This window comes from Streptomyces zaehneri, assembly GCF_032248645.1.
Taxonomy (GTDB): domain Bacteria; phylum Actinomycetota; class Actinomycetes; order Streptomycetales; family Streptomycetaceae; genus Streptomyces; species Streptomyces coriariae.
The window spans coordinates 225,045-312,010 of sequence record NZ_JASTTJ010000009.1 but is presented as its reverse complement, the minus strand read 5'-3'; the positions used below and the strand labels follow the sequence as shown (position 1 = coordinate 312,010).

The 86,966-nt window shown below is 71.7% G+C and carries 79 protein-coding genes and 1 pseudogene (1 of these 80 only partly in view); 28 read left to right on the top strand and 52 right to left on the bottom strand.

What is annotated here, in order from left to right; translation table 11 throughout:
• Window positions 1–132 precede the first annotated feature (132 nt).
• Complete coding sequence (locus tag QQM72_RS18070; protein WP_314221902.1) at window positions 133–1,950, bottom strand: S9 family peptidase; 1,818 nt, start codon at window positions 1,948–1,950, stop codon at window positions 133–135.
• A 212-nt stretch (window positions 1,951–2,162) separates the two neighbouring features.
• On the opposite strand from QQM72_RS18070, the gene QQM72_RS18065 reads away from it, so the two are divergent.
• On the top strand, window positions 2,163–3,026 hold the full coding sequence (locus QQM72_RS18065) for an SURF1 family protein (protein WP_314221901.1): 864 nt from the start codon (window positions 2,163–2,165) through the stop codon (window positions 3,024–3,026).
• Here QQM72_RS18065 and QQM72_RS18060 read toward each other — a convergent pair.
• From QQM72_RS18060 to QQM72_RS18045, 4 genes are all read right to left on the bottom strand, one after another.
• On the bottom strand, window positions 2,996–4,024 hold the full coding sequence (locus QQM72_RS18060; RefSeq protein ID WP_314221900.1) for a hypothetical protein: 1,029 nt from the start codon (window positions 4,022–4,024) through the stop codon (window positions 2,996–2,998). The genes QQM72_RS18065 and QQM72_RS18060 overlap by 31 nt on opposite strands.
• A gap of 134 nt (window positions 4,025–4,158) precedes the next feature.
• A complete protein-coding gene (locus QQM72_RS18055) occupies window positions 4,159–4,791 on the bottom strand; it encodes a SigE family RNA polymerase sigma factor (RefSeq protein WP_314221899.1) in 633 nt (210 codons plus the stop codon).
• 596 nt (window positions 4,792–5,387) lie between these two features.
• Window positions 5,388–6,446 carry an aspartate-semialdehyde dehydrogenase gene (locus QQM72_RS18050; RefSeq protein WP_314221898.1) on the bottom strand — a complete coding sequence of 353 codons (1,059 nt, stop codon included), beginning with the start codon at window positions 6,444–6,446 and terminating at the stop codon, window positions 5,388–5,390.
• Window positions 6,446–7,738 carry an aspartate kinase gene (locus tag QQM72_RS18045; protein ID WP_020129234.1) on the bottom strand — a complete coding sequence of 431 codons (1,293 nt, stop codon included), beginning with the start codon at window positions 7,736–7,738 and terminating at the stop codon, window positions 6,446–6,448. Before QQM72_RS18045 ends, QQM72_RS18050 begins: the two co-directional genes overlap by 1 nt.
• A gap of 228 nt (window positions 7,739–7,966) precedes the next feature.
• Between QQM72_RS18045 and QQM72_RS18040 the strand changes: the two are divergent.
• Window positions 7,967–8,665 (top strand): annotated as a pseudogene (locus QQM72_RS18040) (response regulator transcription factor); the annotation flags it as partial.
• Window positions 8,666–8,799: 134 nt separating this feature from the next.
• The gene (locus QQM72_RS18035) at window positions 8,800–10,167 is read left to right on the top strand and encodes a HAMP domain-containing sensor histidine kinase (RefSeq protein WP_314221897.1); all 1,368 of its coding nucleotides are present in this window, start codon (window positions 8,800–8,802) and stop codon (window positions 10,165–10,167) included.
• On the opposite strand, the gene QQM72_RS18030 is transcribed toward QQM72_RS18035, so the two are convergent.
• Entirely contained in the window at window positions 10,133–10,630 is a 498-nt protein-coding gene (locus QQM72_RS18030) for an SgcJ/EcaC family oxidoreductase (protein WP_314221896.1), read from the bottom strand. The genes QQM72_RS18035 and QQM72_RS18030 overlap by 35 nt on opposite strands.
• A 108-nt stretch (window positions 10,631–10,738) precedes the next feature.
• The gene (locus QQM72_RS18025) at window positions 10,739–10,927 is read right to left on the bottom strand and encodes a hypothetical protein (protein WP_020129230.1); all 189 of its coding nucleotides are present in this window, start codon (window positions 10,925–10,927) and stop codon (window positions 10,739–10,741) included.
• Between the two features lie 113 nt (window positions 10,928–11,040).
• Between QQM72_RS18025 and QQM72_RS18020 the strand changes: the two genes are divergently transcribed.
• Entirely contained in the window at window positions 11,041–11,772 is a 732-nt protein-coding gene (locus QQM72_RS18020) for a sulfite exporter TauE/SafE family protein (protein WP_314221895.1), read from the top strand.
• A 112-nt stretch (window positions 11,773–11,884) separates the two neighbouring features.
• On the opposite strand, the gene QQM72_RS18015 is transcribed toward QQM72_RS18020, so the two are convergent.
• The 5 genes from QQM72_RS18015 to QQM72_RS17995 all read right to left on the bottom strand — a co-directional run bounded on the left by QQM72_RS18015 (window position 11,885) and on the right by QQM72_RS17995 (window position 16,392).
• Window positions 11,885–12,298 carry a hypothetical protein gene (locus QQM72_RS18015; protein WP_314221894.1) on the bottom strand — a complete coding sequence of 138 codons (414 nt, stop codon included), beginning with the start codon at window positions 12,296–12,298 and terminating at the stop codon, window positions 11,885–11,887.
• A gap of 54 nt (window positions 12,299–12,352) precedes the next feature.
• Window positions 12,353–14,626, bottom strand: coding sequence for a tetratricopeptide repeat protein (locus QQM72_RS18010; protein ID WP_314221893.1), 2,274 nt, complete (start codon window positions 14,624–14,626; stop codon window positions 12,353–12,355).
• 88 nt (window positions 14,627–14,714) lie between these two features.
• Window positions 14,715–15,377, bottom strand: a complete 663-nt coding sequence (locus tag QQM72_RS18005; RefSeq protein ID WP_314221892.1) for a DUF5063 domain-containing protein — start codon at window positions 15,375–15,377, stop codon at window positions 14,715–14,717.
• Window positions 15,370–15,969, bottom strand: a complete 600-nt coding sequence (gene recR / locus QQM72_RS18000) for a recombination mediator RecR (RefSeq protein ID WP_057601170.1) — start codon at window positions 15,967–15,969, stop codon at window positions 15,370–15,372. Before recR ends, QQM72_RS18005 begins: the two co-directional genes overlap by 8 nt.
• Before the next feature lie 78 nt (window positions 15,970–16,047).
• Complete coding sequence (locus QQM72_RS17995; protein WP_314221891.1) at window positions 16,048–16,392, bottom strand: YbaB/EbfC family nucleoid-associated protein; 345 nt, start codon at window positions 16,390–16,392, stop codon at window positions 16,048–16,050.
• Window positions 16,393–16,724: 332 nt separating this feature from the next.
• On the opposite strand from QQM72_RS17995, the gene QQM72_RS17990 reads away from it, so the two are divergent.
• A complete protein-coding gene (locus QQM72_RS17990; protein ID WP_399077656.1) occupies window positions 16,725–17,459 on the top strand; it encodes an SLATT domain-containing protein in 735 nt (244 codons plus the stop codon).
• 269 nt (window positions 17,460–17,728) lie between these two features.
• Here QQM72_RS17990 and QQM72_RS17985 read toward each other — a convergent pair whose 3' ends face one another.
• From QQM72_RS17985 to QQM72_RS17975, 3 genes are all read right to left on the bottom strand, one after another.
• The gene (locus QQM72_RS17985; protein WP_314221889.1) at window positions 17,729–19,630 is read right to left on the bottom strand and encodes a serine/threonine-protein kinase; all 1,902 of its coding nucleotides are present in this window, start codon (window positions 19,628–19,630) and stop codon (window positions 17,729–17,731) included.
• Window positions 19,631–19,723: 93 nt separating this feature from the next.
• Entirely contained in the window at window positions 19,724–20,182 is a 459-nt protein-coding gene (locus QQM72_RS17980; protein ID WP_314221888.1) for a MarR family winged helix-turn-helix transcriptional regulator, read from the bottom strand.
• Complete coding sequence (locus QQM72_RS17975; protein WP_314221887.1) at window positions 20,179–20,787, bottom strand: type 1 glutamine amidotransferase family protein; 609 nt, start codon at window positions 20,785–20,787, stop codon at window positions 20,179–20,181. Before QQM72_RS17975 ends, QQM72_RS17980 begins: the two co-directional genes overlap by 4 nt.
• 179 nt (window positions 20,788–20,966) lie before the next feature.
• Here QQM72_RS17975 and QQM72_RS17970 point away from each other — a divergent pair, with 179 nt between their 5' ends.
• The 4 genes from QQM72_RS17970 to QQM72_RS17955 all read left to right on the top strand — a co-directional run bounded on the left by QQM72_RS17970 (window position 20,967) and on the right by QQM72_RS17955 (window position 26,509).
• Entirely contained in the window at window positions 20,967–22,322 is a 1,356-nt protein-coding gene (locus QQM72_RS17970) for an aspartate aminotransferase family protein (protein ID WP_314221886.1), read from the top strand.
• Window positions 22,323–22,593: 271 nt separating this feature from the next.
• Window positions 22,594–23,295: a GntR family transcriptional regulator gene (locus tag QQM72_RS17965; protein WP_314221885.1), complete on the top strand. Its 702-nt coding sequence runs from the start codon at window positions 22,594–22,596 to the stop codon at window positions 23,293–23,295.
• Window positions 23,292–25,799 carry a glycosyltransferase family 2 protein gene (locus QQM72_RS17960; RefSeq protein ID WP_314221884.1) on the top strand — a complete coding sequence of 836 codons (2,508 nt, stop codon included), beginning with the start codon at window positions 23,292–23,294 and terminating at the stop codon, window positions 25,797–25,799. The genes QQM72_RS17965 and QQM72_RS17960 overlap by 4 nt, the downstream gene beginning before the upstream one ends.
• Before the next feature lie 59 nt (window positions 25,800–25,858).
• Window positions 25,859–26,509 carry a hypothetical protein gene (locus QQM72_RS17955; RefSeq protein ID WP_142265398.1) on the top strand — a complete coding sequence of 217 codons (651 nt, stop codon included), beginning with the start codon at window positions 25,859–25,861 and terminating at the stop codon, window positions 26,507–26,509.
• A 20-nt stretch (window positions 26,510–26,529) separates the two neighbouring features.
• Here the strand turns inward: QQM72_RS17955 and QQM72_RS17950 are convergent, their stop codons facing one another.
• Window positions 26,530–26,823, bottom strand: coding sequence for a hypothetical protein (locus tag QQM72_RS17950; protein ID WP_314221883.1), 294 nt, complete (start codon window positions 26,821–26,823; stop codon window positions 26,530–26,532).
• 234 nt (window positions 26,824–27,057) lie between these two features.
• Window positions 27,058–28,341 carry an adenylosuccinate synthase gene (locus QQM72_RS17945; RefSeq protein WP_314221882.1) on the bottom strand — a complete coding sequence of 428 codons (1,284 nt, stop codon included), beginning with the start codon at window positions 28,339–28,341 and terminating at the stop codon, window positions 27,058–27,060.
• Window positions 28,342–28,547: 206 nt separating this feature from the next.
• Between QQM72_RS17945 and QQM72_RS17940 the strand changes: the two genes are divergently transcribed.
• Window positions 28,548–29,420 (top strand): diacylglycerol kinase family protein, encoded by an 873-nt coding sequence (locus QQM72_RS17940; RefSeq protein ID WP_314221881.1) that lies wholly within the window; start codon window positions 28,548–28,550, stop codon window positions 29,418–29,420.
• Between the two features lies 1 nt (window position 29,421).
• On the opposite strand, the gene QQM72_RS17935 is transcribed toward QQM72_RS17940, so the two are convergent.
• From QQM72_RS17935 to QQM72_RS17925, 3 genes are read right to left on the bottom strand one after another with little or no spacing between them, the layout of a single operon-like run.
• Entirely contained in the window at window positions 29,422–29,580 is a 159-nt protein-coding gene (locus tag QQM72_RS17935) for a hypothetical protein (RefSeq protein ID WP_314221880.1), read from the bottom strand.
• 37 nt (window positions 29,581–29,617) lie between these two features.
• On the bottom strand, window positions 29,618–30,445 hold the full coding sequence (gene eutC / locus QQM72_RS17930) for an ethanolamine ammonia-lyase subunit EutC (protein ID WP_314221879.1): 828 nt from the start codon (window positions 30,443–30,445) through the stop codon (window positions 29,618–29,620).
• On the bottom strand, window positions 30,442–31,881 hold the full coding sequence (locus QQM72_RS17925; RefSeq protein WP_314221878.1) for an ethanolamine ammonia-lyase subunit EutB: 1,440 nt from the start codon (window positions 31,879–31,881) through the stop codon (window positions 30,442–30,444). Before QQM72_RS17925 ends, eutC begins: the two co-directional genes overlap by 4 nt.
• A 150-nt stretch (window positions 31,882–32,031) precedes the next feature.
• Between QQM72_RS17925 and QQM72_RS17920 the strand changes: the two genes are divergently transcribed.
• Complete coding sequence (locus QQM72_RS17920; RefSeq protein ID WP_314221877.1) at window positions 32,032–33,552, top strand: APC family permease; 1,521 nt, start codon at window positions 32,032–32,034, stop codon at window positions 33,550–33,552.
• Between the two features lie 11 nt (window positions 33,553–33,563).
• On the opposite strand, the gene QQM72_RS17915 is transcribed toward QQM72_RS17920, so the two are convergent.
• Window positions 33,564–34,049 (bottom strand): GbsR/MarR family transcriptional regulator, encoded by a 486-nt coding sequence (locus tag QQM72_RS17915; RefSeq protein WP_314221876.1) that lies wholly within the window; start codon window positions 34,047–34,049, stop codon window positions 33,564–33,566.
• A 73-nt stretch (window positions 34,050–34,122) separates the two neighbouring features.
• Between QQM72_RS17915 and QQM72_RS17910 the strand changes: the two genes are divergently transcribed.
• Genes QQM72_RS17910 through QQM72_RS17900 form a run of 3 tightly spaced genes read left to right on the top strand, consistent with a single transcriptional unit; the run spans window position 34,123 to window position 36,867 of the window.
• Window positions 34,123–35,013 carry an ABC transporter ATP-binding protein gene (locus QQM72_RS17910; protein ID WP_314221875.1) on the top strand — a complete coding sequence of 297 codons (891 nt, stop codon included), beginning with the start codon at window positions 34,123–34,125 and terminating at the stop codon, window positions 35,011–35,013.
• A complete protein-coding gene (locus tag QQM72_RS17905; protein ID WP_314221874.1) occupies window positions 35,010–36,578 on the top strand; it encodes an ABC transporter permease in 1,569 nt (522 codons plus the stop codon). The genes QQM72_RS17910 and QQM72_RS17905 overlap by 4 nt, the downstream gene beginning before the upstream one ends.
• A gap of 52 nt (window positions 36,579–36,630) precedes the next feature.
• Window positions 36,631–36,867 (top strand): hypothetical protein, encoded by a 237-nt coding sequence (locus QQM72_RS17900; protein ID WP_314221873.1) that lies wholly within the window; start codon window positions 36,631–36,633, stop codon window positions 36,865–36,867.
• Here QQM72_RS17900 and QQM72_RS17895 read toward each other — a convergent pair.
• The 20 genes from QQM72_RS17895 to QQM72_RS17800 form a co-directional block, all read right to left on the bottom strand.
• Window positions 36,851–38,068 carry a cytochrome P450 gene (locus QQM72_RS17895; protein ID WP_314221872.1) on the bottom strand — a complete coding sequence of 406 codons (1,218 nt, stop codon included), beginning with the start codon at window positions 38,066–38,068 and terminating at the stop codon, window positions 36,851–36,853. The genes QQM72_RS17900 and QQM72_RS17895 overlap by 17 nt on opposite strands.
• A gap of 144 nt (window positions 38,069–38,212) precedes the next feature.
• Window positions 38,213–38,767, bottom strand: a complete 555-nt coding sequence (locus QQM72_RS17890; protein ID WP_314221871.1) for a hypothetical protein — start codon at window positions 38,765–38,767, stop codon at window positions 38,213–38,215.
• A gap of 333 nt (window positions 38,768–39,100) precedes the next feature.
• Window positions 39,101–39,766: a response regulator gene (locus tag QQM72_RS17885; RefSeq protein WP_057601152.1), complete on the bottom strand. Its 666-nt coding sequence runs from the start codon at window positions 39,764–39,766 to the stop codon at window positions 39,101–39,103.
• A complete protein-coding gene (locus QQM72_RS17880) occupies window positions 39,763–41,124 on the bottom strand; it encodes a sensor histidine kinase (protein WP_314221870.1) in 1,362 nt (453 codons plus the stop codon). Before QQM72_RS17880 ends, QQM72_RS17885 begins: the two co-directional genes overlap by 4 nt.
• A 123-nt stretch (window positions 41,125–41,247) precedes the next feature.
• Window positions 41,248–41,934: a response regulator transcription factor gene (locus QQM72_RS17875; RefSeq protein ID WP_314221869.1), complete on the bottom strand. Its 687-nt coding sequence runs from the start codon at window positions 41,932–41,934 to the stop codon at window positions 41,248–41,250.
• The gene (locus tag QQM72_RS17870; RefSeq protein ID WP_314221868.1) at window positions 41,931–43,520 is read right to left on the bottom strand and encodes a sensor histidine kinase; all 1,590 of its coding nucleotides are present in this window, start codon (window positions 43,518–43,520) and stop codon (window positions 41,931–41,933) included. The genes QQM72_RS17875 and QQM72_RS17870 overlap by 4 nt, the downstream gene beginning before the upstream one ends.
• On the bottom strand, window positions 43,513–44,748 hold the full coding sequence (locus QQM72_RS17865; protein WP_314221867.1) for an acyltransferase family protein: 1,236 nt from the start codon (window positions 44,746–44,748) through the stop codon (window positions 43,513–43,515). The genes QQM72_RS17870 and QQM72_RS17865 overlap by 8 nt, the downstream gene beginning before the upstream one ends.
• A gap of 7 nt (window positions 44,749–44,755) precedes the next feature.
• Window positions 44,756–45,796: an alpha/beta hydrolase gene (locus QQM72_RS17860; RefSeq protein ID WP_314221866.1), complete on the bottom strand. Its 1,041-nt coding sequence runs from the start codon at window positions 45,794–45,796 to the stop codon at window positions 44,756–44,758.
• Window positions 45,797–45,972: 176 nt separating this feature from the next.
• Window positions 45,973–46,857 (bottom strand): alpha/beta hydrolase, encoded by an 885-nt coding sequence (locus tag QQM72_RS17855; RefSeq protein WP_314221865.1) that lies wholly within the window; start codon window positions 46,855–46,857, stop codon window positions 45,973–45,975.
• 321 nt (window positions 46,858–47,178) lie between these two features.
• Window positions 47,179–48,381 carry a kynureninase gene (kynU, locus tag QQM72_RS17850; RefSeq protein ID WP_314221864.1) on the bottom strand — a complete coding sequence of 401 codons (1,203 nt, stop codon included), beginning with the start codon at window positions 48,379–48,381 and terminating at the stop codon, window positions 47,179–47,181.
• Window positions 48,374–49,219, bottom strand: coding sequence for a tryptophan 2,3-dioxygenase family protein (locus tag QQM72_RS17845; protein WP_314221863.1), 846 nt, complete (start codon window positions 49,217–49,219; stop codon window positions 48,374–48,376). The genes kynU and QQM72_RS17845 overlap by 8 nt, the downstream gene beginning before the upstream one ends.
• A gap of 160 nt (window positions 49,220–49,379) precedes the next feature.
• Window positions 49,380–49,793 carry a DUF3151 domain-containing protein gene (locus tag QQM72_RS17840; RefSeq protein ID WP_314221862.1) on the bottom strand — a complete coding sequence of 138 codons (414 nt, stop codon included), beginning with the start codon at window positions 49,791–49,793 and terminating at the stop codon, window positions 49,380–49,382.
• Between the two features lie 144 nt (window positions 49,794–49,937).
• Entirely contained in the window at window positions 49,938–51,494 is a 1,557-nt protein-coding gene (locus tag QQM72_RS17835) for an MFS transporter (protein WP_314221861.1), read from the bottom strand.
• A gap of 114 nt (window positions 51,495–51,608) precedes the next feature.
• Window positions 51,609–52,640: a class II fructose-bisphosphate aldolase gene (fbaA, locus tag QQM72_RS17830; protein ID WP_314221860.1), complete on the bottom strand. Its 1,032-nt coding sequence runs from the start codon at window positions 52,638–52,640 to the stop codon at window positions 51,609–51,611.
• Between the two features lie 165 nt (window positions 52,641–52,805).
• Entirely contained in the window at window positions 52,806–53,354 is a 549-nt protein-coding gene (gene pyrE / locus QQM72_RS17825) for an orotate phosphoribosyltransferase (protein WP_020129189.1), read from the bottom strand.
• 36 nt (window positions 53,355–53,390) lie between these two features.
• Entirely contained in the window at window positions 53,391–54,188 is a 798-nt protein-coding gene (locus tag QQM72_RS17820) for an aldose epimerase family protein (protein ID WP_314221859.1), read from the bottom strand.
• A 141-nt stretch (window positions 54,189–54,329) separates the two neighbouring features.
• Window positions 54,330–55,208 (bottom strand): SRPBCC domain-containing protein, encoded by an 879-nt coding sequence (locus QQM72_RS17815; RefSeq protein ID WP_314221858.1) that lies wholly within the window; start codon window positions 55,206–55,208, stop codon window positions 54,330–54,332.
• Between the two features lie 97 nt (window positions 55,209–55,305).
• Window positions 55,306–56,952 carry a polyamine aminopropyltransferase gene (locus QQM72_RS17810; protein ID WP_314221857.1) on the bottom strand — a complete coding sequence of 549 codons (1,647 nt, stop codon included), beginning with the start codon at window positions 56,950–56,952 and terminating at the stop codon, window positions 55,306–55,308.
• 96 nt (window positions 56,953–57,048) lie between these two features.
• Window positions 57,049–57,603, bottom strand: a complete 555-nt coding sequence (locus QQM72_RS17805) for a DUF2617 family protein (RefSeq protein WP_314221856.1) — start codon at window positions 57,601–57,603, stop codon at window positions 57,049–57,051.
• 410 nt (window positions 57,604–58,013) lie between these two features.
• Window positions 58,014–58,313, bottom strand: coding sequence for a hypothetical protein (locus QQM72_RS17800; protein WP_314221855.1), 300 nt, complete (start codon window positions 58,311–58,313; stop codon window positions 58,014–58,016).
• 140 nt (window positions 58,314–58,453) lie between these two features.
• Between QQM72_RS17800 and QQM72_RS17795 the strand changes: the two genes are divergently transcribed.
• The 3 genes from QQM72_RS17795 to QQM72_RS17785 all read left to right on the top strand — a co-directional run bounded on the left by QQM72_RS17795 (window position 58,454) and on the right by QQM72_RS17785 (window position 60,339).
• A complete protein-coding gene (locus QQM72_RS17795; protein WP_314221854.1) occupies window positions 58,454–59,653 on the top strand; it encodes a pyridoxal phosphate-dependent aminotransferase in 1,200 nt (399 codons plus the stop codon).
• Between the two features lie 157 nt (window positions 59,654–59,810).
• Complete coding sequence (locus tag QQM72_RS17790; RefSeq protein WP_037676836.1) at window positions 59,811–60,068, top strand: type II toxin-antitoxin system Phd/YefM family antitoxin; 258 nt, start codon at window positions 59,811–59,813, stop codon at window positions 60,066–60,068.
• A gap of 10 nt (window positions 60,069–60,078) precedes the next feature.
• Entirely contained in the window at window positions 60,079–60,339 is a 261-nt protein-coding gene (locus tag QQM72_RS17785) for a Txe/YoeB family addiction module toxin (RefSeq protein WP_314221853.1), read from the top strand.
• 128 nt (window positions 60,340–60,467) lie between these two features.
• Here QQM72_RS17785 and QQM72_RS17780 read toward each other — a convergent pair whose 3' ends face one another.
• Window positions 60,468–61,022 carry a YbjN domain-containing protein gene (locus QQM72_RS17780; RefSeq protein ID WP_314221852.1) on the bottom strand — a complete coding sequence of 185 codons (555 nt, stop codon included), beginning with the start codon at window positions 61,020–61,022 and terminating at the stop codon, window positions 60,468–60,470.
• A gap of 142 nt (window positions 61,023–61,164) precedes the next feature.
• Between QQM72_RS17780 and QQM72_RS17775 the strand changes: the two genes are divergently transcribed.
• Window positions 61,165–61,680: a hypothetical protein gene (locus tag QQM72_RS17775; protein ID WP_314221850.1), complete on the top strand. Its 516-nt coding sequence runs from the start codon at window positions 61,165–61,167 to the stop codon at window positions 61,678–61,680.
• A gap of 26 nt (window positions 61,681–61,706) precedes the next feature.
• Here QQM72_RS17775 and clpB read toward each other — a convergent pair whose 3' ends face one another.
• Complete coding sequence (gene clpB, locus QQM72_RS17770) at window positions 61,707–64,310, bottom strand: ATP-dependent chaperone ClpB (RefSeq protein ID WP_314221849.1); 2,604 nt, start codon at window positions 64,308–64,310, stop codon at window positions 61,707–61,709.
• Between the two features lie 119 nt (window positions 64,311–64,429).
• Here clpB and QQM72_RS17765 point away from each other — a divergent pair, with 119 nt between their 5' ends.
• Window positions 64,430–64,843, top strand: coding sequence for a pyridoxamine 5'-phosphate oxidase family protein (locus QQM72_RS17765; RefSeq protein WP_314221848.1), 414 nt, complete (start codon window positions 64,430–64,432; stop codon window positions 64,841–64,843).
• A gap of 184 nt (window positions 64,844–65,027) precedes the next feature.
• Here QQM72_RS17765 and QQM72_RS17760 read toward each other — a convergent pair whose 3' ends face one another.
• On the bottom strand, window positions 65,028–65,363 hold the full coding sequence (locus QQM72_RS17760) for a Rieske (2Fe-2S) protein (protein ID WP_054241900.1): 336 nt from the start codon (window positions 65,361–65,363) through the stop codon (window positions 65,028–65,030).
• A 549-nt stretch (window positions 65,364–65,912) separates the two neighbouring features.
• Here QQM72_RS17760 and QQM72_RS17755 point away from each other — a divergent pair.
• Window positions 65,913–66,761: a helix-turn-helix transcriptional regulator gene (locus tag QQM72_RS17755; RefSeq protein ID WP_399077653.1), complete on the top strand. Its 849-nt coding sequence runs from the start codon at window positions 65,913–65,915 to the stop codon at window positions 66,759–66,761.
• A gap of 175 nt (window positions 66,762–66,936) precedes the next feature.
• A complete protein-coding gene (locus tag QQM72_RS17750) occupies window positions 66,937–67,995 on the top strand; it encodes a helix-turn-helix transcriptional regulator (protein WP_314221846.1) in 1,059 nt (352 codons plus the stop codon).
• Here the strand turns inward: QQM72_RS17750 and QQM72_RS17745 are convergent.
• Window positions 67,892–68,998 carry a helix-turn-helix transcriptional regulator gene (locus QQM72_RS17745; protein ID WP_314221845.1) on the bottom strand — a complete coding sequence of 369 codons (1,107 nt, stop codon included), beginning with the start codon at window positions 68,996–68,998 and terminating at the stop codon, window positions 67,892–67,894. The genes QQM72_RS17750 and QQM72_RS17745 overlap by 104 nt on opposite strands.
• Window positions 68,999–69,716: 718 nt before the next feature.
• Window positions 69,717–70,826: a sugar ABC transporter substrate-binding protein gene (locus QQM72_RS17740; RefSeq protein WP_314221844.1), complete on the bottom strand. Its 1,110-nt coding sequence runs from the start codon at window positions 70,824–70,826 to the stop codon at window positions 69,717–69,719.
• 718 nt (window positions 70,827–71,544) lie between these two features.
• Here QQM72_RS17740 and QQM72_RS17735 point away from each other — a divergent pair.
• Window positions 71,545–72,831, top strand: a complete 1,287-nt coding sequence (locus QQM72_RS17735; RefSeq protein ID WP_314221843.1) for a hypothetical protein — start codon at window positions 71,545–71,547, stop codon at window positions 72,829–72,831.
• Window positions 72,832–72,969: 138 nt separating this feature from the next.
• On the opposite strand, the gene QQM72_RS17730 is transcribed toward QQM72_RS17735, so the two are convergent.
• The 6 genes from QQM72_RS17730 to QQM72_RS17705 form a co-directional block, all read right to left on the bottom strand.
• Entirely contained in the window at window positions 72,970–74,700 is a 1,731-nt protein-coding gene (locus tag QQM72_RS17730) for a type IV secretory system conjugative DNA transfer family protein (protein ID WP_314221842.1), read from the bottom strand.
• 60 nt (window positions 74,701–74,760) lie between these two features.
• A complete protein-coding gene (locus QQM72_RS17725; RefSeq protein WP_314221841.1) occupies window positions 74,761–76,149 on the bottom strand; it encodes a PQQ-binding-like beta-propeller repeat protein in 1,389 nt (462 codons plus the stop codon).
• Window positions 76,150–76,153: 4 nt separating this feature from the next.
• A complete protein-coding gene (locus QQM72_RS17720) occupies window positions 76,154–78,259 on the bottom strand; it encodes a peptidoglycan DD-metalloendopeptidase family protein (RefSeq protein ID WP_314221840.1) in 2,106 nt (701 codons plus the stop codon).
• Window positions 78,260–78,265: 6 nt separating this feature from the next.
• Entirely contained in the window at window positions 78,266–78,934 is a 669-nt protein-coding gene (locus QQM72_RS17715; RefSeq protein ID WP_314221839.1) for a hypothetical protein, read from the bottom strand.
• A 157-nt stretch (window positions 78,935–79,091) separates the two neighbouring features.
• The gene (locus tag QQM72_RS17710; RefSeq protein ID WP_314221838.1) at window positions 79,092–79,454 is read right to left on the bottom strand and encodes a DUF4913 domain-containing protein; all 363 of its coding nucleotides are present in this window, start codon (window positions 79,452–79,454) and stop codon (window positions 79,092–79,094) included.
• Between the two features lie 171 nt (window positions 79,455–79,625).
• On the bottom strand, window positions 79,626–80,201 hold the full coding sequence (locus tag QQM72_RS17705) for a hypothetical protein (protein ID WP_314221837.1): 576 nt from the start codon (window positions 80,199–80,201) through the stop codon (window positions 79,626–79,628).
• A 338-nt stretch (window positions 80,202–80,539) separates the two neighbouring features.
• On the opposite strand from QQM72_RS17705, the gene QQM72_RS17700 reads away from it, so the two are divergent.
• The 6 genes from QQM72_RS17700 to QQM72_RS17675 all read left to right on the top strand — a co-directional run.
• A complete protein-coding gene (locus tag QQM72_RS17700; RefSeq protein WP_314221836.1) occupies window positions 80,540–82,204 on the top strand; it encodes a conjugal transfer protein in 1,665 nt (554 codons plus the stop codon).
• A 79-nt stretch (window positions 82,205–82,283) separates the two neighbouring features.
• The gene (locus QQM72_RS17695; protein ID WP_307164503.1) at window positions 82,284–82,547 is read left to right on the top strand and encodes a hypothetical protein; all 264 of its coding nucleotides are present in this window, start codon (window positions 82,284–82,286) and stop codon (window positions 82,545–82,547) included.
• 55 nt (window positions 82,548–82,602) lie between these two features.
• On the top strand, window positions 82,603–83,085 hold the full coding sequence (locus tag QQM72_RS17690; RefSeq protein ID WP_314221835.1) for a hypothetical protein: 483 nt from the start codon (window positions 82,603–82,605) through the stop codon (window positions 83,083–83,085).
• 36 nt (window positions 83,086–83,121) lie between these two features.
• Window positions 83,122–86,115 (top strand): ATP-binding protein, encoded by a 2,994-nt coding sequence (locus QQM72_RS17685; RefSeq protein WP_314221834.1) that lies wholly within the window; start codon window positions 83,122–83,124, stop codon window positions 86,113–86,115.
• 100 nt (window positions 86,116–86,215) lie between these two features.
• Window positions 86,216–86,818, top strand: coding sequence for a hypothetical protein (locus QQM72_RS17680; RefSeq protein ID WP_314221833.1), 603 nt, complete (start codon window positions 86,216–86,218; stop codon window positions 86,816–86,818).
• Between the two features lie 53 nt (window positions 86,819–86,871).
• A protein-coding gene (locus QQM72_RS17675) for a hypothetical protein (RefSeq protein ID WP_314221832.1) crosses the window boundary here: on the top strand, window positions 86,872–86,966 show its beginning. Its footprint extends 2,098 nt past the window's final position; only the first 95 of its 2,193 coding nucleotides appear in the window; it begins with the start codon at window positions 86,872–86,874; its stop codon lies off the right edge, out of view.

Sequence of the window (86,966 nt, the reverse complement as noted above, 5' to 3'; positions counted from 1 at the left end):
GGCTCCGCCCCCGAACCCCCGCTCCTCAAACGCCGGAGGGGCTGAAAATTCGGCAGGAGCTGGGAGTCGGGCAGGGGCCAAGGGTTGGGCAGGGGCTGGAAATTGGACGGGAACGGGAGGTGAAGTCGGTGCTCACCGGGTCAAGTGGCGCTCCGCGAACTCCAGTTCCAGTCGCACCTGCTTGATGCGCTCGTCCACCACCAGCGAGCCGTGGCCCGCGTCGTAGCGGTACACCTCGTGCACCGCTCCCCTCGCCTCCAGGCGCCTGACGTAGTTGTCGATCTGGCGGATGGGACAGCGGGGGTCGTTCACGCCGGCCGAGATGTAGACGGGGGCCCGCACCTTGTCGACGTACGTCAGCGGGGACGAGGCCTCGAAGCGCTCCGGGACCTCCTCCGGGGTGCCGCCGAGCAGCGTGCGGTCCATCGCCTTCAGGGCCTCCATCTCGTCGTGGTAGGCCGTGACGTAGTCGGCGACGGGGACGGCCGCGATGCCCACGGCCCACGCGTCGGGCTGGGCGCCGAGGCCGAGGAGGGTGAGGTAGCCGCCCCAGGAGCCGCCGGTGAGGATCAGCCGGGCGGGGTCGGCGAGACCCGAGCTCACCGCCCATTCCCGGACCGCCTCGATGTCCTCGAGCTCGATCAGGCCCACCCGGTGCTTCAGGGCGTCCGTCCAGGCGCGGCCGTAGCCGGTGGAGCCGCGGTAGTTGACGCGGACGACCGCGTAGCCGTGGTCCACCCAGGCCGCCGGGGCCGCCGCGAAGGCGTCGCTGTCGTGCCAGGTCGGGCCGCCGTGGATGTCGAAGACCGTGGGCAGCGGACCGCTGGCGCCGACGGGCCGCTGGACCAGCGCGTGGATGCGGCCGCCGGGGCCCTCCACCCACACGTCCTCCACCGGGACCGAGCCGGGGGACTTCATGCCGGGCGCGTCCAGGACCACTTCGCCGGTCGTCGAGCGGACCGCCGGCGGCCTGGCCGCGGACGACCACAGGTACTCCACGCTGCCGTCCGGACGGGCCGTGGCACCGGAGACCGTGCCGGGCGGCGTCGTGATCCGCTCCAGCGCGGCGCTCGCGAGGTCGTAGCGGAACAGTTCGCTGCGGGCCTCGAAGCTGTGCACGATGAGCAGGCCCGAGCCGTCCGGGTACCACTCGGCGCTGACGTCGCCCGGCAGGTCCAGGTCCAGGTCGGTCTCCAGGCCGGTCGCCACGTCCCAGACCAGCGGCTCCCAGCGGCCGCGGCGCTGGTGGCCGATGAGCAGCCGGGTGTCGCCGTCGACCGGGGCGAAGCCCAGTACCTCCAGGCCCAGCTCCTCGACGCCGCCCTTGGTGTCGTCCAGCTCGGCGACCTTCGAGCCGTCGGGGCGCAGGACGCGCAGCGCGGAGTGCATCGCGTCGCCGTGCTCGGTGTGCTCGACGGCGATGAGGGAGCCGTCGTGGGAGAGGTCGCCCACGCCCGCGGACTCCCGGTGGCGGTACAGCTCGAAGGGGGGCTCGCCGACCCGCGCCACATGGATCGTCGTGCCCTCCTCGTCCGTGGAGCGGCCGACCACCGCGGTGCGGCCGTCGCGGCCGAGGGCCAGACCCGCCGGGTAGGAGGCGTCCAGGCCCGGGGTGGCGGGCTCGTCGGCTCCGCCGCCGAAGGGCTGACGGCGCCAGACGCCGAACTCGTCGCCGTCCTTGTCGTCGAACCACCAGATCCACGCGCCGTCCGGGGAGAGCACGCCGTCCGTCGTGCCGTTGGCCCGGTCGGTCACCTGACGCTGGTGGCCCGTGGCCCGGTCCCAGGCGTACAGCTCGTACGTCCCCGTCGCATTGGAAACGAACAGGGAGCGGTCCGGCGCGTCCTGCGCCCAGTCGGGCAGCGACACCCGGGGCGCCCGGAAGCGCTTCTCCCAGTCCGGCATCTCCTCGTACTGCTCGGGTGCGGCGGACCCGTTGCTCTCAGTCATGACCCCATACTGCCCGCCCGCGAGGACAATGGGACGCCAAGGTCCCCAGGCTGTGGATAACTTCCCACCGACTTCGCACCTCCTTCCCACCAATGAGCCCCGCCCGCCCCTCACCCGAGCCGCGTCCGACCCTCACCCGAGCCTCACCCGAGCCGCGTCCGAGCCTCACCCCGCGGGTCGGTGTCGGGCGCGCGCCCCGTACCGTGGAGGGCGTGTACCGGTTCCTGCTGACGCCCCGCTGGTGGGGGATCAACGTCTTCGTGCTGCTGGCCATCCCCTTCTGCGTGTTCATGGGGTCCTGGCAGCTGAGCCGCTTCGAGGCTCGCGTGGACGACCACCGCAGCGCGAAGGAGCAGGCCGAGTCCGCCCGCACGCAGGCCGCGCGGCCGCTGGCCGAGCTGCTGCCCGTGGACAAGTCGACCTCCGGCCGGCGCGCCACGGCCACCGGGCACTACGGCAGGCAGCTGCTGGTGCCCGGCCGGCAGCTGGACGGCCGGGACGGGTACTACGTGCTGACCCTGCTGCGCACGGACGGCGGCAAGGCGCTGCCCGTGGTGCGCGGCTGGCTGCCCGGCACCGCCGACGCCGCTAAGGCCCCGAAACCGCCGGCCGGCCAGGTCACCGTCACCGGCACGCTCCAGGCCTCCGAGACGCCGGGCGACAACGGGGTGAGCGCCCAGGGCGGCCTGCCGGCCGGGCAGACCTCGGCGATCAGCGCCGCGTCCCTGGTCAACCTGGTGCCGTACGACCTGTACGACGCCTGGGTCACGCTCGACACCGCGGACTCGGGGATGACGGCGGTGCCCGCGACCGCGGCGGCCGACACGGGGCTCGACCTGAAGGCGTTCCAGAACCTGGGCTACACCGGCGAGTGGTTCGTCTTCGCCGGGTTCGTGGTGTTCATGTGGTTCCGGCTGCTGCGCCGCGAGGTGGAGTTCGCGCGGGACGCGGAGCTCGGCATCTTCCCGGAGGAACCCGGGGAACCCGAGGCCCCCGGGGCATCCGAGAAGCCCGGCTCCGGATCGGGCGATCGCCCCGAGCGGGTTCAGGACGACGCCAGCACGCCCGTCCGGTAGATCGTCCCGGCGCACGCGTCGGACACCGTGGCCACGCTCGTGGGGGAACCGCCCTCGGCCGTGTAGGTCACGTTCACGCTGCCGTCGACCGTGCCGTCCTCGGTGTACATCTGGGCCGAGGTGCCGGCGGTGGTCTCGCCGGTCGTGCTCGACTGCTCGGTCGGAGTCGGGGACGGGGACGCCGAGCCGCCGCTGTCGCCGCCGCTGCCGCCCGTGGTGGGGCAGGTCTCGGAGGGCACCCAGGCGAACTTGACCTCGTAGGCCGAGCCGGGGGCGAGCGCGTGCTGGGAGACGTAGAGGGAGGGGTCGGGCAGGCCCGCCGCCACGTCCCCGGAGGCGTGCTCCACGACGGTGATCTTCGAGGCGTCGGCGGCGCCCTGGGCGCCGAAGGTCACCGAGACCGCGCCGCTGACGGTGCAGATGGCGCTGGAGGCGTTCTGGACGAGGAAGGTGCCGTAGACGGTGCCGGCCGAGTCGGGGACGTCGAGGCTCGGAGTGCCGGCATCGAGCTGGTCCGCCGTGCAGGCGGGCGCGCTCGCCGCGGACTCGGAGGTGGGGCCGGCGCCGCTGGAGGCGGTGCTGCCCGCGGACTCCTTGCCCTGGTCGGAGTCGGTGGCGCCGCCCCTGCCCTGCTCACCGGTCTTGCCGGAGGAGTCGCCGACCTTGCCCGAGGAGCCGCCGTCGGGGCCCTTGCCCTGATCCGCTCCCCCCTGCGCCTGTGAGGCCTGGCCGGCGATGGAAGGGTTGGCGTCGGAGCCGCCGGAGTTCGAGACGTGCAGCACGGCCGGGACGGCGGTGCCGAGGAAGAGCGCCGCGGCCGCCATGCCGACGGCCGCCTGCCGCTTGCGGGCCCGCCGGACGGGAACGGCCCGTCGCAGGTGGTCCAGCGAGCCGTCGCGCGGCTCCATCTCCTGGACGGCGTCGTGCAGCATCCGGCGCAGTGCCAGCTCGTCCGAGTCGAGCCCGTCGGGGCTCTGTTCGTCGAGGTGGTGGTTCACGGTTGAGTTCCCAGCGTGCGATTGCTTCGGCTCTTGTGTACGCGACGAGGACGTCGGCTCGTGCCACGCGAACGGCTCGTGGCGCTCGTGACTGTCGTGACCGCCGTGTGAGCCCTGCCCTTCGGCTTCCCCGCTCACGCCGACGCCTCCATGGCTGTGCGCAGGGCGGCGATGCCGCGTGAGCCGTAGGCCTTGACCGAGCCGAGGGAGACGCCGAGGGTCGCGGCGACCTGGGCCTCGGTCATGTCGGCGAAGTAGCGCAGCACGAGGACCTCGCGCTGCCGGCGCTGAAGGCCCTTCATCGCCTTGATGAGCGAGTCGCGCTCCAGCTGGTCGTAGGCGCCCTCCTCCGCGCTGGCCATGTCCGGCATCGGCTTGGAGAGCAGCTTCAGGCCGAGGATGCGGCGGCGCAGGGCGGAACGGGAGAGGTTGACGACCGTCTGACGCAGGTAGGCCAGGGTCTTCTCCGGGTCACGGACGCGTTTGCGCGCGGAGTGGACGCGGATGAAGGCCTCCTGGACGACGTCCTCGCAGGAGGCGGTGTCGTCGAGGAGGAGGGCGGCGAGACCGAGCAGCGAGCGGTAGTGCGCGCGGTAGGTCTCGGTGAGATGGTCGACGGTGGTGCCGGCCGCCTCGGCGGTCTCGGCTGCGACGGTCGCTTCGGCGGCTTCGGCGGCTTCGGCGCCGTCACGCTGACTGGGGACGCGGGCGGGCCGCGCTGCGGGCATGGGCGCGATCACCGGCATGCCGCCGGGCGAGCCGGGCATACGGGGTCGGAGGACGGCTCGCGGCGGCCGAAGGGCCGCGCCGCGGGGCGCCAATGGGAGTTCGAGTACCTCTGCCACGCCAGTTGGACACACTTCCCCCCGTGGGGGTTGTACGCGTCCGGCGTCACTTTTGCGTCGACCAAGGCCACGCGCACCCGTCTCATCTGTCCCGCACTTCCCCTATATGCCATATGAACGGGCGTCCCCACGCCCGGATCACCGCGTCCCCGAACGCTGTGATCGTTCACACGTCTGCGCACACCCCGCAGGGTGACCGCAAAGACGCTCCCCGCCCTGCGCACGGTTGCGGAGAGCGGGGAGGAAAATCTTCGGATGCCAAAGGTGTCCGATACAAGTGGTTCGGATCATCGACCCGCTCACACTGCACTGGAGATCCTACAAACCCACCAAGCCCTGGCCAGCGCTTTTACTTCCGGTAGCACCTCGCCGCACGCCGGCGCGACCGCCGCAGGACAGCCCGGCACGCCGGCACGGCCGCCGCAGGACAGCTCCGCACGCCGGCACGGCCGCCGCAGGACAGCTCCGCACGCCGGCGCGACCGCCTCAGGACAGCCCGGCACGCCGGCGCGACCGCCTCAGGACAGCTCGGCCGCCACCAGCTCCGCGATCTGCGCGGTGTTCAGCGCGGCCCCCTTGCGCAGGTTGTCCCCGCACACGAACAGCTCGAGCGCCGTCGGGTCGTCGAGGGCCCGCCGGACCCGGCCCACCCAGGTCGGGTCGGTGCCGACCACGTCGGCGGGCGTGGGGAACTCCCCCGCCGCCGGGTTGTCGAACAGGACGACACCGGGCGCCGTCGCGATGATCTCGCGGGCGCCGTCCACGGTGACCTCGTCCTGGAAACGGGCGTGCACGGTGAGGGAGTGCGTGGTGACCACCGGGACGCGCACGCAGGTCACCGCCACCGGCAGCTTCGGCAGCCCGAGGATCTTGCGGGACTCGTCCCGCACCTTCATCTCCTCCGACGACCAGCCGTCCGCGCGCAGCGACCCGGCCCACGGGACGACGTTCAGCGCCACCGGCTCCGGGAACGGCCCGGTGTCGTCGCCCACGGCCCGCCGCAGGTCACCGGGGCCGGTCCCCAGCTCGGTGCCGGCGACCAGCGACATCTGCCGCCGCAGGGTCTCCACCCCGGCCCGCCCGGCCCCGCTCACCGCCTGGTACGACGACACCACCAGCTCGCGCAGCCCGTACTCGGCGTGCAGCGCGCCCAGGGCGACGATCATCGACAGCGTCGTGCAGTTGGGGTTGGCGACGATCCCGCGCGGCCGGTTCCGCAGCGCGTGCGCGTTGACCTCGGGGACGACCAGCGGCACCTCCGGGTCCATCCGGAAGGCGCCCGAGTTGTCGACGACGACCACGCCCTTGGCGGCGGCGACCGGCGCCCACCGCGCCGCGACCTCGTCGGGCACGTCGAACATGGCGACGTCGACCCCGTCGAAGGCCTCCTCCGACAGGGCCACCACCTCGACCTCCTCGCCGCGCACGGCCAGCTTTCGGCCGGCCGAGCGCGGGGAGGCGACCAGGCGGATCTCGCCCCAGATGTCGGCCCGCTGGGAGAGGATCCTGAGCATGACCGAGCCGACGGCCCCGGTCGCTCCCACGACCGCGAGGGTCGGCCGCACGGTAGTGGCCATCAGCGGCCGGTGCCCCCGTAGACGACGGCCTCGTCGCTGTCGGAATCGAGCCCGAAGGCGGTGTGCACGGCGCGCACGGCCTCGTTGACGTCGTCGGCGCGCGTCACGACCGAGATGCGGATCTCGGAGGTCGAGATGAGCTCGATGTTGACGCCCGCGTCGGACAGGGCCTTGAAGAAGTCGGCCGTGACGCCCGGGTTGGTCTTCATCCCGGCGCCGACCAGGGAGATCTTGCCGATCTGGTCGTCGTAGCGCAGCGAGTCGAAGCCGATGCCCGCCTTGTTCTTCTCCAGGGCGTCGATGGCCTTGCGGCCCTCGGCCTTGGGCAGCGTGAAGGAGATGTCCGTCAGACCGGTGGAGGCCGCGGACACGTTCTGCACGATCATGTCGATGTTGATCTCGGCGTCGGCGATCGTCCGGAAGATCACGGCAGCCTCGCCCGGCTTGTCCGGCACGCCCACGACCGTGACCTTGGCCTCGGAGGTGTCGTGCGCGACACCGGAGATGATGGCCTGCTCCACCGGCTTTTCCCCTTGCTGCTGTGTCTTCGGAACGAGTGGCTCACTGCTGACCCACGTGCCCTGGAGTCCGCTGAACGACGAGCGGACATGGATCGGGATGTTGTAGCGGCGGGCGTACTCCACACAGCGGTGGAGCAGCACCTTGGAACCGGAGGCCGCGAGCTCCAGCATGTCCTCGAAGGCGATCCAGTCGATCTTCTGCGCCTTCTTCACCACGCGCGGGTCGGCGGTGAACACGCCGTCCACGTCGGTGTAGATCTCGCAGACCTCGGCGTCGAGCGCGGCGGCGAGGGCGACGGCCGTGGTGTCGGACCCGCCACGCCCCAGCGTGGTGATGTCCTTCTTGTCCTGGCTGACACCCTGGAACCCGGCGACGATGGCGATGTTGCCCTCGTCCAGCGCGGTCCGGATGCGCCCCGGCGTGACGTCGATGATCCGGGCTTTGTTGTGGACCGAGTCGGTGATGACGCCTGCCTGGCTGCCGGTGAACGACTGGGCGCTGTGACCCAGGTTCTTGATCGCCATCGCCAGCAGGGCCATGGAGATCCGCTCTCCGGCGGTCAGCAGCATGTCGAATTCCCGGCCGCTGGGCATCGGGGATACCTGCTCGGCGAGATCGATCAGCTCGTCCGTCGTGTCGCCCATCGCGGAAACGACCACGACCACCTGGTGGCCGTTCTTCTTCGCTTCCACGATCCGCTTGGCGACGCGCTTGATGCCCTCGGCATCGGCTACGGAGGAGCCTCCGTACTTCTGCACGACAAGGCCCACGTGCGCTCCTCGCTCAGTTTGTCTGTTTCCGCACATACGCCCTTGTACTGCGGGTCGGCTCAGTCTAACGAGCGCCCGAAAACCACCTCCCGAGTACCGCATGGTGAGACTCGGCGAGACTCGCGGAAGAGGCCGGGAAGAGGTCCGGACGCCCGTCGTCGGGTCTTCCCTTCCCACTGAAGCCGAAGTGATAGCTGTGAATTAAGTTTCAAGCACTATCGTGCGGCTGTGCACGTACTCCTCGTGGAAGACGACGAACCGGTCGCCGAGTCGCTGCGGCGCGGGCTGAAGCGGTACGGCTTCGACGTCGACTGGGTCACCACGGGCGCCGCCGCGCTCGCCCATTCCGACCCCTACGACGTCGTCCTGCTGGACCTGGGCCTGCCCGACACCGACGGCCTGGACGTGTGCAGGGCCCTGCGCGAGCGGGGCGACATCCCGATCATCGTGATCAGCGCCCGCAGCGACGAGACGGACCGGGTGGTCGGCCTGGAGCTGGGCGCCGACGACTACGTGTCCAAGCCGTTCGGGGTGCGGGAGGTCATCGCGCGAATACGGGCGGTGATGCGGCGCGTGCGTCGGCGCACGGCGGACGAGGGCACGACCGGCGGCGCGGACCACTACGGCGCCCGGCTGACCGTCGACCGCAAGGCGGCCCGCGTCCACGTGGACGGCGCGGAGATCGCGCTCGCGCCGAAGGAGTACGACCTGCTGTCCTTCCTCACCGAGGAACCGGGCGCGCTGATGTCGCGCGAGCAGATCATGGAAGCGGTCTGGGACGCGAACTGGTTCGGGCCGACGAAGACGCTGGATGTGCACGTGGCGGCGCTGCGGCGGAAGTTCGCCGGGGTCGTCGCCATCGAGGCGGTGCGGGGCGTGGGCTTCCGACTGGAGATCGTCGGCGGGCCCGCTCCCGGCCCGAGCAGCCCGGTCGGCCCCGGCGGCTCCGGCGGCCCGGTCGGCCCCGGCAGCCCCGGCAGCCCCGGCAGCCCCGGCGGCTCCGGCGGCCCGGTCGGCCCCGGCAGCCCCGGCAGCCCTGGCGGCCCGGTCGGCCCGACGTCATGATCAAGCAGCTCATCCGCAGTTATGTGCTGCTGGTGGCCGTCGCCATCCTGCTGTTCACCGTGCCGGTGGCCTTCACCCTCACCGCCCAGCTGCGCGGCGACACCGAGGTGTCCATCGAGCGCGAGGCGACCACCATGGCGCTGCTGCTGGGCAACGGCGACACCGCCTCCTGCCAGGCGCTGGAGGAGATGGCCAGGGCGTACGCCGTGGAGACCGAGGACGAGGTCCAGGCCACCACCACCGCCCGGTGCGCGCCGGCGCTGCCGCGCCCCGCGCGGGACGCGGCGCTGGCCGGGGCCCTGGAGCGGGGCAGTCCGACCACCGACTGGGGGTCGGACTTCATCTGGGGCCGCGACCTGGTGATCACGGTCCCCGCGAAGGACGACGGCCAGGTCGTCGGCGCCGTACGGATCGTCTACGCGACCTCGGGACTCACCCACAGGCTGTGGACGATCTGGGGCTTCCGGGCGGGCCTCGCCGTGGCGGTGCTCGGCGTGGCCGCGCTGATCGGCGCGGTCGTCGCCCGCCGCATCACCCGCCCGCTGCGCCAGCTGAACGACATGGCGAGCAAGTTCAGCGACGGCGACCTGACGGCCCGCTCCCCCGTGACGGGCCCCCAGGAGACCCGGACCCTGGCCCGCACCCTCAACCAGGCCGGCGAGCGCCTCGACACGCTGATCGCCTCGCAGCGCATCTTCGTGGCGGATGCCTCGCACCAGCTCAGGACCCCGCTGACGGCGCTCCGCCTCTCGCTCGACAACATCGCGGACGGTGTCGACGACGAGTTCGTGCGGGAGGACGTGGAACAGGCCACCGCCGAGGTGGTGCGGATGAGCCGGCTGGTCAACGGCCTGCTGGTGCTGGCCAGGGCCGAGGCCAAGGTGACCGCGGCGGAACCGCTGTCCCTGACGGACATCGTGGCGGAACGCCTGTCGGTGTGGAGGCCGGCCGCCGACGAGCGCGGGGTCACCATCGCGCTCAGGGGGAGTGTTGTCGACGACCGGCCGTCTGTGCTGGCCAGCCCCGGTCATCTGGACCAGGTGCTGGACAACGTGCTCTCGAACGCCCTGGAGGTGTCACCCGACGGCGGGACGATCACCGTCCGGACCGAGGCCGGGGCCAGGGAGGTGGTCCTGTCCGTCGCGGACGAGGGACCGGGCATGTCGGACGCGGAGAAGTCCCGTGCCTTCGACCGCTTCTGGCGCGGCCAGGGTCTGACCGGGCGCTCCGGTTCCGGGCTCGGCCTCTCCGTCGTCAGACAACTGGTGACGGACGACGGCGGGACGGTGGCCCTGGCGGACGCGCCCGGGGGCGGGCTCTCGGTGCGGATCAGCCTTCGGGCATCGCGGACGAGTGGTGGTTGACGATCTTCCACTCGCCGTCGCGCTTCTCGTACTCGTAGGTGTAGCGGGCCTCGACGACGCGCTTCTCGCCGGTGTCGTGGTCGGTGAGCGTGAACGCGTAGACGCCGGTGTCGATGGCGGAGTCGCTGTCGAGGACGTTGACGATCGTCCGAACCTTCTTGCCGGCCGGCTTGTTCCGGAGGAAGTGCTCGAAGTAGTCGACGATGCCGGCGCGGTCGGTGCGGACCTTGTTCGAGACGGTGGGCAGCAGGACCGCGTCCTTGGCGTAGCGGTCCGCGACAATCTCCGCGTCACCGGTCCGCAGTGCGGCGTTCCAGCCGTCGAAGAGGGCGGCGATCTGCTTCTTGGTGGGCTTCGAGGGCTTCTCGGAGCCGGCCGCACTGACTCCGGCCGACACCGTGGCGGCGGTGACGACGGCGGTGGCGGTGACGAGGGCGGCGCGTATGCGGGTCGTGCGGGTCATGGCAACTCCTGTGCGGCTCGCTGCTGTTGGGATAACCCAAGATTCGCGTCCGGCCGGTTAGCGCCCGTGCAGCCCGCGTACAGGGGACGTCCAGCACCAGGCCAATTCTCAGGAGGCGGTCCTCCGGCCCCGGTCCCGGACCAGGCTGACGCCGGCCCCGAGCGACACGACGCCCATCCCGACGGCGGTCATCACGCCCTGCGATCCGTCGACCACGAAGGGGGCCACCGCGGCGACGGCGAGGTTGAAGAGGAAGAGGAACCACAGGACGGGACGGGAGGAGAGCAGAGCCTTCATGACAGGCCTTCCTTGAACGGGAGTCGGTTTCGCTTGCGAGATCAACGATCCCGTCCCGGGCCTGCGGGAACGAGGGAGCACAGTCCCGAAGACATGGTGTAGGCAGGTACACCATGACGACCGGGACGAGTGAGGCACTGCTGGCGGGGATCGTGCTGCTGGGCTCCTGTGTGCAGTGGCTGACCGGGATGGGCTTCGCCCTGGTCGCCGTCCCCGCGCTGGTGCTGCTGCTCGGCCCGGCCCAGGGGGTCGTCCTGGCGAACTGCGCGGCGGGCGCGATCAGCGTCGTGGGCCTGGCGGGCGGTTGGCGCCGGGTGCGCCCGGCCGCGATGGTCCCGCTGTGCGTCGCCGCCGCGTGCACGGTCCCGGCGGGTACCTGGCTGACCCGCCGGCTCCCCGAACCCGCCCTGCTGTCGGTCATGGGCGCACTGGTGACGATCGCGGTCCTGCTGGTCATGCGGGGCGTCCGCATCCCCGCACTGCGCGGCACCCGGGGCGCGGTCGTGGCCGGCGCGGCGGGCGGCTTCATGAACTCGGCGGCGGGCGTCGGCGGCCCGCCCGTCTCCCTGTACGCCGTCAACGCGTGCTGGACGGTACGGGAGTTCATCCCGAACGCGCAGTTCTACAGCGTCGTCGTCAACGCCTTCTCGGTCGCGGCGAACGGCCTCCCGCAGCTGAGCGGCCCCCAGTGGACGTCGGTGGCCGTCGCGATGACCGCGGGCGCACTGATCGGCAGGGCTCTCGCGGGACGGCTGCCGGAGAACCGGGCCCGCCTGCTGGTACTGGGCCTGGCCCTGGCGGGCGGGGTGACGGCCATGGGCAAGGGCGTGTGGGGGTGGTCGTGAACGACGCCGCGCTCAGCCCGCGCGTCAGGCCCCGGAGCCGGTGTCGGCGCACCGACCAGACCCGGACCGGGGAGAAGAGTTCGAAGCCCGGAACTTGAGCCCCGGGGCGGCCTCAGTTTCCGGTGGACGCCGAGCCGATGTCACCACCCGCCGCGATGGAACCGGGGCCGGATGCGGTCACGTTGCCGGTACTCCGTTGACCCGCCGTAGGCGGGAGAAGAGGACTCGGGGAAACCGGTGTGGCCACGCCGCCCGTGGAGGCGAATCCGATGCTGCCGCCCGCCGCGACCGCCCTCTCGCCGGAGGCCTGTACGTCCTGTGTGGAAATCGATGGGGCCGCGGCAGAGGACGACCCGCCGAACTGAGCGATCGCCGCAAGCACGAAGCCGACGATGCCGACGGCCCCTCCGGCCACACTCGCGACCTGATCCGCCCTCCCGAGGTCCACGAAGGCGAAGCCGATCAGCGCCCCCACACCCGCCCCGCAGATACCGAGTCCTGCCCACGCCCATGGCTTGAGTGTCATGGGGCCATTGTGGCCGAACCGTCCCGGGAGCAACGGGTATCGGCGCAGAGGGTCCTACAGGTTCGGAGGTGGGGAGAACTCATCCGCGACGGAAGACAACGCCTCGAACATCTGCGACAGCAGGGCTGCAGCGGATTCGTTCTCACTCATCAGGGAGAACACCTCGGTCAAGAGCCCCTCAGCCGCTTCGCCATAGCGCTCGTCCCGTGTCGCCAGGTACACCTGAAGCAGCGCGAAGCGGGCGGCCACGGTGTCGACGTGGTCGTCACCGAGCACGCGTCGACACGTGTCCAGGTCGTGCTCGGCCGCGCTCACCTCGTCCTCGGTTGCGGGCGAGGCCTGGGCGAACCATTCGGGGCCCAGCGCCCTGACCTTCTCTTCCATGGCACGCAGCGCGGCTACCAGGCCGTCCCCGGTCACTGCTCGGAGCACTCCGGCAAGGGGCTGGATCAGGCTGTCCGGGAGATCAGGCAGGGTGGTCAACTGGGTGTCCAGGATCCTTGTGGCGAGAGTCTCCGGGTGTTCCCCGCCCAGGACTCGCACACAGTCGGCGAGCAGTTCTCCGCACAGGTCGCGGGCCTGCGCCGCCCTGCCGGTCAACACCAGCCCGGCGATCGTGTCCCGCCGTGCCGCGAAGGTCCTGGGGTGGTCCTGGCCCCGCAGCCGGATCTGACCCACCACACAGGACTCCGCCAGCCGCTGGGCCCGTTCCACCTCCCCTTGCAAGGAGGCGATCCGATGCATGTTCCCCATGGCCAGCAGAGTCACTCCGTGTTCCGGACCCAGGATCCGCGTGCAGTCGGCCAGCACCTCCTCTGCGAACGGGGCGGCTTCCTCGACCGACTTCATCATCCGCGTGGCATGCGCCAGCCGCACGCGCGCGAAGAGCGTCCTCTCCGCTTCCGGGCCCTGGTGTCGTACATACCCGGCTTCCGCCCGCCGCAGCAGATCGAGCGCCCGGAGGGCGACCTTCACTCCGACCCCGAGCATGTAGTCCCCGGTCTCCGTCAGCAGGTGTGCCATCGCCTCCGTGTCCGCCTCCGGCGGAACCAGCTCGGCCAACGCCTCGACGTGCGGGAGCAGGGAGCGCATGACCGGCCAGGCCGACGGGTCTTCGACGTCCTCGGGAAGAGCCCGCGCCAGGGCGTCCACCGCCGCTGTGCGCGCGTTCGCGACCGCTTCGGGGCTCCGATGCCGGTCGCCGTCAGCACCCGTACGGGACACGGCCTGGACCAGCCGGTGCACGGACACCGTGTCACCGGAGAGCGTGATCATGCTGTGGGCCGCCAGACGGCCGAGTGCCCGGCGTACGGCCAGCGACGATCCCAGGGAAGTGAACAGGCTGCGCGGGATGCCGTCGGGGGCATACCAGGCCAGCATCAACAGGATCCGGACAGCGAGCGGTTCGGCCGCGAGACGGTCGAGCGTGACGTGCCAGACGCGTGCGACGGTGCGTTCGTGGTCGCCGTCCTCGTGCGTCTCCGCGTACATCTCGGCGGGCGAAGTCGCGAGATCGTCCAGATACGTGCGGACCGCGCAGTCGGTCTCCCTGCAGTACGCCGCGGCCTGCGCGACCGCCAGCGGTAGACAGCCCAACTCCTCGCAGAGTTCGGCGGCATCCGGATCCTCACCATGGATCTCGGTGAAGAGACCCACCGCGTCCTGACTCGACAGCACGCTCAGCGGCACCTCCTCCGCGATTCCCTGCCACCCCGTCGCGCGCCGGCTCGTGATCAGAAAACGGCCCGTCGACGCCCTGGACAGCAGGGCAGTCACGTCGGCCGAACTGGTGACGTTGTCGAGGACGATGAGCCAGCCGCCATGAGTGGCGAGCCAGCGCCCGCCCCACTCGCTCAACTGCTCCTGGGGCAGCAGGGTGACAAGGGACGGCCGAAGGGCGGCCGCGAGATCTGCGAGGCCCGCGTCGATCGCGGCGCGGCTGTCGGCCGTGATCCACCACACCGGAGCGTCGGCCGGCCCGTGCGCGGAGGCCAGACGAGCGGCGAGCGTGGACTTGCCGATGCCGCCGAGACCGTGCAGCACATGGGCGAGCGACCGCCCTGGCTCGGCAGACGCGCTCCTCAGCAGGCCGAGTTCCTCGTCCCGCCCGACGAAGATGTGCGCACGGAAAGGCAGGTTGGTGAGGTTGGGCGGGCAGTCGACCGACTCGGGCGGCGGACACGCGTCCGGCAGCAGCATCCCCACGTGATCGATGTGCAGACCGATCGCGCCCGGCCCGGTGATCGCCTGCGCGATGCTCCCACCCGCGGCGACAGCGCCCGCGCCCGAGGCGTCCGCAGCTGCCCTACGGTCGAACAAGCCACTCATGCGTCACATCATGACCGCCTACGACACCCATCGTCAGGCGTACGAAAGGAGTTGGGCGGTCGGCACCGCTCTTCCCCGCCGGGCAGACCTACTTGACCGGCCCCAGGCCCAACTGCCCGCCGATCTCCTCCTCCATGACCCGGCCCGCCTCGAACTCGAGGGTCTCGTCGCCCAGGGTGGACTGGTCGGTGTCGAGGCCGTTCAGTTCCTCGAGGGGCTGGTCGAGGCGGATGTGGGCGAGGACCGAGTGCAGGGCGCGCAGGGTCGCCGAGGCGGTGGAGCCCCAGTTGGAGAAGTAGGAGAACTGCCACCACCACAGGGCCTCCGTGGTGCGGCCCGCGCGGTAGTGGACCATGCCGTGGCGCAGGTCGGCGATGACGTCGGCGAGGTCGTCGGAGATCCGGGCCGGGACGGGCGCCTTGCGGGGCTCGTAGGGGTCGAAGACCTCCGAGTAGACGTCGACCGGCTCCAGGAGGCGGGCGAGGTTCTCCCGCAGCTCGTCGGCGTCCGGCTCGAAGCCCGGGTCGGGCTCGTAGCGCTCGTCGGGGACGATGTCCTCGTGGGCGCCGAGGCGGCCGCCGGCCAGGAGCAGCTGGGAGACCTCCAGGAGGAGGAAGGGGACCGCCAGGCCCGGCTCGTCGCCCTTCGCGACCTCCGTGACGGCTACCAGGAAGCTCTCGACCTGATCCGCGATCTGGACCACGAAATCGTCCGGGTTGTGGTCGGTCGCGTGCAGCGTGGCGTCAGACATCTAGGAGTCGTCTCCCCTCGAAGGCGCGACCGAGGGTCACCTCGTCCGCGTATTCCAGGTCGCCACCCACCGGGAGGCCGCTGGCCAGGCGGGTGACCTTCAGGCCCATGGGCTTGATCATGCGGGCGAGGTACGTGGCCGTCGCCTCGCCCTCCAGGTTCGGGTCGGTGGCCAGGATCAGCTCCGTGACCGTCCCGTCGGCCAACCGCGCGAGGAGTTCCCGTATCCGCAGGTCGTCGGGACCGACACCTTCGATGGGGCTGATCGCGCCGCCCAGGACGTGGTACTTGCCGCGGAACTCACGCGTGCGCTCGACCGCCACGACGTCCTTCGGCTCCTCGACGACGCAGATGACGCTCGGGTCGCGGCGCGGGTCGCGGCAGATGCCGCAGAACTCCTCCTGCGCCACGTTGCCGCAGGTCGCGCAGAAGCGGACCTTCGCCTTGACCTCCATCAGGCACTGCGCGAGCCGCCGTACGTCCGTCGGTTCCGCCTGGAGGATGTGGAAGGCGATCCGCTGCGCGCTCTTGGGACCGACGCCGGGCAGCCGCCCCAGCTCGTCGATGAGGTCCTGGACCACGCCTTCGTACAACGGACTGCCGTCCTTCCTGGGGTTCCTTGCGGTACGTACGGTAGTTGGCCGAGGCCGGTCTTAGAAAGGCGGACCGGTCTAGAAAGGCAGTCCCGGGATGCCGCTGCCGCCGCCCAGGCCCTGGGCCAGCGGGCCGAGCTTCGCCTGCTGGAGCGCCTGCGCGTTCTCGTTGGCAGCGTGGACGGCCGCGACGACCAGGTCGGCGAGGGTCTCGGTGTCGTCCGGGTCCACCGCCTTCGGGTCGATCCGCAGGGCGCGCAGCTCGCCGGAGCCGGTCACGGTGGCCTGCACCAGGCCGCCGCCCGCCTGTCCGTCGACCTCCGTGTTCGCCAGCTCCTCCTGGGCACGGGCCAGGTCCTGCTGCATCTTCTGGGCCTGCTGGAGCAGCTGCTGCATATTGGGCTGGCCACCACCGGGAATCACGATCAGCTCCTGTGTCCTACGACTGGTCCTGCGACTGTCGGGCGTGCCTTCGGGCGGGCCTTTTTCCCGCTCGGCACGAGCCTACGTGGTCTGTGCGGGTGTCGCCCCAGCACTCTTTCGAGTGAGTCAGGTGTGAGGCCTATACCTGATCAAGGCCCACTTCCGGGCGTAAAAGAGATGAAACCTTCCTCTTCGCCACCCATTGGGAGGTAGGAAAGGTCCGGCGCAGCAGCATCAGGCGTCACGGGTGTCACGCAACGTGAGCGGTCGGGATCCGTCGGGTTCCATCGGTCGGGATCAGTAGGGAGTGCCGGGTGGGTCAGCAGCCGGAGATGCAGCCCGAGGGTCCGCCTCAGGACGGGCGGAGTGAGGGCGCGGCCGGGCTGCGGCCGGGCGACCTGGCCGGGCGGACGTTCCCGCTCGGGGACTGGGGTGAGCCAGCCGAGCGGCTGGACGAGCTGTACCGGTGGGTGGAGCGCGGGGCGCTGGAGACCGCCGCCTGGTACCTCGCGGACCGGGTGTGGAAGCGGCGGGGTGCCCGGGGCCTGCGCACCGGGGCGGCGGCGGGGGCGGTGTGCGCGGCCGCGCTGCCGTTGCTGGACCTCACCCGGGTGCTGGGCGGTGTCGCTCCCTGGGGGTATCTGGCGCTGCTGGTCGCGGTGGCGTGTGCGGCGGCGGACCGGTTCTTCGGGGTGACGTCCGGCTGGATAAGGGACGTGGCCACCGCGCAGGCCGTGCAGCGCCGGCTCCAGGTGCTCCAGTTCGACTGGGCCTCGGAGAGCGTCCGGGAGGTGCTCGGCCCGGCGGAGGGTACGGCGAGCGAGGCCGCGGAGCGGTGTCTGGCGGTGCTGCGGCGGTTCTCCGAGGACGTCTCGGAGCTGGTGCGTACGGAGACGGCGGACTGGATGGTCGAGTTCCGGACCGGGCCGGCGCCCATGGGGATGCAGGGGGCGGTCGCCTCCGGCGGGCGGGCGGACGTGGGCGGGGGGTACGGACGGTTTCCGATGCCTCCGGGGGCGAACGCGCGGCCGAACATGCCTCGGCAGCGGCCGCCCGAGCCTCGGTGAGGAGCGGCTTCGCCGCGTTTCCCGCCCCCGCCCCCGCCGACCCGTCCCGTCCCGTCCTGGGGGCTGTGCCCCCGGACCCCCCTCGGCCTGGACGGCCTCGTCCTCGATCGGGGCCGGGTACGTGCGCGCAGTGGATGGCGCGGCCGTAGGGCCCTGAGGGTGCGCAGCTCGCCGAGGCCGGGGACGGCGCCGAGGCGGTCGAGCGCGCTCTCGGACGGGCTCATCGACACAGGCGCATGACCTCCGGGGTCCGGACGTTCGCGCGACGTTCACCGCCGGGTGTAGGTCAGTTTCTCCCCGGTGCCGGTGTTCACCCGGCGCAGTGTGCCGTCGGCGAGCAGGGTGACCTCGGAGGCGGCGCCCGGACTGCACGAGGAGAGGGGTTCACCGGTGGTGACCTTGGACGGGCCTATCTTCAACGGGCCTTCACCGCCCGGCTGTTCGGAGAGTGCGGCACTGAACTCGCAGTGGTAGCCGTCCCCGTCGGCGACGAGGGCGAGCACCGCGTCGCCGACCTTGCCCTGGGCGAGGGTCAGCCGGCGCGTGTTCGTGCCGCTCTCGTTCTCGATCGTGGTGGTCCAGGTGCCGAGGTAGGCCGCCGGGACCAGCCCGCTCGCCGAGGACGCGGAGGGCGACGCGGAAGGGGAAGTCGACGAGTCCGGCGAGGGCAGCTCCGAGGCCTTCGCGGAGGAGGACGTCGAGCCGCCGGACGTGGTCGGCGCGGCGTTCGCGGCGGCATCGTCGTCACCGTTCATGAACGTGTACACCGAGCCGCCCGCGGCGATCGCGACCACCAGGGCGACGGCGACGAGCACGGCGGTCGTCCGGCCGCTGCGGCGCGGTGGCTCCTGTGGGCTGGCGGGGCCGGCCGGCCCGTACGGGTCGTGCGCGGGAGCGGCGCCGGGGCCCGCGGGGCCGTCCGCGTAAGGGTTGTACGGCGCCGCCCCGCCCGGTGCCGCGGACCAGCCGGCCGGCTGCTGCGGCTGCTGCGGATGGCCGTAGGCGGCCTGGGCCTGCTGCGGATGCTGCTGGGGGTAGCCGTACACCGGGTGGGCCGGGGCGGCCTGTCCGGGCGGGCGGGGCTGCGCCGGGATTCCGTCGGCGCCCGCGACCAGGGTGGGGCGGCGGTCCGGCGAGGGCGCGTGGCCGCGGGGGCCCGAGTGTTCCGGGAAGGCCTCGGGGGCGCTCGCCGCGTGGTCGAGGAGGGTGGGGCGGGCCCCGTGGCCGGAGGTGGACGGGCCCGCGCCCTCCGGGTCCTCCACTTCCAGCAGTCGCACGGCGTGGCGGCCGAGCTGTGCCACGAGGGCACCGGGCAGCCAGGGATCGCGGGAGCGGCCGTCGGAGACGGTGTCGTCGACGCCGGTGAGTTCCAGGACCCGGTCGAGGGAGGGCCGGGCGCCCGGGTCCTTGCGCAGACAGGCGCGGACCAGGTCGGCGATGCCCTCGGGGACGCCCGTGAGGTCGGGTTCGTCCTCGGCGATGCGGAACATCAGGGCGTGTGCCGCGCTGTCGGCGGAGCCGAAGGGGAGGGTGCCGGTCGCGGCGTAGGTGATGACCGAGCCGAGGCAGAAGACGTCGCTGGCGGGCGTCACCGGGTCGCCGCGCAGTTGCTCGGGGGCCATGAAGCCGGGCGAGCCGATCACCGCGCCGGTCTGGGTCAGCCGGCTGTCGCCGGTCACGCTCTCCAGCGCCCGCGCGACGCCGAAGTCGATGACCCGGGGCCCCTCGATGGTGACCATCACGTTCGACGGCTTGAGGTCACGGTGGACGATCCCGGCCGCGTGGATGTTGGCCAGCGCGTGCGCGAGCCCGGCGGCGAGGATGCGCACCGACCGCTCGGGCAGCGGACCGTGGTCGTGGCTCACGACCTGCTGGAGGCTCGGCCCGGCGACATAGCCGGTGGCGACCCAGGGCACGGCGGCCTCGGTGTCGGCGTCGAGGACGGGCGCGGTCCAGAAGCCGCCGACCCGCTGCGCGTTGCGCACCTCCTGCCGGAACCGGGCCCGGAACTCCTCGCGCGCCGCCAGTTCCCGCCGGACCAGCTTCACGGCGACCGTGCGTCCCCGGTCCGAGCGGGCGAGGTAGACCTGCCCCATGCCGCCCGCGCCCAGCCGCGCGAGCAGCCGGTAGCCGCCGATGCGCTGCGGGTCCCCCGGGCCCAGCTTCTCCATCGCAGCGCCGCCTTTCCCGCACATGTGTGATCGAGACATGTGCAACCCAGCCGAGAATAATCCGGCGGTTCGGGGAGTAGTGCGGTGCGGTGTCTACGGTTGCGTAACAGCGGGCTCCAGGCCGTCCAGCACCTTGGACAGCCGTTCCAGTACATGGACGGCCTCGGCGAGCTCCGCCTGCCCGAACGCCTCCGCCAGCCGGTCGGCGAGGGCCTCGTGCCCGGGGTGGATACGGGCGACCGCGGCCCGCCCCGCCGCCGTGGGCGCGAGCAGCTTGGCGCGCCGATGGGCGGGGTTCGGCCGGTACTCGGCGAGGCCCTGCTCCACCAGCAGGTCGGCGACGCGCTGGACGCTCTGCCGGGTGATGCCCATGGCGCGGGCGATGCCGGACACGGGCAGCGGGTCGCCGAGCACCGCGCCGAGCACCTGCCACCGGGCGGCGGTGAGCCCGGCGGGCCCGGCCAGTTCCTCGGCCACGGTGAGGAACTGGCCGTTCAGCCGGAACACCCCGAGGGCGCTGCGGCTGAGCAGGTCCTGCCGTTCCCTGCTCACCGGCCGGCCGTCGCCTTCTCCAGCACCTCGTACGCCGCCGGGTCGGAGTCGTGGAACAGCCGGTACCAGGCGTCCAGCACCGCGCCCTCGTACACGCCGAGCAGCCGGAAGATCTCGCGCGCGAAGGCGACCGGCTCGGTCGGTCCGGCGGTGATCAGGTTCGAGTCGGTGACCGCGTCCGCCTCGACGTACCGGTCGCCGCCCGCGTAGCCGGTCGCCGCCAGATAGAAGGAGACCGCGCCGGTGTGGTCCCGGTCGTCGAGCAGGCCTTCGCGGGCGAGTCCCGCGGTGGCCCCGCAGATCGCGGCGACGGGCACCCCGGCGTCGAGGAACGCGCGTGCCGTGCGGGCGAAGGGCGCGAGGTCGTCGGAGGTGTCCCAGCGGTCGGCGCCCGGCAGGATCAGCAGCGAGCTGTCCTCGGGCCGTACGGCGTCCAGCGCCAGGTCGGGCCGGATCCTCAGTCCGCCGGCGCTGACCACCGGCTCCCCCGACCCGCCGACCGTGCGGATCTCGTACCCGTTGCGCGCCAGGTACGCCGTCGCGAACCCCGTCTCCCAGTCGGCGAGCGTGTCGTACACGGCGAGATGCACCGGCTTGCGGCTCATGGTTCCTCCTCGTGAGCGAAATCCTTATGACAGCAACCTGTCATTACGACAGCACGCTGTCAACACACCCGGATCCCCCCGGCCCCTCCCCACGCCCGACAACCTGTCGCGGAATCGCCCCCTCCACGGAACAGGACGCCGATACCGCTTCCGCATCGCGGACATTTACGCTCACTGACATGACCCCTCAGTCCAGCCCCCAGGCCGGCGCCGCCGTGAAGGCCGCGGACCGCGCGCATGTCTTCCACTCCTGGTCCGCCCAGGAGCTCATCGACCCGCTCGCCGTGGCCGGCGCGGAGGGGTCGTACTTCTGGGACTACGACGGCAAGCGGTACCTCGACCTCACCAGCGGGCTCGTCTACGCCAACATCGGCTACCAGCACCCGAAGGTCGTCGCCGCGATCCAGGAGCAGGCCGCACACCTGACCACCTTCGCGCCCGCCTTCGCCGTCGAGGCCCGTTCGGAGGCGGCCCGGCTGATCGCCGAGCGGACCCCCGGCGACCTGGACAAGATCTTCTTCACCAACGGCGGGGCCGACGCGGTCGAGCACGCCGTGCGCATGGCCCGGCTGCACACCGGGCGCGCCAAGGTGCTGTCCGCCTACCGCTCGTACCACGGCGGCACCCAGCAGGCCGTGAACCTCACCGGCGACCCGCGCCGCTGGGCCTCCGACAGCGCGACGGCCGGGGTCGTCCACTTCTGGGCGCCGTACCTGTACCGCTCCCGCTTCTACGCGGAGACGGAGGAGCAGGAGACCGCGCGGGCGCTCGAGCACCTGGAGACGACGATCGCCTTCGAGGGGCCGGGGACGATCGCCGCGATCATCCTGGAGACCGTCCCGGGCACCGCCGGGATCATGGTCCCGCCGCCCGGCTATCTCGCCGGGGTGCGCCGACTCTGCGACCAGTACGGGATCGTCTTCGTCCTGGACGAGGTCATGGCCGGGTTCGGCCGCACCGGTGAGTGGTTCGCCGCCGACCTGTTCGACGTGACGCCCGACCTGATGACCTTCGCCAAGGGCGTGAACAGCGGATACGTGCCGCTCGGCGGGGTGGCGATCTCCGGCGCGATCGCGGAGACCTTCGCCAGGCGGCCCTACCCGGGCGGTCTGACGTACTCCGGGCACCCGCTGGCCTGCGCGGCCGCCGTCGCGACGATCAACGTCATGGCGGAGGAGGGCATCGTCGAGAACGCGAAGAACCTGGGCGCCTCGGTCGTCGAGCCGGGGCTGCGGGAACTGGCCGAGCGGCACGGATGCGTCGGCGAGGTGCGCGGGGTCGGCATGTTCTGGGCCCTGGAACTGGTGAAGAACCGGGAGACCCGCGAGCCGCTCGTGCCGTACAACGCGGCGGGCGAGGCCAACGCGGCCATGGCCGCCTTCGGCGCGGCGGCCAAGAAGGCCGGGGTGTGGCCGTTCGTGAACATGAACCGCACCCACTTCGTGCCGCCGCTCAACGTCTCCGAGTCCGAGATCAAGGAGGGCCTCGCAGCCCTGGACACGGCGCTTTCGGTGGCCGACGAGTACACGGACTAGAGACGGACGCCGGGCCGGGCGCGGCCGGGCGAGGGCCGGTCCCGGCGCTTCGGCGGGCCGGTGGCGCGGCAGAACGGGCAGGACGAGTCCGGTCAGGGCGCCGCGCCCCCTCAGGGGCGCAGGAAGCCGCGCGGCCGGCCCCCGCCGGCCCGCACCCGAGAACGCGGCAGTCGTCCAAGGTCTTGATTTCGTCGAACGCGTAAGGTGGCGTGCTCGTACATACCGACGAGCACGCCGCTTTTCCGCACCTGACGATGGAGACGCCCCGACCATGCCCGGCAGCACCGGCAACGGAGCCGTGACGCGCAGCACCCTGCGACAGCAGATCGCCGACGCGTTGCGCGACGAGGTGCTGGGGGGACGGCTCCAGCCGGGCCAGGAGTTCACCGTCAAGGAGATCGCCGAGCAGTACGGCGTCTCCGCGACCCCCGTCCGCGAGGCCCTCGTCGACCTCTCCGCGCAGGGCCTCCTGGAGGCCGACCAGCACCGGGGCTTCCGGGTCCACGAGTACTCCGTCGCGGACTTCCGGGGCATGATCGAGGCGCGCAGTCTGATCATCGAGGGGATGTTCCTCGCCCTGGACGAGGGCCGTCAGCGCCACCACAACTACGAGGACCCGCGGACCGCCGCCGCCATAGCGGGGGTGCGCCGCCGTGGCGAGGAGGCGCAGCGGGCCGCGGCCGCCGGTGACCTGACCGTCCTCATCGGCTACGACCTGCGCTTCTGGCGCGAGCTGAGCGCCCTGTTCGGCAACCCCTATCTCACCGACTTCCTGCACCGGCTGCGGCTCCAGTCCTGGGTGTGCACGGTGCAGCACCTGCGTCGGCCGACCGATCTGCGCGGCCACCTGTGGTCCGGCCACACCGAACTGGTCGACGCCCTGTACGACCGCGACACCGTCACCGCCCGGGCGATGCTCGCCGCGTACAACGACGACTCCATCGCCCTGATCGAGCGACTGGCGGCGGAATGATCAGGGCGCAAGCCCCTGGCCCGCCCGCCCCCGGCACGCCCGCTACCGGCACGTCCCCCACCGGCACACCCGCGCACCGCACCGCGCCCGTCGAGCTCTCCGTCGTCATCCCCGCCTACAACGAGGAGCGCCGGCTCGGTCACACCCTGGACGCCGTCACCCGCTACCTCGACGCGACCGGGAGCCACTGGCGCACCTGGGAGATCCTGGTCGCCGACGACGGTTCCACCGACGCCACCCGTGAGCTGGTCACCGTCCGCCGCGATCCCCGGGTGAAGCTCGTCGCGGGCTCCGGCAACCGGGGCAAGGGCCACGCCCTGCGCCGCGGTGTCGCCGCCGGCCGGGGCCGCCAGGTACTGGTCATGGACGCCGATCTCGCCACTCCCGTCGAGGAGTTGGAGCGCCTGGAGAAGGCGCTCGCGGACGGCAACGCGGCGGCGATCGGCTCGCGGGCCGTACCCGGCGCGACCCTCGGCGACCGTCAGCACCGGATACGCGAACTCGCCGGCCGGGCGGGCAACCTGCTCATCCGCGGGACGACCCTGCGCGGGACGCGCGACACCCAGTGCGGGTTCAAGCTGTTCGACGGCGACAAGGCCCGTGCCGCCTTCGCCGCCTCCCGCCTCGACGGCTGGGCCATCGACGTGGAGGTGCTGCGCCACTTCCAGCGGGTCGGCTGGCCGGTCGCCGAGGTGCCCGTGCACTGGTCGCACCAGCCCGGCTCGAAGGTCCGTCCGGCGGACTACCTCCGGGTCCTGCGCGATCTGGTCCGGCTCCGGATCCCGGTGCCCAGACCCGCGGACGCCGTCGCCGTCCTGCTGTTCCTCGCGATGGCGGTGGCCCTCTACTCCGGCCGCCTCCTCGACCCCGCCCACCGCTATCTCACCGACTCCCTCCAGGACCAGAACCAGTGGGAGTGGTTCTTCGCGGTGACCGCCGACAACATCGCTCACCTGCGCAATCCCCTCTTCACCGGCCTCCAGGGCGCCCCGGACGGCGTGAACCTGATGGCCAACACCACGATGCTCGGCCTGTCCGTCCCGCTCACGCCCGTCACACTGCTGTCCGGGCCGGCCGTCACGCTGAACCTGGTGATGACGCTGGGCCTGGCCGCGACGGCCGTCGCCTGGTACCGGCTGATCGTGAAACGGCTCGTCCGCGGGCGGGCGGCCGCCTTCGCCGGAGCCGCGCTGGCCACGTTCGCGCCGCCCATGGTCAGCCACGCCAACGCGCACCCGAACTTCGTCGTGCTGTTCATGATCCCGCCGATCATCGACCGCGCGCTGCGGCTCACGGCCGGTGACCGGGTCACCCGCAACGCGGTCGTCCTCGGCCTGATGGCGGCCTACCAGTTCTTCCTCGGCGAGGAGCCGCTGCTGCTCGCCGCGATGGGCATGCTGCTGTTCGCGGTCGCCTACGCAGCGGCACGCCCCGACGTCGCGCGGAACGCCGTACGGCCCCTGCTGAACGGTCTGGCGGTCGCCGCCGCCGTCTGCCTCCCGCTCGTCGTCTACCCGCTGGCCTGGCAGTTCTCCGGCCCGCAGAGCTACACCGGCATCGACCACGGCACCGCGCCCGGCGTCGCCAACTCCGTCCGGGCGCTGCTCTCCTTCGCCGAGCGCTCCCTGATCGCCGGCGACGCCCACCGCGCCGACGCCCTCTCCCTGAACCCGACCGAACAGAACGCCTTCTACGGCTGGCCGCTGGTGCTGCTCGCGTTCGCGATCGCGGCGGGGCTCCGGCGGCGGCCGGCGGTCAAGGCGCTCGCCGGTACGGCGGCGGCCGCGGCCGTGCTGTCGCTCGGCTCGCGCATCCACCTCCCGCTCACCGACACCACCGTCCCCGGCCCCTGGGCCGCGCTGGCCGGCCTGCCGCTCTTCGATTCGGTCATCGAGAGCCGGGTGGCGCTGGTCTGCGCCCCGCCCCTGGGCATGCTGCTCGCCCTGGCGGTCGACCGCCTCGACCGGGCCCGCCGACTGGGCGCGCAGTACGCCGGTCTGCTCGCCGTCTGCCTCGCGCTGCTCCCCCTCGTCCCCGCCCCGCTGAGATCCGAGCCGCGCGCCGAGGTGCCCGCCTTCTTCACCGACGGCGCCTGGAAGACCTACGTCCGGGGAGACGAGACCCTGGTCCCGGTGCCGCTCGCCGAACCCGAGAACGCCGAGGCGCTGCGCTGGCAGACGGCGGCCGGACTCGGCTTCCGGATGCCCGGCGGCTACTTCAACGGACCGTACGGCGACGGCGACCGCACCGGCGTCTACGGCGTCCCGCTGCGCTTCACGGCGAGTCTGCTGCGGGACGTGCGGTACACGGGCGTCGTCCCGGTGATCGACGCACGGGCCCGGGCCGAGACCCGCGAGGACCTCGCGTACTGGCGGGCGGGCGCCCTGGTGCTGGCCCCGCAACCGCACGAGGACCGGCTGCGTGAGACGGTGGAGAAGCTGGTCGGCCGACCGGGTAGGCGGGTGGCCGGAGTGTGGGTATGGGATCTGCACAGGGGGAGCTGACGCGGGTCGCACCGACTAGTCTTCCCTGACCGGTCACCGTACTGAGTGAGGAGCTCTCTTTGGCCTGTGACCTGTGGCTGGTGCCACTCGTCGACGTGTTGTGCCACACCCCCGACAATCCCTTCGCCGACGAACTCGCCCAGTACAACAAGGTGCTGGCCGAGGCGGGTCTGCCGCCCGTGCCGGTGTACCAGTACATGCCGGGGCTGTCCGGCGAGGTCGCCCCGGTGGCGGGCTTCGACTACGACGCCCTCCACTTCCTGCGCCGCGCCTACCTCCTCCAGGTGTGCGGGCTGCCGGTGACGCCGGTGGACGCGCTGGGCGGCGACTACGAGCAGCTCCTGGAGATGTTCGAGGCGACGGCCCAGCAGTCGCACCTGGTCTGGCACTACGACCACGCGGGCGCCTACGTCCCGGTCGACTTTCCGCAGCCCCTGTCCAACGACGAACTCCTCGCGGGCGGCGGACCCCTGGGGTCCGCGCAGTCCCTGCTGCGGGAACTGGAGTTCGTGGCCCCGTCGATCGGCATCGATCCGGCCAATCCGCCGTTGGCTCCGCAACCGCCCGCCGGGCCCACGGAGTTGGAGGAGCCCGCCGTCGCGGCGCCGTACGACTCCAGCCCCTTCGCGCGCGAGCGGCACGTCTGGCTGGGGCTGCATGCGGCGGCGACGCGAAGCCTGGCGCAGGGGTCGATGATCGTGTTCAGCTGAGCGGTCGGCCGGGTGGGCGGTCAACGGCCGAGCTGCGAGAGGCCCTTCTGCATGTCCTCCCTGTTCATCACCGGGGTGTAGGAGATCTCGGCCCCGAGGTGGAGGAAGAACGGCTCGCTGAGCACGGGCATCTGCGCGCTCTCTTCCATGTCGAAGAACAGGAAGGCGGTGCGCTTGCCGTGGTCGGTGGTGAAGTAGGCGGCCTCGGGCTTGAGCTGCGCCATGGACTCCTCCATCAGCTTCCCGAGGGTGCCGTTCCGGATGGCCTCGTTCGCCTTCTCGGTGTCCATGGACGCCTTCAGCATCATGCGCATCGCAGTCACTTCCTTCTGGTCGACGCACACGCCCGTCAGTCCCAGGATATGCCTGTATGCGGCATTTCTCCCTTGGTGCGGGACCGGCCGGCCGGCGTCGGAAGACAGCCGTGCCGGCCTGCGTCGGCTTGCAGTCCCGGAAGGAGCTTCCTGCCGTGCGGGGTGTTGCCGTAGCAGGCCTTGGGCCGGTCGAGGATGTCCAGGACCGGCCCAGGCCGAGCTGCCGCCGTGGGACTACAGGAACGAGTTGATCTCGATCGTCTCGTCCCGGCCCGGGCCCACGCCGATCGCGGAGATCGGGGCGCCGGACATCTCCTCCAGCGCCTTGACGTACGCCTGGGCGTTCTTCGGCAGGTCGGAGAAGGACTTCGCCTTGGTGATGTCCTCGGACCAGCCGGGCAGGGTCTCGTAGATCGGCTTCGCGTGGTGGAAGTCGCTCTGCGAGTAGGGGAGTTCCTCGACGCGCTTGCCGTCGATCTCGTACGCCACGCAGACCGGGATCCGCTCCCAGCCGGTCAGGACGTCGAGCTTCGTCAGGAAGAAGTCCGTCAGGCCGTTCACGCGGGTCGCGTAGCGGGCGATGACCGCGTCGAACCAGCCGCAGCGGCGGTCACGACCGGTCGTCACGCCCCGCTCGCCGCCGATGCGGCGCAGCGCCTCGCCGTCCTCGTCGAACAGCTCGGTCGGGAACGGGCCCGAGCCGACACGGGTCGTGTAGGCCTTCAGGATGCCGATGACCCGGCTGATCTTCGTCGGGCCCACGCCCGCGCCCGTGCAGGCGCCGCCCGCGGTCGGGTTCGACGAGGTGACGAAGGGGTACGTGCCGTGGTCGATGTCGAGGAGCGTGCCCTGACCGCCCTCGAAGAGGACGACCTTGTCCGCCTCGAGCGCCTGGTTGAGGAGCAGGACCGTGTCGGTGACGTACGGGGCGAGCTTCTCCGCGTAGCCGAGCAGTTCCTCGACGACCTGGTCGACCGCGATCGCGCGGCGGTTGTACAGCTTGGTCAGCAGCTGGTTCTTGCCGTCCAGCGCCGCCTCGACCTTCTGGGTGAGGATCGACTCGTCGTACAGGTCCTGGACCCGGATGCCGACCCGGTTGATCTTGTCGGCGTAGGTCGGGCCGATACCGCGGCCGGTGGTGCCGATCTTGCGCTTTCCGAGGAAGCGTTCCGTCACCTTGTCGACAGTGACGTTGTACGGGGTGATGATGTGCGCGTTGCCGCTGATCAGCAGCTTCGACGTGTCGACGCCGCGCTCGTTCAGACCGCTCAGCTCGGAGAGCAGGACCGACGGGTCGACAACGACACCGTTACCGATGACCGGCGTACAGCCGGGTGACAGAATTCCCGAAGGGAGCAGGTGGAGTGCGTACTTCTGGTCGCCCACGACGACCGTGTGGCCGGCGTTGTTGCCGCCCTGGTAACGCACTACGTAATCCACCGAGCCACCGAGAAGGTCGGTGGCCTTTCCCTTGCCTTCGTCACCCCACTGAGCACCGAGCAGCACAAGTGCGGGCACGCGCGTACACCCCTTCCGGGTGGGGCATGTCCAAGGCCAGGGGCGTACGCGGTGGCACTTTCCACCGCGTGCACCACGTGCACCGCGACCGTCGTCGGTCGCCGCTTGTCGGACCCGGATGCCCCGGAATAGACCAAGCCCCTGGCGCAATAGCGCAAGGGGCTCTTGCACAAAGATGCTACCCGAGGAAGCGAGGCAGGACCGAGGTGGCGACTTTCGCGACGTCCGATCAGCTGCTGGTGATCATCGATCCGGTCGCCCGGCGCTGGGACGGGGAGTCCGTACGCATCGCGAAAGACGTGCTCAGCGCGGGTGCGGCGAGTACGAAGGTGTGCCTGCCCGAGGACCAGGAGGAATTCGCCCGGGTGCTGGCCCGGCGGGGCTCGCGGCGGCCGGTGGTCGTCGGCGACGACCGCGCGCTGATGCGGGCGGTGGCCCTGCTGCACCGGCAGCGGGCGCTGGCCGAAACCGTGCTGTCGGTGGTGCCGGTGGGCGCGGGCCTGGGCGTCTCGCACGCCCTGGGGGTGCCCACGGGTGCGGTGGCGGCGGCCCGGGCCGTCCTGGACGGCGCCGAGCGGCGTCTGGACGTACTGGTGGACGACAGCGACGGGGTGGTGCTGGGCGCGCTGCGGATCCCGCCGGTGCCGCTCGCCGCGCAGCCGGAGCCGACCGTGGCCGAGGCCGGGCTCGTGCAGGGTGGCGGCCACCCCTGGCTGCGGACCTACCAGTCGCTCTTCCGGACGCTGGTGCCGTCACGGCCGTCCCGGCTGTCCGCCGCCCCGGCCACGCCCGGACCGGCCCGGCTGCGGATCGAGGTCGACGGGGTGACCCTGGTCGACCTCGACCAGCCGGTGGAGGCGGTGTCGGTGACCCCGGGACCCTCCGGCACGGCGTTCGTGCGGGTCCGGCCGCTGTCCCTGGGCGCGGTGGCGGTGCCCCTGGAGGCACGGGGGCGGACGGTGACCGTCTCGGGCGCGGACTTCCGCTACCGGGCGGACGCGGCGGTCGCGGGGCCGGTACGGGTGCGCACCTGGACGGTGCGCGAGGGGGCGCTGGGGCTGATGCTGCCGGGGCGGTGAGTCAGACCTGCCCGTTGTCCTTCGGGGCCCCGAAGGAGGTGGTGTCGAGAACGCAGTCGAACGGGGCGGGAATCGCGGGCTTCTCGCCGAACGGCATGGTGCAGTGCGACTCGTACCGTTCGGTGCCGCTTGTCGTCGGTCGCTCCGTCACCAACGTCATGATGCGCCCTCACCTTCGCCACGAAACCATCCGCCACTCACGGCAGTCGCTCGACTACGGACTCGTCGCCGGATTCGTCCTTCAGGGCAACCCCCGACCGCCCCAGCTCCCGCGCCCGCGCCAGCAGCGCCACCAGCTTCGTCGCCGCCGTCTCGTAGGCGAGGCCCAGCGGCGGGCGGATGTTGGACAGGCAGTTGCGGTCGGCGTCGGTGGTGACGCCCGGCACGGGCCGGTGGGTCAGGTACGCGCCCAGGGAGTCCGCCGCCGACATGCCGGGGCGTTCGCCGACGAGGAGCACCACGGCCGTGGCGCCCATGGCGTGCGCGATGTCGTCACCGAGGGCCACCCGGGCCTGTTCGGCGAGGACGACGGGCGCCACCCGGGTGCCGGACGGCAGCCGCGCGGCCGTCGCCCGGATCACCGCCGCCGCGTGCTCGTGCACCGCCCGGCCGGAGAGCCCGTCGGCGACCACGAAGACGACGTCCCACTCGCCCGTGGGCAGATGGGCCCGGTCGACGGGGTTCAGCCGGCGGCCCAGGTCGGGGCGCTGGAGGTAGGTGAGGCGGTCGGGGGCGGCGCTGCGGACCCGGACCACCGGCGTGCCGGTCAGCCGCGCCGCCACCGCGTCCGGGTCGAACGGCGAGTGCACCGCGTCCCGGGCGGCGGCGTGCGCCGCCTGGAGTTCCAGGCGGTGCCGGGTGGGCAGGGCGGAACCGGCCCGGCCCAGGCCGATACGGGCCTGGGTACGCAGGCGCAGGGACGCCCACAGCTCGCTTTCGCCGTCGGTGACCTGGCCGTCGGTGACCTGATTGACGGCGACCTGGCCGTCGGCGACCTGGGTGTCGGTGACCTGGTTGAGGGTCATGCCGCGAGCTCCCGTCCGGTGGCGTGTCCGGTGGTCCCGCCGATGGCGGGCCCGGTGGTGGCGATCTCCGTCAGCGGGTGGGCCGTTCCGGACAGCTCGCGGATGCCGCCGCGCGGGTCCAGCAGCCCGATCGAATCCAGCCATGCCTCGAACTCCGGCGCCGGGCGCAGCCCCAGCACCTCCCGCAGGTACAACGCGTCGTGGTACGAGGCCGACTGGTAGTTGAGCATGATGTCGTCGCCGCCCGGGGTGCAGATCACGAAGGAGGCCCCGGCGACGCCGAGCATCGTCAGCATCGTGGCGATGTCGTCGTCATCGGCGTCGGCGTGGTTGGTGTAGCAGATGTCCAGGCCCATGGGCAGGCCGAGCAGCTTGCCGCAGAAGTGGTCCTCCAGGGCGGCGCGCAGGATCTGCCGACCGTCGTAGAGGTACTCCGGGCCGATGAAACCGACGACCGTGTTCACCAGCAGCGGGTCGTAGCGGCGGGCGACCGCGTACGCCCGCGCCTCGACCGTCTGCTGGTCGACCCCGTGGTGCGCGCCGGCGGAGAGGGCACTGCCCTGCCCGGTCTCGAAGTACATGACGTTCCGGCCGACGGTCCCCCGCTCCAGCGCCAGCGCCGCCTCGTACGCCTCGTCGAGCAGGCCGAGGGTGACCCCGAAGGAGGCGTTCGCGGCCTGGGTGCCGGCGATGGACTGGAAGACGAGGTCGACGGGGGCGCCCCGCTCCATCAGGTCCACGCTGGTGGTGACGTGGCACAGCACGCAGGACTGGGTGGGGATCGCGTACCGGCCGATCACCCCGTCCAGCAGTTCCAGCAGGTCCCGTACGGCCTTCGGGCTGTCGGTGGCCGGATTGACGCCGATCACCGCGTCGCCGGAGCCCAGCAGCAGACCGTCGAGAAGCGCGGCCGCGACGCCCGCCGGGTCGTCGGTCGGGTGGTTGGGCTGGAGCCGGGTGGCCAGTCGGCCGGGCAGCCCGATGGTCGAGCGGAACGCGGTGACCACCCGTACCTTCCGGGCCACCGCCACCAGATCCGCGTTCCCCATGAGCTTGCAGACGGCGGCCGTCATCTCCGGGGTGAGTCCGGGGGCCAGCGCGGCCAGCGTCATCGCGTCCGCGGCCTCCGACAGCAGCCACTCCCGCAGCTCCCCGACCGTCATCGACGCGACCGGCGCGAAGGCGGCCGGGTCGTGGGTGTCGAGGATGAGGCGGGTGACGTCGTCGTCCTCGTACGGGATCAGGGGCCGGGTCAGGAAGTCGGTCAGCGGCACCTCCGCCAGCGCCCAGCGCGCGGCGACCCGCTGCCGGGCGTCCCGCGCCGCGAGACCGGCCAGGCGGTCGCCGGAGCGTTCGGGGCTCGCGGCGGCGAGCAGCCGGGCGAGCGAGTCGAAGCGGTACCGCTCGCCGCCGAGGGTGGAGGTGTAGGCGCTCATGGCGGCGACCGTACGAGGCGCGTGTTGCGACCAGATTTCTAAAGGTCTGGTTGACAAGCATTTAACGTCCCGACACCCTTGACCGACTCATTCGGGCTACAGAGTTCCGGTCCAGCACAGCAGCGGACGACCAGGAGAGGGGCCACCCCGATGGCAGTGGACGAGGGCATCGCCTCAGCGGCGGAAACAGCGGCGAAGTCAGGCGGGGAAGGCACCGTTCACCGGCTCAAGCCCAACGCCATCGGCCTGCTCGGGGTGGTCTTCATGGCCGTCGCGACGGCCGCGCCGATCACCGCGATGACCGGCAACGTGCCCTTCATGGTGTCGTCGGGCAACGGCATCGGCGCCCCGGCGAGCTACCTCGTCGCAATGGTCGTCCTGGCAATCTTTTCCGTCGGCTTCACCTCGATGGCGAAGCACATCACCTCGACGGGCGCCTTCTACGGCTTCATCTCCTACGGCCTCGGCCGCTCGGTCGGACTCGCCTCGGGGCTGCTCGCGACCTTCGCGTACGTGGTGTTCGAGCCGGCACTGATCGGCATCTTCTCGACCTTCGCCACCACCACCCTGCACGACCAGACCGGCCTCGACATCCCCTGGTGGGCGTTCGCGGTGCTGATGCTCGCGGTCAACGCGACGGGCACCTGGTTCGGCGTCTCCGTCGCCGAGAAGCTGCTCGTCGTCCTGCTCGCCACCGAGGTGACGATCCTCGCGGCGATGGCGGTCTCGGTCGCCTTCCACGGCGGCGGCCCGGACGGCTTCGGCATCGACCCGGTCAACCCGGTCAACGCCTTCAAGGGGACCAGCGCGGGCCTCGGGCTCTTCTTCGCGTTCTGGTCGTGGGTCGGCTTCGAGTCGACGGCGATGTACGGCGAGGAGTCGCGCAACCCGAAGAAGATCATCCCCAAGGCCACGATGATCTCGGTGCTGGGCGTCGGCGTCTTCTACGTGTTCGTCTCCTGGATGGCCATCACGGGCACCGGACAGTCGTCGGCCGTCAAGGTCGCCACCGACAACCCGCTCGGTCTGTTCTTCGGCCCCACCGAGCGGTATGTCGGCCACTGGGCCGTCGACGTCATGCAGTGGCTGATGATCACCGGTTCGCTGGCCTGCGGCATGGCCTTCCACAACTGCGCCGCCCGCTACATGTACGCCCTGGGTCGCGAGGGCGTGCTGCCCTCCCTGAAGAACACCGTCGGCCGCACCCACGCCCGGCACGGCTCCCCGCACATCGCGGGCCTGGTCCAGACCGTCGTCTCGGCCGTTCTGATCGGCGCGTTCTGGGCGGCCGGCAAGGACCCGTACACCGGCACGTACGTGCTGCTCGCGATCCTCGGCACGATGGCGATCCTGGTGGTGCAGGCGGTGTGCTCGTTCGCCGTGCTGGTCTACTTCCGTTCCCACCACCCCGAGAGCCGGCACTGGTTCAGGACGTTCACCGCCCCGCTCGTCGGCGGCGTCGCGATGCTCGCCGTGGTCGCGCTCCTGGTGTCCAACATGGCCGTCGCGGCGGGACCGGAGTCGGGTTCGCTGGTGCTGAAGGCGACGCCGTGGCTGGTCGCGCTGATCGCGGTGGCCGGCGTGGGCTACGCCCAGTACCTCAAGCGGCGGGACCCGTCCCGCTACCTGCTGCTGGGGCGGACGGTACTGGAGGAGACGAAGGAGCGCTGAACGGCGGGAGGTCAGCGACCGAACCGCTTCTCACGCTCGACCCGCCAGCGTTCCATCATGGCCGAGATCTCGCCGTCGACGAATTCGAAGAAGGCGAGCGTCTCGGCCATGCGGCGTCCGGCGGGGGTGTGGCCGCCGAGGCTGACGACGCCCTCGCGCAGCGCGCCCTCCCATCGCTTGAGCACGGTCTCGCGGTTGGTGAGGGCCTCGTGCCACTGGTCACTGTGGACCCGGTAGCGCTCGCGCCGCGAACCGGGCTCGCGCTCCCGCGAGACCAGGTGCTGCTGGGCCAGATACCGCACCGCCCCGGAGACCGCCGCGGGGCTGATCCGCAGCTGTTCACCCAGCTCGGCGGAGGTCATCACACCCTCGTCGGAGGACAGGAGCGCGGCGAAGACCCGCGCCGCCATGCGTTGCATCCCTGCCTCGACGAGCTGGGCCGCGAAGGACTCGACGAACTTCGACACGGCCTCCGCGTCCCGCCCGTTCTCGCTCATGCCCGCATTCTAACGGTTCTTCACATGCTTCCTTAACTTCACAAATTTCTGAAAGAAGCGTACTTTCGGTGCCATGACGAAGGCCATCTCGGTGTCCGGACTGCACAAGTCCTTCGGCCGCGCCCACGCTCTGGACGGCCTCGACCTGGAGGTCGAGACGGGTGAGGTGCACGGCTTCCTCGGCCCCAACGGCGCCGGCAAGTCCACCACCATCCGCGTCCTGCTCGGCCTGCTGCGCGCCGACTCCGGCGCCGCGTCGGTCCTCGGCCGCGACCCGTGGACCGACGCGGTCGAGGCACACCGCCGCATCGCGTACGTCCCGGGCGACGTGACCCTGTGGCGCAACCTCTCCGGCGGCGAGGTCATCGACCTGTACGGCAGACTGCGCGGCGGCCTGGACGCGGCCCGCCGGGCCGACCTGATCGACCGCTTCGAACTGGACCCCACCAAGAAGGGCCGCACCTACTCCAAGGGCAACCGCCAGAAGGTCGCCCTGGTGGCCGCCTTCGCCTCCGACGTCGACCTGCTGATCCTGGACGAGCCGACCTCGGGCCTGGACCCCCTGATGGAGGAGGTCTTCCAGGCTTGCGTACGGGAGGAACGGGATCGCGGCCGGACGGTCCTGCTGTCCTCCCACATCCTCAGCGAGGTCGAGGAGTTGTGCGACCGCGTCAGCATCATCCGCAAGGGCCGCACGGTGGAGACGGGCTCACTGGCCGACCTGCGCCACCTGACGAGGACGAGCGTGACGGCCGAACTCGCCCACTCCCCCAACGGGTTGGCCCACCTGCCGGGCGTGCACGACCTCGACGTGAAGGGAAAGCACGTGACGCTGCACGTCGACACCGACAAACTCGACGCGGTGCTGCGGTCGTTGGCGGACTCGGGCGTACGGTCGCTGAGGTCGACGCCACCGACGCTGGAGGAGCTGTTCCTGCGGCACTACCAGGAGACGCGGGCATGACCACGCTGGCGGGCACCGGCCCGCTCCTGCGCTTCGCGCTGCGCCGCGACCGGGTGCTGATCCCCGTCTGGGTGGCCGTGAACACCCTGATGGTCCTCTCCATGCCGAACACGCTCGAGAGCCTCTACGCCACCCCGGCCGACCGGGCCGACCTGCTGCGGCAGATGGAGACCAACGCCTCCCTGCGGGCCCTGATCGGCCCCGTCTTCGACGACTCGCTCGGCGCGCTGACGGCCTGGCGGGTGGGCGCGTTCGCGGGCGCGCTCGCCGCCGTGACGAGCCTGCTGATCGTCGTACGGCACACCCGTGACGAGGAGGAGAGCGGCCGCCAGGAACTCCTCGCGTCCGGCATGGTCGGCCGCCGCGCCTCCCTGACGGCGGCCCTGCTCGCGGCGGGCGTCGCCAACGCCGTCCTGGCCCTGCTGGTGACGGCGGGACTGGCGGGCCGGGGAGCGGCGGGCGCGGTCGCGTTCGGCCTCGGGCTCGCCGGCGTGGGCATGGTGTTCGCCACGGCGGCGGCGGTCCTCGCGCAGCTCACCGAGAGCGCGCGACTGGCCCGGGGCCTGACGGCGGCGGTGCTGGGCGCGGCCTTCGTCCTGCGGGCTGCGGGCGACTCCTCGACCGACGCCGGCGCGTCGGCGCTGACCTGGCTGTCCCCGCTCGGCTGGCTGGAGAACCTGCGGGCGTTCGCGGACGAGCGGTGGTGGGTGCTGCCCCTGTTCGCGGCGGCGGCCGTGACGCAGGGCGCGCTGGCGTACGGGCTGGCCGGCCGCCGGGACGTGGGCATGAGTTTCCTGCCCACTCGACCGGGCCCCGCGTCAGGACGTCTGGGTACGGCCTGCTCGCTGGCCTGGCGGCTGCAACGGGGCGCTGTGCTGGGCTGGAGCCTCGGCTTCTTCCTCGCGGGGGTGGTGTACGGCGGGCTCACCGAGGGCGCGGCCGACCTGGTCGCCGACAACGACAAGGCGCGCGAGATCTTCGAGCGGATGGGCGGCCGGTCGGAGCTGACGGACGCGTTCCTCGCCTCGATGATCGGCATGCTCGGCCTGATCGCGGCCCTGTACGTCGTGTCGTCCGTCCTGCGGCTGCACGGCGAGGAGACGTCGGGCCGCGCGGAGCCGGTCCTGGCGAACGCGGTGGGCCGGCTGCGCTGGGCGGCCGGTCACCTCCTGACCGCCTTCGGCGGCGCCACCCTGATCATGCTCCTCGCCGGGCTGGGCTTCGCGGCGGGCTACGGCAAGGAGATCCTGCCGGTCATGGGCGCCTGTCTGGTGCAGCTCCCGGCGATCTGGCTGGTCGGCGGCCTGACCGTCCTGCTGTACGGCACCGCCCCGCGGCTGGCGCCGGCCGCGTGGGGGGTGGCGGGCGCGATCCTGCTCATCGGCTGGATCGGCCCCGCCCTGGACGCCCCGCAGGCCGTCCTGGACCTGTCGCCCTTCGGCCACCTGCCGAAGCTGCCGGGCGGCGGGATGGAGTGGGGGCCGGTGCTGGTGCTCTGCGGGGCGGCGGCGGTACTGGTGGCCGCGGGGCTCGCGGCGCTGCGACGGCGGGACATGACGGCCTAGGCGGGCGGGGAACGGGGGAACCCGGGACGGCCCGCGCGCGTCCGTCCCAGGCGTGGGACAACGTACGCAGGCCGCCGGCGGATGCCTCGCCATGGCGCTCGGCTGGGGCGCGGGACTCGCGGTGTGGTCCGTCGACGTCCGCGCCCGCCTCTGGCGCTTCGAACAGGCACCCGACTGGAGCGTCCTCTACGCGGAACTGCCGCTCGCCCTGCTCGGCGGGACGGCCGCGGGCCTGGCCCTGTGGGCCGTGTTCGCCCGCATCCGCCTCCGCCTCAGAGGGTCACGCTGAGCCCCTCGAGACCACGGATCACGAAGTTCGGCTTGCGCCGGGGCTCCGCCGCCAGGGCCAGGGTGGGGGCCCGCTCCAACAGGGCCGTCATCGAGGCGGCGAGCTCGATACGGGCCAGCGGGGCGCCGATGCAGTAGTGGATGCCCGCGCTGAAGGAGATGTGCGGGTTCTCGGCGCGGGTGAGATCGAGCCGGTCCGGGTCGGCGAAGACCGCCGGATCGTGGTTCGCCGACCCGAAGAGCATGGCGATCTCGGCACCCCGGGGCACGGTCGTCCCGTCGATCTCGATGTCGTCGAGCACCCACCGCTCGAAGAGCTGGAGCGGGGTGTCGTACCGCATCAGCTCCTCGACGGCGGAGGGGACGAGCGAGTGGTCGGCGCGCAGCGCGGCCAGTTGCCCGGGGTTCCCGAAGAGCGCCCACCACCCGTTGACGGTGGCGTTCACGGTCGCCTCGTGCCCAGCGTTGAGCAGCAGCACCGCGGTCGAGATCATCTCCTGCTCGGTGAGCCGCTCGCCCTCGTCGTGCGCGGCGATGAGACCGGAGATGAGATCGTCGCCGGGCTCCTTGCGCCGCGCGGCGATGAGCTCCAGCAGATACTCGGAGAACTCCACCGAGGCCCGCACGGCCTTCGCCGCCGTCTCCTTCGACGGGCTGAGCTCGTACATCCCGCAGATGTCCGCCGACCAGGGCCGCAGCGGCCCCCGGTCCGCCTCCGGGATGCCGAGCATCTCCGCGATCACGGCGACGGGCAGCGGCTCCGCGACGTCGCCGAGCAGATCGCCCCCGCCCGCCGCCACCAGGCGGTCCACCAGCTCCCCGGCCAGCCGCCGCACATACGGCTGCAGCCGCTCCACCGTGCGCGGGGTGAACGCCTTCGACACCAGCCGCCGGATCCGGGTGTGGTCGGGCGGCTCCAGGTCGAGCATCCCGTGATCGTTGAGCGTGTGGAACGGCTCCTGCTCGGCCGGGGGCGCCGTCCGCCCGAAGTCCTCGTGCGTGAACCGGTGCTGGTACGTCCGCCCGAGCCGCCGCTCCCGCAGCAGCGCCGAGACATCCGCGTGCCGCGGCACCAGCCACTGGTCGGTCGGCTCGTAGTAGATCACCCGCCCCCGCTCCCGGAGCTCGGCGTAGGCCGGGTAGGGGTCCGACACGAACGCGGGATCCCAGGGGTCGAACGAGAGAGCGTCAACTACTGCCATGAACGGACGCTAGCCGGTGGAGTGGCTGCTGACCAGGGGGTCCCGCGGAACGGCGACCAGTCGCCCCCCTCAGCGTGCGATGCGGCGGTACGGCGGCCTGCCGTTGACGGATCCGCCGGATGGCCATCCCACCTGAGGCAGGACTCAGAGGGTCGGGAAGAGCAGCGCGAAGAACAGCCACAGCAGTACGGCCCAGAAGGCCGCCGCCGCCAGCGACACCAGCAAGGAACTGCGCCACCTCAGCACCAGGAACGGGAAGAGCGCCAGGGCCGCCCAGTAACCGGCCACGTCGATCGACATGCCGGCGGCCTCCTTGAGGCTTCGCGCACGCCCAGTGGCGATACGCCGCAGCAGCCGCTGGGAGACGAACCCGTACAGGCCGAAGACGACCGGGAAGAACCACACCGGCGTGATCGTGACCAGCTCGGACTCGGAGAACTCGTCGAACATCACCAGATAGACGAGTGCGGCGCCCAGGAGGCCGCCGATCAGAGCGATCACATAGAGGGCGGTCAGAGCGGCCGGATCCGCCGCACCGGTCGGCACGGGGACGGGCGAGGCGTACGGAACGTCGGGCGGCGGGACCCGGACCACCTGGTGGCAGTGCGGGCACCGGACGTCCTGACCGGCACGGTCTGCCGGAGCCGAGATCAGGTGCCCGCACGACGCGTGGAATTCCATCTGCTGAACCGGGTTCATGCCCTGCCTCTCCTTGTCCCGAGCCGGTGCGGCTCGACACCCCTGACGCGTCGGCGGCCCGCATCGGATCCGCTCAGAGACAAGGACGTCGGCGGAGAGCAGCCGGTTTCCGCTCGCCGCCGACGGCATACGCCGCAGGCCTGGCCGCAGGCCTGGCCTGGCCGCAGGCCTGGCCGCAGGCCTGGCCGCAGGCCTGGCCGCAGGCCTGGCCGCAGGCCTGGCCGCAGGCCTGGCCGCAGGCCTGGCCGCAGGCCTGGCCGCAGGCCTGGCCGCAGGCAGTCAGGCCGTCAGGCCGTCGGGCAGTCGGGCAGTCGGGCAGTCGGGCAGTCGGGATCAGCCCGGGGTCACCAGTCGGGCCTCGTAGGCGAAGACCGCCGCCTGGGTGCGGTCTCTCAGGCCCAGCTTGACCAGGATCCTGCTCACGTGGGTCTTGATCGTCGACTCCGCGACCACCAGCCGGCCGGCTATCTCCAGATTCGACAGGCCCTGGGCGATGAGGACCAGCACCTCCGTCTCCCGTTCGGTCAGGTCGCCGTAGGCCGCCTGCGCGGTCGGCGACAGTCGCGGGGTGTCGGAGAGCTTGGAGAACTCCGTGATCAGGCGCCGGGTGACGGACGGGGCCAGGAGCGCCTCGCCGGCTGCCACCACCCTCACCCCGTCGGCCAGTTGGCGGGCCGACGCGTCCTTCAGCAGGAAGCCCGAGGCGCCCGCGCGCAGCGCCTGGTAGACGTACTCGTCCAGGTCGAAGGTCGTCAGCACCAGGACCTTCGCCGAGCCGTCCGCCGCCACGATCTCCCGCGTCGCCTCGATGCCGTTCAGCTCCGGCATGCGGATGTCCATCAGGACCACGTCGGGCGCGAGTTCGCGGACGCGGTCGACCGCCTCCCGGCCGTTGACCGCCTCGCCCACGACCTCGATGTCCGGCATCGCGTTCAGCAGGACCGAGAAGCCCTCACGCACCATCATCTGGTCGTCGGCGATCAGTACTCGGATCGTCATGTTCCACTCTCGCTCGCGGCGGGCACCGGCAGGAACACCGTCACCTCGTAGCCGCCCGCCGGGGTCGGCTCCGCCGTCATCTCGCCGTTCAGCATGCCGACTCTCTCCCGCATTCCTGTGATGCCGTGGCCGGCCCCGGGTGAGGGCTTGACCAGGGACGGGTTCGGCGGTGCGCCGTTGACTATCCGCAGCCCCAGGCCGCCCAGCACATAGCCGATCTCCACGCGGGCGCCCGCCCCGGGGGCATGGCGCAGGGTGTTGCTCAGCGCCTCCTGGACTATCCGGTACGCCGACAGCTCCACGCCCTGGGGCAGCTCGCGCACCGCGCCGGTGACCGTCTTCTCCACGTCCAGGCCCGTCTCCCGCACGTTGGCGAGCAGCCCGTCCAGTTCGGCGAGCGTGGGCTGCGGGGCGTCGGGGACCTCGTAGTCCTCGGCGCGGACCACGCCCAGGACGCGGCGCAGTTCCGTGAGAGCCGCCACCGCGTTCTCCCGGATCGTGGCGAAGGCCTTCTCCAGCTCCGGCGGCGGGTTATCCACCCGGTAGGGGGCGGCCTCGGCCTGGATGGCGACCACCGACATGTGGTGGGCGACGACGTCGTGCAGCTCGCGGGCGATCGTGGTGCGCTCCTCCAGCAGGGTGCGGCGGGAGCGCTCGTGCGCGGTCACCGTCTGCTGGGCCGTCACCTTCTCCTCGGCCTGCCGGCGGATGTGCCACACGGTGACGGCGAGCAGGATGATCGCCGAGAAGACCAGCATGGGGGCGGTGTTCGTGTAGTAGTAGCCCCCGCCGAAGACGGTCTCGGCGACGAAGCCGTAGGCCGCCGTCAGCATCCACATCCACGCCGCCGTGCGCGGGCGGGTGCGTATCGCCACGACCGTCAGCACGATCAGGTGGGCGGCGAAGCTGCCAGGCAGCCAGGGCCAGTCGCTGTACGTGGTGCCGATGATCGCGACGACGGTGGCCCCCGCGAGCGACAGCCAGAACGCTCCGACCGGCCGCACCAGCGTCAGCAGCACCGGGGCCAGGGCGAGCAGGCCGATCAGGAGACCGAGGCCGCTGCCCTGGGCGTCCGTCCAGGCGATCAGCATCGCCAGGGCGCCGGCCGCCCCGACCACCGCGTGCCGGGACCAGGCGACGTACTCCCGCCTGCGGCCCTTGAGACGGCCCGGGGCGCGGCCGTCGGGGTGCTTGCGGGGCAGCGGGCGGTAGGCGAAGGCGTCGTGGAAGAGGTCCTCCCACAGGCCGCGCAGGGCGGTCACGGCCGCCCGGAACTCCGGGCTCCGCGGCCGGTAGGCCTCGTAGGAGTCGTCCGGGTCGTCCGGGCGCGTGGTGTGCGTCTGCGTCGTCTCTGTCACGTTCAGAACGGTAGGCCGAGGGAGGGGTCCCGGTCGTCACCAGTGAGAGGGGTTCGTGCGGATCCCTCTCAAGTACTACGGGTCCGCCAGGGCTCCGCCGAGGCCCCACCAGGGCGGCGTCGCTCAGTACCCCGACGGTCTCACCAGCCCCGACTCGTACGCGAACACCGCCGCCTGGGTGCGGTCCCGCAGCCCCAGTTTCACCAGGATGCGGCCCACGTGCGTCTTCACGGTCTGCTCGGCCACGAAGAGGTGGTCGGCGATCTCCGCGTTGGACAGGCCCTGCGCGATCAGTGTGAGCACCTCCGTCTCGCGCTCGGTGAGGTCGCCTACCCGCTCCTTCAGCGGGGCTCTGGGCTTGCCGTCGAGACGGGAGAACTCGGCGATCAGTTTGCGGGTGATGACCGGCGCGAGCAGGGCGTCGCCGGCCGCCACCACCCGGACCGCCTCGGCGAGCCGGTCCGCGGAGGCGTCCTTCAGCAGAAAGCCGGACGCCCCGGCCCGCAGCGCGTCGTACACGTACTCGTCGAGGTCGAAGGTGGTGAGCACCAGCACCTTGATGTGCGGGTGCGCGAGGGTGATGCGGTGCGTGGCGTCGATACCGCCGAGCTCGGGCATGCGAATGTCCATCAGCACGACGTCCGGGGCGAGTTCGTCGACCTTGGCGACGGCGTCCAGGCCGTGCACCGCCTGGCCGACGACCTCGATGCCCGGATGGGCGTTGAGCAGCACGGTGAAGCCCTGCCGGACCATCTCCTGGTCGTCGGCGATCAGTACACGGATGGTGCCGCCGGTCGTCCCGGTCGTCATAGGGTTCCTTCTCCTGTCGGTGGCGGGGTGTCCGCCTCGTGCACAGCGTCCGTGCCGTCCACGTCGTCCTTGCCGTCCTTGCCGTCCTTGCCGTCCTTGCCGTCCTTGCCGTCCTTGCCGTCCACGTCGTTAACGTCGCCCCCGTCGTCCATGTCGTCCATGTCGTCCATGTCGTCCGGGAAGACGAGTTCGAGGCCCTCGGGGGTAGCGGGATCCACGGAGTCGTCTCCGGAGCGGGAGGCGGGGAGGGCGTCCGAGTCGTCGCCGGGCGCCACCGCGCCCTCCCGCGGGAGGAACGCCGACACCGCGAAACCGCCGTGCAGGGTCGGGCGGGCGCTGACATGGCCGCCCAGCATCACCGCCCGCTCGCGCATCCCGAGCAGACCGTGCCCCGCTCCCGGCGAGGACGGTGCGGGTTCGCGCGGGCGGGAGTTGACGACCTCCAGGTACAGGCCCTGGCCATGGTGGGTGACCTCCACCCGCACCTGGGAACCCGGCGCGTGCCGCAGCGCGTTGCTGAGCGCCTCCTGGACTATCCGGTACGCCGACAGCTGCACGCCCGGCGGATACACGGGAGCCTCGCCCTCGACGGTGGCGACCACGTCCAGTCCCGCGGCGCGGGTGTTCTCCATGAGCGCGTCGAGGCGGTCGAGCGTGGGCTGCGGGGTGTCCGGGGCGGCTCCGGTGCCGGCCGCACCGAGACCGTAGGGGTCCTCGGGGTTCTCCGAGCGCAACACGCCGAGGACCCGGCGCAGTTCGGCGAGCGCCTCCAGGGCGTTCTTCCGGATGCCGGCGAGGTTCTCCTTCAGTTCCTCGGACGGGTTCTCCACCAGGTGCGGGGCGACCTGGGCCTGGATGGAGATCACCGACATGTGGTGGGCGACCACGTCGTGCAGTTCGCGCGCGATCCGGTTGCGCTCCTCCAGCAGGGTGCGACGGGCGCGTTCCTCGGCGGTGATGCCGGTCTGCTCGACAAGCTGCTTACGGGCCTCGCGCCGGCCGCGCAGAGAACTGCCGACGAGAACCACGGCGGCGAACACGATCACCGCCACCGGGCCGGTCGGCCCGTAGTCGGCGGCGCCGATGAGTCCTTCCATGACGTAGGTGACGAGCGCCGTCAGGCCCAGCGCCGCCACGGAGGCTCGGGTGGGCACGCGCAGCGACAGCAGGAGCAGCACCATGGCGTGTGCGATCAGGCCAGGTCCGCCCCAGGGCCATGAGGCGTAGGGCTCGGCCTGGCCCGAGAGCAGTTGGGAGCGGGCGCCCATGGCCACGACCACCGTGACCGTCATCGACAGCCACCACGCCGGAACCGGCCGCCACAGGGCCAGGGCCACGGCCCCGCCCTGCGCCGCCGCGCACAGCAAACCGTAGTTCACGCCCTGGCGGTATTCGTCGGCGATCTGATCCACTCCGCCCAGCGTGATGCCGACGGCGACCAGGATCACATGCACGTGCGGCAGCCGGCGCAGCCATACGAACGACGGCAGCGGTGCCGCCCGGGTCGTCCACAGGTCGTCACGCAGGACCCGCAACATCCTGGTCAGCCACTCCCCCACACCGTTCATCCGCACCACCCTAGACATGCCGTGTCTCCCGCAGATCCGACGGTTTCGGCCGCCCTCCGACGCGCACCACACGTGATCGGCCCTCGCTCTTCCGCCCGCGTCGCCCTCCGCTGTTCTCACAACCGTGGAACGCCGCCCGGCACACCCCCAGCACCAGGGCGAAGACCGGCAGCCACAGCAGCCGCGCCGCCACCCAGTCCAGCCCGTCGGGGACCGTGTGCAGGCCGGCCAGGCGGCCGGCGAACAGGCCCATGGCGGTGGTCGCCATCATGGCCGTCTGATGCCAGAGGAACACCGTCATCGCCGAGAGGTTGACCAGCGCGACCGCCGCCCAGGCCAGGGGCCCGCGCACGGCCCGGCGCAGCCGGTCACGCAGCAGCAGCGCCAGCCCGCACTGGGCGAGACCGAAGGTGACGGCGGCCAGCGTCGGCGGGTTGAGGTTGGACACCGCCGCGCCCGGCACACCGACCATCGACGCCGGGTATCCGGCCCAGCCGACGAGCAGTGCCGTGGCCACCGCCCCGCCGACCAGCAGCAGCCGGCCCGCGCGGGGCCGCTCCAGCTCACCGCGGGTCCAGGCCGCGCCGACGGTGTACGGCACCAGCCAGCCCGCCACCACGTTCACCCAGCCCAGCCACGCCGGGCCGCCCAGGCCGAAGCGGACCAGGTCCACATGGAGGACGACGGCCAGCGGCCACAGCGGGTTGAGCCGGACCAGCAGTGGGGTCGCGGCCGTCAGCACGGCGAAGACCAGCAGGAACCAGAGGGGGGACAGCGCCAGTTTGACCACGGTGTGCACGGTGACGAAGGACGCGCCGCCGAGCAGGAGGCCGACCGCGGCGACCGTCCACACGGCCGACAAGGCGGCGACCGGGACGAACAGCCGCGCCAGCCGGCTTCTCAGCCACGCGCCGTACCTCCCGCCCCGCGCGCGGGCCGCGGCGAGGCTCCGGGTCGCCACATGGCCGCCCACCATGAAGAACACCGCGAGGGTCTGGAACATCCACGACACCGGGGCCAGCCAGGGCATGGGCCCCAGCGGACTCGCGGCCCGCAGGGTTGCGCCGTCGGCGACGAGCGCCGTCACCAGCCAGTGCCCGAGGACGACACCGAGGATCGCCAGTGCCCGCAGGGCGTCCACGGCCCGGTCGCGCTGCGGCGGCGTGGCGGCGTCGATCCGGACGGCGGCCCGCCGGATCCCGGACAGCGCCCGCCCCGGTGCCTCACGCTGCTGGGTCTCACGCACCGGTGACTCACGCCTCTGGGTCTCGCGTTCCTGAGTCTCGCGCACCGGTGACCTCCGAGGTCTCACCGAGGACGATCCGGGCGATGTTGGCCAGGGAGGGCGAACCCGGCCTGAAGTAGTCGCTGTGTCCACCGGAGCCCGCCGCGAAGACACGGGCGCCGAACGACGGGGACAGGGGATCGGTGCCGAAGCCGACCGTCGTGCCGAACAGGTCGGCGCTGACGTGCGGGACGTCGGCCACCCAGTCGTCGGCGCCCCGGGCCGCCCAGATCCGTGCGTGGGTGCGCAGGTCTGCCGCCGACGCCGCACCCGTGCCCGGACTGCCGAGGAGGACGAGATCCGTCACGTCCAGGTGCGGGGCGGCGCGGCCGCAGACCACCGTGCCGTACGAGTGGCACAGGAGGGTGAACCGGGCGCCCGGTGCGGTGACGGCGCGCAGTTCGCGCAGGAACTCCCGCAGGTCAGGGGCCGCTTCTTCGGCGCGGTCGGGGGTGATCACGGTGGCGCTGACCGTGCCGGGGGTGGTGTAGCCGAGCCAGGCCACCACCGCCGTACGGGGGCCGGCGCCGGTCTGCCCGGTGAGCCGGTGGTGCAGTGCGGCCGCTCCCGCGCGGAAGCGGCCGAAGGTGTCCAGCGAGGTGTCGGAGCCCGGTACGAGAACGGCGACCCGGTCGGCGTGGGCGAGGTCCCCGAACACCTCGACCGCCCGGCCGGAACCCCTGCCGTCGAAGGCGAGCAGATTGTGGGACGGAGCGGCCAACTCCCGCTCGGCGGCAGCGCGGTGGCGGTCCCCGTGGCCGGCGGCCATCCCGGACGCCAGGGTGGCGTTGGCCCGGTTGGCGGCGTACGCCCTCTCCAGCGTCGCCGCCGTCGGCGGGGCGAGGTCGGCGGGGTCCGGGGCCGGGATCCGCGGCCGGGCCGCCGCCGCGGTGAGGGGGACGACCACGGCGGCGGTGACGAGGACGGCCAACAAGGCGCGGAACCAGTGCCGCCCCCCGCGCGTCTGCCTCGCACGGCGCCACAGCCCGCGAAAACGAAACTCCGCCATCCCGCCCCTCCCCCGCCACAGCGCCCGGCCATCGGGCCTTTCTGGCTTGGAAGTTACGGATCGGCGCTCGTCGTTCGCGTCCCGCTCAGGAGCTCTTCTTCGACGTAGCTCTCAGGTACTACGGGTACGACCTAGGGGACTTCATCCCGCCGGACCGCCCCGCCGGAGGGGCGCGGCTACCACGCCAGCTGCGCGATCTCCTCCGCCACCACCGCGCAGGCGTCCGCCGCCGGGTCGATCAGCGGGAAGTGGCCGACGTCCTCCAGGAGGGTCACCCCCACCACCTCCCCCGCCTTCGCCGCCGCGTCCGCGTACGCCTCGGCGACCGCCTGCGGGACCATCAGGTCGGTGCGGCCCTGCACCAGGGTCGTCGCGACACCGGTCGGCAACAGCAGCGCGGGGTCGGCGTACGGCCGTCGCTCCCCGAACCGCTCTTCGCCGCCCAGGAGTTCGTGAGCCGCTCCGCCGCACACGTCCAGCTTCTCGGCGACCGCGAAGTCGGCGATCGGGGCCAGCGCGACGACGCCCCGCAGCCAAGCCGAATCCCCCGTGCGCCAGGGCGCGTCGGCGGGCAGCACATGCCGGGCAGCCGCCCACAGGGCGAGGTGCCCGCCCGCCGAGTGACCGGTGAGGACCGTACGGCGGGCGTCGGCCTGCGGCACGGCCTCCCGGACAAGGGCGGGGAGGGCGTCGAGGGCCGCGGCGACATCGTCGAAGGTGTCCGGCCAGCGTCCCGCGATCGGGGATGTCCCCTCCGGGGCGGGACGCTCGGCGCCCCGCCGGTACTCGACGTTGGCCACGGCGAAGCCTCGCTGGGCCAGGAAGTCCGCGAAGGGCGTGATGTGCCGCCGGTCGTACGGCGCCCGCCAGGCCCCGCCGTGCAGCACGACGACGAGCGGGACGGACCCGGCCGGGCCGACCTGTGCTCGCGGGACGTAGAAGTCGATCACCTGGTCGGGGTGATCGCCGTACGCCGTGGTGACGTCGGGCCCGACGGGCGGATGCGCGAAGGCCGACGCCTCCTCGGCGGCGGCCCGGGCTGCGACAACGTCGTCCGGCATGCTCCAACCTCTCAGCGGCGATGGGGGTACCTCCCAGGCTTTCGGCACTGGGGGAGGATTTGGCGGACCAGGTGAGAATTCGGCCGTTGGCCGGGACGGTATCAGGACCGTGACATGCGCGGACACGCGGATGTCACGCTCGGTGAAAGGCGAGCGGTCCAGGTAAACGGTTCTGCTGTTCCGCCGCCCCGGCAGGCCCGCCCGCCGGGAACCGCCCGCCCGCCGGGAAACCCCCTGGGCGTACCCCTAGGTACGCCCAGGAGACCCGGCCGGTTCAGCCCACCGGGCCCCGTCCGGGTCCGTCTGCCGGCCGGCCGCCGGTCAGCCCAGTTCCTCCGCGAGCACCCGCGCCGCCCGCTCCACGTCCGCGAACCCCACGTACAGGGGGGTGAAGCCGAAGCGCAGGACGTCCGGTCGGCGGAAGTCGCCGACGACCCCGCGCCCGATCAGCCGTTCCATGACCTCGCCGGCGTCCTCGCAGCGCAGCGCCACCTGGCTGCCGCGCTCCTCGTGACGGACCGGAGTCACAGACTCGACCCGCCCCTCGGGGACGTACGCGGCGACGCACTCCAGGAAGAAGTCCGTCAGGGCCAACGACTTCGCCCGCACCGACTCGACCGAGACCCCGTCCCAGACCTCGAGCGCCGCCTCCAGGGCGAGCATCGACAGGATGTCCGGGGTGCCGACCCGCCCGCGCGGGGCGCCTGCCGCCGGTTCGTACGTCTCCCGCATGCCGAAGGGCTCGGCGTGCGAGTTCCAGCCGGGCAGCGGTGAGTCGAACCGGTCCTGGAGACCACGGCGGACGTACAGGTACGCCGGTGAACCCGGTCCGCCGTTCAGGTACTTGTAGGTGCAGCCGACCGCGAGGTCCACGCCGTGCTCGTCGAGGCCGACGGGCAGGGCGCCCGCGCTGTGGCACAGGTCCCAGACGGCGATCGCGCCGGCCGCGTGCACGGCGGCGGTGAGCGAGGGCAGGTCGTGCAGCCGCCCGGTGCGGTAGTCCACATGGTTGAGCAGCACGGCGGCGGTGCGCTCCGACAGCGCCGCCTGCACCTCGCCCGGTGCCACCGCACGCAGGGTGCGGCCGGTGAGACGGGCCGCCGACTCGGCTATGTAGCCGTCCGTGGGGAAGGTCGTCGCGTCGACGAGGATCTCGTCCCGGGCGCCGTCCACCAGGCGTACCGCTCCCACGAGTGCCTTGAAGACGTTGACACTCGTCGAGTCGCCGACCACGATCTGGCCGGCCGCCGCGCCCACCAGCGGGGCGATCAGATCGCCGATCCGCTCGGGCGCCGTCCACCAGCCGCTCTCGTCCCAGGAGCGGATCTTCAGCGCGCCCCACTGACGGCGCACGACGTCCTCCACGTGCCCGGGGACGGACCGCGGCAGCGCGCCCAGCGAGTTGCCGTCGAGGTAGACGCCGTCGTCGAGGAGGAACTGGGCGCGCTTGCCCGCCAGTTCGTCACCGCCGTCCAACTCCTTCGCCCTGAAGGCGAGTTGCTCGAAGCCGGGGCGCTCAGACATGGGACCTGGCCGTCCACAGCTCGGGGAACACGTTCTTCTGCGCGCGCTTCTCCAGCCAGGCCACGCCGGCCGAGCCGCCCGTGCCGGCCTTCGCGCCCATCGCGCGGCGGGTGGCGACGAGGTGGTCGTTGCGCCAGCGCCACACCAGCTCGGCGACGTCCGTCAGGGCCTCGCCGAGGCGCGCGATCTCGTCACCCTCGTCGCCCGCGTACACGGCCGTCCAGACCGCCTCGACCTCCGCCGAGGGCTCGTACCGGCGCGAGATGTCACGCTCCAGGACGGCCGCCGGGATCGCGTGACCGCGCCGGGCCAGCAGCCGCAGCACCTCGTCGTACAGGCTCGGCTCGTGCAGCGCCTTCTCCAGCTCCGCGTGGACGCGGGGCGCGCCGCGGTGCGGGACCAGCATGGACGCGGACTTCTCACCGAGCAGGAACTCCATGCGGCGGTACATCGCCGACTGGAATCCGGAGCCCTCGCCGAGCGCGGAGCGGTACGAGTTGAACTGCGCCGGGGTCAGCTGCCCGAGCGGCCGCCAGGACGCGTTCAGCGCGTCCAGCTCGCGGACGGACCGCTTCAGCGCGTCGACCGCCACCGGCACCCGGTCCTGGCGGAGCGCCTGCGCGGCGGTCTCCCACTCGTGCACGATGACCGTGAACCACAGCTCCATGACCTGGGTGGTGACCAGGAAGACCATCTCTCCGGGATCGTCGGAGAGGGTGTGCTGGAGGTGGGTGAGCACGTCCGCCTTGACGTAGTCCTCGTACGGCGTCGTACCGGCGAAGTCGAGATGCGGGGTCTCGGGCTCCGAAGCCTCTTGGGGCTGAGCCTGCTGGGACATCGCTGTCTCCTGTTGTGTACTCCGGGTAGCGGTCCGCCCCTGCCGTTACCGACACGGGGGCCCCGGTCCCCACCGGCACATAGTGCGCAATGCTCTCCCGAAAACGCAAGGCCCGCCTGGTCACACCAGGCGGGCCCCGGAAGAAGACGCAGGTGAACGGCTATCCCAGGGTCTGGGCCGCCGTCGGCGAGGAGTCCTTCAGGAACTGCGAGCAGCGCTCCCACTCCGCCTGCTCGCCGATCGCCTGCGCGGCGCGGGCGAGGCCGTGCAGGGCACGCAGGAAACCGCGGTTCGGCTCATGCTCCCACGGCACCGGGCCGTGACCCTTCCAGCCGCCTCGGCGCAGGCTGTCCAGGCCGCGGTGGTACCCCGTACGGGCGTACGCGTACGACTCCACCACGCTGCCCCGGTCGAACGCGTCGTCGGCGAGCTGGGCCCAGGCCAGCGAGGACGTCGGGTACTTCGCGGCGACGTCGGCGGGCGCCGTGCCGTTCGCGAGGAGCTCGCGCGGCTCGGGGTCGTCGGGGAGGTGGGTCGGGGGCGGTCCCCCGAGGAGGTTTTCGTGAATGGACATGCGTCCAGTCTGCGCCATCCGCGGGCCCTCGGCCCCGGCCCGCCGGGGAAACCCGGACGGCCGTCGCGCCCGGGACCGCGGACACACCGCGCTGAAAGGCCAACCACCCGCCGGCCGCGTCCCCAGCCTCACGGGTCAATACACCTAGGACAGCCGTCCCTTCGTCCGCTCCCCCTCCAGAGGCGGCGCCAGCACGCTCCCGTGCGTCCTGCACTCCGGCCTGCGGCAGTCCGGGGCCGGGCGGCGCACCGTCGTGAAGGCGAGCACCGCGCCCACCACCAGCACCCCCGCGCACAGCACCATGGCCCGCTGGAAGGCGTCGTCGAAGGCGGTGGCCGAGCGGTAGGCCTCCGAGCTCATCCCGGTCAGCAGGGGCAGCGCGGCCACCGCGACCAGACCGGCCGCGCGGGCAGCCGCGTTGTTGACGCCGCTGGCCACCCCGGCCCGGGAGACGTCCACGGAGGCCAGCACGGTCGCGGTGAGCGGGGCGACCAGCGCGACCATGCCGAAGCCCAGCACCAGGACGGCGGGCAGCACGTCGGCGGCGTAGGACGCGCCGGGCCCGACACGCAGCATCAGGAGCATCCCGGCGGCGCACAGCAGCGGGCCGACGGTGAGCGGGATCCGCGGCCCGATGTGCTCGGCCAGTTCACCGGAGCGGGCGGACAGCAGCAGCATCAGCACCGTCGTCGGCAGCAGCGCCGTACCGGCCCCGAGGGCGGACCAGCCGACCACGACCTGGAGCTGGACCGCGGACAGGAAGAAGAACCCGCCGAAGGCCGCGTACACGCACAGGGTGACCAGGTTGACGGCCGTGAACTGGCGGGACGCGAAGATGCCGAGCGGCAGCATCGGGTCCGGGTGACGGCGCTCCACCGCCACGAAGGCGACCCCGGCGGCCAGTCCCGCGACCGCCGCCCCCATGACGACCCCTACGGGTCCGCTCCGGGCCTCGATCAGCGCGTAGGTGACGAGGGCGAGCGCCAGCGCGCCCAGGAAGGCGCCCAGCACGTCGAAGCGGGCGTGCGAACGCCCTGCCCCGCTCCCGGCCGTCACGCTCCCGGCCGTGTTCCCCGCGGCACTGCCCGCCGTACTGCGGGTCGCGCCGGAGCGGACGGTCCGTCCGTCCGACTCCGGTACGTGCCGCAGCGCCACCGGCACGCACACCACCGCCAGCGGCACGTTCAGCAGGAACACCCACCGCCAGCCCGGACCGTCCACCAGCCAGCCGCCCAGGAACGGCCCCACGGCCGCCCCCATGCCTCCGAACCCGGACCACAGGCCCACCGCCCGCCCCCGGTCCTCGGGGTGGAAGGAGGCCTGGATGAGCGCGAGGGAACCCGGCGTGAGGAGCGCGCCGCCGACCCCCTGCAACGCCCGGGCGGCGACCAGCACGCCCGCGTTCGGGGCGATACCGCACAGCAGCGAGGCGACGGCGAACCACACCACCCCGACCACGAACACCTTGCGCCGCCCGTAGTGGTCGCCCAGGGAGCCGCCGAGCAGGATCAGCCCGGCCAGCGTCAGCAGATACGCGTTGACGGTCCACTGGAGGGCGGCCAGGTCGGCGTCCAGGTCGCGGCCGATACGCGGGAGGGCGACGTTGACGACGGTCGAGTCCAGCAGGGCCATGCTGGAGCCGAGCACCGTGGTGAGCAGGATCCACTTGCCCTGAGGCGAGGCCAACCGGACGTCAGGCATGCCCCCAGGTATACAGCGAGCCCGGCGCCGTAGACAGACGCCGGGCTCACCCGTACCCGTAGTACCTCCGGGTATCTCCAGGGTCCGGAGGTACTCCAGCGGTGCCGCCGGGGACTACTTGATCTTCTGGCCCGCCGAACGCAGGTGCTGCGTGGCCTCGACGACCCGCGCGGCCATGCCCGCCTCGGCCAGCTTGCCCCAGGTCCGCGGGTCGTAGGTCTTCTTGGAGCCGACCTCGCCGTCGACCTTCAGGACGCCGTCGTAGTTCTTGAACATGTGGTCGGCGACGGGACGCGTGAAGGCGTACTGCGTGTCCGTGTCGAGGTTCATCTTGACGACGCCGTTGTCCAGCGCGGTCGCGATCTCCTCCGCGGTGGAGCCGGAGCCGCCGTGGAAGACGAAGTCGAACGGCTGGGAGCCGGCCGGCTTGCCGTACTTCGAGGCGATGCCCTCGTTCAGCTCCTTGAGCAGGTCGGGGCGGAGCACGACGTTGCCCGGCTTGTACACGCCGTGGACGTTGCCGAAGGACGCGGCCAGCAGGTAGCGGCCCTTCTCGCCCAGGCCCAGCGCCTCGACGGTGCGCACCGCGTCGTCGACCGTCGTGTACAGGGAGTCGTTGATCTCGTGGGAGACGCCGTCCTCCTCGCCGCCGGTCGGGGTGATCTCCACCTCGAGGATGATCTTCGCGGCGACGGCGCGGGCGAGCAGTTCCTGCGCGATGGCGAGGTTGTCGGCGAGGGTCTCGGCGGAGCCGTCCCACATGTGCGACTGGAAGAGCGGGTTGCGGCCGGCCTTCACGCGCTCCTCGGAGACCGCGAGCAGCGGACGGACGTACCCGTCGAGCTTGTCCTTCGGGCAGTGGTCCGTGTGCAGCGCGACGGTGACCGGGTACTTCTCGGCGACGACGTGCGCGAACTCGGCGAGGGCGACCGAGCCCGTCACCATGTCCTTGCTGTACTGGCCGCCCAGGAACTCCGCGCCACCCGTGGAGATCTGGATGATGCCGTCGCTCTCCGCCTCGGCGAAGCCGCGCAGTGCCGCGTGCAGGGTCTGCGTCGAGGTGACGTTGATGGCCGGGTAGGCGAACTTGCCTGCCTTCGCCCGGTCGAGCATCTCGTTGTAGACCTCGGGGGTTGCGATGGGCATCTGTCCGCTCCTTGGTATCTGCGGGTTGGCGATCTGTCGATCTGCGTACTACGGCCCTGACCTAGACCTGGGGTGCGACGTCATCGTCGGCCCCATCTTTCCAGACCTGGGCGAATGGTCCATGCCTGGTCCACGCCCCGGTCAAGTGCAGGTCAATACGGCCCGTCAGTCCAGACCCAGTTCATCCTTCGAGAAGGCGAACAGGTACGGCACGCCCGCGCCCTCGCGGATCTTCTCGTCGGCGCCGGTCGCCCGGTCCACGATCGTCGCCACGGCCACCACCTCGGCGCCCGCCTCGCGGACGGCCTCCACCGCGGCGAGCGGCGAACCGCCCGTGGTCGAGGTGTCCTCGACGACCAGGACGCGCCGGCCCTTGATCTCCGGGCCCTCGACCCGCCGCTGGAGCCCGTGCGCCTTCGCCGCCTTGCGTACGACGAAGGCGTCCAGCTTCTTGCCGCGCGCGGCGGCGGCGTGCAGCATGGCGCCGGCCACCGGGTCGGCGCCCATGGTCAGACCGCCCACCGCGTCGAAGTCGAGCTCGGCGGTCAGGTCGAGCAGCACCTGTCCGACCAGCGGGGCGGCCTCCCCGTCGAGGGTGATGCGGCGGAGGTCGATGTAGTAGTCCGCCTCCAGACCCGACGACAGGGTCACCTTGCCGTGCACCACGGCCTTGTCCTTGATCTGCTGCAGCAGCGCGCCACGTACGTCCGTCATGCCGCCCAGCTTAAAGGCGAAGCCAGGAGGCCGAACTCAGAGCCTGGTCCAGCGCCAGGAGGTGGTGGCCTCCAGCGGATCCAGGGGCGTGACCAGGCGCGGAAGCGTGTTCAGGCCGTCGGGCGGGCCGGTCTGCGGCTCCACGCACACGGCCGCCTCCTGCTCGTCGTAGACGACGACCCACTCCTCGGGGCTGGTCACCTTCAGCTCCAGCCGGCCCGGCCAGGTGAGGCCGACGGCGACGCCGCCGGGCATGCCGAAGCAGTCGTCCCAGGGGCCGGGCCTCGGCTCGATCCGGTTGCCGGTCGGCAGATGGTCGTCGCCGCGCTCCTCCTGCCACGCGGGGTCGAAGGAGACCCGCACGTCCTGGTCGTCCGGGCCGCCGAGGTTGCGGTTGAACCAGGGGTGCCAGCCGATCTGCGCCGGGAAGGACGAGCCGTGCGTCTCCACGGCCGTCGCGAGGGTCAGGGTGTCCTCGGTCAGCGTGACCACCTGGGTGACCCGGCCGGGGTAGGGCCAGGGTTCCACCAGGTCGTACGTCAGCACGGCCTCGTCGACGGTGCGCCGCGCCACCTTCCAGGCACCGTCGCGGGCGGTGCCGTGGATGGCGTTGGGCGCGGCGTTGAGCGGCATCTGGCGGACGGTTCCGCCGTCCCGGAAACGGCCGTCGCGGATCCTGCCGCACCAGGGGACCATCGGGAAGCACCCGAAGCGCTCTCCCTGGCGCAGCAGTTCGAGGCCGCCGACGCGCAGCCCACCGACCCGGCCGCCGTTGCCCGGCTGCACGGTCACCTCCGCGTCGCCCGCGGTCAGCGTGATGTCTTCGTCACTCACGGGACGACCCTACTGGGGCGGTCGGACCCGTGCGGTGGCGGACCGACCGGGACACCGGGCAAGGCAGCCGGGCGAGGCACCGGCGAGGCACCGGTCCGCGCTGCCGGTCCGCGCTGTGGGTCCGCGGGGACGGGTCGGTCCTCAGCCGCGTCGGCGCAGCGCCCTGCCCACCACGATCGCCGACGCCACGACCAGTGCGGCCGCCGGAGCGGCCCACCGCAGCGTGCTGTTCGGTACGACGGTCTGCGGGGCCGGGACCGGCGCGTAGCGCCCGCGCGGCGGTGCGTGGTCCACCTCCTCGGCGCTGCGCCCGATCATCGTCCGGCGCGCGTGCGCGGCCTCGGCGGGCGGCTCTCCGGGGCCCGCGCGGTCCTCGAGCCCGGCGGGCGACACCTCCGCCTCGAAGACGGTCCCGGGCACCGGTGATTCGTCGACGTCATCGACGTCATCGACGTCATCGACCGCGTCGACGTGATCGGCGGCGTCGTCCAAGGCGTCCACGTCCACGGCTTCCGCCGATTCCGCCGCCTCCGCTGTTGCCGCCGCTTCCGCCGCCTCCGCTGTTGCCGCCGCCGCCTCCGCTGTTGCCGCCGATTCCGCGGTTTCGGCGGCCAGGTTCGCCGCGAAGCGGTTCAGCAGTCGGGTGACCGCCGCGTCCACCGCCTCCGACGGCAGCTCCGCGATCCGGCCGTCCGCCGACGCCGTCCCCTCGAAGCGGAGTGTCGTGCCCGCTTCCGCCTCCCGCAGCCACAGCGTGAGAATCGGTTTCACCACCCCGCTGCCGCGCACCTCGGTCGCGTCGCCCTCCACGGCGTACGCACCGTCCTCGCGCGGGGAGACACGCAGGGCACCCCGGTACGTGATGGTGTGCCCGCCCACCCGCACCTTCAGCCGTCCCGCGACGGGCTCGGTGCCCGCGTCCTGCTGGAGCCCGGGGACCGCCCGTGCCACCTGCGCCGGATCTGCGAGAGCCGTCCTCAACCGCTCGGCCGGAACCGGAACGAACACCTCTTGCTCCATGACATCGGAGCCTACCCAGCAGGTACCGGAAAGCACCCGGCGAAACCGGGATTAGGCTCCGCCGGGCCCCGGCCGGTGATACACCCCCGGCGCCGGGTCAGTACCGCGGATGCACCAGCGTCGAGGGCCGCAGCCCCGTCACCCGGGTCTCCTCCGCCGCGCGCGCGTCCGCCGTCAGCTGCGCCTGGGTCAGGGTGCGCGGCGGCTGCCCGAGCCGGTCCAGGCGCAGCGGCGGGCGGGTGTCGGCGGTGGCCAGGACGAAGCCCCAGTCGCGGGGGGCCCGGGAGCCGCCGGCGGCGTCCGGGAGCGCGGTGCGGCCGGCGTCGCGGCCGTCCACGCGGTAGGGGGCGGTGTGCAGGCCCGCCGCGCGCATCGTCGCCTCGACCGTCCAGAACGCGCGCGGCCTGCCGGCGACCGGGCCTGCGTGCACGACGAGGCGGCCGCCCGGGGCGAGGGCGCGGCGGGCGAGGCCGTAGAACTCCTGGGAGTAGAGCTTCGTGCTGGCCGTCATACCGGGGTCGGGCAGATCCGCGACGACCACGTCGTACGTCGCCGGAGGGGCCCCGCGCAGCCACTGGAAGGCCTCCCCCGTGGCGACGTGGACGCGCGGGTCGCCGTAGACGTGGTCGTTGATGCGGGACAGGCCCGGGTCGGTGCGGGCGAGCCGGACCAGGCCGGGGTCGAGTGCTACGACGTCGGCGCGGCGCACGCCGGGGTGACCGAGGACCTCGCGGGCGGCCAGGCCGTCGCCGCCGCCGAGGATCAGCACGCGCGCGTGGGGGCCGCTCATCGCGGGCTGGACCAGGGCCTCGTGATAGCGCCGCTCGTCGTGGCCGGCGAAGCGGAGCCGGCCGTCCAGGTAGAGGCCGAGGGGGCGGCCGTCGGTGCCGCCGGTGAGGACGATCTCCTGGACGCCGGTCCGCACCGCCACGCGTACGTCGTCGCCGTACACCGCCTGCCGGGCGGCCCGTTCGAAGTCGTCGACGAGGACGGCGGCGGAGGCGAGGACGCCGAGGACGGCGATGTTGGCGACGAGCAGCAGGCAGCGGGCCCGGCAGGTGAGGTCGCGCCGGAAGAGGCCCAGGACCAGGGCGGCCCCGGCCACGACGTTGACCCCGCCGGTCAGCAGGGAGCTGGTCAGCTGGCCCAGAAGGGGCAGCAGCAGGAACGGGAAGGCGAGGCCGCCCACCAGCGCGCCCACGTAGTCCGCGGCGAACAGGTCGGCCACCGCGCCGCCCGCGTCCTGGCGGCGGATGCGCTGGATGAGCTCCATGAGGAGGGGCACCTCGGCGCCGATGAGCACACCGATGGCGAGGGAGAACGCGACGAGGAGCACGCGGGGGCCGTGGGCCCACACTCCGCCCCAGTCGCCGGTCCAGGCGAACACCGCGTAGAGCGCCATGGCACTGCACCCGCCGACCAGCGCGAGGGTCGCCTCCAGGGCGCCGAAGCCGGCCGCGGCGAACCGGCGCAGCCGTTTGGCGGCGAGGGAGCCGACGCCCATCGCGAAGACCATGACGGACAGCACGACGGAGGCCTGGGTGACGGAGTCGCCCATCAGGTAGGAGGCGAGTGCGACGAGTTCCAGTTCGTAGACGAGACCGCAGGCCGCGCAGACGAAGACGCACGCGAGGACCAGGAACCGCCCGGTGGCCGGCCGGACGGGGAGCCGCGCGGACCCCGGCGGGGGCGGCTTCCGGTCCGGTCGGACACCGGGCGGGGCCGGTGCGTGCGGTTCGATCACGACTGCGACGTTACGTCACGGCACGGTTGCCCTTCGTCACCCACACGTGTGGAATCCGAGGTCGTTCGCGCAGCGGACGTTTGAGCCGCCGGCGCCTCAGACTCCCTGGGCGGAGGCGCTCACGGACAGGCCGGGATCGCCCGAGGCGACCCGGACGCCCACCCTCGTCCTGGTCGCCACCAGCTGCCCGTCCTGCGGGTAGGCGTGCCAGGTGCGCCAGTGCACCTGGCCGTCGCTGCGGTGGGCGAGCAGGGCGGTGAAGGCGTGCGGGCTGCCGGGGAAGACGCCGGCGAGGCCGTGCGGGTGCTCGGAGACGAGGGCCAGGAGCTCCTGGGCGCGGCCCTCGAACTGGCCGGGCGAGAGCTCCTCGACGCGCGCCGCGAACTCGTACTCCCAGTCGCCCACCCGCTTGGCGACGCCCAGCGGGAGCGGGGTGCTGCTGCCGGGGAGGCAGGCCACCGTCTCGGAACAACTGCCCTGCTCCTCCTCCAGCAGCACTTGGTGCGATGCGCCGAGCAGTCTCAGCTGCAACCTGGCAGCGGACAGTTCGAGGTCGAGTGTGGCGAGGGCGGGCAGCGGCTCTCGCCCCAGGGCCCAGGCGAGATCGGCCGCGCGCGTGTCGGTGTAGGAGGTGTTCAGGGTCGTGAGCATGGATCGGCTCCGCGGAGACGCAAAGAAAGGAGGGGGCAGGTCGGCGCACCCCGGTCGAAGCCGGGAGAACGGCCCCGGTCGGCCCGGTCCGGAAGGTCGTCCGCACGGGACGTCCGAAGGGGTCCGAGGGGCTGCGTTGGTGTTTTAGAGGGAATCATGAACTGCGGTGGCTCCACAGCGTTTTTACCCAACTTCGTGGGGTTTCCATCCCTCGGGGGGTCCACAGCTCAATTGTTCAACCATGGCGTACCCCAGGCGGCCCAGGCGTGCATCCGCGCGCCCCACATGAAAGGGGCGACCGCGGGTAGACGATGCGGCCGCCCCGAGCGTGCGACCGCGGAGCCCCCTGGTCAGGTCGGGCCCCGCGGTCCGGATGCGGCTCCCCCCGCGGGGAGCTCGGCTGCCCCGTGTCAGCTGCCTCCGCCGCATCCGCCGCCTCCGCCGCAGGACGATCCGCCGCCCCCGCAGGACGACCCTCCGCCGCAGGAGTGGCCTCCGTGGTGACCGCCGCCGGAGCCGCCGTCCCCACCGCTGTCTCCCCCGCCGGCCCACCAGCTGCCGCCGCCACCGCCGGCCGCGCTGCCGCCCGCGCTGTAGCGGCGCGGCCGGCCGCCGCGGTACGACCTCGCGGCACCGCAACTGCCGGCGTTCACCAGCAGGGCCGCCACGAGCACGATTCCGATCACCGCCAGGATGATGCCGAAGACCATGGCGCCACCCTCCTTCCGTGTCCCCCGAAGCGGCCCCCCGTGGGCGCCTCGCGTGGCGTCCGAGCGCCACGTGCACGGGGGATGCCCGCCCGTCTCATCTGCCAAAGCAGAGTTGAGGAACTCCAGAGCTTCGGCGCAGGATGACGGGCATGACCTCCACCGCGCGCCCCTTCCTCAACCGCCGTCTCGCCGAGTTCGGGACGACGATCTTCGCCGAGATGTCCGCCCTGGCCGCGGCGACCGGCGCGATCAACCTGGGGCAGGGTTTCCCCGACACCGACGGCCCCGAGGAGGTCCGCGAGGCGGCCGTGCGGGCGCTGCGGGACGGGCGCGGCAACCAGTACCCGCCGGGGCCCGGCGTCCCCGAGCTGCGCACGGCGATCGCCGACCACCAGCGCCGCCGCTACGGCCTCTCCTTCGACCCGGACACCGAGGTCCTGGTCACCGCGGGCGCCACGGAGGCCATCGCCGCCACCCTGCTCGCGCTGCTGGAGCCGGGCGACGAGGTGGTCGCCCTCGAGCCGTACTACGACTCCTACGCGGCCTGCATCGCGATGGCGGGCGCCACGCGGGTGCCGGTCACCCTGCGCCCGGACCCCGAGCAGGCCCGTTTCCGCCTCGACCTGGACGAGCTGCGCGACGCGGTCACCGGGCGCACCCGGCTGCTGCTGATCAACACCCCGCACAACCCGACCGGCACGGTCCTCACCCGCGAGGAGCTGACCGCGATCGCCGAGCTGGCGGTGGAGCGGGACCTGCTCGTCGTGACGGACGAGGTGTACGAGCACCTGGTGTTCGACGAGGCCGAGCATGTGCCGCTGGCGACGCTGCCCGGGATGCGGGAGCGTACGGTCACCATCGGGTCGAGCGGCAAGACGTTCTCGTTCACGGGCTGGAAGGTCGGCTGGGTCACGGCGGCGCCCGCACTGGTCACGGCGGTGCGCTCGGCGAAGCAGTTCCTGACGTACGTGTCGTCCGGTCCGTTCCAGTACGCGGTCGCCGAGGCGCTGGCCCTGCCCGACAGCTACTTCACCGCCTTCCGCGACGACATGCTCGCCAAGCGGGACCTGCTGGCGGGCGGCCTGGCGGAGGCCGGTTTCGGGGTCTTCAAGCCGGCCGGAACCTACTTCGTCACCACCGACATCCGCCCCCTGGGCGAGAGCGACGGCTTCGCCTTCTGCCGCGCGCTGCCGGAGCGCGCGGGAGTCGTCGCCATCCCCAACGCGGTCTTCTACGACCACCGCGAGGCGGGCGCCCCCTTCGTCCGCTTCGCCTTCTGCAAACGCACTGAGGTGTTGACGGACGCGGCGGAACGGCTCCGCAAGGCGTTCGCACACTGACCGCCGCTCTGCCGGGCCGGTCGTCACACTGCTCTTCGCCTGCCGTCCCGCCACAGAACTTCCGTACCCGGTGCCGCCCGGTCACGGCCGTCATTCTGCCGCTTGCCGCACCACAGGCATCGACGTACAGTTTCTTGTACGTCAAGGAGGGTTGATCGTGAAGACCATGACCTATTCCGAGTCGCGCGCGCGGTACGCCGAGGTGCTCAACTCCGTCACCGACGACCGCGAAGAGGTCGTCATCACCCGGGCTGGACACGAGCCGGTCGTCATCGTCTCCCTCGAGGACTACGAGTCCCTGAAGGAGACGGCGTACCTGCTGCGAAGCCCGGCCAACGCACGGCGCCTGCTCGCGTCCATCGACGAGCTGGAAAACGGCGGCGGCACCGTACGCGAGCTGGCGACCGACGAATAAGGGCCGCAAGTTGAAGATCACCTTCTCCTCCCGCGCCTGGGAGGACTACCTGTGGTGGCAGCTTCAGGACCGGAAGATCCTGAAGCGCATCGACACGCTCATCGCGGACATCGCCCGCAACGGCAACGAGGGCATCGGCAAACCGGAACCGCTCAAGCACGGGTTCCAGGGCTACTGGTCGCGCCGCATCAACGACGAGCACCGACTGATCTACAAGGCCACCGAGGACGGCGTCCTGATCGCGCAGTGCCGCTACCACTACGAAAGCTGACAGGACTCGAGGATCGGGCACAGACCCCGCCGGTCCCGGCATCGCGCGGTGATCATCACGAATGAGTGTGTGAACACGGCGTGGTCCAGGTCACGGCGGCGCGCTCGGTGCTCAGGCAGGTGTGGGGACTAGTTGTCGCCCTCGGCGCCCTCGGCGCCGTCTTCGGGCTTCTCGTCGGCCTCGTTGACCGCCGACTCCAGGCCCAGCTGCTCCACGAGCCACTTGTCGAACTCGATCGCCGCCCGCACCCAGCTCACCGTCGAGGAGACGAAGAGCTCGATGTTCACACCGGCGCCGATCAGCAGCTGCGCCTCGCCGATGAGGCGGACGGTGCCGTCGTCGTGGGTGTGGGTGTAGACCTTCGGCCACAGGGTGCGGCGGTTCCAGTCGTCGATCGACTCGAGCAGCGCCACCTTGTCGTCGATCTTGTGGGGCCGGTCGTAGAACGTCCGCACCGAGTAGACCGCCTGGTCCCCCTCGCCGCGGAACATGAAGTAGGTACGGAACTCCTCCCACGGCGCCGCGAGGTCACCCTCGTCGTCGACGACGTACTTCAGCTCCATCTGGTCGAGGAGCTGCTTCACGAGATCCTGATCCGGGACGACGGGGCCCGCCGGTCCACCCTGGGGCTGCGGCTCTGGCTGGCCCCCGAAGTTCGGAATCGAGGACGGGTCGATGCTCACCGTGTTTTTCCCTTCGTACGGATCCCGCCATCCTCCCCCATGCGGGGAGGGGGGTGGCAAGCCCAGCACGGGCCTGTCAGCCGTGAGCTGACATGATCCGGCCTGTTGCGCGAAGGGGCGGTGACAGGTGGAGGGGAATCGCATGGCGAACGGACGAAGCGGGGCCGGCGTCCTGCCGGGACCAAGGCCACGGGGCCGGACCAGATGGGGCCTGGTGGCGGCGATCCTGGCCCTGCCGGTGCTGCTGGTGGTAGGTCTGCTGGTGCTGGCCGGCGTCTGGTTGCTGACCGACGACGAGGAAGTGGACGGGACCCGGCTGAAGAAGGTGCCCTGTGCCGAGGCCATGGCGTTCGGCGGGGCCGAGCTGCCGGCGGGCGCCGAGGACGCCTCGTGCACGGTGCAGTCCTGGCTGGACACGAACTACCAGGCCGACTTCCGGATGCCGCGCGCGGACTTCGACGCCTGGCTGACGAACACCTATCCGGAGGTGACGGAGTCGGGCGGCCCGGGCACGCAGACCTGCGTACCGGGCTCGGACTACTGCCTGCAGCTCGACGTCACCGAGCACCCCGGGGCGGACGCCTACTACGTCAACGTGAACGCGACGTACGTGAACGCCGAGACCGTGCGGGTGCGGTACTCGGCGTTCACGACATGACGTGAGCAGGGGCGGGGGCGGGGGCGCTACAGCGTCTTGCCGGTCGCCGGGCCCACGATCAGGCCCTCGCCCTCGCCGAAGGTGTCCACCCGGACCGTGTCGCCGTCCTTGATCTCGCCGGCCAGGATCTCCTTGGCGAGCCGGTCGCCGATGGCCGTCTGGACCAGGCGGCGCAGCGGACGGGCGCCGTACGCCGGGTCGTTGCCCTCGTCGGCGAGCCAGGCCAGGGCCGCGTCGGTGACCTCCAGGGTGAGGCGGCGTTCGGCGAGCCGCTTGGCCAGGCGGTCGATCTGGAGGCGGGCGATCCGCTCCAGCTCCTCCTTGTTCAGGGCCGAGAAGACGACCAGGTCGTCGAGCCGGTTGAGGAACTCCGGCTTGAACGAGGCCCGCACCACCTCAAGGACCTGCTCCTTCTTCTCCGCCTCGGTCGTCACCGGGTCGACCAGGTACTGGCTGCCCAGGTTCGACGTCAGCACCAGGATGGTGTTGCGGAAGTCGACCGTGCGGCCCTGGCCGTCGGTCAGCCGGCCGTCGTCCAGGACCTGGAGCAGGACGTCGAAGACCTCCGGGTGCGCCTTCTCCACCTCGTCCAGCAGCACCACGCTGTACGGGCGCCTGCGCACCGCCTCCGTGAGCTGGCCGCCCTCCTCGTAGCCGATGTAGCCGGGGGGCGCGCCGACCAGGCGGGCGACGCTGTGCTTCTCGCCGTACTCCGACATGTCGATGCGGATCATGGCCCGCTCGTCGTCGAAGAGGAAGTCGGCGAGCGCCTTGGCCAGCTCGGTCTTGCCGACGCCGGTCGGGCCGAGGAAGAGGAAGGAGCCGGTGGGGCGGTCGGGGTCGGCGATGCCGGCGCGGGAGCGGCGTACGGCGTCGGAGACGGCCTGCACCGCCTGCGCCTGGCCGATCAGGCGGCGGCCGAGCTCCTCCTCCATGCGCAGCAGCTTCTGCGTCTCGCCCTCCAGGAGGCGGCCCGCGGGGATGCCGGTCCAGGAGGCGACGACGTCGGCGATGTCGTCCGAGCCGACCTCCTCCTTGACCATGGTGTCCTTCGCGGCCTCCTCCTCGGCCTCGGACGCGGCCTCCAGGTCGCGCTCCAGGGTCGGGATCTCGCCGTACAGCAGCTTGCTGGCGGTGTCGAAGTCGCCGTCGCGCTGGGCGCGCTCGGCCTGGCCGCGCAGTTCGTCGAGCTTCTCCTTCAGCGCGCCGACCCGGTTGAGGGACTGCTTCTCCTTCTCCCAGCGGGCGGTGAGCAGGCGCAGCTCCTCCTCCCGGTCGGCGAGGTCGCGGCGCAGCTTCTCCAGCCGCTCGCGGGAGGCGGCGTCCGTCTCCTTGCTGAGCGCCAGCTCCTCCATCTTCAGCCGGTCCACGGACCGCTGGAGCTCGTCGATCTCGACCGGCGAGGAGTCGATCTCCATGCGCAGGCGGGAGGCCGCCTCGTCGACCAGGTCGATGGCCTTGTCGGGGAGGAAGCGGGAGGTGATGTACCGGTCGGAGAGGGTCGCGGCGGCGACCAGGGCCGCGTCCGCGATCTGCACCTTGTGGTGGGCCTCGTAGCGGCCCTTGAGACCGCGCAGGATCGCGATGGTGTCCTCGACCGACGGCTCCGCCACCAGCACCTGCTGGAAGCGGCGCTCCAGGGCCGGGTCCTTCTCGATCCGCTCCCGGTACTCGTCGAGCGTCGTCGCGCCGACCATGCGCAGCTCACCGCGCGCGAGCATCGGCTTGAGCATGTTGCCGGCGTCCATCGCGGAGTCGCCGCCGGCGCCCGCGCCGACGACCGTGTGCAGCTCGTCGATGAAGGTGATGATCTGCCCGTCGGAGTCCTTGATCTCGGCGAGGACGGTCTTCAGCCGCTCCTCGAACTCGCCCCGGTACTTGGCGCCCGCGACCATCGCGCCGAGGTCGAGCGCGACGAGCCGCTTGTTCCTGAGGGACTCGGGCACGTCGCCCTTGACGATCCGCTGGGCGAGGCCCTCCACGACGGCGGTCTTGCCGACGCCGGGCTCGCCGATGAGGACGGGGTTGTTCTTGGTGCGCCGGGAGAGGACCTGCACGACGCGCCGGATCTCCTGGTCCCGCCCGATGACCGGGTCGAGCTTGCCCTCGCGGGCGGCGGCGGTGAAGTCCGTCCCGAACTTCTCCAGGGCCTTGTACTGCCCCTCGGGGTCGGCGCTGGTCACCCGGCGCCCGCCGCGGGACTTCTGGAAGGCCTCCTGGAGCTTCTTCGGGGTCGCTCCCTGCCGGGCCAGCACGTCAGCGGCCTGTCCGCCCTTGGCGGCGATGCCGATGAGCAGGTGCTCGGTCGACAGGTACTCGTCCCCCAGGTCGCCGGCCCGGCTCTGCGCGTCGGCGATGACGGACAGCAGCTCGCGGTTGGGCTGCGGGGGCGCGACGGTGGACCCGGTCACGCTGGGCAGCGCGCCGAGCACCTTCTCGGCCCCGGCCCGCACGGCCGCCTGGTCCGCGTCGACGGCGGCGAGGAGATCGACGATGTTGTCGTTCTCCTGCCCCTGGAGCAGAGCGAGCAGCAGATGGGCGGGGATGAGGTCGGCGTGTCCCTGGGACACGGCCCTGTTGCTGGCCGCGTTGATCGCGTCCCGGCTCCGGTTGGTCAGCTCGGCGTCCACGTTCGCTTTCTCCTCCTGGCGTCAGCACTCCCGTTTCTGACTCAGTCAGCGTACACAAAGTTGAGTCTATTCCGCTCAAGGTGTGCGCGGGAGTCCGGGGACGGGTTAGGTTCCGGACCATGGCCGCATACCCCCAGGACCCGGGCGCCCCGGACGCGCCGTATCTCGCCTTCTGGCGCGAACGGCACCTGTGCACACTGACCACACCACGTCCGGACGGCAGTCCGCACGTGGTTCCGGTCGGAGTGACATACGAACCCGGGGCCCGGCTCGCCCGGGTCATCGCCGACAAGCGCAGCACGAAGGTCGGCAACGTCCTGGCGGCGGGGCCGGACGGCGCCCGGGTCGCGGTGTGCCAGGTGGACGGCCGGCGCTGGGCCACCCTGGAGGGCAGGGCGTACGTGCGCGAGGAACCGGACCGGGTCGCGGAGGCGGAGCGCCGGTACGCCGAGCGCTACGGGCGCACGCCGAGCCCGAACCCCACACGCGTGGTGATCGAGATCGAACTGACCCGCGCGATGGGTCGCGGCTGACGCGGGCGAGGTGACGCGCGGCGGGGATGACCAGATCCGTCCCCGTCGTTTTTCGGCCAACGCTCAAGCGGGTGCATGTGCGGAAATGTCCCCGCAAATTACAGCGGCGTCACCGTGTTCAGGTCACGGTGACGCCGCTGCGGGGGGAAGCACCTGAGCGATCTGTTACGACGGGGGAATCGCGTCAGGCACTGCGGGGGGTGGCTGAGATGGTCTTCAGGGGCGGGGTCTCGGGCTCCACGAGCCTGTGGTCCCGCTGGTCCAGGTTCACAAAGATCATTCCGTAACGAATGGCGCACCGCACGGGCTGCGGCGCCCCCCGGGGCTTGCGCAGGCACCGGTAGGCCCGTACGTCCTCGTCCTCGTCGCGCGTCACGACCACCGGCTCGCCGAACACGGTCACCATCAACGAGTCACCGCTGTGGGGGATGGCGGTGACCAGGTCGATGAAGTGCCAGCCGGAGCGGTAGGCGGTGGCCATTTCGCGGCGGAAGGAGCGGTCGTCGGGTGGAGTGGTCATGACTCGGCGACCCACGTACTGTCGCCGGGCGCGACCCACGTACTGTCACCGGGCGCGACCCACGTGCTGTCACCCGGCACGTCTGCCGCCGTGATCACCCACGTGCTGTCACCGGGCGCGACCCACGTACTGTCCGCGGGCGCCGCGACGGTCTCGGTACCCGTGCTCCAGGTACTGTCGCGCGCCGTGTCACCCGTCGTTCCCGCAAGGCCACTCAGCGCCCCGAAGGCCAAGGCGGCGGAGAAGGCGGCGGCAAGCGCCGAGCGAAGCATTCTCTTATGCATAGTCGGCTTCGTCCTCATTTGAAGGTCACCTCTCCCCCGTCCACTACGACGATGGCCCATTCGGGCACGTCATGGCCACACAATCGATGCATCATGTTCCTGCACGTTCAGGACCCTGGGGGGTGGAGATTTGACGAAAAATGAGACAAAGCAGACACATCCTCATGCGTCGACTGAGCTGTGCGAGGAAGGTCGCCGTCTCTATGGGAACGCTCTTCGGACGGGCCGCATAGCCCGTGCGGACGTGGAGCCTGCTCCGTGTTTGATGGAGTTCGCCCTGCTTCATGCGGACCCCGACGACGCGAACTGGCTACGTCCGGTGCCCCCGTCGATCGCCCTGTCCCAGCTGCTCAACCCGATCGAACGCGAGATCACCCAGCGCAGACGGCTGTCGGTCGAACTCGCCGACGCTTTCGAGCCGTTCATGACCCTCAGCGCCCAGCCGACGCCGACCACACACTCGATCACGGTGCTGGAGGGCATCGACCGGATCAACGCGGCACTCGATCTGGCCACCTCCCAGTGCCAGACCGAGATGCTCACCGTCCAGCCGAGCCGCCGGCGCCTCGAACACACCCTCGTACAGGGCCTCGAGCGCGACAGACCGCTGATCGAACGCGGCTGCCGGATCCGGACCCTCTACCAGCACACGGCCCGGTACAGCCCCGAGACGCTGGCCTACGTCTCCCAGTTCACCGACGGCAAGGTGGAGTACCGCACCATCGACGAACTCGTGGAGCGGCTGATCATCTGCGACGAGACCGTCGCCTTCATCCCGACCCGGGACGACGGACAGGTCGCCCTGGAGCTCCGGCACCCGGGACTCGTCCGCTACCTGATCAAGGTCTTCGAGTTCATGTGGGGCCGCGCGGTCCCGCTGGCCACCGGCGCCCCCTACGAGACCGCCCCCGACGGCATCACGGAGATCCAGCACTCCATCGCCAAGCTCCTCGTCGAGGGGCACGTCGACGAGGCCATTGCCCGCCGTCTGGGCATGAATGTACGCACCTGCCGAGCCCACATCGCGAAACTCGCGAATGCTCTGGGCAGCGGCAGCCGCGCCCAACTCGGCTTCCTCATAGCCCAGTCGGGGATCCTCAAACAGGAACCCTGACCCTTCGGGCGGGCCCGGAACCGAGAACCGGGGACGGCACGCCCGCGCCCGGCCGGACCGCGCACCTCCCGGCCCCGCAGTCCACCGTCCGCCGCCCGCAGTCCGCCGTCCGCCGTCCGCAGCCCGCAGCCCACCGCCCGCCGTCCGTCGTCCTCGAGCAGGAGAGAGATTCGCAGTGAACGCGCCGCCGCACGCCCACCACGGCGTGGAAAACCTGTGCGCCGCCGGCACGAACCTCTACGAGGCGGCCCTGCGCGACGGACGGGTCAAGACCGAGGAGGCCGAGACGGCGGCCCCCTGTCTGCTGTCCTTCGGCCTGCTGCACCCGCTCGTGGACGACCCCGAACAGCTCGAACCCGTCTCCCCCGCCCTGGCCCTGCACCGGCTGCTGCGCGCCTCGGGCACCCGCATCGCCGACGAACGGCGCCGCGAGGAACGACTCGCGACCCTGTTCGAACCCCTGATGCGGATCACCGGCAGCCGCACCGCCGCCGCCGATCCCGCCTCCCTGCGGCTTCTCAGCGGCACGGAACAGATCAACGGGGCCATCACCGAGGCGACGGCCGAGGCGACGGACGAACTGCTCTGCATCCAGCCCAACGTCCACTACAGCGGGCCGCGCGGCGAGACGGCCCAGACCGTGGCCATGGCTCGCGACCAGGCCCTGCTCGACCGGGGCTGCCGCATCCGCACCCTCTACCAGCACACCCAGCGCCACCAGCCCCTCGTCCTGGCCCGCTACGAGCAGCTCCGGGGCGACGTGGCGGCCCGGACCCTCGACGAGGTCACCGACCGCCTGATCGTCATCGACGGCAAGGTCGCCTTCATCCCCGCCGGAGAGGACGGCCGACTGGCCCTGGAGGTCCGCCACCCCGCCCTCCTCACGTACTTCACCGTCACCTTCGACCGCCTCTGGCGGCTGGCCACCCCGATGTACCCGCAGGCGGTGCACCGCCCGTCCCTCAACGGCGTCACCCCGCGGCAGCAGGCCATCGCCGCCCTCCTCGTCGAAGGGCACACCGACGCCGTCATCGCCGACCGCCTCGGCATGAACATCCGGACCGCACGCGTCCACATCGCCAAACTCGCCACCACCCTCGGCAGCGAGAGCCGCGCCCAACTCGGCTACCTCATCGGGCAGTCGGGGATCCTTGACCGGGAACAGAACCGGAACCGGGCGCAGGAGCAGGAGCAGCGGCCGGATCCGGACCGGCCCCCGGCGCCGGAAGACTGACCGACGGCGGCTCCGCCTCCCCGGACGGCCGGTCGAGGCCGACCTTCGCGATCCGCACCCCCAGCTGGGTCCGGCTGGCCGCGCCCAGCGTCTCCGACAACCGGGCGATGTGCGCCCGGCAGGTGCGGACACTGATGCCCAGGCGCTCGGCGATCACCGCGTCCTGGTGCCCCTCCGCCAGCAGGGCGGCGATGGACTGCTCCCGGTGCGAGATGCCCTCGATCCGGGTCTCGGGCAGGGGCGCGGTGAGCGGGATCGCCAGCCGCCACAGCCGCTCGAAGACCGTCACCAGGTAGGAGACCAGGGCCGGGTGGCGCAGCTCCAGGGCCATCGTGCGGTCGGTGTTCGCCGGGATGAAGGCGACCGTGCGGTCGAAGAGGATCAGCCGGTCGATCACCTCGTCCAGCGTGCGGGCCTCCACCGCGTCGCCCATCAGCTCCAGGTACGTCAGCAGGCCCTGGCCGTGCCGGGCGACGTGGTTGTAGATGTCCCGCATGCGCACGCCCCGGCCGCGCAGCTCCAGCGCCCGGTGCAGGCCCTCCGACAGCTCGTGCTCACGCCGGATGCCGCCGGGCTGCACGGTGAGGACCTCGGTCGTGCACGCCACGGTCGCCGCGTCCAGGGCTGCCTGGATGCGGGAGGCGCCGTCCAGGACCCGGATCGCCGCGCCCTCGCCGGCCGTCCCGCCCCGCGCGGGACCGCCGAGGCCCGCGTACCACTCGAAGGCGGCGACCGCCGAGCCCATCCGGCGCCCGCTCGCGCTCACCTCGTCGTACAGACCGCGCAGCAGCCGGGTCATGACCTCCTGCGGGGAGGTCGGCACCAGCCAGTCCATGTCGTCGGGATCGGGGTGCAGCAGGGCGAGTTCCAGGAGGCACGGGACCGGCTCGGCGTCGGTCCGCGCCACCCGACCGCGCCGCACGGCCCGGGAATACACGCGATCCCCGGCGTCGCACAGTCGGTCGGCACCGTGTGGATGCTCCTCCGTCCCGTGCCCGGCCATCGCCCATCCCACCCCCGCCGTACACCGCTTCCGGAGCGCAACTATGCGCGGCCCGGACCAGCTCCGCAACACGGCTGCCCCGGCCGACGCCCGGGAAAACCACCGGTCTGTTCCTGTTTCTCCCGGCCTCCTCCCCTCGCACTGCAACAAGCTGACGGTGGTGCCGGGCGCCCACGGCAAGGCATGGTGGGTTCCGCTTGCCCCCGGGTGCTCCCCACTCGGGGGAGGGCGCAGCCAACCCGGCCGGACCACGGGGGAGTCCGGCCGGGCAAGGCCACGGGGGAGTCCGGCCGGGGCAAGGCCACGGGGGAGTCCGGCCGGGGCAAGGCCACCCGGGGGGGGCGGCTGGTCCAAGGCCACGGGGAAGTCCGGCCGGCCCAAGGCCACCGGGGGGCGGCCGGGCCAAGGCCACGGGCCACCGCGCTGCTCACGGCGTCGAACTACCCGGCGGGGTACGCATCCACGTCGCCGGCATCTACCTGGCCGACCAGCGCCGCGCGGTCTCCCGTACGGGCCCCTACGGCTGTCCGGGGCTCGTACGCGGGGAGCTTCGTCCGGCGGGGAGCTCGTCCGTGGCCGCGCCCTCTGGTTCGGGCTCGGGCGGGTGCGGGTGCGGGTGCGGGTGCTCGGCCGGTGCTGTCCGAGCCGGTACGGTCCGGGCGGGTGTTCGGCCCACCCTGAGTCCCGGGACCGCGAAGTCCCGGGACCGTGGCTCGGATCAGAGCAGGTCGAGGGCCTGGCAGGCGGCCTTGTACTTGGCGGTGCAGATCTCGGAGACCTTGTAGATGCCGTCGGCGACGATGGTCGACTTGATGTTGCTCTTCGTCAGCGCGACCACGGTCACCAGCTTGGCCGGGATGTCCTTGTTCGTCGGGCTGTCGACCCGGTCGCGGGTGAGGGCGTCGAACTGGATGTCGCGGCCCTGGACCTTGGCGACGGCGGCCTCGGCGGCGGCCTCGGCCTCGCCCGGGTACGGCTTGTAGACGCTCATGAACTGCTCGCCGCTGATGATGCGCTGCACGGCCGCGAGCTCCGCGTCCTGGCCGGTGATCGGAGGCAGGTCGCCGTCGCTGACGCCCGCGGCCTTCAGTGCCTTGATGATGCCGCCGGCCATGGCGTCGTTGGCGGAGTAGACGCCGGCGATGTTGGACACGCCCAGCGCCTCGATCGCCTTCGTCATGTTGGCCTCGGCGATCTCGGGGCTCCACTTGTCGGTGTCGTACGACTTCGCCACCGTGACCCGGCCGTTGAGCTCGTTGAGCGCGCCCGCCTTGAACTGCCCGGCGTTCGGGTCGGTGGGCGAGCCGTTCACCATGACGATCTTGTCGCTGGCCTTGACGCCGGGGATGGCCTCCACGAGGGTGCGGCCCTGCACCTCGCCGACGAGCTCGTTGTCGAAGGAGACGTACCCGTCGATCGGCCCCTGGGCCAGGCGGTCGTAGGCGATGACGGGGATGTTCGCGTCCTTGGCCTTCTGCACCATCGTCGCGATCGACTTCGAGTCGACGGCGTCCAGCAGGATGACGTCGACCTTCTCGTCGATCATCTTCTGCATCTGGGTGAGCTGCGTCTTGGCTTCCCCGGCGGCGTTCGCGTACTCCGTCTTGCCCTTGTTCTCGGTGAGCTCGGCGACCTTCTTCTTGATGATGGGGTAGTCGAAGTCCGCGTACCGGGTGTTGGTCTCCTCCGGCATCAGCACGCCCACCGTGACGTCGTTGCTCCGGGTCGGTGTCGCGCTGCTGCTGTTCTCCGAGGCCCCCAGCATTCCGCACCCGGCGAGCGACAGGGACATCGTGGAGGCGACCACAGCTATGGCGATACGACGCATTCGGGGGCTCACTTCAGGTGCGTTCGGTGCGATTCCGGACACATGGGTGTGACATGTAGACCCAGGTGTCTGAAAAGACAACGCGGCGGCGGCCGTCGGCGTCAAGCGGAACTACTTAACGAAGTAGCAACATCACACTCCGCTTAGCAGGTGAAGACACATGGAGAGCACGCGGAGACGTTGAAAAGACCTGGACAGAGAAACAGCCGACGAGTGGGCAAAAAGTCGCACGCCCAGGACAGTTCCTCGCGGGTCACGATCACGACGGCCTTCCTTCCGGCCCGAGGGACGCATCAATCCCGCCAGCCTCGCCACGGCCGTCGTACCGACCACGACCGGCTGCCTCCGCACCACCGCCGTCGCCCCCGCGCGATGCCCCCGCGCGACGACAACCGCCTCCGCAGGGCACGGCGGAGCGGAGCGTGACCCCCCGGATATAGGCCCGTGACCAGCGGAATCATCGCTTCCGGCGCTGTTGCGAACTGGTGACGGAGCGACGATTGATCACCTGTGAAATCCGGGTGAAGATGAGTGCACCGCGAGCCGCCGGGGGGACAAGCAGTACCGGCGGGCGGTCACTTCTCCGCGTTCTCGTCGCACGTCTCTTCGCACGTCTCTTCGCACGTCTCGTCGAACTTCTCGTCGAACTTCTCGCTCGTGTCTTCGCCCGCCGTCACCACGGCGTGCCCTCGCTCACTGATTCCTTGGGGGATTCATCATGTCCGCTGGTTCCGTCGCCGCCCGCCGCATCCGCACCGTGGCCGCGACCGCCGTCGTCACCGCGGTCGCCGGCGCCGCCTTCGTCCCGGCCACCGCTGTCGCCGCCGACAAGGCGGGCGAACACGCGCTGAAGATGACGCTGGGCGCGCCCTCCCCCACCGGCCCGCTCAAGCGCGGCGGGGCGACGGAGTCGATGATCCTCACGGTCGCCAACTCCTCCGACAAGGCGCAGGACTTCTCGGCCTGGCTGCCGGGCACGCCGGACGGTCCGAGCCCGGTGCTGAAGGACTCCATCGTCTTCGACGTGACCGCGGTCGACGCTCCGGCGACCAAGTCGGCCGTCGGCCGCCAGGACGGCTCCTTCCAGGGGCTGTTCTTCCCGGCCACCGGGAACGCGGCGTCCACCTTCTCCATCCCGGCGAAGACCGAGTACACCTGGAAGGTCACGGTCGGCCTCGGCGCCTCCTACCCCACCAACGACGGTGACTTCACCCTCACCGCCGGGCGGCTGATCGGCGACACCGACGACGACCCGTCCCGCAACACCCAGGTCTTCAAGACCGACCCGGCGATCACGCCCGGCAAGCTCAACGTGGCGTGGGAGCAGAAGACGGGCGCCGTCGCGCGGCCCGGCCAGCGTGCCGAGCTGGTGCTGAACGCCACGGCCACCGGCCCCGGCGAGTTCCCCGCCGAGCTTCAGCGCACCGTGTCGGCCCAGCAGTTCCGGGAAGGCGCGGGCAACCCCGACTTCGTCCTGGAGGCCGAGGTCGACGGCAAGCTCGTCAAGCTGGAGGAGTCCAACGACAGCGAGTGGGAACTCCCCGCCATATCCAAGGGCTTCGGCTCCTCCAAGGGCACCGAGAGCATCAAGCTGTACCTCTCCCTGGGTAAGAAGAGCGACATCAAGAAGGACACCGTCGTCCCGCTGGAGGCCCTGTTCTCCATGGCCGACTCCTGGGGGTTCAACGGCGCCCAGACCAAGGTGAAGGCCGGCCCGGCCCTGGTCACCCCGCCGAGCGGTACGCCGTCCACGACGCCGTCGGCGTCCCCGTCCGCCTCGGCCTCGGCCTCCGCGTCCCCGTCGGCATCCGCGTCCGGCTCCGCGGCCACCAGCACGGGCGGCACGACCGGCGGCACCACGAACACCACGAGCACCACCGGTTCGCTCGCCGCCACCGGTTCGGGCGGCGGTGTCCTCTACGGCGCACTCGCGGCCGCCCTGCTGGCCGTCGGCGGTGCGGCGGCCTGGTTCGGCACGCGTCGCCGACGGACCGCGCGCGTCTGATCCCGACGGACGGCGGACGACGGACGACTGACAGCGGACGACTGACCGGGAAGGCGCACGAAGACGACGGACAGGGGAGGGGCCCGGAGGCAGTCGCCTCCGGGCCCCTCCCCTGTCCTCGGTGCTGCCGCCGTCGGCTCAGCGCGCCCCGGGGTCGTACTTCTTCAGCGAGGCCTGGACCTCGGCGGCGTACGCGCCCTCCCACCACGGGACCGTCTCGACCAGCACCGGCTTGGTGCCGGAGGCGAGGACGAGGGCCCGGCCGGGCGGCATCGCGCCGAGGTCGGAGACCTGGAGCACGCGTTCACGGCGCGTGGACTCGCTGATCGCGCGGTTGCCGGACCAGCCGCCGAACTCCGACTCGCGGCTGGTCTGGTACTCACGCAGCTCGTACTCGCCGGCCAGCTCGCTCAGGTCGCCCAGGAAGCGGGTGTCCGAGACGCCACCGCCGTAGACGCGCACGTTCGCGGCGGACCACAGCTTCTCCATGCCGCGCTCGCCCCACACCTCGATGCCCTGCGCCCAGGACTGGAGGATCGTCATGAGGATGATCCCGCGCGAGCCGTAGTGCGAGTACAGGTCGGGCAGGGTCCGCCAGCGGCACACGTTGGCCGCCTCGTCGAGGACGCCGACGAGGGGCAGCGGGAGACGGCCGCCGCGCTGCGTGGTGGCGTACTCCTCGGCCGCCTCGACGACGGCCACGGTCAGCGCGGTCACCAGCGGCCCGGCGGAGTCGCGGCCCTCCCGGCTCAGCGAGTACAGGGTGCCGCCGGTGCGGACGAACGCATGCGGGTCGAACTCGCCCGCGTACTCGTCGGCCGGGGGCGTGACCCACCGGTTGACCTCGGGATTGACCAGGCAGGACGCCATCTGCTGGGCGACACCGTAGATGCCGCTGCGCTGCTTGTCGGGGGCGTTGATCACGCCGGCCAGCCCGTCCGCGGACATGGCGTGTCCGGCGCCGCGCAGGATCCGCTCCGGGGCGTCGTCCCTGGGGTTGGACAGCCAGGTGTAGATCTGGGTGATCGGCGCCTTGGCACAGGCGGCGGCCAGCAGCAGGTTGGCGAGCAGGTCCTGGCCGGCCGGGTCGAAGAAGGCGTCGGTGGAGGCGTTGGCGTCCCGCGAACCGCTGGCGAAGTGGTCGGCCATCTTGCGGGCCCTGGCCACGTCGGTGACGTACGACAGCGGGTTCCACCACCAGCTCGGCTCCTCCTGCGCGACCTGCTGCGGGTCGAACACCCACACCGGGCCGCGCGCGGTCCGCGGCCCCCGGGTCGCGTCCACGATGTCGCGCTTGTTGGAGGTCACGAGGACGGCGCCGGGCCCGTCCAGGATGGCGGGAATGGCGCGCCGGGTCGTCTTACCGGTCCGCGGGCCCCAGATGTCGACGTGCATGTCCTCGTACGACCCGTACAGCGGCTGACGCCCCTTGACGGACCGTCCGATGAACACGCCGGGCGTGCTCGACCGCACTCCGAGGCGCTCGGCGGTGGCGGCCGCGCCCTTCATCGTCAGCTTGCCCAGCTCCTCGCCCTTCGCGAGGTGCTGGGCGGCACCGTCCACCTTGGGCTTGTTCCTGAACCGCTCCCGCACCCGGTAGGCGGCCAGGCCGAGCATGCCGACCACCACCGCCTCGCCGGCCGCGACGGCACTGGCCGCCGAGCCCGGCCAGCTGTAGTCGCCCTTGATCACCTCGACGAGGAACGTCAGCGGGTTGCCGGGCGGCGCCGGCGCGTCGGCGTACCCGGCCCCGACCTTCGCCGCCAGCCAGGCAGCGGCCCCGACGAGGAGCACGACCGCGACGGCGATGACGATCTCGAAGGTCCAGTCGTCCTCGGCGCGGGGTTTCTTCTGCTGTTCTGCGGTCACCCGCGGGTCCGTCCTTTCTGGACTGTGGAACTGTCTGGGAAGCTCGGCCGAGGGTTCCGGTCAGGCCTGCGTCGCCGCGAAGGCGAAGAGAGCGTTGTCAGTGGTGACGAGCGTGTAGCCGTTGCCGGTGAACTCCAGGGGGATGTCCACGTCCTCGGGGAGCATGCCGAGAAGTCTCCCGCTCCCCATCACCAGGGCCGCGGCCTTCTGGTCGAGCTCCGCGTACAGGACACCCCCGGGCGTCACGGTACGCGGCCGGATGTCCTCGGCGCCCGCCCCCTGCCGCCACAGTTCGGCGCCGGTGCGGGTGTCCCATGCCACCGCCCCTTCGGCGAAGTTGACGGCGGCGGTCCGCCCGTCCGGCGAGACGACGGGGGCGGAGACCTGCGTGAACTGTCTGAGCGTGGTGCGTGGGCCGACGGTCGCAGTGGCGCCGGTGCGCAGATCGACCGTGGTGAGCACCGCGTCGTCGGAGCCGCTCGCCGACCAGACGAGGATCCCCTGGTCGCCGTGGAGGGGGTAGAGCTGGGCGTCGGGTTCCTCCTGGCCCACGCTCCGTGCGGCGATGGCATCGGGCGGGGTGAGGTTCGCCGTGGTCCACAGGGACCTGCCCGTGCTCTGGTCGGTCACCGACACGGGCTCGTTCACGCCGGTGCCCCGGGTCGCGTATCCACGGCCGGTGTCGAGCGGTTCGGTCTCGGCGGGCAGGACGAGGTTCCGGCCGCCGCCGATCGGGGCGAGGGTGCGGTCGTCGTGGACGTCGCCGGGGAGCAGTACATGTCCACGCACGACCGGCAGTGCGGCCCGCTCCTCGCCGGTGTAGGCGGAGCTGCCGAGCTTCGCACCGCTCGGCGCGTACATGGTGTAGACGGTCGTGGCGGCGGTGTTGCCCAGGCCGCCCTCCGTGGTGTCCTCGCAGTCGCGGATCAGGACGGCCGGGGAGCCGTCCTGCCAGGTGCCGACCTGGACCCGCGCGGCGGGCCGCGGTGCGTCGCCGTCGGGGTCGTAGGCGCAGGTGACCGCGAACGATCTGCGCTCCTTGCCGGTGGCGGCGTCGTAGAGGTGGGCCAGGAAACGGGCGGTCTGCCGCTCTGTCTCACCGTCGGCCACCGGATCGGAGAGGTCCTCCACGAGGAGGAAGGCGTCGCCGACGACGCAGGTGCCGGTCTCGGTCTGCCGGTCGGCGGGAAGGGCGGCTTCGCCGGCGCACCGCCGGCTCCCGTCGCTCTGGCGGGCGAGACTCCACGCGGGTTTCGTGGCGAGGCCGGGGATCGTCTCGCCCGGGTAGCGCGCCTGCCGTGCCGCGGAGGCCGATGCCCGGGGCCGGTCCTGGCCGGTCGCCTGCGCGCCCGCCCGACCGTCGTCCTCGCCCCCGCAGCCGGTGACGAGTCCCAGGGACAGGACGGTCCCGGCGGCGAAGGCCGACAGGGGGTGCCGTGCGGTGGCCACCGTGTCAGGCGCCCTTCTCTTGGCCCGTGCCGTTGCCCTCGACCGGGTCAGTGCCCGGGGGGATCGGGACGCGGTAGACGCCGGTGATCTGGTCCTGGTAGTCCCACTTGCTGAACTCGACCGTCTTGCCCGGCCGCGGAGCATGGATGATCTTGTGGCCCTTGGGGTCCCAGACCAGGCCGACGTGGCCCGAATGGCCGGCCTCCGGGCGGAAGAAGATGACGTCGCCGGGCTGGGCCTCGGACAACGACACCTCGTACTTCTTGAGGTAGGGCTCCTGTGTGTACGTCGTCGTACCGATGTTGATCTTCCCGCCGCTGGCCATGTAGTACACCCACTGCGTGAAGCTCGAGCAGTCGAAGCTGGTAGGGCTCTGGCCCTGAAGCCGCGGCGCGCCGAACACGTAGGGCACGCCGATGCCCCGTTGGGCCCAGCCGAGGACCGCGCGGATCACGGGGTCGTCGGCGTCGGGGATGACGCCGGAGGCGCCGGCGCCGTCCGGGGCGACGGCCGCGCTGCCGTTCTCCTCCGCGCAGTCGGCGTACTGGGCGTCCTTGCCCTGGTCCTCGTCGACCGAACCCGGAACGGTGCCGTAGTCCGGGTTGGCGGTGATCCGGCCCTTCATCCAGGCCTGGGGGTCGACCATGCCGGGGCCCGCGTCCTGACCGCCGACGAACGGGTTGTCGACCCCCGGGACCCGCACCTCCCAGTGCAGGTGGGGCCCGGTGACGTTGCCGGTCGCGCCGACCGTGCCGATCAGGTCGCCGCGCTTGACCGTCTGTCCGACGGACACCTTGATCGAGGTCTGGTGGGCGTAGAGCGTGATGACGCCGCCCTCGTGCTGGATCTCCGTCTCGTTGCCGTACGAACCGCCGGGCCCGGCGTGGACGATCTTGCCGTCGGCCGGGGCGTAGATCGGGGTTCCGGAGGTCGCCACCAGGTCGAGGCCGGTGTGGTAGCCGAGACTCCACATGCTGCCGTTCTCGTGGTACTTGGTGCCGAGGGTGTAGCTGCCCTCCTTGAGGGGCCACTGCCAGCCCGCCCCACCGGTGGGCTGCTTCGCCGCAGGGAGGGCAACGGTGGTGACACCGGTGGTCTCGAGAGTGCTCGTGGTGTACGCGGCCGGCGCCATGGCCGTGGTGCTCTGCGCACCGTCGTCCGCGTCCAGCGCCGGGGTGGACCACGAGCGGGGCGAGGTAGCGGCGATGCCGAGCGCGGAGCCGGGCTGGGCGTTGTTGCCGACCGGCTCCGGAATGTCCGACTGCTGACCGAGCGTGGGGAAGTCGGGGTTCTTCTCGACGGTCTCCTTCAGATGGGCGTACCAGCGCTTGATCAGATCCTGATCGCCCGTGAGGACCCCGTGGTAGCGGGTGGCCTGGGTGATGACGACCCGCGGGTAGATCGTGTTGGAGGCCGTGGAGCCGGAATAGATCTGCAACGCCTTGAAGGGCGCGGTCTCGGCCTTCTTGGCGTGCAGGAAGTTGGCGGCTGCCCACGCCGCGTCGTCGATGTTGTAGAGGTCCTTCTTGCCGTCGCCGTTGCCGTCCGCGCCGTAGTCCGTCCACGCAGGAGTGCCGAACTGGAGGATGCCCATGTAACCGAGTGAGTTCTTGCCCCCGGGCGCGGCCGACTTGTCCTGGCCGTACTTGGTCTCCTGGTACATCTGCCCGGCGATGAGCGCCCAGTCGAGGCCGTCGTAGCGGGCGGCGGCACGCATCGCGGCGAGGATCATCTTCGGCGGTATCTCGTTGCGCGCCGCCTCGCTCGGCATGTACACCTTGCCGGCCGGCAGGATCGGGTTGGTGGCCGCGGCGTCACCTGTGTTGCCGGCGTTGGCGTTGTCGGCGTAGTCGCCGCAGGCGGCAGCGACGGCGCCGTTGCCGGTGCCGCCGATCATGCCCATGAGGATGATGGTCACCAGGGATATGCCGCCGAACGTCAGCAGTCCGCCACTGCCGCCGAGGATGAGCCAGAGCTTGAGGTTGCTCTTGTCCTTGCCCTTGTCGTCGCCCTGACCGCCACCCGCGGACGCGGCCTGACGGGCCTTCTTGGCGGTCTTGGCGATCTTCGCGGCCTTCGACGCGGCCGCCAGTACGGCGGGTGCCACCATGCCGGCTCACTCCCCCGATTCGTCAGAGGCGCCCACGTCGCCGAGACCGAAGATGTCGAAGCCGGAGACGACCCACACGCCGCTCTCCTCCTTGACGGTCACCAGCCACCGGTTGGACTCCGTGACGGTCTTGTTGTCGGCAGTCCGTGCGGCGGTCACGTTCACGACGCTGGAGATCGACCGGCCGCTGTCACGCACCAGGTCGTCCGAGATCATCGCGTCCCGCACGACGGTCGCCGTGCCCTTCGAGGAACACCGGCCGGCCTGGCACTGGGCCCAGTCCTTGCCGGTGGGCAGGGCGGTCACCTGCTCCATCTGCGTGTCGCCGGTGGTCAGTTGCAGCAGCGGGGCGCTCCAGGAGACCGGCTTGCTGGCGTGGTCGTACGTGTTGAGACCGGCCATGTACTTCGCCATGACCTCGTGCGCCGCGGCCACCTCGGTGAGCGCGACGATGGGGGTGGCGCCGCCGCTCGGCTGCTGTGTGCCGCCGGACCCGGAGTCCGCGTTCGCCCCGTCCTTCCCCGCGGCCGTGGCGGCGGGAGACGCCGCACCGCCGTCGCCGCTCGACTCGTCCCCGTCGAAGACGGTGAACACCGTGAGCACGGCGACCAGCAGAACTCCGAGCACCGCCAGGGCGAGCAGCCCCGAGCGCTTGCCCTCCTCAGGCACATCCACGCTTCCCGCGCCTCCCTTTGTGCTGATCCGGTACGGCGGGTGACCGGGACACGGTAGGTGGAGGCGGGCGCGGGGGGCTGCGAGGATTCCCGGCGGGGAATCGCGGCGCCGGACCCGGGAAATCGCGGGAAAGCCGTTCCGCCCCCGGCCACCCCGATCACTCCGGGCGCGGATCCACAGGCAGCGGGTCGAACGGGTACGCCGTGTGCCCGTCCTTGGGTGAACAGGCCGCGAACGGACCCGAGTCGGCGTCCATCAGGACCCGCAGATGCGGGTCGGCGTGGTGCAGCCACCACGTGGACATGCCGAGCGCCGGGTCCTGGCGCAGATGTTCCCAGGCCAGCCAGAGCGCCGACAGACGGGCACCGGCCTCGGGGTGCTCCCACCACGTGGGGCACCAGGTGGCCGAACTGCCGTTGACCCGGCGGCGGATCATCTGGGCGAGATAGTCGGAGACAAAGACGAAGACGTCCGCGAAGTAGAACTCCGGCTCCTCGGCTGCGGGTTCGGTAAGCGTCATCGTTCGACTCCTGCGGGCTGCTGTTGGGGAACCGACGGCGGAAGGGTGAGGACAGCGGCCGGGTCGAGGACCCCACGGCGGCCCGCGAGCGGACCGCGCGGGACGGGCGACGGGCGACGGGGCGTACAACGATGTTTCCCCGTCAGGCGATCACTCGACCCGTCCGTGCTCTCAGGTCAGGACGATACCGATCAGCAACAGCACCACCACGACCGCGCCCATCACGATGCGCGCCGTCGGGTCCTCGCGCTCCCACAGGTCATGGACGACGGCCCAGCCGGTCATCCGCGCGGCGCGGCCGCCTTGGAGACGCGCGGCCACACCCTGTTGCTCCTCGCCCTCACCCTCGCCGTCGGCGGGCAGCGGCTGGGGATCCTCGTCGATCCCGACCCGCAGCCCCTGCTGCTCCTGCGCCACCAGGACCATCTGCTCGAGGAGTTCGGGAATCGTGTTCGGCGTGAGGGGATAGGCGAAGGTCCCGTACGGCGTCTCCACGCACAGGCTGGCCTGCCAGGGGTTGCCGGGCTCGTAGCCGTCGATCCAGGCGTGTTCGGCCTGGAAGACCTGCCGGGCGGCCAGGGCCGGCTGCGGGTCCGGGACCGGTACGGCGGCAGGGGCGGGGACAGGAGCAGGGGCGGCGGCAGGAGCCTGCTGGACCGGCGGAGCCTGCTGGGGGATCTCCCAGGTGCGCGGGTCGGGCTGCTCCGGAGGTTGCGGCTGCTGCGGGTGCCCGTTGTGGTCGGTCAACTCTCGTCCTTCGCCGGGTCCGTCGGGTCCAAGGGGGTGGTGCCGGGTGGCGCTAGCCGGGGCACCTCGGGCACACGTGCCCAGCGCATTGTGGGCCCAGGGCGGGCCGGTACGGCACGACGCCTTGCAATCGTGTCCCTGACATTTTTCCCGAGCGTTTTCCTCATGGCCGCGACATCGGGAATCCCCGCAGTCCCGGCGAGGAAAGTGACCCCGGTCCGGTGGCAGGTCTTTGTCACACTGCCAAGCGCACCTGGCCGGGCCAGGGCCCGTCGTGCGGTGCGGTCGTGAACCCGCCCAGGCGGACGGGGAACCGACTCGCTGGAGTAACCGACTCGATGACAGACCACAACAGCCCTGCTGGCGCGGTCGGCGGAGGCCAGCCTTCCGGGCAGCCCGGGTCCTTCGGTCCCTCCCAGCAGCCACCGCAGCAGCAGTGGCAGGGCCAAGGGCAGCCGGCCCCCGCCCCGCAGCCGGCCCCGCAACAGGCCACCTCCCCGCAGCAGCCGCTGCCCTCCGACGCGGCCCGCGCCCAGGTCGCCGCCGCCTGGGTGCGCAGCACGCCCCGGGCAGGCCAGGCCGCCGTCCCGTCGCTGCCGCCGCGTGAGACGCGCCCCCAGGGCGAGTCGAAGAAGGAGAAGCGCGAGCGCGAGCGGGCGGCGCGCAAGGCGGCCTACGAGCAGAAGAAGGCGGAGAAGGAGCAGCGCAAGAGGGGCGGTACGACGGCGGCCGCCGCGTCGGCGCCGGTCGCCACCGCCCCGGCCGCCGTGCCCCAGGCCCCCGTGGCCGGCGCCCCGACGCTCTCGCTCGGGCCCACGGCGGGCACTCCCGCCGCAGCGGCTCGGACCAGCACCCCGGGCCCCACCGTCGCCCCCGCCGCGTCCGCCGCGTCCGCCCCCAAGCCTCACCGCGACTTCGTCGTGCCCAAGCCCGGCGGCCGTATCTCCACCGGCGGGCGCCGCACGCACGTCGCCCTCCGCGCCACCCTGCTGATCACCACGTGTGTGTTCGCGCTGGGCTCCTGCGGGGTGATGGGACTGGTGATCGGCAAGTCGTCCGGCCCCAAGACCGCCGGGCTGGACAGCGCCGACGTGAACAAATACCACCTCACCGACTTCCCGACCCGGCAGGCGGCGACCTTCGCCGAGCAGTACGCCCTGCTGTGCATGACGTTCTCCCCGGAGACCGCGTCCACGCGCCGGGCCGACCTCGCCCGCTACGCCTCCTCCGGTGTCGACGCCGAATGCGGATGGAGCGGCGAGGGGACCTCCACGGCCGTCTCCGCCACCTGGGACGGGACTGCCGAGAAGCTCGCCGAGTACGGCGACCACGGCCGCTACATCGGGGTCCAGGTCCGCACCGACGACGGCACGCTCACCACGCTCACCGTCCCCGTCTACGTGAAGAGCCTCACGACGGGCGAGGGCATGCGCGTCGCCGGCGATGTCGGCCAGATGCCCCTGCCAGGCCGCGCGGACGTGCCGGAGACCGACCAGGACGACGAGGTCGTGGACGACGGTCTGGCCCAGCAGCTTCAGCAGCAGGTACTGCCGGGCTACTTCGCTGCGTGGGGCGCGTCCGACGCCACCGCGATGACCCGCTTCACCACGCCCGACGCTTCGGAGTCGGCCACCGCCGGCCTGGCCGGGCGGCTGACGACCCCGACGATCAACGACGTCGTCGCACTCGTCCCGAAGAACGTACAGAACACCGATCCGTACGCGTACCCCGCCGGACAGGCCGTCGAGGTCCGCGTGGTCGTCGACTGGGGCGACCCGAAGGGCGAAACGGTGCGCCGCGCCTACCGGATGACGGTGGTGAACACGGCCCAGGGCTGGTTCATCAAGGACATCCGCGGTGGCGTGCTCGACTCACAGGGCGGACGGGCCGACAGCGAAGGGGGCACGGGCGCCGCCTCTCCCTCGACGAGTGCTTCCGCCTCCGCGTCCCCGTCCACCTCCGCCTCCGCCTCCACGACCACCCAGTCGTCCAAGGGCCGGTAGCCCCGCAAGTCCTGACCGGGACCGCGCCGCCCTCACTCCCATCGCCTGACTACTGCTTCACCACCCGAGAGGAAACACCGTGTACCTGGCCGCCACCACCATGGAGGACATGTTCGGAGAGATCGAGACGATCCTCCGCAACGCCGGCACGATGGTCGCCGTCATCGCCCTTCTCATCCTCGGCATCCGCATGCTCCTGTCGATGAAGCGCGGCGACGGCATGCGCGAGGCCTTCCAGGGCTTCGGCATGATCGCGCTCGCCGCTCTCATCATCGGAGGCGCCACCGGCCTCGCCGGTCTCCTCATCGACCTCGGCGGCCAGATCGGCGGCGGCAACGGCTGACGTCCGTCGCCGGATGGACCGTCAGTAGCCGTCCCCATCAAGGGAGTTCGCAGACATGAGCCAGGAGGCACCGGAGCCGCTGGTCGCGTACGACCACACCGATCTGGTCAACCGCCCCAAAAGGATCTGGAACTGGGGCAACATCCCGCTGCCGGGCCTGCTGCTGCCCGCTCTGGGCGCGGCCTTCGGCTTCGGGCTGATCTGGCTCATCGCTCTGTTCACGATGTCGGCCTTCCTGCCCTTCCTGGGGATGTCGATGTGGACGTCGATCCTCTACTTCGGGCCGCCGTTCGCCGTCTATTTCGTCTGGGGACGGCCGCTGCCCTCGGCGCTCACGCTGAGCCAGCAGATCGTGGTGTGGACCGACTGGTGGTTCCAGCCCAAGCGCCTCCAGGGGCTCGCCGCCGACCAGGAACCCGAGGAACTGCACTGGCAGGTCATCCTCTTCACTCCCGGTTCGCCGCGCTGGCAGTCCCGCTACGAGGCCGCGCGCCGGACCGCCGCCGAGCGCGGCAGCGCCTTCTCCACCTACCGCTGACCCCCTACACGTCAACTACCCCAGGGTGACTCCTCCATGTTCATGTTGATCCTTTTGGGCGGGGCGGCCGCCTTCTTCGTGGTCGCCATGATCATGGCCGCCTCGTCGAGCAAGAAGAACGGCCGGGGCGGCCAGGGCGGCGGCAGGAACTCCTCCGCCGCGCGCTCCAAGCCGTCCGGCTCCTCGGCCGCCACCCGCCGCGAGGACCTCCGCCTCCCCTACCGCTACGCCGACGACATGATCTTCGTGCACGGCGACTCGGTGTGGACGGGCATCGTCCTGCCCAACGCCATCGACGAGTACCTGAACGCCGGCGAGCTCCAGGCGATGGCCGAGGGCCCCGCCCGCGGTCTGCTCAACCTGGCCCGCGGCGACCGCAACGTCGAGTGCCACTACCGCAAGGTCTACCAGCCGATCACGGCCATGACCTGGGCGGAGGAACTGAACGCGGTCGCCTGGGACCCCACCGAGAACTACAAGGCGTACAACCTGCGCAAGGCGGAGTACCAGGAGCGCATCGGCGCCAAGCGCGAGCGCAACATCCTGCTGGTGAAGCTGGGTTCGCTGAAGCGCACCAACGGCGGCAGCGGAGTCGTCGCCCAGGACGACGAGCCGTACGACGAGCCCGGCCTCCTCCAGGGTGTCCGCGGCGCCGCCGACCAGGCCGCCGCCACCGCGACCGGCGTCACGGACGAGTACCTCTCCCCGCACGTCCTCGCCGAGTGGACGCAGGTCGCGGTCGAGGTCCACGAGAGCCTGGAGGGCCTCAAGGGCACCCCGCTCAGCCGCGAGGAGCTCGTCTGGCTGATCCGCAAGCCGCTCCACGGCGACCTGCCGGTCCCGCCGGAGCCGGTGCTCGGCTCGCGCGCCTGGGGACCGAACCAGTTCGACCTGGTCGTCGACTTCTCCGGCGAGAACCGCAAGACGCACATCGTCCTGAACCAGTACGACGAGGTGACGGGCGAGCAGCAGACCAGCTACACCACCACCCTCGTGGCCGCCAACTGGCCCGCGGAGACCCGCTTCCGCCAGTCGACCGCGTGGGCGCGCTACGCCGCCCAGCACGTGGACTTCCCCGTCGAGATCGACATGCGCTTCACGCTCATCCCGTACCTGAAGTTCAAGGACCGCGCCGACAAGATCCGCGGCAACCTCGTGGACGAGATGAACGACATGGCCAACTCCGGCCGCAGCCCCGACACCAAGCTGGCCACCCAGGTCACCCGCGCCCAGGAACTCGTCGACGACATCGACGAGCACAAGATGCCGGGCATGGAGGCACAGATCCGCTTCACGATCTCGGCGCACGACGTGAAGGAGCTCGAGCGCCGGCGCCGCGTGCTGGAGATGCAGTTCAAGCAGGACCTGAAGGTCACCCTGCTGCGCCCGACCCGCCAGCAGTGGCGGCTGCTCCAGGCGCAGCTCCCCGGCGACGCGCCCAAGCTGCCGATCGCGCCCTACCTGCGGCTCCAGGAGGTCGAGCAGCTCGGCGCCGGACTGCCCACCGCGGGCACGGAGTTGGGCGACAATCCCGAGCACCGTTCCGGCAAGCGCCTCGGCTGGGTCGGCAACCTGGTCGGCTGGGCGGGCAAGATGCCGGTCCACTACTCCCTGCACGTCGGCCCGGCCCGTAACGACGGCGGTGGCCTGGCCATCGTCGGCGCGTCCGGCGGTGGCAAGTCCTCGCTGGCCCTGCAGAAGTTCTACGAGGAGTCGGAGTCGGGCGTCCGCTGCCTGGTCATCGACCCGAAGACCGACTTCGCGCAGCTCTGCTACTACCTGGCCTTCGGCGCCCAGGTGAACGACCCGGACTTCGCGGGCGACGCGGAGACCGGCCTCCTCGGCACCCCGGCCAGCAAGTTCCAGCCGGTGAACCCGGAGTTCTGGGCCGAGACGGAGGTCGTCGACCTCCTGAAGGGCCAGGCGGGCGTGCTGGACCCGTGGGTCATCGCCCGAGACGTCCCCGCCGGCCGCCTGCTCGCCGAGTCCATGCTCCGCGGCTTCCTCGGCGACGAGGACTACCAGCGCGTACGCCTCCCCGTCATCGAGGGCATGGCGACCGTCATCGGCCGCTACAACTCCGCGATCCGCCAGGCGGTCGAGCAGGGCCACACGGCCCGCGACGCCGAACTCGCCGTACCCCGGCCGACGTTGTGGCAGGTGGTCGACGAGGTCGTTGCGGCCTACGACCACGCGGTGGCGTCCGGCGACCGCGAGGCCATCAAGGACCTGAAGCTCGCGCAGATGCTCCTGACCGAGCTGCGCACGCTCCCCTACGCACGGCTCTCCTTCGCGGAGCGCCCGCAGCCCCTGTCCAGCATGCGCAAGCGCCGTACGGTCATCACCCTGCGCGGCTTCCAGTCCCCCGCGGCCTCCGACCCGCGCAGCTGGAACCCGGCGGAGCGCCTCGCGGCCACGGCCCTCATGGCGGTCGTGGAACTGGGCAGCCAGATGCTCGACGTCGGCTACGAGAAGAACCCGGTGACCGGCGAGATCGGCCTCCGCCCGAAGGCGCTGTTCGTCGACGAGGCGTACGTCGTCACGGCGACCGAGTCCGGCCGCGACCTGATGCGCCGCGCGCTGAAGCAGGGCCGCTCCTACCTGGCGGTCACCGTCCTGATCACCCAGCAGGCCATCGACCTCGTCCAGATCGAGGACTCCGAGGCCCGCAGCGGCGGCGCCAACCAGATCCACACGGTCTTCGCCTTCAAGCAGAAGTCGGCACAGGAAGCGTCCATGGTGGCTCCCCTCCTGGGCCGCCCGGAGAACGACCCGAAGGTCATCGCCGCACTCCAGGAACTCCGCACCGGCGTCTGCCTCCAGCGCGACGCGGACAAGCGCGTCGGCACGGTCGCCGTCGACCTGGTCTTCCAGGAGATCCTCGCCGCCACGGACACCAACGGCACCACCCGCCCGGCCCGTCAGGGCATCAACCCCCCGCTGAGCGTCTGGGACTGGACGTTCCTGCAGGAGGCGGAGGAGGACCCGGCACGGTCGGCGGCACCGGCGGCGGAGACGGCGTCGGTATGACGCCCCGGACTCCACAAGCACCCGGCGGCCCCCGCACCCCGAACGCACTGGCTGAAGGCTGCGTGCTGAGCAACCACTCCTGCGAATAGGTGAAGAAAGCATGCGAATCAGGCGAGTACTCGTGATCGGCACCGCCCTTGTCGCGCTGGCGGCGGTGGCGGGGTGCGGAAACGACGACGACAAGAAGAGTGGTGACAAGACGTCGTCCAGTCCGTCCGACGGCACCAGTCCGTCCGACGGCACCGGGCAGGACGCGGGCGGCGGCCTGCCCAAGGCGGCGAACCTGGCGTCCATCACCTACTACGTGAACAAGTTCACCTCTTGCCTGGACCTGAAGACGGGCGCCGACTACGACGCCAACCACGACGGCGACAAGACCGCCTGGGGAGCCGACGAGGCGGCGGACCCGTCCTGGGGCATCAAGGAGCGGGGCGTGTGCAGCGACGGGTCCGGCGACCCGGTAGCCCTCCTCTCCGTTGCGGACATGAAGGCGTTCCAGACCGCCGCCAAGGCGAACAACGAGCAGTTCCTGGTCGGCCAGGACTTCGCGGTCATTCCGGTCGGGAGCCAGGTGATCCAGGAGCTGCAGAAGTCCGAGCTCCTGTTCCTGACCTGCGATCCGGACTTCTCAGCGCCGAGCGGCTTCCAGAAGAGCCCGGGACTCGTCGACGGCTGCGTGCTGACCAACTACTTCTCCAGCTGAACCGGCCGGCCCGTTCGGCTCCACTCTGTTCCCGCGTTTCCGAAGGAATCCAGATGCCCTCGCGCAAAGCGTTGCAACGGGCCCTCACCAAGGCCGCCACAGCCGTCCGCGCCGTCGTCTTCGTGGCGCTGGCCCTGACGGCCGTCTC

Bases quoted from the DNA above. Each gene is read 5' to 3' on its own strand.
- QQM72_RS18070 (WP_314221902.1), bottom strand. From the start codon at position 1,950: ATGACTGAGAGCAACGGGTCCGCCGCACCCGAGCAGTACGAGGAGATG.
- QQM72_RS18055 (WP_314221899.1), bottom strand. From the start codon at position 4,791: ATGCCCGGCTCGCCCGGCGGCATGCCGGTGATCGCGCCCATGCCCGCA.
- QQM72_RS18050 (WP_314221898.1), bottom strand. From the start codon at position 6,446: ATGGCCACTACCGTGCGGCCGACCCTCGCGGTCGTGGGAGCGACCGGG.
- QQM72_RS18035 (WP_314221897.1), top strand. From the start codon at position 8,800: ATGATCAAGCAGCTCATCCGCAGTTATGTGCTGCTGGTGGCCGTCGCC.
- QQM72_RS18030 (WP_314221896.1), bottom strand. From the start codon at position 10,630: ATGACCCGCACGACCCGCATACGCGCCGCCCTCGTCACCGCCACCGCC.
- QQM72_RS18025 (WP_020129230.1), bottom strand. From the start codon at position 10,927: ATGAAGGCTCTGCTCTCCTCCCGTCCCGTCCTGTGGTTCCTCTTCCTC.
- QQM72_RS18020 (WP_314221895.1), top strand. From the start codon at position 11,041: ATGACGACCGGGACGAGTGAGGCACTGCTGGCGGGGATCGTGCTGCTG.
- QQM72_RS18015 (WP_314221894.1), bottom strand. From the start codon at position 12,298: ATGACACTCAAGCCATGGGCGTGGGCAGGACTCGGTATCTGCGGGGCG.
- QQM72_RS18010 (WP_314221893.1), bottom strand. From the start codon at position 14,626: ATGAGTGGCTTGTTCGACCGTAGGGCAGCTGCGGACGCCTCGGGCGCG.
- QQM72_RS18005 (WP_314221892.1), bottom strand. From the start codon at position 15,377: ATGTCTGACGCCACGCTGCACGCGACCGACCACAACCCGGACGATTTC.
- QQM72_RS17990 (WP_399077656.1), top strand. From the start codon at position 16,725: ATGCAGCCCGAGGGTCCGCCTCAGGACGGGCGGAGTGAGGGCGCGGCC.
- QQM72_RS17985 (WP_314221889.1), bottom strand. From the start codon at position 19,630: ATGGAGAAGCTGGGCCCGGGGGACCCGCAGCGCATCGGCGGCTACCGG.
- QQM72_RS17975 (WP_314221887.1), bottom strand. From the start codon at position 20,787: ATGAGCCGCAAGCCGGTGCATCTCGCCGTGTACGACACGCTCGCCGAC.
- QQM72_RS17970 (WP_314221886.1), top strand. From the start codon at position 20,967: ATGACCCCTCAGTCCAGCCCCCAGGCCGGCGCCGCCGTGAAGGCCGCG.
- QQM72_RS17965 (WP_314221885.1), top strand. From the start codon at position 22,594: ATGCCCGGCAGCACCGGCAACGGAGCCGTGACGCGCAGCACCCTGCGA.
- QQM72_RS17960 (WP_314221884.1), top strand. From the start codon at position 23,292: ATGATCAGGGCGCAAGCCCCTGGCCCGCCCGCCCCCGGCACGCCCGCT.
- QQM72_RS17950 (WP_314221883.1), bottom strand. From the start codon at position 26,823: ATGCGCATGATGCTGAAGGCGTCCATGGACACCGAGAAGGCGAACGAG.
- QQM72_RS17935 (WP_314221880.1), bottom strand. From the start codon at position 29,580: ATGACGTTGGTGACGGAGCGACCGACGACAAGCGGCACCGAACGGTAC.
- eutC (WP_314221879.1), bottom strand. From the start codon at position 30,445: ATGACCCTCAACCAGGTCACCGACACCCAGGTCGCCGACGGCCAGGTC.
- QQM72_RS17925 (WP_314221878.1), bottom strand. From the start codon at position 31,881: ATGAGCGCCTACACCTCCACCCTCGGCGGCGAGCGGTACCGCTTCGAC.
- QQM72_RS17920 (WP_314221877.1), top strand. From the start codon at position 32,032: ATGGCAGTGGACGAGGGCATCGCCTCAGCGGCGGAAACAGCGGCGAAG.
- QQM72_RS17915 (WP_314221876.1), bottom strand. From the start codon at position 34,049: ATGAGCGAGAACGGGCGGGACGCGGAGGCCGTGTCGAAGTTCGTCGAG.
- QQM72_RS17910 (WP_314221875.1), top strand. From the start codon at position 34,123: ATGACGAAGGCCATCTCGGTGTCCGGACTGCACAAGTCCTTCGGCCGC.
- QQM72_RS17905 (WP_314221874.1), top strand. From the start codon at position 35,010: ATGACCACGCTGGCGGGCACCGGCCCGCTCCTGCGCTTCGCGCTGCGC.
- QQM72_RS17895 (WP_314221872.1), bottom strand. From the start codon at position 38,068: ATGGCAGTAGTTGACGCTCTCTCGTTCGACCCCTGGGATCCCGCGTTC.
- QQM72_RS17890 (WP_314221871.1), bottom strand. From the start codon at position 38,767: ATGAACCCGGTTCAGCAGATGGAATTCCACGCGTCGTGCGGGCACCTG.
- QQM72_RS17885 (WP_057601152.1), bottom strand. From the start codon at position 39,766: ATGACGATCCGAGTACTGATCGCCGACGACCAGATGATGGTGCGTGAG.
- QQM72_RS17875 (WP_314221869.1), bottom strand. From the start codon at position 41,934: ATGACGACCGGGACGACCGGCGGCACCATCCGTGTACTGATCGCCGAC.
- QQM72_RS17870 (WP_314221868.1), bottom strand. From the start codon at position 43,520: ATGTCTAGGGTGGTGCGGATGAACGGTGTGGGGGAGTGGCTGACCAGG.
- QQM72_RS17860 (WP_314221866.1), bottom strand. From the start codon at position 45,796: ATGGCGGAGTTTCGTTTTCGCGGGCTGTGGCGCCGTGCGAGGCAGACG.
- QQM72_RS17855 (WP_314221865.1), bottom strand. From the start codon at position 46,857: ATGCCGGACGACGTTGTCGCAGCCCGGGCCGCCGCCGAGGAGGCGTCG.
- kynU (WP_314221864.1), bottom strand. From the start codon at position 48,381: ATGTCTGAGCGCCCCGGCTTCGAGCAACTCGCCTTCAGGGCGAAGGAG.
- QQM72_RS17845 (WP_314221863.1), bottom strand. From the start codon at position 49,219: ATGTCCCAGCAGGCTCAGCCCCAAGAGGCTTCGGAGCCCGAGACCCCG.
- QQM72_RS17840 (WP_314221862.1), bottom strand. From the start codon at position 49,793: ATGTCCATTCACGAAAACCTCCTCGGGGGACCGCCCCCGACCCACCTC.
- QQM72_RS17835 (WP_314221861.1), bottom strand. From the start codon at position 51,494: ATGCCTGACGTCCGGTTGGCCTCGCCTCAGGGCAAGTGGATCCTGCTC.
- fbaA (WP_314221860.1), bottom strand. From the start codon at position 52,640: ATGCCCATCGCAACCCCCGAGGTCTACAACGAGATGCTCGACCGGGCG.
- pyrE (WP_020129189.1), bottom strand. From the start codon at position 53,354: ATGACGGACGTACGTGGCGCGCTGCTGCAGCAGATCAAGGACAAGGCC.
- QQM72_RS17815 (WP_314221858.1), bottom strand. From the start codon at position 55,208: ATGGAGCAAGAGGTGTTCGTTCCGGTTCCGGCCGAGCGGTTGAGGACG.
- QQM72_RS17805 (WP_314221856.1), bottom strand. From the start codon at position 57,603: ATGCTCACGACCCTGAACACCTCCTACACCGACACGCGCGCGGCCGAT.
- QQM72_RS17800 (WP_314221855.1), bottom strand. From the start codon at position 58,313: ATGGTCTTCGGCATCATCCTGGCGGTGATCGGAATCGTGCTCGTGGCG.
- QQM72_RS17795 (WP_314221854.1), top strand. From the start codon at position 58,454: ATGACGGGCATGACCTCCACCGCGCGCCCCTTCCTCAACCGCCGTCTC.
- QQM72_RS17775 (WP_314221850.1), top strand. From the start codon at position 61,165: ATGGCGAACGGACGAAGCGGGGCCGGCGTCCTGCCGGGACCAAGGCCA.
- QQM72_RS17765 (WP_314221848.1), top strand. From the start codon at position 64,430: ATGGCCGCATACCCCCAGGACCCGGGCGCCCCGGACGCGCCGTATCTC.
- QQM72_RS17760 (WP_054241900.1), bottom strand. From the start codon at position 65,363: ATGACCACTCCACCCGACGACCGCTCCTTCCGCCGCGAAATGGCCACC.
- QQM72_RS17755 (WP_399077653.1), top strand. From the start codon at position 65,913: ATGGAGTTCGCCCTGCTTCATGCGGACCCCGACGACGCGAACTGGCTA.
- QQM72_RS17745 (WP_314221845.1), bottom strand. From the start codon at position 68,998: ATGGCCGGGCACGGGACGGAGGAGCATCCACACGGTGCCGACCGACTG.
- QQM72_RS17740 (WP_314221844.1), bottom strand. From the start codon at position 70,826: ATGCGTCGTATCGCCATAGCTGTGGTCGCCTCCACGATGTCCCTGTCG.
- QQM72_RS17735 (WP_314221843.1), top strand. From the start codon at position 71,545: ATGTCCGCTGGTTCCGTCGCCGCCCGCCGCATCCGCACCGTGGCCGCG.
- QQM72_RS17720 (WP_314221840.1), bottom strand. From the start codon at position 78,259: ATGGTGGCACCCGCCGTACTGGCGGCCGCGTCGAAGGCCGCGAAGATC.
- QQM72_RS17710 (WP_314221838.1), bottom strand. From the start codon at position 79,454: ATGACGCTTACCGAACCCGCAGCCGAGGAGCCGGAGTTCTACTTCGCG.
- QQM72_RS17700 (WP_314221836.1), top strand. From the start codon at position 80,540: ATGACAGACCACAACAGCCCTGCTGGCGCGGTCGGCGGAGGCCAGCCT.
- QQM72_RS17690 (WP_314221835.1), top strand. From the start codon at position 82,603: ATGAGCCAGGAGGCACCGGAGCCGCTGGTCGCGTACGACCACACCGAT.
- QQM72_RS17685 (WP_314221834.1), top strand. From the start codon at position 83,122: ATGTTCATGTTGATCCTTTTGGGCGGGGCGGCCGCCTTCTTCGTGGTC.
- QQM72_RS17680 (WP_314221833.1), top strand. From the start codon at position 86,216: ATGCGAATCAGGCGAGTACTCGTGATCGGCACCGCCCTTGTCGCGCTG.